This is a genomic window from Pedobacter zeae (assembly GCF_014196715.1).
Lineage (GTDB): Bacteria > Bacteroidota > Bacteroidia > Sphingobacteriales > Sphingobacteriaceae > Pedobacter > Pedobacter zeae.
In genome coordinates this window covers 402,969-518,311 of the sequence record NZ_JACIEF010000002.1, presented here as the reverse complement: position 1 = coordinate 518,311, position 115,343 = coordinate 402,969, and the positions used below count along the sequence as shown (strand labels likewise).

Here is a 115,343-nt window from a genome sequence, read left to right as displayed (position 1 = left end):
CCAGCGGAAGCGGAACCCCGGTAACCGGACCTAAACCAACTGCTACCGCCATATTGGCAAAAGCCTGAATGGTAAGGCTGAAACTTAGCCCTGCTGCAAGCAGTGCCCCAAAGGCCTTGGGTGCCCGCGTGACAATCTTAATACACCGGTATAAAAGCACCAGGTATAGTATCATGATTACAATTCCTCCCACAGTTCCCCATTCTTCAATAATAATGGCGAAAATAAAATCCGAATACGGGTGTGGCAGGAAATTGCGTTGTGTACTATTACCTGGTCCTTTACCAAAAACACCACCAGTAGCCAAAGCAATTTTTGCCTGGTCTGCCTGGAAAGTTTTATCTGAATGCTGCATTTCGGGGTGCATAAACGAGTTTATACGCGACATGTAAGTTTTCCTCCTTGGACCTAAAAAGAAAACAAACATTAACAGGATAAAGCCACCTGCACAAACTATGGCAATCTGCTTGATACTGATCCGTCCGATAATTAACAGCAAAATACTTACACCAAACAACATTAATGCGGTAGAGAGGTTGGCCAGTGCAATTAACACAAACACTACACAAACCGATCCCATAATTGGTATAAATGATTCTTTTACATCTTTAATATTCTCTTGTTTTTTGGTGAGCATACGCGCCAAAAATGTAATCAATGCAAGCTTGGCCAAATCGGACGTTTGGAAGGTCAGCCCGATTACCGGAATTTTCACCCAGCGCGATGCATCGTTTAAGTTGGTTCCGAATATCAGCGTATAAAACAGCAAAGGAATGGTTACAATCATGAGCACCTTCGAAATACCGGCATAATAACGGTAATCGAGCAGGTGGGCGATATAAATCATGCCAATACCCAACAACACAAAAATCAGGTGTTTGGTTAACAAAAGCTTTTCAACTGCTTCGCCCTTTTTATATGCCAAAGTTCCCGTTGCGCTATACACTGCCATTACTGATATAAGCGAAAGCAGGATGATGATCAACCAGATCCACCTGTCGCCTTTGGTTTTATTAAGTAGTGCCTGCAACATCATTGAGCCTCCTATTATAATTCTCTAACTGCCGCTTTAAACTGGTTACCGCGGTCTTCATAATTTTTAAACAAATCAAAACTTGCACAAGCTGGCGAGAGCAAAACCGTATCGCCACGTTTAGCCAGGTGAAACGCAATTTGAGCAGCCTCATCAGCCGAAAAAGTATTTACAATTACCTCTACATCTTCCTCAAAAGCATCGTGGATGCGTTTATTGTCTTTACCTAAACAAACTATCGCCTTAACCTTACTTCTTACCAGATCTTTAAGCATGCTGTAGTCGTTGCCTTTATCAACACCGCCCATAATGAGTACAACATCGCTGGTCATACTTTCCAGGGCATACCAGGTAGAATTTACATTGGTAGCCTTACTATCGTTGATAAAATCGATTCCAGAAATTTTAGCTACATGCTCCAGGCGATGTTCAATGTTCTTGAAATTACCCATGCTTTCGCGGATAGATTCATTTCTTAGTTCTAAAACTTTAGCTACAATGCCAGAAGCCATAGAATTATAAACGTTGTGCTTGCCCTGTAAGGCTAAATCTGAAATAGACATGGTTAGTTGATTAGTTGGTTCAGTAAGGATATGTATAGTTGTTTCTTCTAAGTAAGCACCTGTTTCAACCGGTTTTACAATCGAAAAAGGATAAGTTTTGGCAAGAGGTTTGGCAATGGCCATGGCTTTTAAGCTTTCCTCATCATCGGCACAGTAAATGAAAACATCATTTGCCGTCTGGTTTTGGATAATGCGCATTTTTGATGCTGCATAATTCTCCAGTTTATAATCGTACCGGTCTAAATGATCGGGCGTGATATTCAATAAAACTGCAATGTCTGCCTTAAACTCAAACATATCATCGAGCATGAAACTCGAAATTTCAAGCACATAATAATCATATTGATCGGTAGCCACCTGAGCTGCAAAACTCTGCCCGATATTACCAGCCAAGCCTACATTTAAACCAGCATTTTTTAAAATGTGATAAGTTAACAGGCTTGTGGTCGATTTTCCGTTTGAGCCGGTAATGCAAATGGTTTTAGCGGCGGTATAGCGTTTGGCAAACTCGATTTCCGAAATCACCGGGATACCCTTTGCTACCAATTTTTTAACAATTGGAGCCGTAGGCGGAATACCAGGGCTCTTAATCACTTCAGTGGCACTCAGAATTAATTCTTCGCTATGCTTTTCAGATTCGAAAGGCACACCCAGTTTTTCAAGAGCAGCTTTATACTTGTCGGCAATTACACCATAATCGGAAACAAATACCTCGAAACCTTTGGCCTGTGCCAGCTTTGCAGCACCAACACCGCTTTCGCCGGCGCCAAGAATAACCACACGGCCCTGCCCGGTCATTGCTGACGTAGTATTGCTAGATGTGATGTTACTTGTGCTCATTTTATTTTTTTAGCATCGAGTAGTAAGTATTAGTATCAAGTACTACTCAATAATTTTTTCATTATTCAGGATACCCGGGGCACCTTGTTATTCTTTTTAAATCGGAGTAATAAATCCTACCCCTAAACCTTATACTTTCTACCTTAGCTTAAGTGTTACAATGGTCATAATGGCCAGCATGATTCCAATGATCCAAAAGCGTGTTACAATTTTGGCTTCGTGGTAGCCCTTTTTCTGGTAATGGTGGTGTAATGGCGACATCAGGAAAATCCGGCGCCCCTCTCCAAACTTCTTCTTGGTATACTTAAAGTAAGAAACCTGCATAATTACCGAAACCAGTTCTACCAGGAATATTCCACATAAAATCGGGATCAAAAGTTCTTTACGGATCATCAGCGCAAAAGCGGCAATAATACCTCCTATAGCCAAACTTCCGGTATCGCCCATAAAAATCTGAGCGGGGTAAGAATTGTACCAGAGGAAACCAACACATGCTCCAACAAACGCTCCGGCAAAAATCATCAGCTCTGCGGAATTAGGGATATACATGATATTCAGGTAATCAGCCATGATCGTGTTACCGGAAACATAAGCCAAAATACCCAGGGTAATGCCAATTACGGCAGAAGTACCTGTTGCAAGCCCATCAATACCGTCAGTAATATTTGCTCCGTTCGAAACCGCAGTGATGATAAATACTGTAAAAGCCAAAAAGATAATAAAAGCATACTTCTGGTAATCGCCGCCTAAAAACTTCAGCACCTTGGCATAATCGAACTCATTGTTCTTATAAAAAGGCATATTGGTTTTAGTCGATTTTACATCCTGGGTATAATAAAAAGTTTCACCTTTCTGGCGCAATACCATTGGCACAGAAGACGTATTTTTCACATTATCCTGAACCGTTTCTCTTACTACGATATTGGGATGAAAATACATTGTAGTACCAACAATGAGTCCCAATCCTACCTGACCAACCACCTTGAAACGACCGGCCAGGCCTTCTTTATTTTTCTTGAAAACTTTGATATAATCATCCAAAAAGCCAATTGCTCCCATCCAGATCGTGGTAATCACCATCAGAATAACATAGATATTGGTAATATTGGCAAAAAGCAATGTAGGGATTAAAATACCCAGCAAAATAATGATACCACCCATGGTTGGGGTACCCTGTTTCTGCATCTGGCCTTCCAATCCTAAATTTCTTACCGTTTCCCCTACCTGTTTTTTATGCAAAAAATCGATCAGCCTCCGGCCATATACCGTAGTGATGATCAGCGATAAAATGATAGAAACTGAAGCACGGAAGGTGATGTATTGAAACAACCTCAATCCGGGAATGTCGTAATGCTTATGCAGGTATTCGAATAATAAATATAACATTAGCTGATCGGGTTTAATTGTTCAAGTAAAATTTCTTTATCATCAAAATGATTCTTAACACCGTTTATTTCCTGGTATTTTTCGTGCCCTTTTCCGGCTATTAAAATAATGTCTCCTGGCTGAGCCAAGTGGCAGGCTGTTTTAATGGCTTCTTTCCTGTCTAAAATAGATAAGGTTTTGCGCTTGTTGCTTGGCGATACACCGGCTTCCATTTCGTTGATAATCGTTTGCGGATCTTCAGTACGCGGATTATCGGAAGTCAGAATTACTTTATCGCTCCAATCGCAGGCTACCTGCGCCATTACCGGACGTTTGGTTTTATCACGGTCGCCACCACAGCCAATTACCGTAATGACCTGTTCGGTACCTTTACGGATATTGGCAATGGTACTCAGTACATTCTGCACCGCATCGGGTGTATGTGCGTAATCTACAATACCAATAATTTTATCGGGCGAAGTGATATAATCAAAACGGCCTTCAGCACCAGACAAACTGCTTAAGAGGGTTAACACCTTTAATTTATCCTGTTCGAGCAGAACAGCTGTACCGTATACAGCAAGCAAGTTGTAGGCATTAAAAGATCCCACCAGCTTAAAATAAACGTCTTCGTTATCAATATCCAGGTGCAAGCCGCTGAACTGGTTTTCAATAATTTTAGCTTTAAAATCGGCCAGTTGTTTAAGCGCATAAGTTTTTTTATGTGCCCTGGTATTCTGCAGCATCACCATACCGTTTTTATCATCGGTATTGGTCAGTGCAAAGGAAGATTTAGGTAAACCATCAAAAAACGCCTTTTTAGCCTTCAGGTAACTATCGAAAGTTTTATGAAAGTCTAAATGGTCGTGTGTAATATTCGAGAACACGCCGCCCGCAAACGTTAAGCCTTCAATACGGTGCTGAGCTACCGCATGCGAGCTCACTTCCATAAAACAGTAATCGCAACCGGCATTTACCATATCCCTTAAAAGCTGGTTGAGCGCAATGGGATTTGGTGTAGTATGCGTAGCTGGTACTACCGTATCGTTAATATAATTTTCGACCGTTGATAATAATCCGGTTTTATAACCTAAAGCTTTAAACAACTTAAATAAAATGGTGGCGATGGTGGTTTTTCCGTTTGTACCGGTAATACCTACCAATTTTAAACTGGCAGAAGGATTGCCAAAATAATTACCGGCCATAATACCCAAAGCCACCGAAGTATTTTCTACCTTAATATAGCTTACCTCTGCGTTTAGCTGTTCGGGCAGGTTTTCGCAAACAATCACGGTAGCTCCATCTGCAATGGTCTGATCGATAAACTGATGCCCATCAGCCAACGTTCCAACGATTGCAAAGAAAACATCACCTTTACCTACCTTACGTGAATCGAAATTCAGCGCATTGATTTCCCTATCGGTTCTACCAACCAATTCTTTAATCGTTACACCGTAAAGTAAATCTTGTAATTGCATTTTTTTATTCTTTTTAGTATCAGGTATTCAGAATCAGATATTAAGACCTTAAGCCTTTAACCCTATACCTTTAACCTTTTACCTTAATTCAATTCAATCTGTACACCTAATCCTTTGCCCACTTTTGTACCAGCAGCTATCGACTGACTGATTACTTTTCCAGATCCCAAAACCTTCGTTTTTAATCCGGCATTTCCTAACAGATAAAGTGCATCTTTTAGTCCCATCCCTGTTACGTTCGGCATGACACCTTTACGCTCGCTATTTTCCTGGAAAATTGTTCCTGCACTGGTATCTATAATATTGTAATACTCCGATTTTGAAGCAAAAAGCGGCTTAAATCCAAAAGCTTTATACACTTTCTGAGTCGCTTTACTCTGTCCGGCTTTTGTAGGCGGTGTTCCGGTATTCCCTACCAAGCGGTTAGGAACATCATTGTACATCTGCATATCGCTGGCATAAATGCGATCGGCAACCTCCCTAAACACCGGTCCTGAAACCAGCGCACCGTAATAAGCCCCTTTTGGATCGTTAATTACCACAATCATCGAATATTTAGGCTTATCGGCCGGAAAATACCCTACAAAAGAAGCCTGGTACTGGCGTTTGGCTTTATAGCCTTTATTGGCATCAGCCACCTGTGCGGTACCTGTTTTACCTGCAATTTTATACAAAGGATTATATACAATCTGTTTACCGCTACCTTCCAGCACTACTCCCTCCAGCATACTTTTAATTTTACTTAAGGTTACATCAGAACAAATTTTTTCGCTAATTACCCTGGCTTTAAACTGCTCAATCGGGTTACCAAGCCTCCTGATCTCTTTCACGAAAATTGGCGCTATCATTTTACCATTGTTGGCCACTGCATTATAAAGCGACAACATTTTCAATGGTGTTAACTGCATTTCATAACCATAAGCCATTTGCGGCAAAGTCATGTTCTTGTTCCAGCTTTTATTTGTTTTTGGATTCTTTACTGCCGGTGTGGCTTCGCCAGGGATTTGCAGTCCCATTTTTTCATTCAAATGCCAATCGTACAAATGATCTGTAAACTTTTTAGGATCTGTCCCATATTTACTATTGATCAGGTACGCAATTGCCGCATTTGATGATTGTTCGAAGGCTTTTTTAACCGTAACCACACCGATGCTTCCGTGAGAATCCTTAATGGTATGCCCAGGAATTTTATAAGTACCCGTTCCAACCATGGTATTGGTATCAACCAGTTTATCTTCCAATAAAGCCATATATGAAGCCAATTTGAACGTCGAACCCGGATCCTGGTTACCTGCAATAGCATAGTTAAATTTCTCTTTGTAAACACCTTCTTCTACCTTCGAAAAATTGGCTACCGCACGGATCTCACCGGTTGCAACTTCCATTAAAATCACTGTACCATGATCGGCCTGCGATTTGATCAACTGTTTTTCCAGTGCGCTTTGCGCCAAATCCTGCATATTCACATCAATGGTCGAAATAATATCAGCCCCGTCTTTTGGAGCCACTTCAGCCTCCTCATTTACCGGAATATACACACCACCGGCAATGCGCTGCATGAGCCTTTTTCCGGTTTCACCATTGATATACTCTTTATAGGCACCCTCTAAACCCACCCCATTGGCCACATTTTCGTTTTTATAACCAATGGTACGGGCAGCCAAAGCCTGGAAAGGAAGAATGCGTTTATTTTGCTGCACAGCGATTAAACCACCACTGTATTTACCAATATTATAAAGCGGAAAAGTTCTGATCGTTTTTAAATCGGCATACCCAACTTTGCGGTGAATCAATAAATAACGCGCACTATCCTGACGGCCTTTACGCAGGTAGCGGGCATATTCTTTTGCTGTTTTATCCTGAAAAATCTGCGCCAGCTTATAGCCCAATGAATCCACTTTTTCATTAAACACTTTATCATCGGCAATACCGCCGGCAAACATATCCATACGCAATTCGTATTCCGGAATCGATGTAGCCAGCAAACTGCCATCGTTAGAGTAAATATTCCCACGGGTTGCCTCTACACTCACATATCTCGTAGAAAGACTATCTGCCATAGCTTTCCATTTTTTTCCCTGTACAAACTGCACCTGACCGAGGCGTAAAAACACCGCAAAAGCAAAAAGCACAATTAAGCCAAATGCCAGATATACACGAAGCAAGATGTTTGCTCTAATATTCATCGCTTTTAACAATTATTTTTTTTGGTGGTTCAATCAGTTCTTTTATCCCCAGGGTATCAACCTTTTTGGCTACTTCCGTCAGCTTACTTTTAAACATCAGGTCGGCCTTTAACGATTTATACTCCCATCGCAATTCTTTTACTTCTTTATTTAACTTATCAATACGGCGCACATTATTTACCGCAAAGTGGCTATTGGCAATGTAAACCATTCCTAAAAAAGCCAAAAAACACAAATAAGGCAACGCATCAGTTGCTGCCTCCTTACTTACCAATCCATCATTAAAAAGCTTGCTGATGAAGGAATTACTATCCATTTTCTCTTCAGCAGTTTTCGGCTTTTTGGGCACAGCTTTTAATTCCGGCTCAGGTCCAGTTTCCTCTTCTTCTATCTCTTCTCTAAACCTGTTCATATTTTTTCTGCAATTCTTAGTTTCGCACTGCGGGCCCTGTTGTTTTGCACAATCTCCTCATCAGTGGCAACAATCGCTTTACGTGTAATCACATTAAATGGCTTCTGCTGGTTCCCGAAAAAATCCTTCTCCACTTCTCCCTGGAATTTCCCTTTTGCCATGAAGTTTTTAACCGGCCTGTCTTCTAGCGAATGATAAGACATTACCACTAAATGACCACCCGGTTTTAACACCTCAGCCGCCTGCTGCAAAAAATCTTCAAGCACCTGAATTTCCGCATTCACCTCTATCCTAAGCGCCTGGAAAACCTGCGCCAGGTATTTATTTTCTTTTCCTTTAGGGATGTAAGCCGATATAGCCGATTTCAGGCTGTTGATATCCGTGAAAGGTTTTTCCAAGCGGGCAGTAACAATGGCCCTGGCCAAAGACTTCGCATTTTTTACCTCACCATAGATCCCAAAAATTTTATGCAGCTTGTCTTCAGCATAAGTATTCAGGATTTCAGCAGCCGTTAAATTGCGGTGCTGATCCATACGCATATCCAGATCGGCGTTATGACGGATCGAAAAACCACGTTCCGGCACATCAAACTGATGCGAAGAAACCCCCAGATCAGCCAAAATACCATCAACCTGCCTAAACCCTTTTAAACGGAGATTATTTTTTAAGAAGCCAAAATTCTGATCGATAAAAACAAAACGCTCATCTGAAGGAATATTAGCCTGCGCATCCGGATCCTGGTCAAAAGCAATTAAGGTTCCTTTCGGACCAAGATGTTTTAAAATTTCTTTCGAATGACCACCGCCACCGAAAGTAACATCTACATAAACCCCGTCAGGCTTAATGTTTAAACCATCGATACAGGGCTGCAGCATTACAGGTACATGATAGTTATTCTCCATCTGCACCTCCTTTCTTACCGCCCATTACCTTCTGAGCCAGACTGGCAAAATTGGCCGGCACATCATCAAAGATATCTTCGTACGATTTTTTATCCCAAACCTCAATGCGATCTAACTGGCAGGCCAAAACCAGGTCACTACCGATACCCGCATATTCGACCAACGATTTCGGCAACAATACACGGCCAGCAGCATCAAGCGAAAGCTCAGTTGCCCCACGCGTAAACGCCCTTACAAAGGCACGGTTTTCCTGATCGTAAATATTGAGCTTGGCAAGGTCGGCCACAACAGCGTCCCAAACATTTTTAGGATAGATAACCAGGTTTTTCTCAAAACCACGGTTAATTATGAGCCCATCATTCTCGGCATTAGGCAATTGTTTCTTAAGCGCAGCAGGCACCATAAGGCGGCCCTTTGCGTCAAGTTTACAATCAAATTCTCCTAAAAGTTGGGTCATAGTGGTATCTACACTTTTTATCTAGTGTAAAAGTAAAGAGTTCTACCACTTTTTACCACTTTTTACCACAAAAAAGTTTTCCACATCTTTTTTGTTACGATAATGGCTTCACAATATTAACAGAATAAGCTAATGAAAACAACCAAAAACCGCTTATATACTGATAATAAGCAGGTTAAAAGTAATTTTCAATAAAGTGTCACGCTGGCCCATTTTTACACTCAAATTTTAGGGTTTTAGCAGAAAATCGCTTATTCATGAGATTTAAAATTGAAATACACCTGTTACTTTTTTGGTGAATTTTCTAATACATACTCCAATAACGCGTGCGCATTTATAAACAATAGGTAATCGTAATTTAGACTCATTAAAAATAATTTGGATAAGCGGGATGAAAGCTATTTCTTTGTAACAAACAAATCTGAATACGTTCCCGGTTAAACTAAATGAAGTCAGCAGGCAATTCTAAAAAAATCAGTTGGGCAAAACACCAAAAAAGATGGTTCGGTAAATGGCACCTTTATCTTGGGATTATTGCAGGTGCGATAGTGGCCTTTGTAGGTTTAACAGGTAGCATTCTTGTTTTCCAGGATGAGATAGACCGTGCTTTAAACCCAAAGCTGTTCGGGGTAATTGCCCAAAAGCAAAAAATGCCGGTAGAAGAGCTTGTACCGCTCATTAAAAAGAACTATCCCAAACTCAAAATCGACTACCTGATGCTGAACAACTTCAAAAATCCCAATGAAGCTTACAGCGTTTTGGATTTAAAAAGCAATGAAGAAACTTTTATTAATCCCTATACAGGAAAAATAGGTGGCAAAAGAATACACACCAGTTCTTTTATCCATGTGGTTACCGAACTGCACCGGACCTTACTGATCCCCATTGTGGGGCGGTATATCTGTGGCTTGGCCTCCCTTTGCCTTTTGATCTTAACCATTTCAGGCCTGCGTTTATGGATCCCAAAGAAATGGAAACAGTTAAAATCAGCACTTACGGTAAGGTTTAGCGGTTCTTTTAAAAGACAAAATTACGACTGGCATAATTCACTCGGCTTTTATTCCTCTCCCATTATAGCGATACTCAGCCTTACCGGTTTTTCCATTACTTTTTCTACGCTTGTTATCCCCCTGTTGTTTGTACTTAGCGGAAAATCGCCGCAAGGAGTTGCCCAGCTCTTAGGCGCAAAATCGGCATGGCATGCACAGGCCGTACCCCTGCCGCTTAAACAGGTTGTTGCCGCGGTTAAAGAAAAAATGCCGGATGCCCATATTGGAGGAATAGCATTTCCGGCAGACAAAATGGGCACATACCGGTTAGATGTGTTGAGCGGAAGCCTACCTAAACAAGGGAAACGGGAAATGTTAGTGGTTGACCAATATACAGGCAAAGTATTGCTGAACAGCCGCAAGGATTTCCCTAACGTTGGTAATGCCTACCTTAGCTGGTTAACCCCCATCCATTACGGTAGTTTCGGGGGCAGGCCTACGCAGCTTATTGCCATTATTGCAGGTTTAATGCCATTGGCGCTTTTTATTACCGGATTTGTGATCTGGTGGCCTCGCTATAAAAAACAGAAAAGGGGTAATAAGCAAAAAACAAATGACGCGGATTTTGATGCATCATTAGCAACTGTTCTGGATGAAAAAAAATCAGAGCCGGCGAAAATTAAAACACCACTTCCCAAACCGGGCAAATATTTTGTAATTAATTTTATATCGGGATTAAAATATGCTTTGATCATCCTTCCGATCAGTTTTATTATGGGTGCACTATATGGCCTGCCTTCCGGAATCATTATCCAGCCGGCCGTTTTTGTAGTGGCTTTCAGCTGTGTAATGGTCTGCTTAAATTTCACCTGTGCCTTGCTGTCGGAAGTGTTCAACATCCTGTTTTTAATTCCGTTTAAAAAAGGAAGTGATCAGGTAACGCGATATTTTGCACTCTCAACTGCATTTTTGGTATGTTACCTGGCTGTTTATATGGTATTGCTAAATACCGGATGGGAGGTTTTTTAGGTCCGCTTCTAGATGTTCTGTTCTGACAGTTTTGATTGATTTAATACCTGGATAAACATTAGCCCGGAATCCACTGAAACACAGATTGCTTATCAGGAAATGGTAATATCTTTACTACAAAAAAGGCCTCGCAAATATCATCTGCAAGGCCTTTAATATTTTATGCTTTTTTTTACCCGTTAATGGCTTTAACGCCTGGTAATTCTTTACCTTCCATATATTCGAGTAAAGCGCCACCACCGGTAGATACATAACTTACCTCATCTTCCAATCCGAATTTGGCAATCGCCGCAGCCGAATCTCCCCCGCCGATCAACGAGAATGCTCCGTTATCTTTGGTTGCAGCCACAACCGCATCAGCTACTGCTTTTGTACCCACCTGGAAGCTTTCCATCTCGAAAACCCCCATCGGACCATTCCACAATAAAGTTTTAGAGTTTTTAATCACATCCTGAAATAACTCAGCAGTTTTCGGACCGATATCCAATCCCATCCAATCTGCCGGAATATGGCCTGCCGCCACATCTTGTTTAGCAGCATCGTTTGCAAATTTATCTGCAATAACGGTATCAATTGGTAAAATCAGGTTTACACCTTTTGCTTTGGCTTTTTCAAGCAACGCTAAAGAAAGCTCTTGCTTATCAGCCTCCAGTAATGAAGTACCTATTTCGCCACCCTGCGCTTTTGCGAAAGTATAAGCCATACCTCCACCAATAATCAGGTTATCCACTTTCTCTAATAATTTTTCGATCAAAAGAATTTTATCGGATACTTTGGCTCCACCCATAATGGCAGTAAAAGGCCGTTCTGCATGGTTCAGAATTTTCTCTGCATTTTCTACTTCTGAAGCCATTAAATAACCGAAGTATTTTGCATGAGGAAAAAATTGCGCAATAATTGAGGTCGAAGCATGTGCACGGTGTGCCGTCCCAAAAGCATCGTTTACATAAACATCGCCCAGTTTTGATAATTTTTCAGCAAAAGAAACATCACCTTTTTCCTCTTCTTTGTAGAAACGGAGGTTTTCCAGCAATAAAATCTCACCAGGTTTTAAATCTGCAGCCTGTTTTACCGCACTTTCACCGATACAATCATCAGCAAATTTTACATCAACACCGGTCAAAGCAGATAAATCGCCTAAAATGTGTTTTAAAGAATATTTATTGGTTGGTCCATCTTTCGGACGGCCCAGGTGCGACATTAAAATAACAGCACCACCATCTTTTAAGATTTTAGAAATGGTAGGTAAGGCAGCCCTGATCCTTTTATCATCAGTAATTTTAAATTCGTCGTTTAAAGGAACGTTAAAATCTACCCTAATCAGGGCTTTTTTATCTTTAAAGTCGAACTGGTCAATTGTGTTCATGTTTAATTATTTTGATTTTAAGTTTAATTTCATTTCGTAATGGAAGCCGATTCCGGGGATATCAAATTCGGGCGACTCGGTGGTAAAACCGATTTTTTTATAAAATGCTGCTGCTGTTGAGCGGGCATTGCACCATAAATAATCGGTATGATATTCTTTTAAATATTCGATGGCAAAGGTAACCAGTGCAGCACCATAGCCATTTCCAACAGCATCGGGATGCGTGGCCATACCACGGAGCTGATACCCCTCGCCCTCCTCCGGAAAAAAATCATTGCGCATAAAAGTAGCAATAGATTTTATTTCTCCATCTGTTAAAAAACCAAGGTGAAAAGTATCGTAGGCAAGGTCGCCCTCAAAAACACAGGCTTCCAATGGCTTGTTATTGCGTAAAACCAGGCTTCTTAAAGGCAGCACTTCTTCCGGAAGAATAAATTTGACCATATTTTTATCGTTAGCTTATACCTGAAGACATTGCTATTAGGATGCGCAGCAAACGTTTGCAAAGTTAACAAAGCAATTGAAACCCGATAATAATATCACTTACAATTTTCAACATGTTGAAAATTGCTAGCGCGTTCGAATTCAAAAGAATAATCTGCCATTTTCAGTAAAGAAGTGCAGCGCCTATCAATCGCGGCCATCATTGGTAGCATACTCCATATTTGATTGCTTACCTGGAGCATTTTTCTCGTCAATGCGCTTTATAATAAAAGAAAGCACTTTTGCATAAACCACATAAGCTACAAATATGAAAAACCCGAGTTGCAGCGCCGAATTATTGGCTGTAACCGTGGTTAGTGTATCGTTTTTAATGTTCAGGCCGGAGAGCTGGCTTTTAAGTATTCCGTTTAAACCGATATAAGTCATGGTGGTGCCTACTACCATTACATCAGCCATATCCCATTTACCGAGATCGAATGCCATAAACCGCAGCACTTTCTGGCTTCCGAAAAAATTTCTGCAGGATACGTATATCCCTCTTGCCACAATACGGAAAAGCGGCAATACCACTACAAATATGAGCAACAGGACACCAACAAGCACGGCATCGGGTTTGGGCTGTTCAATTAATGTTCCTATAATTCCCAATATACTTTTGCTCTGAAAAAAAAGAACCTGATTATTGAAGACAATTTTATCACCTAATAATGCGAATTCAAGTGTTTTAATGCGTGCATCAACCTCGATTATCGGAGCGCTAACACCCACTGCAAGTAGAACAACCGCAAAAAGCAACGACATGACGAACAATGGCACATGCAATTGTACCTGTTTTCTTAAAAAGAGCCATAGCGTTAATGCAATGGCCACAGAGGCCAGTATACCCCAAGTACAGCGAAACGTATCTTGTCTGATTTGTGCGAGTTTAGTTTCAACGAGGCGATCGTAAGCGGCGGCCCCGGCAACATGGTATTTTTTGTAAATGTTATGTTCTACCGTAGTAATGGTGGTATCGGTACTATCGTAGGTCTGCTCTTCCAGCTCATCTACTTTACTTGCGGCAACATTTTTAAGCCTTTTTAAACTGGTTGGACTAGTGATCTTCGTTACAATGGTTTTTGCAAAAGAGGGCACCTGTGCATGGAGTTCGTCTACATCTACAATGCTGTTAAAAGCGAACTTTTTGAGTTTCCCCCCCAACGTTTTCTGGGGTTTTGTTACTTCTGAAACCGCTTTATTAACCAATCCGTGCAGTTCTTTCTCGATCCCTTTCCGCATCTCTGTTTTCTGTTTTGCCGTTAATTTAAAGCCTTTTACACGTTGATCAACAACAGCCGAAATCTTTTCTCCCCATCGGTCTACGGAAAAAATACCAAACGTAATGTTGTTTGATAAGCTATAATCTTCCTTCATCCTTTTCTGCTCGTAAGAAAGCTGATGGAAACGGTAACCAAAATAGGCTTCACCGATCAGAAGCAGGCCAAGCGCCGTAATTAGTGCAAAAGTTACCAGCCGGCTCTTCTTTGCCAGTGTATTGGTTGGATTATGAGTTGTTGTTGCCATAAAATTTAATCTAACAGCTGCAATAAATCGGATCAATGAACATCGTGCGGAGTGATAAACTTTAATATTGTAGAAAGAATGAGGCCATATAATACAAAGCTGATGAATATGATATATCCGGGCTGCAAGGCAGTATTATTGGTGGTTAGAATGGTTAAAGAATCGTTTTTGATATGGAGTGCCCGAAGCTGCCCCTCAAGTAAACCATTTAAACCGATATAAGCCATTAAGATGGCAATTACAATGACATCGGCCATGCTCCACTTGCCCGACTGGAAAGCAAAATATTTAATCACTTTATTTTCGGCCAGCTTTTTATTCCCCAGGAGGTGGATTCCTGTTGAACTCAGTTTTACTACCGGAAAAAGGATGCTAAACACCAATATCAGCACTCCAACCAGAATCGAATCGATACCAGGCTGGCTAATAAGAACGTGCACCACATCCATGATACTTTTGCTTTGAAAAAACAGCACCTGATCTTTAAAAACCACATGCTCGCCAAGCAAGACAAAATCGAGCGAACGGATGCGGGCATCGACCTCTATCATTGAAGCGGTAAGGCCAACAGCGAGGAGTATGAATGCAAACAACAAAGACATTACAAAAAGGGCAGTATGCAAGTCACGGCGTTTACGAAGCCCCCACCAGAATCCCAAAACAATAACTACGCAAGCGAGCATACCAAATGAATAAGCATACGTTTTGCTACGGATATTTGATAGCGACTGAACAAGCTTTTTATTCAGTGCATCGGTAGAAGTTACATGGTACTGTTTGTACAATGCCCTTACTGAAGCTCCGTTAGAAACAAATGCACTATCGAGTTTTTCTTCATTGGCAAGTTCGTTAAACTCGCCCATGGCCATTTTACTCAGTTGTTGCTTGTTTGTTGGATTATCTACCTCGGCAATAATCTTTTTCGCAAAAGCCGGCACCTGCGCCCTGATACTATCAGCGTTTACAAAGTTTCGGATTACAAATTTCTGAATCTTACCACTAATTGTTTTTTTGGGCTTGTTTACCAGGGCTTCGGCTTTATCTATAAGTGCGAGCAGTACATTTTGTACTTCCGTTTGTAATATTTTCTTTTGTTTCCTGGTCATCTTCAGGTTGCGTACCTGGTGGTGCACGATCTTTGACACATTATCTTTCCATTGCTGCACCGAGAAGAGTCCGTAGGTAATGTTATTGATATCGGAATAATCTTCCTTTATGCGTTCCTGCTGATCGGAAAGTTGGTGCAACCGCCACCCAAAATATCCTTCAGCCGCCAGAAGCGCTGTAAGGGAGAGGATAAGCCAGAATTTGGGAAGAAAAGACTTCCTTTTTGTCGTGTTTGTATTTTGTGTTTCCAAGCCTGTTCAGTTTACCCGTTATTTTCTGTTCCTGTTTAGATTATAGAAAGCCATTCGACGTATTGATGCCAATTGTTGGTGCCACATTCCGGCAGATTAAACCAATAAAACGCAAAAAGGTTTAGCAAAAGCCAAACCTTTTTATTTTTTTAAATATTTTAACCACTAACACTAACTAACAGTACCTCATCCAGCCCTTATGGCCTAATAGTAGTATACGGATATGCTTTAAGTCAGGGTGTAACCGGAACAGGGAGGTAAATCAACCAACCTAAAAATATCAGCCTTTTTGCAATGAATCAATTTTCTTCACCACATCGATTAAACGGCTGCTGTAACCGAATTCGTTATCGTACCAACCTACTACTTTAACCAGATCGCCCACGATTGATGTTAATAATGAATCGAATATGCACGAATGTGGATTATCGATAATATCGATAGAAACAATCGGATCTTCGGTATACTCAATAAGGCCTTTCAGTTTATTTTCAGCCGCTTCTTTAAATGCAGCATTAATTTCTTCAATAGTGGTCTTCTGCTTTAACAGGCAGGTAAAATCGGTTAACGATCCGTTTAAAACCGGAACCCTGATTCCTGCTCCTCCCAAACGGCCATCCAGTTCCGGAAAAATATGGGTTATGGCTTTGGCAGCCCCGGTAGTGGTTGGAATAATGGAAGACGAAGCCGCCCTTGCCCTGCGTAAATCTTTATGGTTTGCATCATGTAAGTTCTGATCGCCAGTCATGGAGTGGATGGTGGTAATATAGCCTTCTTCAACCCCCCAGTTATCATTCAAAATTTTGATCATCGGGGCGATATTATTAGTTGTACAGCTCGCATTAGACAATACAGTACTTCTTAAATCAATCTCATGGTCATTCACACCTAATACTACCATTGGAATATCATCGGCTGCCGGAGCTGAGATGAGCACCTGTTTTGCACCCGAGGTAATGTGTTTTTCGGCAGCCTGCCTGCTTAGGTTTTTACCTGTACAATCAACCACGATATCAACTCTCAGGGCCGACCATGGCAATTCATCGGCCTCCTTAATGGCAAATACAGGAATAGAAACCTGATCGATAACCAACGCATCAGGCTCTGCCGAAACCTGACCGGAATAGACGCCATGCACGGTGTCGTATTTAAATAAATGAGCCATCGTTTTCGCATCTGTCAGGTCGTTAATTGCTACCACTTCAAATCTTTCAGCCAATGCCAAACGTAAAAATGTTCTTCCTATTCTACCAAAACCATTTATTGCCAGCCTCATCGTGTATAAAAATTAGAGCGCAAAATTAGTGTTTATTTATGAATTGAATGCGTGATAAATGATTTGAGTTGGAGCTTGGCTAAATTTTAAAGATTCCAGGCTTCAGAGCCGGAAAAAGGAATGATTAAAAGCTGTTTTTTAATCCGGGCAACGCCATAATTAAGCTTTCCGTTTTCTAAGCAAGCTTAGGGATAGCGCTGCGTTAAAGACAACGCAGATTCCTATAATAAGGAAAATGAGTACAAAATTTCCCAGTCGCTGCAGCGCAATGGTAGCTACCAAAATAACCGTGTTAAGGGCCAGTGAAGCAAGTACAATCCAATTTGGCTTTAAACCTAACCTTTCTAAACGGTGGTGGATGTGATTACGGTCTCCCTTAAAAGGGGATCGCCCCTTTAAAATACGGATGGTAAACACCCTTAACGAGTCGAAAATGGGTACGATCAGTATCGCCACTGCTATTGCCGGTGCAGAATAAAAGTCTGGCCTGTTTACTTGGGTAAACTTGTTGAGCTCTATAAATTTAATAGCCAATGCAGCAGAAATAAGCCCGATAATCAGTGCCCCGGTATCGCCCATAAATATTTTAGCGGGAAACCAGTTGTATTTTAAAAAACCGGCTATAGCGCCCGCCAGACCAAAGGCAATACATGCATAAGGTACCTGTCCCATCAAAGAGAACAAAATACCAAAAACCAGGCTCGTTAAAATGCCTATCCCACCAGCCAATCCATCAATACCATCTATTAAATTGAATGCATTATTGAGAAAAATAATCAGGACAATCGAAAAAAAGCTTCCCCATATAGGTGCCATATCTCCTATCCCCAATACACCGTATAAACTTGTTAAACGGAAGGCACCAAAAAAAACCAGTATAAAAGCAACAACGATCTGCAGAATAAATTTGGTACTGGTATTGGTTCCATAAACATCGTCTTTTAAACCAAGCGCTGCAAGGATGATGCAGGAAGCGATTAAAAAATTAGCTTCTTTAAAATTAATGATAGCAGAAAAAAGCAGGATACATACGGTAAAACTACCTATAATGGCCAAACCACCTAAACGTGAAATATTACGTTTATGGTTTTTACGGTACAAGTCGTTCTTATCAAAAAGGCCATATTTTAAAGAAGTATAGATTACACTTGGAATACTGACGATCACGGCTGAAAAGGCCAAAACAAATATGGCTATATAGAAATAGTTTGGACTGGTATTCAGAATATCTTTTAGCAAAACATATAGCGACTGGTTAGCAAATATAAGTATCCTGAAATAAACAATGCGAAGGGTTACAAATGTTTTACATGATATAAATCAATAGAAGTGGATTGATCATGTGATTCAGCAGACCAGGTAGCTGATTGCACTGGCAAAATTAAAATTGACTGAGTTTACTTAACTTTTTCTTCATGACCACAAAAAGCGGATAAGGTATACGATTTCTTTTCAGGGCTTTATAATCATTAACAAAGGCAGCAATCCTGCTCATCAAAGATTGGTTGCTTAGGCCGCCTGTACGCATATTCACCATTAAGCCAGGCAGATAAACCGCTTTTATTTTATGGGTATAAAAGTAACGTAATATCAGCTCGTAATCGGCAGCGGTACCGAAATCTAACGCATAATCTCCATTTTTTTCAAACAGCGATCGTTTCAAATACAGCGTAGGGTGCGCAGGCATCCAGCCATTTTTAAGGTTTGCGGGTGTATGCTGATGTGATTTCCAGGTTCTGACAATTTGCTGTGCCGCAGGATGAATGTAATTGAGATCGCCATAAAGACCCTCTATTTCCGGTTGACCGATAAAAGCCTGGGCTACTGTTGCCAGCACATTTGCATCTGCAAACAGGTCGTCGGCATTTAAAATCCCGATCACCTCTCCTGTTGCTCTTTTAATCCCTTTATTTAAGGCATCATATAAACCTTTATCTTTTTCGGAAACAAAATAATCGATAGCCGACCGATTTTCCTGAATAATATCCAGCGTTCTGTCGGTCGAGCCACCATCAATTACGAGATATTCGACGTTGGCATAAGTTTGGGCCTTTACAGAATCAAAACATTCCTGTAAAAATGTTTCGCCATTGTAAACGACCGTAATAAGGGATATTTTCATGATTAACCAGGAAGTTTGCAGCTCTTTAGCTATCGAACCGAAATCTGGGTAAATATAAAATTAAGACGCGATACACAGAAGATAATCTATCACAAACGTTAAATAACTTAAAGCTTAGTTCTTTTCCTGATGATTAAAATACCGAATAAACCAATGGCCGCACCAAAAAACCAGGTATGATCGTCGAGATTGCATTGGACCATATTAAATTCCCCCTCAAAACCATAGCTGACAGTACCTACACAAGCACAAACACCAAGTGCACATAAACCAAGCAATGAACATACTCCACATGTATTGCCAGTAACGCTTACTGTTTGCCAACTACAATAGTCGGTAGATAAAGAAGTACTTGTAGTATTATTATATAATGCATGCCCACCCGTTAATAAGTTAAGATTTTTTGAAGTATATACTTTGTTATAATTTGCACCTGCATCTGTTATTAAACAGCCTGTGGCACTTCCCTGGGGATAAGAAAAGGTAGGAATTAGAAATATTAAAACGAAAAGGCAAAAATTCTTCATATCATTTGATTATGATATACTAATTTACCGCCTTTATAAACTATAAACTACGTTCGTTTTGTTCATTTGAGACCATTCATCTAAAATGAAAAGTATTTTATCCACTGCTAACTGAAATTACTTGGCATGAAATTCTTAAACCCAGCAATGACTGAAAAGCCATTAAAACTTAAGCAAATGAATGTTATTCTACAAATTAAACCGATAAAGTACCTGAGCTATTGCAATGATCATTAGTTTTCACTCTCCTCAAAGATTAATGCCTAATAGGTGTTTTGAATCATACAAGAAAATAACCAGGAGCCTGGTTTTGTACACAGATCAAAAATCTGTTTGAGTCTTTAACGTTCTTAATGATTTATTTCGGACAATGTATACGGCAAAAAAAGAAAAACAAAATAGTATATAAACAGAATCATCAATCGGGGCACTGCAAACGGTTAAATCATGTAATTGCCCCAAAGCCCCTTGGCTATAGCTACCACCGGCTTTCTGCACAAAACAGGTTTGGCCGACTTCGCTAAATTGTGTATTGGGATTAATGTATCCACATGAAGGATAATTACCCTGGTTATAATCAACAATATAATTTATTCCTGTTGTATCATAATATTCCCAGGGGCCCCAAAACGGATTGCCAGGAGCATAATCGGTTTTAAGCCATTTTGTATATACCGCCTCATTAGGCACTAAACAACCATAAGAAGAACCAGGATCAGAAGCAAGGCTTTGGAACGACTTAAAAAACAGTATTAAGAAAAATATAAAGAAAACTACTTTTTTCAACAGACAACTAACTAAAAATATGAAATGAAGATGCCTAATTGAAAAATGAAATTAATTGCAAAAACTCAAAAAAGCAGTCTAATTACGACTACAAAATTAAATTATTTTGACAACGAATAAAATGAACAAATCGTTAAATCAGATTCATATGACAAGTGGTATTTTATAAATAAGCAAGGAAAAAACTGAGAAAAGCGGGTTTAAACTCTTTAAACGCACAAAATTCATCCAAAACGGCCAAAGAGAATTAATGCCTGCATTTGATTAAAATCAATAACAAAATTATTTAAGCTATCCTACGGGATCCTAAATAGTTGGTACAAATTAAAAATCAATGAAAATTACATGCTCGATCAATCAATAATGCCTGCATTTCAATCCAAGGAGCATAATAAATAACAGTTGTAGAATATCGTAATTATCAGACTATTTGCAAGCGAAAAACAACCAAAATCTCATGGGCTTTTCATCCCTTGAAAATAAACATACTATATCTTTCTTTAAATTGTACCTACTCTCTTCCTGATGAACATTGTTCCGGTGAACCCGGCCAATAAAATCAGGATGGGTAAATAATCATCGATTGGACATTGTATATGGTTTTGTAGGAGTAATCCTCCATAAACTGTACCTATAGTACATTCTCTGGTGGACGTGCTTGCCGGTTCAGTGGGCCAACAGCCAGCGGGAATACTGACAGGAGTTCCTCCATAATTAGGGCCGAACAGCCCAGTGGTGCCCAAATTGTTCGGATAATATACATTATCAAAGCCAGGGCCATAATATTTTATGCAACCAGTTTGTGCTTGAACATTACTTAAAAAACACGTAAAAATGGCCAGCAGAAAAAATCTCAAATACCTCATACACCAATATCTTAAAATGTTATTCGCTTTAAATCAATCATCGCCACTATGATGCCTGAAAATATAATGACCAAAATAAACGACACCTCGGGATGTAGGTGATATCCAAATGGTATTGCAACAGGAATAGCGACCTTCTATTTAATAACTATAAAACCACCATCAACTTTATAGCTTAAATAAAACGCTGCAAATATATCGCCAAACTCTGACGCCAGAAACATATAAATCAAACTTTATTTGATATATATCAACAAAAAAGGCCTTTTGATTCGAATGCGTTTTATGATAATCGCCAGATTAGACCATACTGGAGTCGAAAGATGTTATTTATCGGGGAGATCCCAATTCCAGCTTAAAAAAGATAATCAAGCGCCTTAATTCTAATTTAACTTTTTTTAAGCATCTTTAAGCTATATCTTTGCACCTTAACCCCAGGCTTCTATTCTACATTCTGATTAAGATGATGATCCCAACAAAAGCAATTTTAAAACTTCTTTGTATTTTAGCTATCTGTACTGCCTTATCAAGCTGTGCTGCCAGAAAAGAACATAGTCTGTTTAATGCTCCAAGCGATGTAGTTACCGACACCATTAAACAAGTATATGTGGTGAATGATCAGGGTATAAGTGATGCCTATTATAAAATAAAGGTAAATGATCAACTGGCCATCCGAAACCTGCAAAACAAAGAATTTGGCGCCACGCCATCGGCCAACAGCAGCACAAACGGTAACCAAACCGTAAGCGGATCTATCAATAATGCCCTTTCTTATTTAGTAGATGTTGATGGGAAAGTAAACCTCCCCGCCATCGGAAAAGTGGATGTAGTAGGCTTGAGCAGACGGGAGGCTGCCATTAAAATCCAGGAGTTATATGCTAAACAATTGCTGCGCGATCCGATTATAGAGCTTAGTGTGGTCAATTTAAAGGTTACTTTATTGGGCGAATTTGGTAAACAGGGGAATTTTTTACTGGAACGCGAAAACACTACCCTGATTGACATTATTGGTGAAGCAGGAGGGATCAACAAAACTGCCGACCCTAAAACGTTGAAAATTATCCGTGGCGATAGAAGCCACCCTGAAATTATTTATGTTAACCTGAATGATATCAACAGTTTGGCCAGTAAAAAACTGGTTCTCCAGAACAACGATATTATTGTACTACAGCAAACCAAAAGCTCGGCATTAAGCGAAAAGCTAACCAGTGTCAATAATATCGTACAACCCTTTCTGGTAGTGGTTAACCTGGCTGTATTAATCTTTACTTTAACCCGCTAATGGATAACAGTACAACGATAGAAAATAGAAAGTTAGCCAGCCAGACCATTAACTATTGGAAAATCGTATTGATTTTTCTAAGCAGGTGGTATTGGGTAGCCGGAACGGTATTGATCAGTTTTGTAATGGCCTGGTTGTATGTGCGCAGCATCACGCCCATTTACATTACCTCTGCTTCGCTAAAGTTAGATGGCGACCAGCAGCAGCAAATGGCCTCACTTCCCGGATCACCTGTAAATTATCGCCCTTTTAGCCAAAATCAGATCCAGACTGAGGGAATCATTATGCGTTCGGAAGATGTAATTTTAAATGCATTAAAGAACCTCGATTATAAAATCAGCTACTACCTGGAGGGCAGGGTGCGTGTAACCGAACTTTATCCGAAACAGCCTTTTCAGGTTGATATCTTAACCCAAGATTCTGTAAACTTTAGCAGGGCTACCTATTCTGTTAAACCCATCGATGGTAAAACCTTTGAATTATCGAGCAGCGACGACAATAACAAGAGTTTAAAAAAATATCGTTACGGACAGGCGATCAATGCCGGCAACATGGTTTTTACCATCAAAACCGAAATCCCTTCCACCGGAAATTACAGTTTCAAATTTAACGGGATCAGGGATTTGTATGGAAGGGCTGCAGGTGGGTTAAATGTTTTTGAACAGGAAAAAAATACCAATATCATGGGCGTTACCCATACGGATAGCAACCCTGTTTTCTCTGCTAATGTGCTCAATGAGATCATTAAGCAATATGTAAAGAATGATGCCACACTTAAGAAAAGATCAGCCAAGCAAACCATAGATTACCTGGATAGCCAGATCGCATTTTTAGATGCCCAGGTAAATAAATCGGGCAACAAGCTCTCCAGTTTCCAGAGCAGTAACAAACTCATCGATCCAAGTAGCGATAAACAACTGGGCAATTCGAAACTGAGTAATCTGCAAAACCAGATTGCAGAATTGCAACTGCAGGAACTTGGCATCCAACAATTGGAAACCCAGGTTAAAAACAATAAAGACCAAATCCAGCTGAACCTGAACCTGGAAGGCACAAACAGTACACTCTTAACGGGCCTCATTACACAGCTTAACGGGTTGATTATAAGCCGCGAGAATAAATTACAGAATTTCAATGCCGATGCTCAGCCCGTTCGGGATATTAACCGGCAAATAAATGAGGTAAAGCAGGCCATAGTAACCAATATCCGCTTATTACATGAGCGTAATCAAAAAACAATCCGTTACATTAACGGGCAAATTGGCCAGGCCAACCAGGCACTGAGCAGTATACCGGCCAAACAGAATGATTTTGCCAAACTGCAAAGTAATTTTGATATTAACCAGCGTATGTTTTCCATGTTGTTTGAACGGAAACTCTCTGCGCAGATCAGTTCGGCAGCTGTAATTTCAGGTGCAACCATTATCAGTTTAGCGCAGCCTTCTTTCTCCCCTATTTCTCCTGTGCCTAAGAAAATTTATTCTTCTTATTTGTTTATGGGCTTATTTTCAGGACTTGGTTTAATTTTATTGGTCAGAATATTAAACCCTTACCTGTATGATATCGAAACGATTGAGGGCTTAACTGCAACACCGATTATAGGTGTAATCTTAAAATATCCAAAAAAAGTTCAGCCCGGCGAAAGTGTTTTATCTATAGAACGACCAAAGTCTATATTTGCCGAATCGGTGAGGTCTGTGAGAACAAACCTGAGTTTTATGGCCAGCGACCAGGAAACCAAGGTAATCTGCATCACCTCTGAAGTTTCCGGAGAAGGAAAATCTTTCGTTAGTTTAAATCTTGCAGGTACCCTATCCATTATAGACAAGAAAGTGATTTTGATCGCTGCAGACTTGCGAAAATCTAAACTCCACTATGCCTTTGGCTCCGACAACCGTATTGGTTTAAGTAATTATTTATCCAAACAGGCCGATTTAGCGGATATTATCTTTACGGATGAACGGCATAATATCGACTATATTACTTCCGGCCCGGTACCGCCAAATCCTTCAGAATTGCTGCACCACAAATCGATGGAAACGCTGATCGAAAAACTCAGGGAAAAGTACGAATATATCATTATCGATACCGCTCCCATCGGCTTGGTTTCAGACTCTGTGCCACTGATCAGAAAGGCCGATATCAATCTCTTTATCATCAGATCGGGTGTATCCAAATTCAGGGCCGCTACCATTCCAGACCGTTTATCGAAAGAATATGGGCTGAATAACATTGCCATTATCCTGAATTCATTTGGTGACGAGAAGTTACATGCAAACATTTATACCACCAATTATGCTCATAGCAATGCCGGAACGTACTATTATTCTAATTATACAGGTTATGGAAAAAGCGGCTATTACGATGACGAGAAAAGCTGGTGGGAATTTTGGAAAAAAAGAGGTTAGTTTTTAAAGCATTAAAGGCTTGGACAAGCTGGGAAAAGCGCAAACATTTGAAAAAGATTCAGCGTAAGGTTAAGCTAAATGATAGATCAAAATTACAAGTGGTATCCGGTTTATACACATTCGAGAGCAGAAAAAAAAGCGAACGAAGAACTGAACAGAAAAGGAATCCAAACTTATTTACCTCTTAAAAAGGTGGTTAAGCAGTGGAGCGACCGCAAAAAAATCGTCGAAGAGCCCTTGATTAAATCTTATCTATTTGCGTATATTTCGGCAAGAGAATATGCAGAAGTTTTGATGACCAATGGCGTTGCCAGATTTATTTATTTCTCCAACAAAGTCGCTTCTATTCCTGACCAACAAATCCATGATCTTAAGCTTTTGCTCGCTACAGATTCCGACCTGGAAATCATGGATTATGAGATTAAACCAGGAGAAAGCGTATTGATTAAGGCGGGTCCATTTAAAGGCATAATAGCAGAATTGGTAGCTGTACAAAATAAACAACGTATTATTTTACGTTTGCAGAATATGGGTTATTCGATAAATATTAATACATCGGTAGCCTTTGTAGAGCCGTTTTAGCGATGGAAGAGGTGAGATGGAAAATGTATGATGGAAATGTGAAATGGAAGCTGAAAAACAGTACCATTAACAGATAATAAAACGCTGATGCATGATGCTCAGCTTTATTTATAAATAACATATTAATCGGTCATTTTTTTTAAATAAAATGTGACTGAGGGGGCGAAGCTGTATCCGGTGCAGAATAAATAGCCGGGATTCTATTCCAAAAAATGTGTCGAATAGCGGGCATTATTAACAGCAAAGATTCTTTAGTAAAAGTTAGTGAGCAGGTAAAGACCATGTGCGATAGTATGCAACACGGCGGACCTGATGATCACGGCATTTATACCGCACAAAAAGAATCCATTTGCCTGGGTAACCGCCGCCTGGCGATTCTAGATCTGACCAGCAGTGGTCATCAGCCTATGGTTAGCCATAAAGAGGACTTTGTCATCACCTATAATGGAGAGATTTACAATTACCAGCAAATCCGGAGCGAACTTATTAACCAGGGCTATATATTTAAAACACAAACCGATACCGAGGTAATATTGTATGCCTACCAGCATTGGGGTGAAGCTGCTTTTGGCAAACTGGATGGGATTTTTGCTTTCTGTATTTTTGATAAGCGAAAACAACTTGTTTACCTGGTCCGGGATCAAAACGGGATCAAACCTTTATATTATCATCTGGCCGGCGAAACTTTAACTTTTGCATCGGAGGTAAAGGCATTTAAATATGCGGGTATCTCTCAGGAAAATGATAACTGGCGAATTTATTACCTTGCATTTGGCCATATCCCTGAACCTTATACAACCCTTAAAAATGTATGTAGCCTGGCAAAAGGCTGTTTTCTGAAATACAACCTCAGAAGCGCAGAACATTTTATTCAATCGTACCATGAGTTTGAAAGTACATCTTACATCAATAATGAAAGCTATGCTATAGAAAGAATCCGCGAGCAGCTCGACCATTCTATTAAGCAGCAAATGATTTCTGATGTTGATATAGGTGTACTATTCAGTGGCGGCCTCGATTCGAGCATCATTACCATACTCGCTAACCAATATAACCACAAACAGTTATCCAGTATTTCTGCCAATTTTAATGAAATCGATTTTTCAGAAAAGAAACAGCGGAATAGCCTGCTTCAGAAAATGGATATCCGAAAAATTGAACAGCTGATCACCTACCGTGATTTTGTACAGAATTTCGAAACCGTTTTAGCCAATATGGACCAACCCACAAATGATGGGATTAATACCTGGTTTGTATGTAAAACAGCAAAAGAGCAAGGTATAAAAGTCGTACTATCCGGTTTAGGTGCCGATGAGCTTTTCGGGGGCTACCCTTCCTTCGACCGGATCCACAAAATACAGAACCTAAACTGGCTGAGTAAAAGTGTTTTACGCAGCATGCGTTTCTCCAGCAATACCAAGTTTAAACGACTATATTACCTCAGTTTAAACTCCCCTATTGGCGAATACCTGTGTTTGAGAGGGGTTTATTCACCTGATGTAATTGCCGAATTATTAGACATCGATATGAAAACCGTTATCGATTGCCTTGAAGAGATTCCGCTGCAACCTGGAATTAAAAAAACCAGTAACGAAACCCGGGCAAGCTGGTTTGAGTTTAACATGTACATGCAAAATCAACTACTAAAAGATACCGATTTTATGAGCATGAGTCATGGCGTTGAAGTACGTGTGCCTTTTCTCGATATTAACTTTGTAAAACTGGTGCTTTCCATCTCTAACGAAATTAAATTCAGTTATGAGCAGAAAAAGAAATTGCTGGTAGAAGCTTATAAGGAAGATTTGCCCATAGAAACCTGGAAAAGATCGAAAATGGGTTTTACCTTCCCGTTTCAGGAATGGATGAGAAAAAGCAGTGATATTGCCAATCCATCTAGGTACACCAACAAAAGAGCAAAATCGCTTATCGAAAACTTTGGCAAAAACAAATTGCACTGGAGTTCGGCACTGGCTTTATACAGAACCTACCATGCCAGTTAAGGTTTTATTTTTAACGCTAAAAACATTTAGTTTAACAGGGGGAATTGAGAAGGTATGCCGCAGTGTAAGCCGTGTTTTATACGACTTAAGTGAAGAAGATCTGGTACAGTCGACAGTATTTTCGATGTATGATAAAAATACAGACCGCGATTCCAGGTACTTAAGCAAAGAGCAGTTTAAGGGTTTTGGAGGGAAAAGGGAACGTTTTGTGGTGCAATCTTTTTTAGCCGGATTAAAGGCTGATGTGATTTTGCTGAGCCACATCCACCTCATCAATATCGTTTACTTTATTAAAAAGATACATCCCAACAAAAAAATATACCTGCTGGCACACGGTATCGAAATCTGGAAGAAGTTCTCGGATGCCAAGCTTAAAATGCTGAACCAGCTCGATAAAATTATTTGTGTAAGTGCGTTTACTGCAAAAAAAGTGATGGATATGCACCATATTCCTTCAGAACGGATTGAAATAGTAAACAATTGCCTTGATCCCTTTTATCATCAGGCAACCAACTTTGAGAAACCCCGGTTACTATTAGATCGATACCATTTAAATCGCGACGATATTATTTTGTTTTCGCTCTCCCGCCTGTCATCGTCAGAAAAATATAAAGGTTACGACCATACCATCGAGTTATTACCAAAATTACTGGAAAGCTATCCAAACCTGGTTTATTTACTGGCTGGCAAATGGGACGCGATTGAAAAGAAACGATTAGACGACCTGATTGCTAAAAACAAGCTCCAGAATCATATCCACATGATTGGCTTTATTGATGAAGCTGAGCTTACGGAGCACTTTTTATTATCTGATATTTTTATACTACCCAGCAAAAAAGAAGGTTTCGGCATTGTATTTATAGAAGCACTTGCAAGTGGTTTGCGGGTAATTGCAGGCAATAAAGATGGCAGTGTAGATGCGCTTCGCGGTGGTGCATTGGGTGTACTAGTCGATCCGGATGATCAACACGAAATATTAACCAGTATCTGTTCATTGCTTGGGCATATACAAACCCAGCAAGAGAAGAAAAATCTTCAGGAAAAATGTATTGAGGCATTTGGCTATAACCAATACCTCCAATCAATACGAAACCTGCTACTCAATGGAAAAATTAATACCGATGAGTTTGCTGCTTCTTAAGCTTGGTTAAGGATTAGGGCTTAATAAAGAGGTTAGAGATGGATATCAGGAAAGAAAGAACAGACTACAACAGTAAAACATGAACAATAACCAAGCTATTTATGGTTAAAGAAGAGCAAAAATGGACCATTGAATCAAGCGCATCTTTATTTAACCTGAAACTGAATGAGGTTTGGGCTTACCGCGATTTACTGGTATTATTGGTGAGAAGGGATTTTGTTTCCTTTTACAAACAAACCATATTGGGGCCTTTATGGTTCTTTATCCAGCCATTATTTACGACAATCATCTTTACCTTTATTTTCGGTAACCTGGCGGGTATCTCAACTGATGGCTTGCCCAAGCCTTTATTTTATATGGCCGGAATTACCGCATGGAATTATTTTGCCGATTGTTTAACCAAAACTTCTTCAGTCTTTAAAGACAATGCGGCTATTTTTGGTAAAGTATATTTTCCAAGGTTAATTATGCCGCTTAGCATTGTAGTGAGTAATTTGGTACGCTTTGGGGTACAAATGTTATTGTTTCTCATCTTAATGGCCTATTACTATTTCGCTGGAGCCAACTTTAGCATTAGCTGGGCCATTTGCCTGTTTCCTCTTATTGTAACATTGATGGCTTTGCTAGGCCTTGGAGCAGGGATGATTATCTCTGCAATGACAACGAAATACAGGGATCTGGCTTTCCTCATTAGCTTTGGTGTGCAATTATTAATGTACGCTACAACAGTAATCTATCCTTTATCTGAGGCCATAAAAAAATATCCTGCCTACGCGTGGATTATTGAGTATAACCCCATGACGCCAATTATTGAAACTTTTAGATATGGTTTTTTGGGTCAGGGAAGTTTTAGCTGGCTTAGCTTAGGTTACGCCACACTCGTTACTATTATACTGATGCTACTGGGTACGATAGTTTTTAATAAAGTAGAGCGGAACTTTGTAGATACGGTTTAAATGGATGATGTAATATGGATAATGGAAGACAAACACTAATCACCCTTTAAATGTCGAACATAGCAATAAAAGTAGAAAATCTGAGCAAAGCCTATCAACTTGGCCAAATTGGCACAGGTACCATCAGTCGTGATTTAGAACGATGGTATGCGCGGATTCGGGGTAAAGAAGATCCATTTTTACGGATCGGCGAGAACAACAATCAAAATACCAAAAGCGAAAGCAATGTAGTTTGGAGCTTAAAGGATATTGATTTTGAAATAGATCAGGGCGATGCTGTTGGTATTATCGGAAGAAACGGTGCCGGGAAAAGTACCTTGCTTAAAATATTAAGTAAAGTTACTGCTCCTACAACCGGGAAAATATCTGGTAAAGGCCGTATTGCAAGCTTACTGGAAGTAGGCACAGGTTTTCACCCGGAGTTGAGCGGCCGGGAAAATATCTTTTTAAATGGCGCCATTTTAGGCATGCGTAAAAAAGAAATTCAACGCAAACTCGATGAAATTGTAGATTTTGCAGGTATTGAGCGTTATTTGGATACGCCAGTTAAGCGTTACAGCAGCGGCATGTATGTACGGCTGGCTTTTGCCGTTGCCGCACATTTGGAAAGTGAAATATTAATAGTAGATGAGGTACTGGCCGTTGGCGACGCCGAATTTCAGAAGAAATGTTTGGGTAAGATGGGTGAAGTGAGTAAGGGTGAAGGAAGAACGGTGCTTTTTGTGAGCCATAATATGCTAGCTATCAGATCATTTTGTAAAAAGGCTATCTTTCTGAAAAATGGAAAAGTGGAAGAAGTTGGAAATGTTACACAAATTATTTCATCTTACTTAAATCGAACTGATAAACATATAATCTCTTTTGAAAATGAAGATTTTATTGCCGAAAGCATTGAAATTTTAAATAAAAACAACTTTATTGTTGAAACAATTACTAATGGAGAAAGGCTTCGTATCAAAGTTCGTATAAGAACAAAAGTAAATAACCCTAACATGGGATTTTGTATTGCATTATACAATGAGACACAAGAATTAGTAACCTGTATCAATACTTTTCATATTAATAGTTTTATTTCCGATTTAGAAATTGGCACCCACGAATTTATTGTTCCATTTCAAGAATATATTTTAAACGAAGGAAGATATCATATCAGCCTTCACCTTAATAGCCGGCAAGGTACACTTTACGAAATTATTGAAAACTGTTATTCTTTTACGGTTTTGGATGATGATGTTAGACGTGGAGGAATCTATAGAGGTGAGTGGCCAGGTGCCATAAGCCTAGTTCCGGAAATAAAAATTGAATCAATATGATAAACCTTAAAAACCCTACCATTACTGAACTTATCAATAAAGTTGGCAATCAAATTTACTATGGACCGTTCAGTGGTCTAAAAATCCCAGAAATTTTATTTGATCAATTGACAGTCCCGGAAGTATTGGGTCTTTATGAATCATGTTTGTTCGAAACTTGGGGAAAAATAGCCGGAAAGGCAATGGAAAATATAATGATTATTGGTGGTCATACTGGATATTATAGTGCATCGATGAGTTACCTATTGCAACCCAAAAACAACTATACTTTCGAAACTAATCTTTCGCTACATCATTTCATATCAGCATGGTTCTCTACCAATGATCTGGTTTCTCCAAAACTATATGGTGCAGCAACAGAAGTGATTTTTAAAAACTGGGAAGATAGAATTGACTTAATCATATGTGACTGTGAAGGTGAAGAAATGAATTTACTTAATCCAAACCAGTTTCAATGGCAAAAAGCAACTGATATTGTTGTAGAAATTCATCCATTTTACAAAGAAAAGGCTCTGGGTGAACTAATCTCCAGATTTAAACAAACCCATCAAGTAAATATTATCTACGACGATTTCGATGAAGATACTAAAATAACCAAAATACTTTCGGGCCTTGGGCTACAAAAACTTAAATATGATAAACATCCAACGCACAGGTGGATACATCAAAAAGGAAAAAAAATGTTTACGAGTGGTATTTTTTTATATCTAGATAAGCTATAATGATACCTAAAACAATACATTATTGTTGGTTTGGGAACAATAATTTGGATTCCTTATCAACTACTTGTATAAATAGCTGGAAAAAATATCTTCCAGACTATAAAATTATCAAATGGGATGAATCTAATTTTGACATTAGTTGTAATAATTATGTCCTTGAGGCATACCGTCAGAAAAAATGGGCATTTGTAAGCGACTATGTTAGGGCCTATGTTTTATACCATTATGGAGGTATTTATTTAGATACGGATGTTGAAATCAGAAGCAACTTAGATATATTTCTATCAAATCGTGCATTTTCAGGCTTTGAGTTAAAAGGATTTCCTTTTACGGCAGTGTGGGGCGCAGAAAAACAACATAACTGGCCAGGTCTTGTATTGTCTTACTATGACAAACAAAAAGCTTTTACATTAACGACAAACACGGCGATTGTATCCGGAATTTTAGAAAAACATTATAAAGTTAATCGAAATGAAGATAGGCTACAGAGGCTTGAAGACGGTGTTTGTATTTATCCCTCAAGCACCTTTTGTATTGACTTACCAAAGAATTATGCGTGTCACCATTTCAATGGTTCGTGGGAAGAAAAAAATGAAGTACTCTATAAAGATTTGATGAGGTTTTATTATTACGAAAATCAGTATTTCAGTGATAAAACTGGTGGGACCGATCATAATTTTCAGATTAGAATAGCTAAAAAACTTAAATTCAAGTATCTTATTAAGGAAGTGAAAGATAGATTGCTCCAAAAATTGATGTTAAAATGAAAGTTATGTTTGTTCTTGGCACAAGGCCCGAAGCCATTAAACTTGTTCCTGTTATCAAGGAATTTGCCAAGCATAAAAAATACAAATTAAAAGTTTGTTTTACTGGTCAGCACCAGGAAATGGTTTTGCCCATTTTTGAGTTTTTTGATATCAAGATAGATAAAAACTTAAAATTAATGAGAAATGACCAAACACTTAGCGCAATAACTGGAAGATTATTTACGAACCTTGGCATTTATTTAGCTGCCCAAAAACCTGATCTTATATTCGTACAAGGTGACACAAATACGGCAAGGGTTGCAGCTACAGTGGCATTTTATCTCAAAATTAAAATAGCTCACATCGAAGCCGGTCTAAGAACCTTCGACATCATGTCGCCCTTTCCGGAGGAGTATAACAGGGTTGTTATTAGTAAAATTGCCAATTATCATTTTGCTCCAACTAAAAGGGCTAAAAATAATCTTTTGGCAGAAGGTATAAAAAAAGATGCAATCCTAGTTACAGGGAATACTGGCATTGATACCTTACTGCTCACATTAAAAAAATATAAAACAATTGCCAGCGATAATGATTGGGGTAAAAATGGTAGAAATATAATACTCATAACCTGTCATAGAAGAGAGAATTTTGGTAAAAGATTGAATGAGATTTGTAAAGCTATAAAAGAGCTTTCTTTTATATATAAGAATTTTGATTTCGTCTTCCCAGTACATCTGAATCCGAATGTCCAAAAAACTGTCAATCAAGAATTACAGGGATTAAATAATGTCTTTCTTATAAAACCCTTGAACTATCTTGAATTCGTCTCATTAATGGATAAATCATATATCATTCTCACTGACTCGGGTGGGATACAAGAAGAAGCTCCAAGTTTAAAAAAACCCGTACTTATTTTAAGGGAAACTACAGAAAGGCAAGAGGCGGTTGAAAGTGAGTTAGCCATTCTTATTGGAGATAATGCAGAAAACATTATAACTTATACAAAAAAACTAGTTGAAGACAGTAATTTTTATTCTAAAATGACTCAAAATAAAAATCCTTACGGAGATGGAAATGCTGCAATAACGATTTTCAATAAATTAGAAAATATACTGTCTTAAAAATGTATTTTACCTGTATTGTAACATGCTATAATCGAGAGAATACAATTGAACGTGCTATTAGGAGTATATTAAATCAATCTTTTCGGAATTTTGAAATCATTGTAGTAGACGATGCTTCCCTAGACCAAAGTGTCCAGGTAATAAATAGCATCAATGATAAACGAATAAAAATTATCAAGCATAAAAAAAATCAAGGCCAAAATGCAGCGCTAAATACGGGAATAGGACATTCAAAACACGAAATAATTGCATTCCTAGATAGTGACGATGTATGGGAAAGAGATTATCTAGAAGAAATGGCCCTTGTTTATATGAAGTATCCCGAAATAAGTTTTTGCTATTGTAATTTAGTAAATGGTCCTGTATGGAATTTAGAAGGAGAAAATAAATACGCAGAAGTATTGAATCAAGGTTACCTCTCATCAATGATTACGATAACTGCAAAAAAAAAAGCTATTCTTGCAATAGGGCAATTCGACCTTAAATATACCATTTGCCAGGACGATGATTTTTGTTTCAGATTATCTCAAAAATTTTCTTTTAAAATAATCAATAAACCGTTAGCAAAAATTGTCGGAGCTAATAATTCAATGACTTTTCATTTAAGTAATGTAGCAAAAGGTTGGGCTTTTCTTTTTAAAAATTACAAAAACGATATCTTGCAATTTTGCGGTCCAAAAACTTATGCCAAACACATGCTTAAAGTTGCAACATTATATTTTCAAATTTCCAAAATAAACAAAGGTATAAAGTATTATCTCGTAAGCATTATTTATTTTCTGTCACCGAGGAAAAATTTTTTCAGGTTTTCTTCTGCTGAATTATGGGATAATACGATAAACATTGTTAAAATGTTTTATAGAAAATTTAAAAATAAGGTAGTTAAAAATGCTTGAGAAAATAGAAAACCAAGGTGTTATTTTAGCCATTATCATCCGATCTAACTACAATAAAAAAGGCATCTCATTCTTTACACCTGACGATTTTTCTCAGCAGCTAGGCTATATGAACCGACCTAAAGGCTATAAAATCGATCCACATGTACATAACCTAGTGGAAAGGAAAGTTACCCTAACTCAGGAAGTTCTTTATGTAAAATCGGGCAAAGTCCGTGTAGATTTCTATAAAGATGAGCATAATTATCTCCAAAGCAGGATTGTAGAAACAGGCGATGTGATTTTGCTTGCTACAGGTGGGCATGGTTTCGAAATGCTGGAAGATTCTGAAATGATTGAGATAAAACAAGGCCCTTATTGCGGTGATGAAGATAAGGTAAGATTTGATCACACTCCAAAAAATATCATCCTCATAAATAAAAATAATGAGCCAGAACTTTAAACATTATAGTCAATATTATGACTTGTTATATAAGGATAAAGATTATCAGTCTGAAACGGATTATTTAACTTTCCTCATCAGCAGTTACCTACCAACTGCTAAAAATATTATCGAATTAGGTTCAGGTACTGGTAAACATGCTAAACTTTTAGCAGAAAAAGGATACGAGGTTCTTGGCTTAGAACGCAGTTCGGAAATGGTTGAAATCGCTAACCGCACCGTAAATGAAGGAGTCAGCTTTAAAATTGCTGACGTAAGCAACTTTGAGCAGGAACAATCGTTTGATGTAGCTTTGTCAATTTTCCATGTAATTAGCTATCTAACTGAAAACGAAGATTTGATTAACACATTTAATCAGGTAAAAAAGCATCTGAATACCGACGGTCTGTTTATTTTCGATGTTTGGCATAGCCCGGCCGTTCATGCACAAATACCCGAAAAACGGGTCAAAAGACTTAAAAACAGCGATGTCGAAATCATAAGATATGCCACCCCTGTTATTGACGCAGAACGGAATATTGTAGAAGTGAATTATCTCATCGAGGCTAGAAACCTGCATAATGGGCAAATCTCTACTGTAGAGGAAAAGCACCCAATGCGCCACTTCGGTAAGCCTGAAATAGAGCTATTGGCTTATGCTACCGGATTTAAGCTACTTCATTGCGAAGAGTTTCTAAGCAAAGTTCCTCCATCAGATGAAACATGGGGTGTTTGTTATGTCCTTAGAAAAAAATAATATGAATCCAATTCCCGTAAATACACCTTCGTTCAACGGAAACGAATTAAAATATTTAACCGAATGTATTACCAGCGGTTGGATCAGTAGTGAAGGTCCATTCATTGCAGCCTTTGAAGAAAAATTTAGCAACTATATTGGCTGCAACTACGGTGTTGCCGTAAGTAGTGGTTCTGCGGCCTTAGATATCGCGATCAAAGCTTTGAATATCGGTATAGGTGATGAGGTTATTATGCCAACATTTACCATCATCTCGCCAGCCCAATCAATAGTTACCGCTGGCGCTCTCCCGGTATTGGTCGATAGCGATTCACAAACCTGGAATATGGATGTAACTCAGATTGAGTCCAAAATTACATCGCGCACAAAGGCAATCCTGGTTGTACATCTTTATGGCTTACCCACAGACATGGATCCCGTATTGGAACTAGCAAAAAAGTACAAGCTGAAAGTAATCGAAGATGCCGCAGAAATGCATGGGCAAACCTACAAAGATAAAATGTGTGGCAGTTTTGGCGATATCAGTATTTTTAGCTTTTATCCAAATAAACACATCACCACGGGCGAAGGTGGCATGTTGCTATGCAACGATAAAGAATTAGCCGAAAGGTGCAAAAAGCTTCGCAACCTTTGCTTTGAACCAAATGGCCCCCGTTTTGTACACTACGAAATCGGCTGGAACTACCGGATGACTAACCTGCAAGCAGCATTAGGTCTGGCACAATTAGAGCAGATAGACAGTTTTATTGAAAAGAAAAGAGCCATGGGTCTGGCTTACCAGAAAGGCCTTTCATTTTTAAAGGATAAAGGTTATAAATTACCCACTGAAAAAACTAATTTCAGCGAAAACATCTATTGGGTTTTTGGTCTGGTGGCACCAAATCTGAATGAAAAAGAAAAAATTGTTGCACATTTAAATTCGAATCAAATTGGCACCCGCCCCTTCTTCTGGTGCATGCACGAACAACCTGTATTTAAAAAAATGGGGTTGTTTAAGAACGAGAATTATCCTGTTGCCGAACAGCTTGCTAGATATGGGTTCTACATTCCAAGTGGCATAGGATTGAGTCAAACAAATTTAGAAGATGTTATATCCACGATTTTAGCCTATGGAGCCTTATAGAATTGCCGTGTGGATAGACAATTATTATATACCTGAGGCCGGCGGAGGGTATTCTTTCTTAATGCAACTCGCAAAAAAAATAGATGAAATGGATTTCGGGCCGGAAATCGAAATATTTTTTGTAGGCTTTGATTTCAAATTAAACTTTAAGAAAAAGATAGTTAACCTCCCTTTTACAGAAAGTTATTTTTATAGGAAGAAAGTTAATTTATATCATAAACTTTTTGGAGGTGTCCTGCAAAGAAAAGATATTGAAAGAAATTTTTTAAATGCCCAATTAATATTAAAAAATCTAAAAATTGACGTTATTTTTTATCCTACTCCTGGAGTAGCTCTCAAAAATTACCCGTATATTTTAGTCAACTGGGACTTAGGTCACAGAACTACCTATCCATTTCCTGAGCTTAGTATGGATGGGATTTGGGAAAGAAGAGAAGCAGACTATGCAAAGGATTTGGGAAAGGCAATTATAATATGTGCCGAATCTGAAGCAGGCAAAAATGAAATAATTCGTAATTACAACATTCTACCGGATAAAATATCGATTTTACCACTTTTCCCAGGTCAAATAATAACCCCAAAGATAAAGGAGGAAAAACCCCAATGGTTTAATCAGATTAAAAAATTCTTTTTATATCCAGCTCAATTCTGGCCTCATAAAAATCATTATAACTTATTATTGGGCTTTAAAACGTTCCTAACTACAAATCAGGATTATTTCCTAATCCTTCCCGGTAGCGACAAGGGAAACATTAACTATATCAAGAATGTAATTGACGAGTTACAATTACAGAAACGTGTTATTTTGCCTGGCTTCATTTCTGATGAAAATCTAAAATGGTTATATAAAAATTCAAAAGGTTTGATTTTCCCTTCACTTTTAGGGCCAACAAATATGCCTTTACTAGAAGCTTTAGCCCTAGGTTGTAACGTGGCCTGCTCTAACCTGGAGGGACATAAAAATATGCTAGGAGACTCTGCTATTTACTTTGATCCACTTTTACCAACCGAAATTAGCGAGGCAATGGAAATTCTGGATAAGAAGAACGTGACTATGCCACTTGAACTAGCATTACACTCTCCGCTAAGTGTCTATAACATAGAAAATGCTTTAGCTTCTTTCAGGTCTGTAATAGAAAAAAGTAAAAAGATCAGAAAAACATGGGGTATCCAATAACCCTGAATAGGAGTTTTCTAGGTAAGCATTTATCAACAGATGACTAAAAAAAAGCATATTTATTTTGTGTCAGAAAGTATTCCTCATAATGGCTATGGCAGCTTTGTAGTTTTTTATCGCCACTTAATCAGACTAAAAGAAAATGACTATCAGATAACAATTATTATACCTGATTACAAAGACCTGGAGAGAGCTTTTTTTTTCAACGAAATTACCGAGAATTTTAATGTCATCCGCGTACCTTTTAATGCATGGTGGTATCCTCCTTATCGGCAAAACAATGCATTACTGCGTAAAATCAGGTTTTTTCTAATTTATAAACTGGTTAGAAAAACAATCAGACAGGCCCCTCCAGATTTTATCATTACTTATTTTTATGGGAATTTCTTAAACGGTTTTGCCGTTTTTCTAAAAGATATTTATAAGTGTAAAATGGGCGTGTTTTTACATGACGACAAAAATTTATTAAATAAATACAACAAAACAAACATCATTTTTGATCAATATATTGCTCAAAAATCTTCGGTGATATGGACAGTTAGTGAGAATTTAAGAATATTTGGCTGCAGTACCAACAATTACGTTATACTACCGCCTATACCATCTGGATATACTCCAAAATCAATCACTCGGCAGCCGAAAAAATTCACTGTAGGTTTTTCAGGTTCAACTTACGAGAGTTATTTTACGGTATTTGAATTCATAGCCAAAGCATTAGAAGCCATTGGCGGAGAATTGCATATCATTACTAAAGACTTTGATCGTTTCTCGACATTAAAAGCCTTTAATAATATAAAGTTGATACCTTATTTTACAAATAGTGGAAAAGCAATGGATTATCTAAAGCAACACTGTTCAGTTTTATTTTGTGGTTACCCCGATGACATTGAAAGAATGCCTTGGATAGAGAGCTGTTTCCCATCCAAATTTGTAGAATCTGTCCATTTAAATATCCCAATCATACTGAGCAGTCCGGAGGGTACTTCACTTTATAATTGGGCAGAAAAAAACAATTGGATATTGTTTACAACATCACCATCAGTAAAAACATTTGAGAATATGTTTTTGCAATTAGAAAATACTGCATATTGGGATGAAACAGCTAAACAAAGTTGGTATGTAGCGCAAAATGATTTTAATCCCACTAAAATTCAATATGTTTTTGAAGAAAACATCAAGGCGCTATTAGTATAATAAATTTAAATTATTAAGGATATGGATAAAAGCAGAGGTGTTCTGTATGTAGCTACGGGTAAAACATATATAGAAGAGGCCATATTTTCTGCAACTTCTAGTAAAAAAAACAACCCTTATCCTATTGCACTGATTACCGACTCCAAAGACCATCAACTTCCAGAAAATCTTTTTGATTTCGTCATTGTAAAAGAGGCCCAATATAGCTATATCGATAAGTTATTGCTAGAATATACCCCTTTTGAACAAACTATCTTTTTAGATACAGATACTTTCATTGCTGATCGATTGGATGATTTATTTAGAATCCTGGATTACAGGGAATTTGCTATCCATCAGGCAGACGAGGGTTATGAATATCAAATGCCAGATGTAAGTAATGCTATGCCGGAATTTAATACAGGCGTAATTGCATATCGCTTAACTGAAAATGTTAAAACATTAATCCGAAATTGGAAACTAGCTTTTCAGGATAATACAGAGATCAAAACAGATCAATATCATCTGAGAAAAACACTTTACGAATCGGATGTAAAATTTGCTGTTTTTTCATCTGCATATAATTTTATTATATATTATCCCAACTTTGTAATTCAAAAAGTAAAAGTTGTTCATGGAAGGCCATTAAGTTTACTCCCTAAAATAGGAGAGAATTTAAACCGGATCAGGCATAATAACGCATGGAGAAGAACATATTTTCCATACAACCACGATTTTGGTCTAATATATCAGAACATGAAAAATGAGGACATTTTAAAGCTTATTAAATTTAACCTTCGAACATTGATAGGTAATTTCAAAAAATCAATAATGACTAGCTTAAAAATGCAATAAATCCAAGTAGATACATTTCCCTCAAAATGCTGTTGAAATAAAAAGTAACCCTATTCACTTCTTTAACTATTTACAAAGGAAATAAGTAATGCAAATAATACTGTCGCTTTATGATTATGTAATTATTCTTTGGTGGCGGCTAAGGAAAATCAACCTCGGAAAGAATGTGATTGTTTCCGGCAGGGCCAATTTCGCTAATGGGATACACAATGGGTATAATGGAAAGGTGACAATAGGAGATTATTGTGAAATTACAAAAGGCTGTATTTTAAAAGCTTATGGAGGCAGTATAAAACTCGCAACAAATGTATTTGTAGGTGAGTACACTGTTATCTATGGTCATGGAGGTGTATCAATAGGTGAAAATACATTAATAGCAATGCATACCTGTATTGTTAGCTCGAACCACACTATTCCAAATAAAATGACCATAATACGGTCGCAACCAGATATCTTATTACCAGTTAAAATTGGTAATGATGTTTGGATAGGTGCCGGAGCTAAAATATTAGGAGGTACTACTGTAGGTAACGGGGCAATTATTGGCGCTGGTTCAGTTGTGAGTAAAGATATTCCACCATATGCTATCGCAGTAGGGATACCGGCAAAAGTTATTGGATACAGAAATGACTAATTTGATCTCAGTAATTATCTGTACATATAACCCAAATCTTCATCTCTTTAATAGAGCCCTAAGCAGCCTTAAGTTACAAAGCCTTTCGGTTGATTACTGGGAATTGGTTATTGTAGATAACAATTCTAAAATACCAGTTACTCCTGATATCCTTTGGCACCCTAATGCTAGAGTTGTTAAAGAACCAAAGCAAGGTTTAACAAGCGCACGTATCAGAGGTTTTGTCGAAGCCAAAGGTCAAATTATTATAATGGCCGATGATGACAATGTACTGGAGCCTGATTACCTGCAAAATTGCTTAGCGATATTCGATAAATATCCTAAAATTGGTGCTATAGGTGGAAATATATCTCCCGATTTTGAAATAGCTCCTCCAGAATGGATGAAAATGTTTTGGCCCTGTTTAGCCTTAAGAGCACTCGGAAAGCATACACGGATTACTAATTTTGCTGGTCACCAAATCAATTATTATCCGGATTTTGCGCCTGTCGGTGCAGGGATGGCGGTTAGAAGCCTAGCACTTAAAAAATATATGGCTAGTATATCCAATGATGAAAATGTGATACAAGACCGGTCTGGAACTAAGTTAACATCAAGTGGTGATAACGAAATTGTAATGCAAATTATGTTAAATAACTTTGAGATTGGATTTTTCCCGGAACTCCATTTGATCCATCTTATTCCATCGAACAGGTTAACCAAAAACTATCTTGGCAAACTAAACCATGGAATTATGAATTCATGGACTACTTTCCTAATAAAATACCAAATTTCTCCATGGAAGAGATTTCCAAAATACCTCTTGTGGCCAAGGTTAATAAAAGCCTATTTGAAATATAAACCCTGGAAAACGGATCAGAATTTCGTAATCTTTAAAGGAATAAAAGGTCAGTTACAGGCTTTAGCCAAAAGCTGATAGTCTTAAAAAGCATATTGTATAAAACTTGTATTAAACCTATTTTGATACAACAAATTCTAAATACTTTATATCGGCACCCTCTCAGTAATTTAAAAACCTGGCAAAGTTTCGGGGGTTACCTGGCTTATAGAAAAATGTTACGTGCCGAGAAACAAATGAAGTTGGCCTCAAAAGGGATTTTTATTAAATCTCCGAAAAACAATAAACGAATCTTGGAGGTTTATTTTTTAACCGGTAAAAGATTTTGGCATCAAACAGTTTTTTGCGCTTATTCACTCCAAAAAAAAACAGATCATCCTATAAAATTTATATTTTTTGATGATGGTTCACTTAGTAAAAAACTGATATTAAGCTACCAGAAACAAGTACCTAATAGTGTATTTGTAATGAATGATGAAATTGAAGAAAGGTTAAAGGCAAATTTATTCGCTGAAAAATATCCTTTTCTTCATCATAAAAGAGAGATATATCCACATATTAAAAAACTAATAGATGTTCACTTTGCAGCTACAGGGTGGAAATTGGTACTGGATTCTGATATGCTGTTCTGGAGACAACCAGAAGAAATGCTTGCTTGGTTAAAGAAACCGAAAACTCCTTTCTACATACTCGATATTGAAAGTGCTTATGGTTTTCCGCTCAAGGAAATGGAAAAATTAACTGGCTCTACAATTCCAAAGCAAATAAATGTAGGCATTATTGGTCTTAAAAGTGATGAGATCGATTTTCATAACTTAGAAAAATGGGGCAAGGCATTGGAAAATCAATACGGAGGTAATTACTACCTCGAACAGGCCTTAAGTGCAATGTTAATCGGAGACCAGACATCCGTAGTTGGAGATAAAGATGAATATATAGTGTATCCAAGCGAGACACAGGTTAAGCATGAAGAAGGTATTTTACATCATTATGTTGCTGTAAGTAAAAAATGGTACTTTAATCACGCATGGCAGAAAATATAACAACTCCACTTGTTTCTATAATTATGCCCGTTTACAATAGCGAAAATTACGTTGTTGACGCTATTGAAAGTATATTAAAGCAACAATACAATAATTGGGAACTAATTATTGTTGATGATGGCAGTACAGATAAAAGTTTCGAGGTTATAAGTGGATATAATTCGCCTAAAATCAAAATTTTCCAGATCAAAAACGGAGGAGCCGCAGCGGCAAGGAACTTTGGATATTGGCAATCGAAAGGATGTTTTGTTAAATTTTTCGATTCTGACGATCTGATCAGTCCAGAAATGATAGAAGAGCAGGTAAAATTGGCTTCGCAGCATCCAAACAGCATTATTTCTGCAAAGTGGGGACGTTTTTATGCAAATGACTTATCCGATTTCAAGATAAGCCAAGAAGATTGTTGGCAAGATCTATCAGCTTTGGAATGGATATGCAGTTCGTGGAAATATGCCAGATCCATGACTCAGCCAGGAATATTTTTGCTACCGCGTCATATTATCGAAAAAGCAGGTTTATGGGAGGCAAATATCTCTCAGTTAGACGACACAGAATACTTTACCAGAACAATATTACAGGCAAAAAAAGTAATCTTCTCTCCAAAGTCTATACTTTACTACCGTTCCGGAAATCCAAGCAGCCTTTCGGCAAAGCATAGTTATGCCGAAGCAGAATCATCTTATCAATCATTATTGTTATCAATATCGCATCTGCTGTGTTATAAAAATAATAAACAGACCAGACTACTTGCAGCAAACACTTTGCAAGAATTCCTATACAAAATCTATCCGGATTTTAAGGAACTTGCAAAGACCATAGCTCTTAAAATAAATGCGCTGGGAGGAAGTAATCTTAGCTATAAAACTTCGCCATTAGCAGATTTTCTCACTAATTTTTTGGGGTGGAAACTCGTTAAACGACTTCAAAAATTTAGGAATGCCTAAAGTAAAGGTTTTTTTACCTACTTATAAAAGAAATGCGTTGTTCCAGAGAAGTGTAAATAGCCTGCTGCAACAAACTCATCAGGATTGGGAGTGCGAAGTACATAACGACGATCCTTCTGATGATTTTCCCAAAAACTATATCAGTTCATTAAATGATAGTCGTTTTACCTTTTATCAGCATGAAACAAATCTTGGTCCAGTTGCTACTTTCAATGTCATGTTTAATCTCACGTCGGCAACATATTTATGCCTATTGGAAGATGATAATTGGTGGGAAAAAGATTTTTTGGCAATAATGATAGAGCAGATGGAAAAAAATCCGGATAGTGTTGTTGCATTTTCTAACTTCAATATCTGGCAGGAGCTTGAAGATGATAAATGGCAAAAACTCCCTGAGCCCAGATGGCCTAAAAATTTTGAAATTAATAAAGTACATTTCCCTTCATTTCGACATATATATGATTACCATCATTCGAACTGCAGTATGATGATTCGAAATAATGAAAATTTAATAAATCTTAAAGCTCCAGATAATATTAGAATTGATTTTATTGAAGCAATAAGAGAACGCGCACTAAAACACCCTATTTTATTTATCGATGTTATACTCGCTAATTTTTCTTTAACAGTAAACACAGTTAGAAAACCTAATTTAAGTGGCGTTTTTGAACATTATCTTTTGCTAATTGATAGCTTTTTCACAGCAGTAAAAATCGATGGAAATTATATTAAACTACTTTGGGCAGCAGCCAGAGAAGGCAACATAAAATCGTTTAACAAGTTACTGTATACTGGTTTGATCTGTAAAAATAGCCGAAAACTACTAAAAGAAGCTACTATTGGTGAATGGATATTTTTTTTTATGTACAATATTAAACATCCACTAATTTTCATAAAATGTTTAACAGCAAAAAAAAGGTATCGTATTTTATGGCAATATTTACTATTGAATACGCAAAATCGGCTAGAAGAATCCAAATAAAATAAGTTGCCTAAACAATTTCTCCCTCAGATTTCTTTACTCCGAGCGCTGGCCTCGTTGGCAGTTTGCATTTTTCATATTTATTGTGGCAATTCGAACCTCTTTCCTCAAGAGAACCTCTTAAAGTCTATTTTTCGCTATGGTTATTTAGGGGTACATCTTTTTTTCATGATTTCAGGTTTCATTATTTGCTACTCCCTGCCTAATAATTACAGTTATCAAGATACCTTTACGTTTTTTAAAAAACGAATCATTAGAATCGAGCCACCTTACATTGCTTCTATTTTTCTGCTCTTGGTATTGAACGTAGCAGCAAGCCTATTTACAGCAAATATTGTTGAATTCAGTTGGATAAACTTAATTTTCCATTTGGGGTACCTCAATAATTTTGGATTAGGTAATTATTATAATGTTGTTTACTGGACATTAGGCATAGAGTTTCAATTCTATTTATTACTTGGGCTATTATTACCGCTTTTTAATTGCTCAAAAGTTGGAATTTTTCTTTTTATAATAGGATTTGCTATTGGCACGTTTATTCCTACAGGCAGTAAAGAATTGATTTTTCCGTATCTTTCTATTTTTGGATTAGGGATTGGAACCTATTATTTTAAGTATTTGAAGTTATTTCATAAAAGTTGCTATTGGGTACTTATTTTATTGCTATCCGGATTGATTTATTATAATTTGGGCCTTGCTGTCTTAATGATTTGTATTATTGGCTTACTCTTTATTCATTTTTATCGTTATCAGCATACTGTAATCAATTTTTTTTCGAGAATTTCTTATTCTCTATATCTTATCCATGTACCCATCGGAGGTAAAATAATTAATTTGGGTATCCGCTATACCCATACAACCATTCAAAAATATACGTTAGTGGTTATTGCCCTGACCGTTAGTATTTTTGCTTCCTATATTTTTTATTTAATGATAGAAAAACCATTTATAACTATTAGCAAAAAGATAATATATAGCAACACTTCAGCTGCAAATTCTGCAAGTTAAAATATGAAAATCGCAATCACCGCCGATCCGGAAATTGCCGTTCCCCCATTGTATTATGGAGGGATCGAAAGAATTGTACACATGATAATTTGTGAACTGGTTAACCTAGGACATGATGTTACTCTGTTTGCCAATCGTGATTCTTCTGTTCCATGTAAATTAGAGCCTTATTCTTCATCAGAAAGTTCCAAAGCAACGATTGTCCAAAATAGCTGGTTAATAACAAAAAAAACAGCATTTAAAAATTTCGACATTGTCCATAGTTTTGGCCGCTTGGCTTATCTCTTACCATTAATGCCATTAAAAATAGCGAAACTGATGAGCTATCAAAGAGAGCCAACCTTACTACAGATCAAAAGAGCTATGGCATTAGCTAAAAAAGGGTCAATGCGATTTTCTGGCTGCAGCAACTACATCACCAATCAAATTTTATCCCTTGCACCTGCTAACACCGTATATAATGGCGTTGATTTTTCAAAATATAGTTATACCACATCAGTTGAAGACGACGCTCCACTGGTTTTTTTAGGCAGAATTGAGCCCATAAAAGGGACACATACAGCCATTGAAATTGCATTGAAAACTAAACGCAGACTGATAATTGCCGGCAATATTCCCAATGGGCAACAAACCTATTTTGATAAAGAGATTAAACCCTTTTTAGGAGAGCAGATAAATTATGTAGGCGCAGTAAATGATATACAAAAAAATGAGATTTTAAGTAAAGCTGCCGCACTTTTGATGCCTATCCACTGGCAAGAGCCATTCGGCATTGTTATGGTTGAAGCGATGGCCTGCGGTACTCCTGTTATTGGCCTGTCAAAAGGTGCGGTCATAGAAGTCGTTGAAAATAATATCACAGGCTATTACGCCAGCGAAACCGCAGAGCTAGTTGAGAGAATGGCTGAAATAAAAAAAATAAGCCGCGCACAAGTTTATCAGGTTGCCAAAGCAAGGTTTTCTGCTGAGGAAATTACGCAACAGTACCTAAAATTATATCAGAAATTTTAATGAAAGTGATTATTGCACATCCTTCTATAGCACCTCATGTTAAACAAAATGTGATTGGTTATGAAGAGAGAAACTTTCTACTTTATTTCTTTACAACCTTTTTCGATCATCCAGATGCATCGCTTTCTAATAAATTATCAGCAATTAGAAGTATTAAAGAATTGATTAAAAGAAGACGATTTAGTGAAATTGCAATTGAAAAATTTAAAAGCCGGCCCTTGCCGGAACTGATCAGAAGTTTTGCTGCCAGACAAACAAATGCCATAATAACAGATTTGATTTGGGAATGGGCGGAGCTAAGTTTCGATAAATGGGTAGCAAAAGCCATTAAACAGTATAAACCAGATGTTGTACATACTTACGAGCACGCGGCACTGGCCAGTTTACAACAAGCCAAATCATTAAATATTTTTTCAGTTTACGAACAACCAAGCCAACATCACAGTTACTTTACAGCAATTGTTGAAAATCAATTTGAATTATACCCGATGCTCAAAACAGGTTCAACTTCTTTATTGGTCAATAAAAAAGCAGAAAGAAGAAACCGCAGAAGAGACCAAGAACTTGCATTAGCTTCAGTGGTTATATGTAATTCGACCTTTACAAAAAAGACTTTGGTAGCTGGCGGTGTGGCCGAAGATAAAATATGCGTTATACCATTGGGATTTCCTCCAGTAAAAGAGATTAGCAAATGCGATCAGGAGAATAAACCTGTCATTTTTTTATACGCGGGTAATCAATCTATCAGAAAAGGTTCTCATCTCCTGTATGAAGCCTGGCGAAACTGCAATTTTACCTCAGCCGAGGCAAAGTTAATCCTTGTCGGAAAAATGACACTTCCAGAAGCGATGAGAACAAACTTACCCGGAAACATTTTGATTAAAGGCAATATCCCCCACCATGAGTTAATGACTTTATATAGCAATGCTGATGTTTTTGTATTGCCAACGTTGGCTGATGGATTTGGAATGGTGGTTACCGAATCGATGGCAAGTGGTATACCTGTAATTGCTACAGATGCCTGCTGTGGTCCAGATGTGATAACTCACAATGAAAATGGATGGATAATAGCCGCAGGTGATTTGCAGGCGCTTATTAACCAAATGAAATGGTGTGTGGGTCATCGACAAGAACTAAAATCTTTTGGCATAAAGGCTCAGCAAAGCGCTACCCAGTGGCAGTGGTCGGACTATAGAAAAAAATTAAGCACAGTTGTTTACGATAAATGGATTCAGTACAATCAAAAACAATCTGTTTAATCACCCCTGGCCATATCTGTTCGGATCCTCGGATAGTTAAGGAGGCGATAGCCATTTCTGATGCTGGCTTTCACGTACATGTTATTTTTACGCAATATGTAGCAGAATTGATCGCCTTCGATCAGCAAATCTTAATAGAAAATCCAAAATGGACGTATAATGTACTCAATTGGACGGGCGTTAGCCCAATATCGAAAGCCATAAAACTATTTTATGGTTTTAAGCAAAAAATATCCAGGTTTTTGCTGCCCAACCGCATATTATCCCTAAATAGAAATTATAGCTGGCAACTAAAAAAGGCTATAGCAATAAAAGCAAATCTTTATATTGGACACAATATCGGTGCTTTGCCTGTGACAGTAAATGCCGCAAAAAAAAATGGTGTGCGTTGTGGATTCGATGCGGAAGATTTTCATCGCAATGAAATAACCAATGATACTTATAGCCCTGAGGTAAAGCTAAAGTGTGCTATTGAAGATGAATTTATTCCTAAGCTTAACTATTTAAGTGCAGCTAGTCCATTAATAGCCGCCCAATATCAAAAACTTTATAGTTTATCCGTTACGCCCATCTTGAATGTTTTTCCTAAAATTGATCGCAAAATAAGCTTCAATCAACAGGCCCCCCTTAAACTATTTTGGTTTTCGCAAACCATTGGCCCCGGTCGCGGACTCGAAAACATTTTTGATGCGTTAAAATTAATCCTATTTGATTTTGAATTCCATCTCGTTGGCAAAGTCAGCCCAATTTATAAAAACGACCTGCTGCAAAAGGCAGGGTTAACACAGCAAAATAAAGTTATTTTTCATGGTACTGTCAGCATCCAAACTATTTTTGAAATTGCGTCTAGATGCGATATAGGCTTAGCTTCAGAAATACCTTATCCATTAAACAGGAATATCTGTTTAACCAATAAAATATTCACCTATATTCAATGTGGATTACTTGTATTGGCCAGTGATACACGTGCACAATTATTATTTATGAAGGACCATGCTCAGGTTGGTAAAATTTACAGGGGCGTACAAGATCTTTCTAGGCTAATAACCTATTACCATGAGAATCGGGCTGAACTACAGACAACAAAAAAAGCCAGTTATGAATTAGGGCAAAATAGTTTAAACTGGGAAATTGAGAGCAAAAAAATTCTTACCATAATTCAAGATAATGTTGGAAAGTAAAGCACAGGCGTGGTTTAAAGGTCTGGATACTATTCGCTTTATTTGCGCACTAATTGTTCTGCTGTCTCATGTGTTTACTCACCCTAATTATGAAAAGAGTTTAAATTCGGATTTTACAAGATCCCTTGCCGAATTATTAAGAGTATCATTTAATGGAACTGCCGCAGTAATCATATTTTTCATTATATCCGGTTTTTTAATTCATTCTACCTCAAAAAACCAAGTACTCGACATTAAAAAATTCTATGCCCGCAGGTTTGTTAGAATTCTCGCTCCATTATTTATTGTTTATCTGCTTGGCTATAAATACAACCATCCAGAAAAAGCGGTTTTGTGGAGTTTAATTTGTGAGCTATTTTATTACTTTCTTTACCCTTTTATGTTGGTTATTAAACAATCATGGGATATAAAATTTATATTCAGCTTCGTTGTTTCTCTAATAACAATTAGCTTCTTTGCTTTTAGCGATATCCATGCATTGATATCACAATCACCCATTGGTTACCATGGCTATTATTGGCAATTGGGGCCTTTGTTTACTTGGATAATTGGTTTGCCCTGCTGGCTATTAGGTGTACTAATTGCCGAAAATATCAACAAGAAAGTACGCGTACAATCAAAAAGAATCTTTTTTTTAAGAATATTGGTTTTCCTAACAGCAGTTTTATTCAACTTCCTTAAAATAGAGTACTTATTAAGCTTTATTATCTCTATGAATTTCTTTGCCCTATTGTCTTATTACTGGCTTCGGTTGGAGATTATCTATTTCAGAAATAAAACACCTTTTCGCCCCTTAGAACTTTTAGGCAAATCATCATATTCACTTTATATTATCCATCCTTTAGTGATCGTGATAATGAGCCAACTCTTATCATTCGATAATAGAAATGTAATCCCGATTGTTGTAATTACAGTAACTTTATCACATATTTTCTATTTATTGATTGAAAAACCAGCTCATAACCTGGCAAAAAGATTTGCTATTTGGTTGTAAATTAATTAGAAATTATAAAATCTATTACAACTGCTTAGTTTTAAACAAAGGATACTGTCTGGAAATGGTAGAGCTTGACGGGATTATATATACTGTCTATCAGAAGCTATAATACCCATCTTAATTCGTTGGATACTGTCATTTATTCTTCTTTTGAGAAGAACCAATTCCTATGGCCATTTTATATCAACGAATAGCTGAGTTACACCAACTGGCAACTATTTACCTAACAGCCGGCATATTATTGATTCTGGACCACTCCTCCCCAATCATTAAAATAGCCTATGTTTTAGCTTTATTCTTCAATTTGCTACCAACCTCAAAATATTACTGTATTAATTGAAAAGGGTTCTTATTATTTCACCATACTTTCCTCCTTGTAACGCCGCAGACATGCAACGCATTAGGATGAGCGTGCCTTTTTTCGAAAATTACGGTTGGATACCAGAAGTTGTATCGGTAAATCCAGATTTTGCAGATTGTGTCAAAGATCCATTACTCTTAAAATCAATACCAAAAGACATCCCAGTCCATATTGTCAAAGCCCTGCCCAAAAACTTGACAAGTAAATTTGGTTTAGGAAGTATAGCGTTAAGATCCTTGTATTATTATCGAAAAAAAGTCAATCAGCTATTAAAAGATAAACATTTTGATCTCATTTATTTTTCTACCACTCAATTTCCAATTTTGATTTTGGGCGCCTATTGGAGAAAAAAATATGGTGTCCCTTATGTTATCGACATGCAAGATCCATGGCATTCTGAATACTATCAGGCTAAACCTAAAAATGAACGGCCGCCTAAATATTGGTTTTCATATCGATTAAATAAATTTTTAGAGCCTATTGCTATGAATAGTGTGAGCGGGCTAATTAGTGTTTCTCAAAGTTACCTTGATACTTTAGTGCTTCGCTATCCCCATTTGATTTCAATACCGAAGAAAGTCATCACCTTTGGCTTTTTTAAAGCAGATTTTGATCTAATAAAAGAAAACTCTGATTTATTTAACATTACACACCACCAAGAGCAGGGAACTTATAACTTTACCTACATCGGAAGAGGAGGAATAGATATGGTTGATTCTTTAAAACTGCTGTTTACAGCATTTAAAAAAGGACTTACTGAAAATGCAGACATCTTTAATAAAATAAGATTCAATTTTATTGGAACAAGCTATGCATCTAAGGGGAAAGGCATACAGAGCATTATGCCAATTGCTGATGAAATTGGTATTTCAAGATACGTACACGAACAAACAGATCGTATTGCTTTTTACAAAAGTATTGACCGACTATTAAAGAGTGACCATCTGCTAATTATTGGTTCAAATGATGCTCAATATACAGCGTCAAAAATATTTCCATATATTTTGGCTAATAAACCATTATTGGCATTGTTTAATCCCAAAAGTAGTGCAGGCCAAATCATTAAGAACTGCAATGCTGGAACAGTTTTTTCATTAGAATCAGAACAAAACACTTTAATCAAACAGATTTATGAATACTTGTTTAGCGCCGTTACTGGGCAATTAAAAAAGCTCGAAACTGATTGGCTGATCTTTGAAGCTTATTCGGCTGAAAACCTGACCAAAAGCCAAGTTAAATTATTTAATCAGATTATTGCTAAATGAAAATCATAAAGCGAACTTTCGGTTTTATACATACGCATCCTCTTGCTAAAAAACATCTTATCAAAGCCTATCTCAGATTTATAACCTGGCAAATAAAAACCAGGTTCAACCCGAGTTTACAACCCGTTAAGTTTTTACATCATATCTGTTTTTTTGCCAAACAGAAACTTACAGGAATTACTGGCAATATATACACAGGTCTGCACGAGTTTAATGAAATGGGATTTTTACTTCATTTTCTAAATGAGGGTGATGTATTTTTTGATATAGGAGCAAATGTAGGTTCCTATACGTTATTAGCTTCAGGAATCTGTAGGGCAAAAACAATTTCATTTGAACCTATCCCAGAAACGTTCTCTATATTAAGGCAAAACATCGCACTAAACGGTTTGGAGTTATTGGTGCAAACAGAGAACAAAGGCGTCGGTAGTAAAAGCGAATCCATCCGTTTTAGCCACACAGAAGATACAACCAATCATGCCATTGCTAGTGATGAAAAAATAGAAAGTTCTGTGCTAGTCCCTATTGTTAGCCTGGATGAATGCTTTGCAGATAAGGGTCCCATTTTAATTAAAATAGATGTAGAAGGATTTGAAAGTGAAGTATTAAATGGAGCTGATTTATTATTATCTGATCAATCTTTAAAAGCAGTTATAATTGAATTAAATGGAAGCGGTGGAAGATATGGCTATGATGAACATGAAATCCATTTGAAACTTTTAGCCTATGGTTTCAAAAATTATACTTATAATCCTTTTAAAAGAGAGCTTAATACTATTGGCTTAAAATCGGATAATTCAATCTATATCAGGGACATAGAATTCACAAAAGAAAGAGTTGAGCGTGCAGAATCTTTTATCGTTTTTAATGAAGTTATTTAATTGAAAAAATTAGCAATAGTTATTTCTCATCCCATCCAGTATTACGCACCGGTTTTCAAATTATTGGCAAAAAAAGTTCAACTAAAGGTATTTTATTCCTGGGGAAAAGAGTCTCTTGATAAGTACGACAAGGGCTTTAATCAACGCGTAGAATGGGATATTCCCCTGCTTGATGGCTATGATTACACTTTTTTAAAAAACAAGGCTAAAAACCAGGGCACTCATCATTTCGGCGGAATTATAAACCCTGATCTAATCAACGCCGTACAAAGCTATCAACCTGATGCCATTTTGGTTTACGGCTGGGGCTGGAAAAGCCATTTAAAGGCCTTAAGTTTTTTTAAAGGTAAAATCCCGGTTTACTTCAGGGGCGATTCTACTTTAATTGATCAGCAAAAAAGCCTTAAAAGCTTATTAAGAAAATACTTTCTAAAATGGGTTTACGGCCATATCGATAAAGCATTTTATGTTGGTTCAGCCAACAAAGCCTATTTTAAGCATTTTGGCTTAAAAGAAGAACAATTGGTTTTTGCTCCGCATGCTATCGATAATGATAGATTTGGAGAAGAAAAGATCTTAGAATCCCGATTGTTTAGGACCCAGCTCGGCATCAAGGGGGATGAAATTTTAATACTTTTTGCGGGAAAGTTAGAGCCAAAAAAAAATCCTGAACTTTTATTAAATGCTATCATAGATCTCAGGTTAAAAAACACACATTTGCTTTTTGTTGGAAATGGGTTGTTGCAGGAGAGGTTAAAAAAGAAAGTTGGAGAGGTAGCGGAGAAAGGGTACTTGGGCTACGCTCAGGATTACAGCGTTGGGAGTTCAGAGTTGGAAGTTGGGAGTTGGGACGAAAATGTAAAAAGCACAATTCATTTTATGGAATTTCAGAATCAAAGTCAAATGCCTGTTGTTTATCAAGCTTGTGACTTATTCTGCTTACCTTCGCAAGGGCCCGGAGAAACCTGGGGATTGGCCGTAAATGAAGCCATGGCCGCCGGAAAAGCAATAATGGTATCGGATAAGGTTGGTTGTGCTGATGATTTGGTCAAACCGGGAGTTAACGGATCGGTATTTAAATCGGGTGATTTAGCTGATCTTAAACAAAAATTAAAAGCGCTCACTGAAAATAAGGCTAAACTAACCAAAATGGGAATGGCTTCTAAACAAATCATACAGGAATGGTCGTTTGAAAAACAAGTGACTGTGATTGTTGATGCCCTCGAAAATAAACATGCAAAATAACAATCCGACCAAACTGATCTTAACTTTGTACCTGCCGGTTCTGATTTCCTATATATTAATCAATAGCCCGATCATATCTTATTTTGTCGCCTGGTTCGGGTCGCTTTTTATCTTTTACACTACCATACTATCACCCGCAGCAATTATCAATCAAGATTTGCCTATCCATAAGCAAATTATGCGGCCTATTTTCCTTACACAGCTCATTTTTGCTGGCTTTATGTGTACCACCTCTGTATTTTATTTTATGGATCATTTAGGGTACCGGTATTTCACTGAAGTGAATTACGGTGCACAATTTAAGGAAAGTGAACAAACGGCTCTGATAGCGAGTTGCCAGCGCATGAATTTATTGGCACACGCGGCATTGGTTACGGGTATACTTTTGGTTCAAAAAAATCACATCAAAATCAGAAGTGTTAAAACTTTTGATGACGATGATTTTTTAATTTGGCTCAGTATTATTGTATTTGGAATTGGTTCCATCTGCCAGCGTTTCTCAGGCTTAAATCAAATGGCTCTCCCACTCACCTTAATCGGTATATCATGTGCAGCCGTATTATTCGTTAAAGGATTTAACACTAAAAACATTAAATACCTGGGCATAGGCGCTACAATTTTTACAATCAATTTTATACACGCCTCATTATCAGGATACAAAGAACCGATCATTACCAATGTAATTATTCTGGCTTGTGTATTTTTTCCTTATTTCAAAAAGATAATACTCTATTTAGCCATTCCGGTCGCTTATGTACTGCTTTATTTTTTGCCCACCTATAACAATACCGTTCGGCAAAGCTGGAGTGGGGAAGTAAGTGCAGAGGAAGCACAAAATCAAGCTTTTGAGAATTTAAATTCGAAAAACGAAGAACAGATTGAAGAAACAAACTGGGAATTTATGACGAAACGGCTGAGTGAAATAGAAATGTTTACCCAATTTGTAGATTATGTACCAAGTCGGCACCCTTTTTACGATTGGGAAATTATAGAAAATTCTTTAGAAGGATTGATTCCAAGGGTTTTCTGGTCAGGAAAGCCCAATATGGAAACGGTTTCGATGCAACGGGTTTATGATGCTGGAGTTGCTAATAAAATGTCGGCCGTTTCAGCTAAAACACGTCCAATAGTTGATGCCTATTTGAGTTTCGGTATCCCCGGCGTTTTCTTTTTTATGTTATTCTATGGCATGCTGGTACAACACCTTTCAGATAAAGCCGAAGAAATATTCGGGGGTTATGAGCTGGGCTGTGTCATTATGTTCAACAGCATTTTTCAGGGGCTTTGGCGGGGTAACAACTTTGAATTTATGTTCAATAACATTTTTTGGGGTTACGTGATCATGTGGTTTCTGTATGCCTTACTCAGAACAATAAAAGTTTTAAAGCCTGTGTTTGATTAAAGCGTTTAGCAGTTTAAAGGGTTAGTATTTAAATCAAAAAAATTGAAAATCATTCATATTACAGCTTCTTACAAGCCAGCCTACATTTACGGTGGACCAATACAGAGTGTGGGGAAGTTGTGTGAAGTCCTGGTAGACGATAAACGTTGGGCCTTGGGCATAGGGAAACCTGATCTTCAGGTATTAACAACTACGGCCAACGGCAGAAATGAACTGGATGTGAAAACTAATTTTCCGGTTTTGATTGAAGGGGTTCCTGTTACTTATTTTAAACGTTGGAGCAAAGATCATAGCCACTTTTCGCCGGGATTATTGTGGAGATTAAGGAAAGAAATCCTTAGTTGCACTCCGGATGATCAACCGGGAGCCCAGGGCGAGAATAAAATCGAAATGTCCAAACTCCAAACCCCAAACTCTAAACTCATTATTCATATACACGCCTGGTGGAATCTGGTTTCGTTGCTCAGCTGCTTTATTTCAAAATGGTATCGTATCCCTGTGGTACTTTCTCCCCGCGGCATGCTTACCTCCTACACACTTGGCAACAGGAATTCCTTTTCAAAAAGAATCATCCATAAACTGGTGGGAAACCAGCTATTAAAATATTGCCACATACACGCCACCAGCGAGCAGGAGAAAACAGATATTTTGAAGATGGTAAAGCCAAAAAGTATCAGGGTAATTCCCAATCTGGTGAGTTTACGATCAGAAGCACAGGAATTCAAATCTGCGGCACCGGATTTAAAGCATCAAACTGAGGATTCTTTTAAGCTTATTTTTCTTTCGCGTATTGAGGAAAAAAAAGGGCTTGAGCTTTTATTTAGAGCATTGTCTACAGTCGATATCTCCTGGAAGTTAACGATTGCTGGCTCTGGTGAAAAACAATACATACAAAGCCTGAAGGTTTTAACAAAAGAATTAAAGCTAAGCGATAAAATTTATTGGATTGGGCAGGTCGGTAATGAAGATAAATACCCTCTAATGGCCGCACATGATTTGCTTGTACTTACCTCTTATAACGAAAATTTCGCTAATGTGGTGGTAGAAAGCCTGAGTGTTGGCACCCCGGTATTGATTAGCGAGCAAGTTGGTTTATCGGATTATGTGAATGGTAAGGCGCTTGGCTGGATTACGGGTGTGGATACAGCAGCCATAAAAAAGAACATTACAGCGGCATACCAAGATCCTGAAAAAAGGCAGAATATCCGTAACATTGCTCCTTTAACTATCCGAAGAGATTTTAGTGATGATGCATTAGTTAGAGAATATCTCGAATTTTATAAAACGACATAAGCTATAATTCAATCACTGGTTGAACTATCAAATGGCATGAACAAAAATTTCAGTTTCGTTATACTTACCTTTAATGAAGAAATTCATTTGCCCAGATTACTGGAATCGATTAAAAACCTGAATGCTAAAACTTATATTTTAGATAGTGGCAGCACCGATAAAACCCTTGAAATCGGTACCGCTTATGGTGCAGAAGTGCTGCAAAACCCTTTCGAAAACCACCCCAAGCAGTGGGATCATGCTTTAAAAAACTTTCAGATCGCCACACCATGGACCATTGGCTTGGATGCCGATCAAATTGTTACCCCCGAGCTTTTTCGGATGCTCGCGAATTTTAATAACGATGAATATCGTGATATCAACGGCATTTATTTTAACCGGAAAAACTTTTTCCAAGGGAAATGGATCCGGTTTGGTACCTTTTACCCATTTTATCTTTTAAAAATGTTCAGAACCGGTGTTGGTTTTTCGGATCTGAACGAGAATATGGATCACCGTTTTATCGTTCCCGGTAAAACCGAAATATGGAAAAAGGGCTGGCTATTGGAAGAAAACCTGAAAGAAAACGATATTGCTTTTTGGAAAAGCAAACACGAGCGCTATAGCGACCTGGTTGCCAGGGAAGAATTAGAAAGGATGCAAAAATTAAGGGTTCAGCGCGTTACCCCCAATTTATTGGGCAGTCCTGATGAAAAACGGGCCTGGTTAAAGCGTTTGTGGTGGAAACTTCCGCTTGGTTTTCGTCCCTATCTCTATTTTAGTTACCGAATGTTTTTTAAACTGGGTATATTTGAGGGCGCTACCGGTATTAAATTTCATTATCTGCAGGGCTTCTGGTTCAGGCAGCTGGTAGATAAAAAGATTAAGATTTTGCAGAAACAAGCAGATAAAATATAAACTGCCGATAAATATGACGCCAGAAGAAGCTAAAAAACAGGCCAATAAAAAGGCCATTAAATTTTTAATCTTATTATTTTTACTCTACATCCTGTTCAGCCAGGGCAACCTGTTTATGAATAGTGTAATGACTCCGGGTTCGAAGTATTACAATGCTTATCTCTCCACACATTTTAACTATATACAAGGTTTAAAATCGTCTCTTATTGTATCTGCAGTGTGGATCATCAAACTCTTCGGCTTTTATGCCATTTATAACGAAATGGATATAATGGTAGTTGCAGGCCCGTATTTAAGGGTTAACTATTCCTGCCTCGGGCTGGGGGTTATGAGTTTTTTAGCTGCATTTGTACTGGCTTTTCCTGCTTCCTGGAAATCGACCTTTAAAATGCTGGTGATTGGCATTGTTGCCATTTATATCTTAAACGTTCTCCGGATAGCGGGACTGGGTGTACTTCTTGGTTTCTTTAAATCACAGCGGCATAATTTTACTTACCACCACGAAGTTTTTAATGTGATTGTATACATCTGCGTGTTTACCATGTTATACTTTTGGATTAAAAACAACAGTAAACCACGCTCAAATAATAAAGGTTAGATTTTGTTAAAAACCAGGCTCCATAAAAATTTTGATACCGGCGATTTTAAGGTTGGGGCAACTACCTTAAAGCAATTGCTGTGGTATTTTACGGATCTTTTGTTTTTTAAAAGCCGGGTAATGCCCTTCAGTTCGGTATTAGTGGCTTTATTAAGGTTATTTGGGGCCAAAATAGGAAAGGATGTACGCATTAAACCGGGCATTCATGTTAAATATCCCTGGAAACTGGAGATTGGTAATTATAGCTGGCTTGCAGATTGTTACATCGAAAATTTAGAGCGTGTAATTATCGGTGAAAATTGCTGTATATCACAGCAAGCAGTGTTAATAACCGGCAATCATAACTTTAGCAGTACAAATTTTAATTTAATGGTGGCACCGATCATTTTGGAAGAAGGGGCATGGATTGGAGCTACCGCAAAGGTATGTCCGGGGGTAACCCTATGCAGCCATGCTGTTTTAACAATGGGCAGTGTGGCTACCCAAACTTTAATGGCCTATTCCATTTACCAAGGTAACCCTGCCGTAAAGATCAAAGACCGTGTTATAAAATCTTAAGATAACATTCTATCCAATATAACATCAAGCGGATTGCCAAATTGCAATCCGCTTTTTTTTGGGCAACTATTTCCCCTATTGATAAATATCAACACTTTAAGATTTCTTTGACAATCAAAATTACCTTATTAAAAAAATTATCAAGACATTTGTACCATCTGTCGCCCTAAACCTAATTAAGTGATAAATTTTAAATTAATGAAGAATAAGTATTCCTTATCTTCAAATCTTATTTTAATTACTTTTTTAATCGGGATAGTAAACTTGTTTTTCTACGATTATAAGAGCACGCAAGAACTGGTTATTTTTATAGCTATACTAATCGCGCGCTATTTTCTTTTTATCCTTATCAAGCGCAGGTTCGAATGGAGCAGGTACTTGTTGATCCTGATCATTATAAGAAGTATATACCGCCTGTACGTGGTAATGGGCGAAGTAGATATTCACCCGGTAACAAAGATTAACCTCTCTTTGCAGGCCCTTATTTCCATGCTGGCATTTGCGATCCTGTATATTTTTCCAAAAATGAAGGAATGGCTAAGCGATAGAAGAAAATATCTTTCTGCAACCACCGTATCTGATCCGCAGCATTAGGTTTCATCGTATTTTTCACCTCATTTTCTATTACTTCCAGGCACCTCATTAAATTCAATTTGATATCGTGTGCAGCAAGTAACCATCAATCGGTACGAAGTCTGGTTACTGATTTAAAGGACAATTGTTCGGCAAAAAAGCTTATAATTGCCAATTAAGCAAAACAAAAATGAATGTCATCCTTGCCTCTACCTCCACGCTGTTTGGTGGCAACTACCTCGAATACCTGAAAGATGAGCTGATTACGCTCTTTTCGGGGATAGACGAAATTATATTTATTCCTTTTGCCAGGCCCGGAGGTATTTCGCATGAAGCCTATACTTCAAAAGCCAAAGATTTTTTCGCTAGCCTTAATATCAACGTAAAAGGCCTGCATGAGTTTGCAGATCCTATTGAAGCGGTAAACATGGCCAAAGGCTTTTTCGCAGGTGGTGGCAATACTTTTTTATTAGTAAAGACATTACATGAGCTCGGATTGATGAATGTTTTACGCGAAAACATCAGAAAAGGTAAGCCTTATTTGGGCTGTAGCGCCGGAAGCAACATTGGTGGCCTGAATATGAAAACCACCAACGACATGCCGATCGTATATCCTGCCTCTTTTGAGTGTATGGGTCTGGTACCCTTTAACATTAATCCTCATTATCTTGATCCAAATCCTGAGTTAAAACACAATGGCGAAACACGGGAAACAAGGATTATGGAATTTTTAACGCAAAATAACATTAAGGTAATAGGCTTACGTGAAGGCAATTGGATCAGGATATTAAATAACAAAATCACAACAGAAGGAAGTGAATACACCAGGATTTTTGAAGCAGGTAAAGCTCCATATGAGTACCCGCCTGGCAGCCCGTTGCTGTAATTAAATCTGTGGAAGAATAATATCGTGTTCCTCCCCCTTTCCAAAAAACTGGATATCTACAAGTTTATGACCAATTTGGCGGCATAAACCTGTAGATCTTATTCTTGCATGGGCACCAAAACCTATAAAGTTGTTATCTTTTAATTAGCGGCTATGGCACTGCTCTTTTTCCTGGAGCGCATATAGATCACCAATCCGCCGAAAGCCACAATGAGTATCACCGGGATAATCAGCGTAGCCCGCAGAATTTCCGGGCCGGCCAGGTTTTTGGCATTGGAGAGTGCCTGCGCAAACGCAGAATTTTCAGGAGCTTTTAAATAAGCATCTAAAGATGCCCCGGCAGGTAAATGTTTAACAATAAGGTTATCGTAAAAACTACCCATAAATATGGTATAAATAGAAACAGCAAACATCCCTGCACCTCCCATCAGGTTTAAGCCAAGTGCCCCGGATTTAGGAACATTTTCGGCCACAAAACCGATCATGGTAGGCCAGAAATAACAAACGCCTATACCAAAAATAATGGCGGCAAAGAAAACCGAATTACCGGTAAAGGTGCTTAACATGTAAAGTCCGGCTGCAGCAAATATTGCTGATAAAAGCAGTACGCCCTGAGGAGCAAGCCGGTGAACCACAGGCTCTGCAAAACCCCGGCCAATAACCATAATTCCAGTGGTAAGGGTAAGCAATAAAATGGCATTATCGGTTACGTTTTTGAGCAGTAAACCTATCCATTGGCCAGTAAATAACTCGGTAATGGCCGTACCGAACATGCAGATGAACATAAAGATAAACAAAGGAGAAAATACTGCTTTGTACATATCTGAACTGGAATAACCGGATGATACCCTTTCGGTAACGGGAAAATCCAGCTTCGAAAACAGGTACCCGTAAATTAGCGTAGGAATAATCATCATGGCCACTTGCACCTTCCAGCCAAGTCCAAGCTGAACAAACAGGGTAACCAGTAATGTACCGATTACAATGCCTCCTGGAAACCATAAATGAAAATGGTTTAGTTTGGTGGTTTTATTTTCAGGATATAAAGCGGCTACCAATGGATTACAGGCGGCCTCTACAGTACCGTTGGCAATGCCGATCAGCAGGGTAGATAAAAACAGGCTCCAATAGCCCTGGGCAAAAACGGTAAGGATAATTCCGGCCAGGTGAAAAACAAAGGCCATGATCAGCAAACGTTTCATGCCTATTATATCCACTACAAATCCTCCAACCACAATGGCTAGCGGAAATCCCCAGAAGGCAGCAGCTGTAATGGTGCCCAATTGGGTAGTACTGAGTTGAAAATCGATCCCGAGCTGGTTCATTATCCCAGCACGGATGCCAAAGGAAAGCGAGGTGACCAGTAAGGCCAGGCAGCTCGCCCAAAATAGTTTTGTGGTTTGAATGTTAAGCATATGCTCAGATTTAGGTTAAATTGGTTTTGATTTCTGGATAAAAAAAGGAGGCTCAATGGAGAAAATTTCCATCTGCAAACCACATGGTTGGTGGTAATTTAACATGGGCCCATGCAGGTAATTTAATAAGTTTGCGCTCCTCCATTTTTCTGGAATATTTGGTTTATTACACGCCACAAATGCAGCGTTATGGTTAGATGATGATCATTAATCGCCATAATAATAAACAATTGAATTGATTAATGCAACGAATTAGGTTAAACAGTTATTCTTTTTTGACTTGCGGTATCAGATCAATTCAATCGATTGTTCTGGTGATCAGCAATTGACAGGGATTATCTTGCTGAACGATAAATTTGATTTTCTCCGTTTCATTCTATAAATTGAGCCGGGTCTTGTCCAAACTCCATTAACCGTTATGAAAAGGTATCTTTTTATTGTCCTTTTAGCCATCTCTTTTTCAGTTCAGGCACAGTCTAATACCGGAAACTACAAATACATCATCGTGCCCGAGAAATTCAGTTTTCTTAAGCAGGTTAACCGATACGGCTTGAATACCCTCATCAAGACATTTTTTGAGGAAAAAGGCTTTACGGTGTATTTTGATAATGCAGAAATACCCCAGGAAATTGCAACCGACAGGTGTAAGGCCCTGGCAGCAGATCTGCAGGAAAACAATACCATGTTTGTGACGAACGTTACCCTTTTGCTTAAAGATTGCAGGGGGGCAGTAGTAATGAAGAGCAAGCCTGGCAAAAGCAGGGAGAAAGAATATGAAACCTCCTATAATTTGGCATTGAAAGATGCTTTGACCTCCTTTAACGATTTTAAATATGTTGCAGGCAACCCTTCAGTGGTAAGCAACCAGGCACCAACCAACGCAAACGCAGAGGTTAAAACAACACCTTTACCTGTTAATCAGCCGGTTGCGGCCAAAACAGAAGCACAAGAAGCACTGTTGTATGCACAGCCCATCAGCAATGGCTACCAACTGATAGATGCAACGCCTAAAATCATCATGACCCTGCTAAAAACCTCAGTTGAGGATTGTTATATTTCGAACAGCGGGAGTATGAATGGTATCGTTATAAAAAAGAATGGTAATTGGTTTTTCGAGTATTACAAAAACAATGTGCTTGTATCGGAAAAACTATCAATTAAATTTTAGTCATCCTGAACCGTTAGGGTGACCTTTCGACCATAATTGAAATATCTTTACGTTTCAATCGCTATACTTTGTCCAAAGGTAGCAGTCTTATCCACTATCTTTCTCCTAATTGGAGGTCTCGATCTTGCTGCTCAAAGCCTTAAACTACTAACATATTGTTATCATTCCGGAATTTTAAGTGAGCCCTCATCCGGAAAATCAACCTGTCTGCATAGATTTATCCGGAAAAATGAATGCTTTTTCGCCCGGTTTTTATACCCGTTCGTCGAGAATTAAGCTGCGTTGGTATAATTGAGGATTTTCTGCTGCAACGTTTTGTATTTAGGGGCGTCTTATCTACAAAACAATCACAAAATATTAATTAAAAATATAAATAAAAGCATTATGAAAACTTCAATCAAAACCCTAACAAAATCAGTATTGGCAGCTATCGTTTTAAGTTCTGCTATTTTCTCAACAAGTGTAATGGCAAGCGAGAAACAGCCAGTTAAAATGTCGGCACCTAAAAACATCGGTCAGGTTATTGTAAGTGGAAATGTAGAAATTACATTGGTGCAAGGGAAAAAAGAAGGTGTAAGTTACAATGAAGACAATACCGGTAAAGTAAAAGTGATCCAGGATGGACATGCTCTAAAAATCAGTTCGGCTGATGGCAATACCGCTAAGATTACCGTTTATGTAAACAACATTTATAGAATACAGGCTTCTGAAAATGCAGTGGTAAAAACTGCAGGTAAATTGGATTCGAAATACCTTCAATTATTCTTAAAAGGAGATGCCGTTGCCGAGATCAATTCAGATACAGAAAACTTATACACTGTAATTGAAGGTCGTGCAGATTTAAAATTAAGCGGTGCTACCGGAGAACATATCTTAGTAATGGGAACTACGCCAAAATTAAATTTAGACGGGTTTGCTGCAATGAAAACAAAAATGAGTTCGCCGGTAACCGGTACTGAACAAACGGCCTCATTAGCAAAATAAGTTCCTTAACCAAACAGAAAGGGCGGCAAAATAATTTTGCCGCCCTTTCTGTTTTCAACGGTTATTCAACATCCAAAAGCCCATCGCTTGCCGCTTTGGCTTAATGGTAAAAACAGGTTGATAATTTCAGTTTACTTCTTTAATCCACCTTAATCATTTTCACCCACATTATTAGATAAATCCAGACGTGTTTTTTTACCTTTAAAGCATGAACAAGTTTGTCCTTTCCGAAATCAATATTTACCCCATCAAATCGCTTGGCGGCATAAGTTTACAAAAGGCAAAACTCGAAGAAAGAGGCCTGCAATATGATAGAAGATGGATGCTCGTTGATGAGGAAGGTATATTTATCACCCAACGGAAACATGGTAAGCTGGCCCTGTTGCAGGTAAATATAGCTGGTGGTAAATTAAGCATTGCTCATAAAACATTACCTGAGCAAAACATTTCTTTCTCACTGGATGAAGATACGGGAGAGCAGGTTTCGGTTATCATCTGGAACGATACCACTACGGCACTTGAAGTAAATAAAGCGGTAAGCAATTGGTTTTCAGCCTTCCTGGAGTTTAAAGTTAGGTTGGTAAAAATGCCAGAAACTGAAAAGAGAATGGTTGACCGGGATTATGCTTTCAATAATGAAATTGTAAGCTTTGCCGATGGTTACCCTTGCCTGATTATAGGTCAGTCTTCGCTTAACGGACTAAATGAAAAGCTCTTAGAACCAATCCTTATGGACCGCTTTCGTCCGAATTTTGTTTTTACTGGCGGGGAGCCGCATATCGAAGACCGTTTTAAAACATTTTACATCGGCGGGGTGCTGTTTTCAGCAGTAAAACCATGCGCAAGGTGTGTGCTCACTACGATCGATCAACAAACCGGGGAAAAAGGGCAAGAACCGCTAAGAACACTGGCCGGCTACCGGACAATAGGCAAAAAAATCATGTTCGGACAGAACCTGCTTCATCATCATTTAGGTAGCCTACAGGTTGGTGATGAGCTGAAGGTTAAAAATTGGAAGGACTGAGTGAAGAATTAGTGCAATTAAGGTGATTATCCAACGGAAGATAGCGTTTTTTTTTATGAATTAATGGTTCTTGGGCAATGTAAGGCCAATACAACGAATACCGCTTAAAGGTACTTGCTGGCAGGCAACATCGGCCGAAGTTAACCTAAACTAAACTCAAAATGAACCCTGGCTTTACCTTTCAGGTAATGAATGAGGTAAGGCCAGGGTAAAGAATTGGTAAGCATGGGGTTAACCTGGGGTTAACTTGGTGTACAGAAAAGGTAAGCAAAAGGTAAACGAAAGGTAGAGAAAAGGTAAAGAATAGGTAGAGAAGGGTAAACAAGGGGGTAGAGAAAGGTAAACAAAACTCCGCTGCCATTTGCTTAAAAATCATTAGCCCGGATTGCTATACAGGCTAATGATTTAGTAATGTACAGGTTGATATAGTTTATTGCTTCACCGGCACACTGATCTGATCAAGTTTATCATGCAACGCTTTCATCTGCGCTTCCGAAAACTTAATATCTTTTCTGTCATAGGTCATCAAACCATTGGTTTCTACTTCTACATCGGTAGTTTGGGTATACACTCCGGCAGAAAGCCCCAGGGGGATTAATTCTGCCAAACGTTTCATAAACTGGGCATATTTATTAAACAGATCCGTTTTGTTCTTAAAACTCTGATAACCCCAGTTATTCTTCTGTTGCCACACATGGCCATCAATAGGAAGACCAAGTCCCCCAAACTCACCAAGTACAAGGGCATAGTCTTTTCCAAAATAATCAGGACTCGGCATGGCCGGATGTGGGTAATTGTGCAGGTCGATCATATCGCCTACCGGATAAAAATTACCTCCACTGGCCGTATTGACTAACCTTGAAGGATCTTTCTCTTTTGTCCATTTGGCAATTTCTACGGTTTTAAACTGGCCCCAAGCCTCGTTAAAAGGTGTCCATACTACGATTGAGGGTACATTATAAAGTGCATCGATAATGGCATTCCACTCTTTTTTGTAATATCCTTCAGATTCGGCACTTCTGTTTTTATCCGATCCATGATCTAAAATACCCGGGCGGTTTTCCCAGCCGTTACCCAGGTCGCCACTTGGCATGTCCTGCCAAACCAACATACCTGCTTTATCGCAATAGTAATACCAGCGTGCAGGCTCCACTTTAATGTGTTTTCTAATCATGTTAAAACCCATTTCCCTGGTTTTATCTATATCGAACTTCAAGGCTGCATCTGTTGGCGCGGTATAAAGCCCATCCGGCCACCAGCCCTGATCTAACGGGCCATACTGAAAAACAAACGCATTGTTTAACAGCATGCGCTGAATACCATTCTGATCTTTACCTATGGAGGTTTTGCGCATGGCAAAATAACTCTTCACTTCATCTACCGTTTTATTGTTAGCAATCAGCTCAACTTTAAGGTCGTATAGAAATGGATTTTTAGGATCCCAGAGTTTTGGGTTCGCAATTTTTAAACGGATGGCGCCATTGCCACCGGCGATCTGTTCAGCCACTTTTGTCGTACCATCCCATGCCGAAACCTTAACCTGGTTGCCTGCACCGGCCCCTGCTAAAATTGGCGTAACCGCCACCGTTTGCTGATCGATATCCGGTGTTATTTTAATATGATCGATATGTACTTTATTTACGGCTTCAATCCATACCGTCTGCCAGATGCCGGTTACAGGGGTATACCAGATACCTTCCGGTTTTTTCACCTGTTTTCCCCTTGGCTGAGGCCCCTCATCAGTTGGGTCCCAGACTTCTACCGTTAAAGTTTGATTTCCGTTCTTGTTTAAAAATGGAGTAATGTTAAAACTGAAAGGATCGAAACCGCCTTCATGTTTACCCACCTCTTTACCGTTGATGCTCACGGTGCTCCTCCAGTCAACGGCACCGAAATGAAGCAAAATTTCTTTGCCTTTCATATTTGCAGGCACAGTAAAGCTGGTTTTATACCAAAGCAGGCTATCTTTACCAACCGTTTTACCCACACCTGAAAGTGCAGATTCTACAGCAAATGGCACTAAAATTTTTCCTTGGTTAATGGCCGGGCGCCCTGATTTTTCGGAAATGGCGTAATCCCAAAGGCCATTTAAGTTTTTCCAGTTACCCGTTCGCTCAAACTGAGGGCGGGGATATTCTGGCAATACATTTTTAGGATTAACTTCCTGTGCCCATGGTGAAGAGATTTTCCCTTTTACCATTGACCATGATTTGTTTTGCTGCTGTGCAGAAAGGGATAGCGATAGGCCCAGCAGCGATAAAATAATAGATACTTTTTTATTCATTTGTTTACAATTGGTGTGTTTAGGTTTGGTTAGGCAAAGTCGTCATTAATATTAACCTTATACAATAAATTCACCCTCCGTATGGCAATATTCTTAGTTTCTGATGACTCAAATGTCTTCGACTCCGCTACCCTTGACAGCCCCCGCAGATGAATCGTCTTTTCGACTGGAGCGTGCCGATTTTTCATCGGTAGCGAAATGGAGAAATCTATAGTGACAGATTTAGCTTCGCGGAGCACTCCGTGGTTCTCGACTGCGTTGCACTTCGCTCGAAATGACGACTCCTGAGAGGACTGTCAATCATATTGATTTTTATACAATAAATTCCTCCTCAGACTGACCATTATGTTTATTTGTTATTAAGTTTTTTAATCAGGTTAACCTCATCCAGGCGGTATGGGGTACCATCAGGCTGAAAGATTTCGTGAAACCACTCAACCGGTTCAGATCCATCGGCAAGTGGGGTATCCCAGGCATACTTGGTATTGGTTTTACCGGCAGCAAAACCCCAGTTTATAGCGCCAACATTTTCATTTTTTAGCATTGGCAAAATGTTAGCAAAACGGCTATTGCGCGATCGGGCCATATATTCGGTGCAGATTAATGGCCTGCCGCTGGCTTTTAACAGATCGATGGTTCTTTGATGCCAGTCTGGAGCCTCATAGTTATGGTAGGTTACAATATCTGAGTTGGCCAGTTGTATTTCGTTAAGCTTTTCGAAGCCCCAGCTCCACAATCCGATAGAAATAGGCTGATCCGGATTAACCGACCTTGCCCAGCTGATGGTTTTGGTTAACAAAGGTATGGTGGCTTCTAACTTTCCGCTGTTTCCAGGTTCATTGTATAAATCCCAAAGTAAAATTCTTTTATCGTGGGCAAAATGGCCAAGTACATCTTTCACATATTTTTCGAGTTCAGCAAAATTTGCTTCTTCTTTAAAAGCAGGATCGCCAGGATCCTGCAGCCATCCCGAGTTGTGAACACCCGTTTTAGGTTCGGGCTGTTTACCAATGGCCGAAGTTTTATTCCAGCAATCGTCAAAAAAGACAAACATAGGTTTAATACCGTGTTTTTGGGTAATGGTTAAAAATTGATCCATTCTCTTTTTAAAACCTTCAGGGTCCTGGCTCCAGGCTTTACTGAATAGGAATACGCGCAGCGTATTAAAACCAATTCCTTCGGCCCAGCCCAGTTCCTTATCGATCAGATCGGGCGAAAAAGTATCGGCCTGCCACATTTCCAACTGGTTAATGGCATTAGAAGGAATATAGTTTGCACCGGTTAACCATTGATGTTCTTTGTACCAGGCATTGGCTTTTTCTATTGACCAAACCTTTGCAGGTTCGGTGTTTTTTTTTGTTTTTTGTGCAAAGCCCATACTGATGTTAAAGCTCAATACAGCAATTAGTGCATAGTTTTTTAAATTCATATCGGTATTTATCTGGTTATTTTTTATTTCAGTTTGATGGTGATGTTAAGCTTAACCCTGCTTTTACCGGCGTTCCAAAATTTGGTGTTCCATCGGCATTCCAGCTAAACTTTTGGGCCCGGGGCGAGCGGAAACCTCCGCAGCCCTGGCCCGGTTTATCATTGGCGTGATATAGGATCCAATCTTCTTTTCCATCCGGCGACTTGAAAAACGAGTTATGGCCCGGTGCATAAACACCGTCTTTTGGTGATTGCTGAAAAACAGGTTGATCTGATTTTGTCCAGGAAGCAGGGTCGAGCAGATTACTTTTAGCCGAAGCGGATAGCATACCTAAAGCATAAAAATCTGTCCAACAGCCACTGGCAGAATAAATGATAAATATTTTATCGCCGTGCAGCAAAAACTGAGGCCCTTCATTTACATCAACATGTGCTCCCCCACCAAGGTCTCCAATTTTTTCCCAGCTAAATTTGGGTGTAGAAATCTTTACCCGCTTGCCTGCTACTGTCCAGGGGTTTTTAAGCCTGGCAATGAAAATTTCCTGCTTTCCGTTCTCATCTCCCTCCCATCCCGACCATATCATATACAACTGACCTTTAAAATCGATCACATCGCCATCAATAGCCCATTTATCAGTCGGATCGGCAATTTTGCCTTTAAATATCCACGCTCCTTTCATCGGGTCGGCCGAAGCATTTTCTAAGACATACATACGATGGTTTTCGTTTTTTCCATCATCTGCGGCAAAATAGGCGTACCATTTCCCCCTTAAAAACATCACTTCCGGCGCCCAGATTTCTTTACTGTACAAGGTGCCTGCAGGTGCACGCCAAATGGTTTTTCGCTCCGCATCTTTTAAACCATCCAAGGTTTTGGTTTTCCAAAGGTCTACCCGGTTGCCGGTGGTGTGGGTATAATAATAATAACCATCTTTATAATAACTGTAAGGATCGGCACCCGATGATAATAAGGGATTGGTAAATGTTTGCGCATATGAACCTGCTATCTGTAACAGGCACAAAATGGTAAACAGGTATTTTATTTTCAACATATTCATTTAAAATCTCGTATTCTATATTTTTCAATAAGCGGTATTTGTTAATTTTAAAAAAAGGGATTTTTTCTCTTAAATCTGCTCAATTTTATCTCAATATTTCTACAAATGCAATCAATTTAATTCTGGAATGCTTTTGCCTTACCTTGCATTAAATACCGAAAACTTTCAGTGTCGATCTGCATACGGTAACTGCCGTGTTTGTCTTTTACAAAACCAGCCTTTACAATAGCAGTAGCCCTTGGCGATACTTGGTAATTGGAATGATGGGTATGAAAAACATATTGTAATGCTCCCTTTTTATCGGTAAAAAAATCGCCATGCCCCGTGCCGTTTATTTGCAATAACGTTTTACTGATAATGGGATTACCTGCATATTTTAACCATGGCCCTCCGGGCGAGCCTGAGGTAGCATAACCCATAGCATAATCGGGATTTCTGAAATCGTTTGCAGAATAAAACAGATAATAAAGATTGTTCTTTTTAATTACCGTTGGTCCTTCGGTTACCGGCCAATCTGTTTTTGCCGTATTTTCCCAGGCTTCAGTTCCTGCTAAACAAAACTTTGTTGTTCCGGGGATTACATCCGAAAAATCATCCTTCAGTTCTGCTACAAAAATCCGATTACCGTGGTCGAGCTTCACATGATAGAGGTAATTTTTCCCATCGGCATCGGTAAATACAAATGGATCGATCTGTTTCCCGGTACCAGCTATTGCTTTTAATTCTTGCTGTATGAAAGGGCCTGTTGGGCGATCACTATGGGCAATTGCAATCTGCTCATCAGCGGTATAGGCCATAAAATAGGTTTTACCTCTTTTAAATACCTGTGGGGCCCAAAAACCTTTACTGCCAAAGGCATCGCCTTTTTTTAGTGCAAACCCATTATTTTCCGACTTCTTGTTCCAGGTTTTAAGGTCGTTTGACGAATAAACCAAAAAACCCTGATCGCTGCTGGTACCATACAAATAGTAAACGCCATTATCTAAGAAAATCGAGGGATCGGCTAAATAAATGGTATCGTTTAATTGCCTGGCAAACACATTTTTACCGATAGAAAATAGGAAGAAGCTTAAAAAAAAGGTAAAAAGATATTTCATTTAACAGTGATGAGCTAAGGGTAAGATATTGATTATTAACAATACTTCGATTGATCGTCATTCCCAACTTGATTGGGAATCTTGTGCGTAATGTTTAGATTGGTTACACTAGCATTAAGATTCCCGCCTGCGCGGGAATGACGATACTATTAAAAGAATTAAAAACTTAATTTGCTTACAGGTGTAAAAATCAAATCGTCTACGCCTGCAATTTTAACCCCTATCCTGGCAAAAACATAGTTTTGCGCAGGTACAATTGCCGGGATATTTACGCTCATGCTTAAGTTATTGAGGTCGGCAATAGCTGCACCGGTAAGCTGTTGTATCGCGATATTATTGCCCCCATCTACAAACTGAGTTTTATTGATATATAGTGATACGCTTTCTATATCCTTTGCATTGGCATCTGTAATGATTTTTTCCAGTTTGCAGGATCCATTCACTTTCCCGGAAGCAGCTGTTAAACTGGCATTGCGGATCATATAATAAGGCATTACTTCTATATCCATTGCCTTGCTACCGCTAATATTTACGACTATGGTATCCTGTTTACCGGCTGCATTCTTTTTCCATAAAAATGGTCCCTGGTTTGGTGAGAACACCAATTTATAGTCCCCGTCAAATAACTTGGCCGAATAATGGCCATCCTGGCTTACATTTACCTTTAACGCTGAATAATTACCAAAGCCCGACTGCCAGAGTTCGAAATTGACCTGGCCGTACTCCACGTTGATAGCTTCGCCCTTATATACGATCCTCCCTGTAAAATCGGCCGAAGGTGCCTCATAATTATCCTTTTTACAAGAGGAGAAAAACATGGCTGCAATTGCCCCTATAATGAAATAAAATCTATTTTTCATATCTGTATAATTGATTATTGATTAGGGTTTCTGATAATTTTTGGGTTGCCGTTAAGTACATCCTGCCCGATTGAAGAGTAATAATTGCCAATGCGGAAACGGTGTGCCGCAGTAACACGACTAGGTTTAACCACCTTAAAAATATACTTTAAATGGTTTGCATTGCCTGGGTTATAATATTTATATGGCCACAAACCAAACACTTGCGTACTGGTGCGTGTTGCACTTCCGATATTGCTGGCATTGGTAAAATCAGCGGCAGACATGTTGTTGCCATTCCATACCTTATCAGCCAGTCTCCAACGTTTCATATCCCAAAGCTGATGACCTTCGAAAGCAAATTCTACTTTTCGTTCGTGCACAATACGGTCGAAAGTGATATTAGCCGGGCTTAATGCAGTGGTTAATCCTGCACGGTCTCTTACCGGTTTGATATAATTGGCTGCTGTAGCGGCATCACCTAATTCAAAAGCGGCTTCGGCAGCATTTAACAACACTTCGGCATAGCGGTAGCGGATCCACCATACATCGCTCCGTGTACCAATCTGGCCTGATCCTGTAGCCGGATCTAAATATTTACGCACATAAAAACCAGATTGTGCACTAAATTCTAAACCATCAACAGGCCCATCGCCACCTACTACCTGTACCGAACCCGGATTACCGGGAAGTACGTTACTTTTACTCTGCGCAAAATTATCGCCTGTTACAATTGTACCGTTGGCTAACTGATAACCCGCCCAGATATCAACTGTTTTACCTTTAAACTGTGTTCCAGGCAGAATTACCGTACCGGCTAAACGCGCATCGCGATCGGCAAAAATATCGGTAATATTGGTATAATAAACCGGATTTCCACTACCATCAACAGTAGCTAAAGAGGCATAGGTATTATCTAGTTTCTCGAAAGACTGAACCAGGTTTAATGATGGATTTAACCTTCCGCCCTGTGCTTCCTCGGCAGAAGAGCGGGGTTGGTTATCGATGGTAAAACCATGTACCTTATTGGTTTTTAATTTAAAATCTTTGGCAAATATTACTTCCGGATTGCTGCCTTTATCGGTAAAGAGGGCTGCAAAATTATCAGACAGGTTTGGGTTCTTTTTGTAAAGTGAATATTTACCACCATCTATAATTTCTTTGGCCGCATTTAAAGCTTTGGTAAAATAACCATTAGCCATTGCTGCAGGTATGCCCACCTCCCCACCAGGAAGGGTTAACTGGGCATTGCTATATTTTGCAATAGAACCGGCATATAGCGCAGCCCTCGATTCCATAGCCAGGGCCGCAGCTTTTGTAGCCCTGCTCTGAATGGTTGCATTATCCGGAAGCACTGTTTTAATGGCTTCCAATTCGGCAATCACAAAATCATAAATTTCAGATTCCTTTGATCTTGGGTATTGCAGATAACCTGGATCTCCGCTATAATCATAGGCCAGTGGAACAGTGATCAAAGGAACGCCGCCCATTCTTTTTACCATTTCGAAGTATACCCCAGCCCTGATAAAACGTGCCTCAGCTAAAAAACGGTTGCGGTCTTCGGCTTTTAAAGCTGTAGCTTCCTGCCCACGTTTAATAAACAGGTTCAGGTCGTTTACCAGTCGATAAACATTGATGTCCCAATACCCCCATGAGTCGTACCCATACTCTAAATTCTGGTGGCGAAAATAATCTCCACTTGCCGAAGCAAAGCCCTCATCAAAATCGGCAAATAACCACCACGATTCGATACGTTGAAAATCAGGGAAACGATCATACAGATCGCCAACCACAGTAAGCACCAGGTTGGGGTCTTTCCACACCGCATCAATCGGCAGGGTACTGGTAGGTTGCTTATCCAAAAATTCGGAATCTTTTTTACATGACTGCGCAAAACTTAAACAGGCAATGGCAGCGAACGCGTATATATATTTTTTCATTTGATTAGTCTTTTTCATGTTAAAGCGATAATTTAAGACCGATGTTAAAAAACTTGTTCTGCGGATACTGTAAGCCATTATCGTCGGCAATTTCAGGATCTACGCCATAGTCTTTGAGGTTATCTATCGAGAACAGGTTGTACCCGTTTACATATACCCTTGCGTTCTGGATCTTAATTTTTTCTGCCCATCTTTTTGGCAAGGTATAGCCAATCTCCAGTGTACGCGCCCTCAGGTACCTCACGTTGTGTAGCCAGAAAGTCGAATTTCGGGTATTGTTACTGTGGTCGCGGTCGTTAAAACGGATGGCCGGATATTTACCAGCCACCCACGCACTGTTCAGGTTAAAAGGATCGGTACGGTGCCAGCTGTCATCAGCAAAATTCTGCAGTAAAGCGCCTCCGTTCTGGAATGCCCAGCGCTGCTCCCAGTTCTGGTTCCATGAATACATCGCTCCGCCAGAAAAATCGGCGGTAAAATCGAAGTTCTTATAAGAACCACCAATGGTAAATCCAAAGCCTACATTGGGTTGCCCTGTTGTGGTATAACCTATTGGCCTTTCATCTAAACCGTCAATAATACCATCACCATTCTGATCTTTGTAAATTAAATCGCCAGGCAATAAAGAGCGGTTACCTTTTCCATCAATATTCACTTTGTAGTTATTAATCTCCTCGATACTCTGAAACTGACCGGTTACTTCATAACCCCAAAAAATATCGGCATATCTATCGGTGCCATTACTTCTGTAATTCTCCCACGAGTTGCCAAAACGCGGCTTATATCTTTCCAAAAGTTTCTTTCTGCTAATGGAAATGTTTCCACCCACATTGTAATTAAACTCGCCGATTTTATCCCGGTAGTTTAAAGAAAACTCCCCGCCAAACTGTGCATCGCTTTCCAGGTTCTCAACATTTAATGGGTATCCCAGTTCAATCGGAACAACTACATCGTTTTTAATGGCCGGTAAGCCAGAACGTTTTCTATAAAAATAATCTGCTGTTCCGGAAAGTTTACTGCCGAACATCGAAAAATCGAGGCCAATATCTGTGATTTTGCTTTTAAACCAGCTTAGGTTATTAATAATAGGGCCTTTATCCCTGGATGTGGTAATATTTTTTCCATCTAATATCACACTGCCCTGATTGTAATTATAACCCGGGATATAAGCAAAGGGATCGATACCCACATCATCATCCCCAAGCTGCCCGTAAGAAGCACGAAGCTTCAGGTCATTCAAGATATTGCTTTCGCCCAAAAGCGATTTCATAAATTTTTCTTGCGTAATTCTCCATCCAATGGATGCTGATGGGAAATAACCCACACGTCTGTCTGGCGCAAACTTCCATGAAGCATCTCTGCGGCCAGAAAGCTCCAGGTAATATTTATTGTCGTAATTGTAGTTTATCCTGCCCACATAGCCAATACGGGCCTGCTCTTCCTGTATGTCGGCAAAATCCTGTCCATCCATATCTGCAAACTGCAGCACGGGCAAAATATTGGTTTGTGGTACCGCGTGCTGAAAGGTATAGGTTCTAAAGCGGTCTAAACGCTCGGCCACCAATACGGCACCTACAGTATGTTTGCCAAAGGTACGGTTATAATTGGCCTGGAGCTGATAGGTATTGGTGTATACTTTCTCGTTTCTACGCTCTCTGTAAGGATTTGAACTTCCCACTTTTTCTTCATAAATACCTGTTTCCGGATGATAGGTATATACATTATAGGTATACTCATGCCCGTTGATCACGTTATCGGCGATGTAATAAGAATATAAACCTTTTATTTCCAGGCCTTTTACAGGTGTTTCGTAAGATGCCGATAAATTGGTTTGCAAAACCCTCCAGTCTGATTTCCAGTATCCGGTTAAAGCCTTACTCTGCACGGCAAACTGCTCGGTATTGTGCCCAATATCGTTCGGGTAATTTGGATTGCCATTGGCATAAGCCTGTTCGGTTGGCCTGTTTCTTAATAATGCAAAACGGGCAGCCCAGTAATCATCTCCACCTGGTACGCCTGGCTGATCGCGACTTTCGATACGACCATTAATCAGCATGCCCACCTTAAAACGGTCGGTTATTTTAGCTTCGATATTACTTTGGATATTGGTCCGGTTGAAATCGAATTCACGCGCAGTGCCGTATACCCCTTTCTGATCTAACCGGGTAGCAGAAAAGTAATAATTTACCCGTTCGCTTCCGCCTGAGGCACTTAAATTTACTGAAGATTGCGGTGCGTTCGGCGCAATAATAATATCTTTCCAGTTCTGGCTCTGGTAACCATATTCAGTACCCGCTTTCCATTTATCCAGCTCGGCCTGTGTAATATCTGTTCTTCCGTTCTGGTTCATTTCTGCCGTGGCTTTACCTAACATCCATTGATAAGCGTCAGTTGTTTCGGGAAAACGAACCCAGTTTTGCCAGCCGGTGTAAGCATCCACACTAAAGGTATTACGCGTACTGTTTTTACCCCTTTTAGTGGTCACCAAAATTACACCGTTTGATGCCCTGCTGCCGTAAATAGCTGCCGATGCATCTTTAAGCACACTGATACTTTCGATATCGTTAGGGGAGATATTATTAAACTGTCCGGCATCTTGTTGAATGCCATCGATAACATAAAGCGGGTTACCCATGTTACGGATCTGGATATTGGCACTGGAGCCTGGTCTTCCGTCGGGCATCCTGAAAGATACACCTGGTAGCTTTCCGGCCAGGCCTGTACTTACGGTAGAGCCGCCATGCACTTTTTCGAGGTCTTTGCTGCTAATTGATGAAATCGCCCCTGTTATAGCCTCCTTTTTCTGCGTATTGTACCCCACTACAACAACTTCTGATAAATCGTTATCAGATGGCTTGAGTTTAACATTGATTTGCGTACGGCCGGCCAGTGCAACTTCCTGGTTAGTGTAGCCCACATAAATAAAGATCAGCGTAGCATTTTTATCGCTTACCTGAATGCTGAATTTCCCGTCGCCACCTGTTGTTACACCGGTGTTGGTACCTTTAACTTTAACACTGGCACCAACAACTGTTTCTCCTTTTTCGTCGGTTACCGTTCCGGTAACAGCCGTTTGCGCCTGGGCACGGAGTTGAAAGGAAAGTAAGATTAGCGTGATGGAAGTAAAAATAACGGAGAAGACTTTACGTTTCAAAAACATTTTTTGAAGCAAGTACCAATCCACGGATGCAAAGCCGCCATAAGAGAATAAACTTCTTTTCATATTGGGTTAGATTTGGTTAGTTAAAGAGGTAAATGGATTTAGTTCCATTTAATTCTTATCCAAAGATTCGGTTTTTCGCTTTTCAGAGGGATACGCATTTGTATCAATATTTCTTCATTTTGTCTCGATTTGTATTTAAGGAGTCTGGTTTAGCCACGGAGACTCAGCAACACGGAACATACCGCTCCATGCGTCATCCCGAGTTTAGCTCAGGGATCTTAACCACAACAGACTGGCATGATAAATAAGTCTGGGTGCAGGTATTGAATACTTATTGTACACAATAGCAGGTAATTATTATTATTTTGAAAAGGTTAAGGCAGGCCCATTTCGGTTACAGCAGTCCTGCTATCCCTTCAAGTCCTCACTCCTACTTCGTTTCGGGCTTTTCGTACTATCAGGTTTAGTTAACATAGGCTTGTAGTGCTACTGGATCAAACCACGCAGGTTTTTTACGCCGGGTTTTGCGTTAGGGATGCTAAGGATAGGTGATAGTCCTTACATAGTATTTATTTTTTTGGAAACGAGGGGCTTGGCCCATTTCGGCTACAGCAGTCCTGCTATCCCTTCAAGTCCTCACTCCTACTTCGTTTCGGGCTTTTCGTACTATCAGGTTTAGTTAACATAGGCTTGTAGTGCTGTTACATCAAACCACGCAGGTTTTTTGAGCCGGGTTTTGCGTTAGGAATAGTAAGGGTTCAGTACCGATCCTTCATCGGTACCTACCGTGTGAACACATTTTTTTGGAATAGTTTTGAGCACCATGCTAAGCTTGCTTTGAAAAACTACCGTCTTGAGCGGAGAACGCCGTCAATCCCAAGAGCCAGGGAAATCAAAAAAACAGTTGCAGTTCAGGTAAACTGGCACTAACAAACCTTAAACGCAGTGGTTTTGTGTTCATAACGATGAATCAATTTTAAAAATATATTGAACACAAAACGAAGTGCCACTGTTTTTTTGATGTGCATGGGATTGTGGAAAAGGCTCATTGCGGATTGATGAAGCGCTTTGGGTACTTTGGCGCTCCAAAGTACCATGCCACCGCGGCATAGAGCGGCAGAAATATTATAATTAATTGTGCCTACACGGAGGTTCATCGGTACCGGAGCATAGCGCAGCCCTGAAAAGCCCGACCTTTGCGCAGCTTTGGGAACGCCCTGATCAGTTGGCAGTTGGCGATTTATAGTTTTCAGGCCTATAAAAACTGGGGTTCTTAAACAAAATCTGTCTCAATCTTTCTACTTATCTGCTCAAATTTAAATTAGCCTGAAAGCAAAGCATTTCTTTAATATATTTGATGCAACTGACCAAAATATCTTGAAAAAACTCTTCATCCTTTTATGTCTGTTATTTTCGGTCCACCGGCTTTGGGCACAGCCTTACTATTTTAGGCATTACCAGGTAGAAAACGGGCTTTCTAACAATACAGCATTTTGCAGTGTACAGGATGGAAATGGTTTTATGTGGTTTGGCACTAAAGATGGCCTAAACCGCTTTGATGGTTATTCTTTTAAAACCTATCGCCATGATCCGGATCAGGCGGGCAGTTTAGGCAACGATTTAATTTATGCGCTCCACCACGACCAGGAACAAACACTTTGGGTAGGCACCAACAGTGGTGTATACCAATATAACCCTGCAAAAGAAAGCTTTGCCATTATTAAAGAAACTAAAGGAATGCGGATTATCGACCTGGCCAGCGATCAGCGTGGAAATTTATGGATCTTATCTTCGTTCAAAATATATTTATACCAAAAGCGAACTAAGAAAATGCAGGCCTTTACCCATCATGCACCTTTCGATGCATCGTTGGTAACTGTTTTAAAAGATGGCAGTGTATGGATCAGCACCGGAAAGGGAACACTGGAAAAATACAATCCTGAAGCAAATCAATTTGAGCAATTTAATATTAATGGCAAAAACGCCAAAACCGAATATGGCTGGGTATCGAGAATTGCAGAAACCGAAAGCGGCAATTTATTGGTTGGCACTACCAATCAGGGCGTTAAACTCTTTAATCCGGTTACTTTAGCATCAAAAAATATAATCAGGTTAAACGACGACCAAACACCAATTTTTGTTCGCGATATCAAAAAAACAGGGCCACACGAATTTTGGATTGCCACAGAATCGGGCATTTACATTTATAATGATGAAAATGGGACGATTATCCACCTTAAAAAACAATATAACAATGATTATTCTTTAAGCGACAACGCCGTGTATACCATCTGCCTTGATCGTGAAGGTGGGGTTTGGGCGGGTACCTATTTTGGAGGTGTAAATTACTATTCGAGCCATACTTCACTGTTTACCAAATACTTTCCGCAAAAAGGTGCAAATTCGATTAGTGGAAGCGATGTAAGGGAAATTACCAGGGATGGTAACGGAAATTTCTGGATCGGGACGGAAGATGCGGGGCTGAACAAACTCGACGTAAAAACTGGCGCATTTAAACACTTTCTACCCGACGGAAAACCCGGAAGCATTGCCTATTCCAATATACACGGTTTACTGGTTGACGGCGACAAGCTCTGGGTTGGCACTTTCGAACATGGACTGGACGTTTTAGACCTGAAAACAGAAAAGGTAATTAAACATTACCAGGCAGGTGTTGGAAATACTTTACGCACCAACTTCATTGTTACTTTTTGTAAAACCCGATCAGGTGAAATATTAGTTGGAACCATTAATGGGATTTACCGTTATAACCGCAAAAAAGATGATTTCGACCCGGTTGCAGGCCTGCCATTTATTTTTTACGATTCGGTTATGGAAGATAGTAAGGGCAATATCTGGGCGGGGAGCTTTAACGATGGTTTATTTCAGTTTAACTTATCTAAACCAGGGTATGTAAATTACCGAAATATCCCGGCAGAGGCGAAAAGTTTGAGCCATAACACCGTAAACAGTATTTTTGAAGATAGCAAACAGCGTATTTGGGTAACCACTGATGGTGGCGGACTTTGCAGCTTTGATCAGAAAACGCACCAATTTAAACGTTACGGCATAAAAAACGGTTTTCCCAGCAATTACCTTTTCCGCATAGAAGAAGACGCGGCCAACAAGTTCTGGATTAGCAGCACCAGGGGCCTCATCCACTTTGATCCCACCACAGGTTTAAGTAAAACCTATACTAAAGCCAACGGATTGCTTACCGATCAGTTTAATTACAGTTCTGCCTATCAGGACGAGAAAGGCCGGATCTATTTTGGAAGCGTAAAAGGCCTGGTAAGCTTTAATCCGGCCAACTTAAAGGCAACCAAGTACAAGGCTCCGGTATTTTTAACCGGATTTCAAATCAACAGTTTAGAAACGGGCTTAAACGGCGCCGATTCTGTTGCCAATAAATCGATTCTTTATGCCGATACCATCGAACTTAACTACAACCAATCCTCTTTTAGTATCGATTTTGCTGCCTTAAGCTATCTGTCGCCCGAAATGACAGAGTATGCTTATAAAATGACCGGGCTTTATAAAAACTGGGAATATTTAAAAACCAACAGGAAGGTCTATTTTACCAAACTTGCTCCGGGCAATTACACTTTTGAGGTAAAAGCCTTGGTAGAAGGAAGCAGCAACTGGAGCACCAAAAATGTTAAGCTGCTGATCAAAATACATCCCCCTTTTTACCTCAGTCCTTTGGCTTACCTGCTTTATTTAATTGCTGCAGGAGGAATGGTTTTCTTTTTGGTGCGGAGGTACCACCGAAAAATTGCATTAAAAAACAGCAGAAGGATGGAAGTTTTTGAGCACGAAAAACAAAAAGAAATTTACCAGGCGAAGATCGAATTTTTCACCAATGTTGCCCACGAAATCAGAACACCACTCACCTTGATTATCGGTCCGATGGAGAAACTGATTAAACAGGCCGGTGCCGTACCTGCAATAGAAAAGAATTTACGGATTATGGGCCGAAACACCGATAGGCTGCTCAAATTAACCAACCAGTTATTGGATTTTAGAAAAACAGAAACCAGCGAATTTTCGTTAAACTTTGTAAAGGCCGATATTTCTGAAATATTAAAAGACATATTTCTTCAGTTCCAGCCTGCCGCAGAACAGCAAGATATTACCTATAACCTCCATTTACCTGAGAAAAAACTCCATGCCTATATCGATGTAGAGGCTTTTTACAAAATGATCAGCAATTTGGTAGATAATGCCATAAAATATGGCAAAGCCAATGTGCAAATTCGCTTATTATTGCCGGAAGGTGATAAATTTGCCGTAATCGTAAAAAATGATGGGAACAGAATCCCCGTAGAAATTAAGGACAAGATATTTGAACCTTTTTTTAGGGGCAAAGAAACAGAAATAAAGGCAGGAACCGGGATAGGTTTATCGATTTCGAAATCGCTTGCACAACTGCATAGCGGGGAGCTTTATTTAGATTTTAATGATGGTGATTTTAATATATTTGTATTAGAACTGCCTATCCATCAACTTATAGAATTTAACCTGAACGGAAAATGGAAGAAATTGTAGGCACGTTTACCATAAAAGGTACTGAAGATATGGAAAGGTCTGTAGTGTTATTGGTTGATGACAACGAAGATATCCTTGATTTCATTTCAGATGATCTGGAAGAAAAATACCATGTTCTACAGGCCAGAAATGGGTTAGAAGCCTTAGAAATATTACAACGCGAAATTGTTCAACTCATTATCAGCGACGTAATGATGCCCGAAATGGACGGTTTCGAATTTTGTGCAAAAGTTAAATCGACCCTGGAATTCAGCCACATCCCCGTTATCCTGCTGACCGCAAAAAATTCGTTGCAATCTAAAATTGAAGGTTTAGAACTGGGTGCCGATGCCTATGTAGAAAAACCCTTTTCGCCAGAATTTCTCCAGGTACAGATTTCCAGCCTGATAAAAAACAAGAACAAGATTAAGGAATATTTCTCCAGTTCCCCCCTCCTTCATCTTAAAAGCATTGCCTATTCTAAGGCAGATGAGTTGTTTTTGGAGAAATTACAGGATACCATTAATAAAAACATCAGCGATCAGGATCTGGATGTAGAACACCTTGCAGAAAAGATGAACATGAGCCGGCCAACCTTATACCGCAAAATCAAATCTATCTCTAACCTGAGTCCGAATGAACTGATCAATTTAACCAGGCTCAAAAAAGCTGCAGAGCTTTTAAATGAAGGGATATTAAAAATCTATGAAATTTCAGAAATGGTTGGTTATAGTTCTCAATCGCACTTTGGAAGAAACTTTGCCAAACAGTTCGGCATGTCGCCAACCGACTATGTAAACAGTAAAATAGCGGAGAAGAAGAAAGGATAACATCACTTAAAATTGTCATCCTGAGGCACGAAGGATCTTTTTAGTGGATGAAGAGTTATTCCAGTACATCATGCTTCTAATTATCGTGTGTTAATCGAGCGGTTTATCAATCAGAATAATTATGTAACCATAAAATACGGCATTTAAGAGATATAAGCTAAAAGTGCAAGATATAATTATCAGTCTGTTTTTTATCATCCCGAGCAGAGTTGAAGGATAATTTCCAAAATTACCTTCATTTCCATAGTGGAGAAATCTGTTAAGTTAGTTTTTTAGTGTACAGCTTTTTTTTGCATCTGCGCAGGCGCTTGCCTCGGTTAGCCACCGAAGGGCTCTTACTTTTGGCTTGATCCAAAAGTAACAAAAGATCAAGGCTTGCATCCTTCCTTGTAAAAAGCTACGGAAATCTTGACAGCGGCAGCATCGAGGCTCTTACCCTTACTTTTATCCCTCCGCTCTCGCTTGATCCAGCCTTGGACACTGGGGCATTAAGGGGAATTGCAAAGATTTTCGTGCTTTTTTCGGCGGAAATCTGCTAGGCCGGTAGTAAGGTGCAGATAGCGTAATGTATAGGAATAGTTTCTTATACGATAGTCGTCATTCTCGCGCAGGGCGTGAATCTTAATGCTTTCGCTCGGTCTTACCTCATTATTTTCTGTGACAGCGATCAATCCGTCATTTCCTGAAGCAACGAGAAACAGAGAAAATCTAAACGAAATAGGTCTCTCCGCTACATTACATTCTGGAGATGACGAGTACCTTGTTAAGTTAACATCCTGAAAAGAACCAAAATCTACTCAATTTCAAACAATTAGTTACACATTGTTATTATAATTTATTATGCGTAAATTGTTCTAACCAAAATATAGAAGTTATGAACATGCTTAAAAAAATCCAGCACTGGGGCGATCATCATCACCCAAAATGGTTAGACTATTTCAGAATTTTATTAGGTCTTATTTTAATTTGGAAGGGCATCGATTTTTATATCAACATGCAGGCGTTTAACCACCTCATGCGGGGTGCATTTTTAGGTACTGCCATCAGCATCAGTTTACTGGCCCACCTGATCATTTTAATGCATATTATCGGGGGCATGGCCATTGCCCTGGGTACGTATACCCGCTTGTTCTGCCTGCTTAATTTACCGATATTGATTGGAGCAGTTTTCTTTATCAATATTTCCGGTGGTATCTTTAAACCCTATTCAGAATTTTGGTTTTCGGTTTCCGTATTGATCGGACTAGTTTGTTTTGCCATTGAAGGCAATGGTATTCTATCGGTAGACCGGGAAAAAATTTACCCTAAGCAGGCGCTTTAATTTAAATATAAAGCCCAAAAATCTTTGTTAAAGTAACCTTTATTGACGCTTTAACTGCTTTTTTAACATTTTTATACTTGCTAACCAGATGATTAGCAAGACTTAAAATATTTATGCAAATATTTGAATCGAAATCATTTGCAGATTGGCGCCAAGTTCGTACTTTTGCAGCGGAGAGCTGGCAGAGTGGTCGAATGCGGCAGTCTTGAAAACTGTTGACTGTAACAGGTCCGGGGGTTCGAATCCCTCGCTCTCCGCATTACAGCGAAAGGAGTCCGTAGGGGCTCCTTTTTCCGTTTATACACATATCGGGGGCAAAACGGGGGCACGGAAAAAAATAAGGTTTATGGCGATTAAGAAATATAAAAAAGCTAAGATCTACAGAGGAAAAACAGGAGATCCAAAAGAAAAGTGGTATGTCTCCTATTCCTTTTTAAATCCATTCACCGCTAAGTTTGATCGCTTCAGGGCTTATGAAGGAATCAATTATATTGATGACCTTCAGGAAAAAGAAGCTTTTGCGAATGAACTTGCGAATGAAATTAATGCCAGACTTATTGCCGGCTATGATCCATTTATGGCCGAACAAAAAACAAATGAAATCATACATGATTTAAAGGCAGAAGCTATACTGCAGGAAAATCAAAAGTCGCCGACATTACTTGATGCCTTTAAGATTTTCATCAATAAAAAAGAAGAAAAGAACCTGGCTAAAGATTCCATGACTTCGTACAACAGCTACATAGCAAAGTTTGAAAATTACCTTTTTGAAAATAGACTTGCCGATGTAAGGCTAAATTCTATTGATACCAAGTTTATTTCGGATATGCTAAGCTGGATGAAAGGTCATCACAACTGGAATGAAACCACATATAACAATCATTTAAGGTTTTGGGTAACCCTACTCAACTGGTTTGCAAAAGCACCCCGTAAGTGGATTCGCCGCGATGATTTCCATATCGGTGCTGATAGTGAGCTTGAGCAGAAAGTTGCCCGTCCAATGAAACACCAATACTTCGGTGAAACTGTTGGCAATGCAGTTAAAGAAGAATTTAAGAAGTTCCCTAAAATGGAATTTTATTCTAAATTTATTTACTTCAGCTGCATGCGCCCGGATGAGATCCGTAATCTTAAGATTGAAAATGTAGATTTGAACGGCCGGTACATGAAGATTGTTGGAAAGACCAAAAGCCGTACCGTGCCCATTTGCGATGAACTTTCTGATATGTTGGAGTCATTAAATTTAGAAAAATACCCGGCTAACTACTACGTAATCGGTAAATCGGGTGGAGTTGATTCCGCAATGCATAGTGAAAATTATTTTTCTAGGCCTTTCAGAGAAGATATTAAGGAAAAATTAGGCTTATCAAAAGACTTTACACTTTACGGATGGAAACATACCAGGGTTGTTGATTTATTGAATGCCGGCTATTCTGATGCCGAAATTATGAATCTAACCGGTCACACTGACACAAGCAGCTACGATAAATATAAAAGAGACCTGGTTAATCATATTAAAACCAGATTGCGCGGTAAAACTATCGGTTGGTAGTAGCCTATAACAAAGTTGTTTCTGGCACCTCTTTTAAGGCCTCAGGGTTATTGCCAATTTTAATCAAATCCCGGTCAACCCTGTAGGCTGCCATATTGGTATCATCGCACGGCTCCATTAGATGAATAATTTCTTCCTTACTGGTTGATGGATCTAACCAGGCATTTATTTGATCATTCGAAATAATTATCGGTTGCCGCTTTTCAGTGTTGTGAATGCTGGCCATCAATTCATTTGCAGGCCCCGTTACTATGGAATATGATTTATGCCATTTGTTTGTAGCAGGGTCTTTATAAACGGCATAGATACAGGCAAAATTGAAAAATCGGTGGTCCTTCGGATGAATATAATAAGGTAACTTATCATTACCTACCTTTTTATATTCGAAGAAACCATTTACTGGCATTATGCACCTTTTGGCCATAATAGAGTTCTTAAACGAGGATAATTCAAATATTGTTTCTGACCTGGCATTTAATGTTTTCTTTGCCCTTTTAAGCATTTCATCCATTGAATAACCCCAATTAGCCATTAATCCCCACTGCATTCTTTCAACTACTCTCATTCCTTCATTAGCGGTGACTGTAATCAATTGAGGATGGTCAAATCCATTTGCATGATAATATATTTTATCGTTTAAATCAGCTTCATTGATGAGTTGTGCAGAATAATACTCTGCGTATTCATAAGGTTTGTTAGTTTGGGTTGCTCGGTAACACATAACACTAAGTTAGCGATTAATCACCAAAAATGTAATCACCTGAAGCTTCATATTCAAAAGTAGCTGTTTTGCTTCCGTCTTCGGTTTTAAGGACACCTGTAAAGCTCATCGGATATTCGCCTTGATCGTACCAAGATACTTCAGCGCCTTTTGCCGCCTTTTCAATATCTACGTCGTTTTTGACTTTGATGTTTAAGGTTTGTTTGTCTTCGCTGAACTCTGAGCTAATCTCGTAATCTCTGTAATAAGCCATCAGCTCTTCAGCGTCTTGCAAGGTTAAATTTTCCATGATTTTAGTTTATGTAAATTTCTTCTGTTTTATCGTTCTGAGATAAATTGATTACCATAGTTTTATCGAAAAGCACGATTTCATTAATCTGGTCCCGAATCGCATTTGCGAATTCAGACAAATCGAGATCCGGATGAGCGATTACCCTTAAATTCTGATCATCTTCCCATTCCCAATATGCTATGCTTTCACCGAACAAATCTTTTAACGCATACGGTAAATTCTCCATGGCTTTTTCTTCTTTTAAGGCCATGGATAAATCAGGTAATTCTTCTAAAAGTAGTGGGTCGGTGGTTTCCCATCCGTATGGAGATTGTTCGTTTTCTACCATGCTTCCCAGGTAAGTGTCGCCGATTGTAACATTTAAAACCTCATCATCCTGGTCAATGGTAACCAGCATAGGCGACCCAACCTTTGTTGGTATGTATGTAAAAGTTCTGGTGTGCATAATTTGGGTGTTTAGCATAAATTTAACACAAAAATGTTAAGATTAGTTTTGCTTTCTAAGTTTTGGTTTAGCCATTTCCTGGTAATAGGTAATTACTTTTTTATTGAAATCCTCTATTTTATTGATTAACACTTTCTTTTCTTCGCTGTGTTTAATTTCCATATCAGAAAGTTGTTTGAAAGCTGCAGTTATGCCATTTCTGGGATCACGAATAGATATTTGAGTTAAAAAATTGAGCATCTTAACGCTGTTTTGATCTTTTTCGTGAAATTCATCATAAAACTCATCTGGTGTCCACCACCGCAAGGATTCTTTATTAAAGATCCAGCAATAGTTTTCCCTGGCTTCGGAAATAACATGCCCGATGCTTGAAAACCTTGGCTTAGGTACACGAAACTCATAACCACCATTCATAATGCAAAGTTTACTAATATTTTTAGTAATCGCAAATAATCTTCACAACCTGTCGTAAAAGAAAAAGCCTCTCATTTCTGAAAGGCTCTATTGTGTTGGCATTTTGCGGTAGGCTAATTTACTAATTTTACCACATTCCAGTATGCAGTTTTGATAGTTGTTGATGCCTGATCAAATGGCAATCCCGTAACTTCCTCTGTAAACCTGGTGGCCAAAGACTGCTTATCTACTTTGGTGAGTTCGGATGTTGGTTTATCAGTAAGATCCAATTCAGCAAGTAAATTGTGCAATATTGATCTTAACCAAGCCACGGCCTTATCATCTACCTCACCAGGTATAGCGGCCGTAATTAAATCAATACCGGGACCATCCACAAAAGATTTTACGCGCTCTATAATCTGAACGATATTAATCAAGTCAGGTTTTAATTCTTCTGCAATGTTTTTCCAAAGCTTTTTAAGCCAGGATTCATAATTGTTCATGAATAATGCTGCAATGCTGGCAAACACCCTACCCAGCCAAGTTTTCTTTTCTGTTGACATATTGAATTTATTTAAATGTTTCCCGTGCTTTGTTTTGTATTTTCTCAAATAATCCCGCCACCTCATTGTTTAGTGCCCCGATTAGTACTGCAAGCCACATAGTGAGCTCCTTACCTAACAGCTCGTTGCAAAACCTGAATGCCAGAAAAGTGAGGCAGATACCGGTAATTAATTGCAGGAAGTTATCTTGTATTAAAAACTTCCACGAGAAAGCATAAGGAGTAGAATCGCTTAGCTTATCTCTGTTAGTCGCCTTAAGCCTTAAGCTTATTAAGGCCCCAATTAGCGCAAATACAAATGCTGCGCAATACGTAGGCACATCAACAGTTCCCAGTAATAGTTGTTGTAATTTTTCCATATTATTTTAATTGAAAATGAGGTGGATCGTATGGTTTTTTCCAATCTCCGCCCCAGGTTATACCAATATTTAATTCTTTCGCTACTTTTTTAATGTGATCAGCTATTGATTTTAACTTAACAGAATCATTAAAATCAACTTTCCCTTTAATAAATGGGTATAGGTCAACAGCATGGCCGAAACCATCAGATTTCACCTGGTGATTTGATTTGTTTTTTACACCATCTGCAAATGTTACAATACTTCCTTTTGCTGTTCTCCCTTGTGCGTACAGCATCATTTGCCTTGCCTGGGTTCTTACTCCCTCAACTACTGTAAAATCAAATGGAGTATTTACTATAGCTGCTTTTATAAGACTTACCAGATCAGGATGAACGCCAATTAAATTCTGTACACTTCTTTTTCCTAAAATTGCCATTATTGATTCTCCTGTTCTATTTTGGTAATTCGTAATGATAATTTATCCTCCAGCGCTGCTATTTGTTTTCTCAGCTCTCTTTCGGTTTCCTGATGGCCATTAATAATTTTCAGGCATTGTATTTCCCGTTCCTGAGAAGCCTTAATCTGCTCACCCTGGTATTTAACCTGCGCGCGTAGATCATCAATTAAATCGCCATAAGTTTTACCAATAACATTTTCAGTTTCCGCTTTTATCTTACCCCTGTTTGATAACCATAAAATCAAGGCACTGAATGTACCTCCTGTTATTAGTGATAAAATAATATTCAATGTATATGATTCGATTTTCATACTATTTAGAATTAAAACTTACCTATAATGTAATATTGTCCAGCGCCGGCGCTTTGTAAAACATATCCTGACTGATCAACAGTTAAATCTTTTGTTGATACACCATCAATTGCTGAGGCCGAAATCGTTATAGTATTTGTGCCGCCATTTACCCGCTTAACGACATATATCTTTCCTATGTCTGAATTTGGAAGGGTAATAGTAGCATTAACGGTTCCGCCTTGAACTAAAACAGTATAGTCGGTTTCTAAGACAGTGTAATTAGTGTTTGCAGCAATTCCTTTTTGTGCTAAACTTAATGCATTAGCGGTTACTGTTGTGCTGCTTAACCCAAAGGGGAAATTAACCGTATTGGTAACCTGCATCATTTCAACACCGTTTCTTATAACCTTAACATCTTGCGCGTTCGTAGTTCCAATGAGCATGGTTCCGGTTGTCGAATTACCGTTTGTATAAGCAACCCCGTTTATGCTTAGAGTTGATGTAGTGTTGTTCCAATTTAATGGAGCCGTTGTTGTAATTGCTTTATTAATCCAATTAGTCCCGTTATAGGTCACTAAATCGCCGGGTGAAGGGCTTACCACGCTAATGCTTTGACTATTCCATTTAGTAGAATTTGGAACTGATGCAGAAGTTTTAAGAATACCTGTAGGATCTGCAACAATAGATCTATCTCCCGTACCAGATAAATTATTAATATTAAGCGACCCATTTATCTGTACAGTTGCGTTACTGCCGTTTTCACCTGATGCACCTATAAATAGTTTACCACCCAAATCTTGCAATGATAGGTTTTCTATTCCGCTAGATGCATTATATGCTCCTATCCTTGCGTAAGGCATGTCGCCTCCGATATAAACGTAAGGAAGTCCTGTATTAGCGAAAGTAGCTATAGTTTTGTAGTGTAAGGAATTTCCATCAAACCTTGATTCACCGCCAAAGTAATTTTTATCTAATGTGCTTTCTTGATAGATAGCGTAAGGATTCGTTATACCCGGATATGCCTGCCTGTCAATTTTTATTCCTCCACCATTATTAATTGTACCGCCTGAAATTATCGGGCTATATAGCCTCAATGAAAACGCATTACCTATTGACCCGTCACTATTTACCACAATTGATGATAACCCATTCATATCAGTTATGGAACCTGATCCTGAATTGACTATACCCGAGTTTACCCCGGACAGTATATTTGCTGAATTGCTTCCCTTTTTATATACAGAGCTGCTAATACCATACAATGGGAAGGTAGTGTTTGCGGTCGGCTCAAACTCTGTCAAGCTTGATAGAGTAGAATAAGGTGAATTAATTATGCCAACACTTTTTCTAGCTTGTAAATTGTACGAATACCTTGTGTCCCCTGGTGTTAGATCTGAGTTGTCTCCAACGGTCGTTTGGCCAAACACATTCTGCGTGTTTATGTACCCTATTAACTGTGCAATCCTTAAGTTACCGGTCGCATTAATATGCGTTCCATCCCCGCTGTCATAGGATGCATTTAAATTGGTTCCTGTACCCAATAATGGAGTGTAAGCATCAATATAATTTGAAGGAAAATTTGCTTTTAATGCATTGAGAAACGGCAACATACTCCTTGTATTGTTAGGGGGTGGAGCTATGAAGGTTACTGGTATTGAATACTTCGACAAACTATCAGATATAATATATAAGTTTTGCAGCCAAACTGAAACATCCGAATCATTCGTGCCTATCAAGATATATACATGGCTTGGCCTGAAATCTATGATAGAAGGGATTTTTTTTACAACTTCCTCACTTCTGTCGCCTCCACCGGCACTTATTTGGGCATTGATTAAGTAACCAAATCTGTTAAACGAAGTGCCAGCTGAATTACCGTTGACAATGCTATCTCCAATGAGCAAAGGATAATTGTAAACCTCTGTTGTGCTGTAGGCTATTTCAAATATTTCGTATGCTCCAGCACTGTTATTTCCTTTTATAGACATAACAGATGTGTTATGTCCGAACGGTTGTTGCACAGCCATATGTGCGTAGCTTAATTTAATCGTGTAGCTTATTGATGTGTTTTGCGTACTGTCTTTAACAGTTATCAGGTAGTTTAATGCTCCCAAAGATGACATAGTAATTTTCATTATGTCGCCGGCATTATAAGACAATGCTTCGCTACTGTATGTTGTCGAACCGTCGAAACTAGCATAAGCACCTATTTTACCAGCGTTAACGCCGCTCTCCTGAAAAAATACATAATTACTTCCGTCAGCCGCCGGGTTTAAACTTTTAAAACCTATTGATGGAGATATTCCTTTGACGCCATTTGTAGCCTTATACACAAAAGACACAGTGCTTATTTCCGTTAGATCGGGCTTCTTTAAAGATAAATAACCAGTTTCAGATGCTGGAACTACAATTTTACCGGAAGCAACCGTATATGACCCCGTTTTATCAAAATCAGTTAGGCTTCCCCAATAGTTTTTTTTGTAAATATCATATATTGGGTTTCTACCACTTTTGGCGTTAATATATTTCTTGCTATTTTGCGTAAACTGCTTAACAAACTTAGTATTGGCAGCTTTGCTAGTGCTGTCTGTAGTAGCCAGATCAGGAGTTAAAAGCTCAATACCTACATTAACATTTCCTCCGTTAATTGTAGTAACACCTGCTTCATTTGAGAAACTTCCAAGGCCAGGAGCAAGTAACGTGGTAGCGGTAGGGCTATCAAATCTGCCGATTCCGTTAATATTGAAGCTGGCGCTTTGAGGTGTTCCGGTGTTGTTGTTTTGGATATAATTAGTACTTCCTGATATTGGAGCCTTTAAAGCCAAAAGGGAATCAACGTATTTTTTAGTCCCGATCACACGGAATTTGGCTGAACCGGTTCCGGCAATGATATTTCCATCAGGAGTAATGTACAGCTGATTGCCGTAAGGCTTTGAACCCGTAGGCAATGTGTCGTAAGTTTGGGCAATCGCTCCAAAGCTTATAAAGAGTAGTAAAATTGATAGTAACTTTTTCATTTTAAATGAAGGTTAATTCTCCTGAATACAGGATGTTTTCGATGAGTACTTGATTTATGTTTCCGTTTCCGGGATCAGTAGTATATTTTACATTCGCCTCGAATGGAACATGAAATCCCGTATCATCTTCGCCAACTACTAAAGCTTTAAATATTGTGTTGCCAAATACCTCGGCATAGGTTTTACTAGAGGCTGGCAATGTATCAGTCTGCCAATTATTGATAAGCATTTGGGCAGTTGCTGAAACAGGAATGGACGGCCTCGGATCATTACCCCCAATCCTACGCCACTTGGAAGAGTCTGAATCAGGCGTAACATTATTATCGGATAAGGCCAGGTAAATCCCGGCACCGTAAATTACAACAGAATCCTTCCTATAAATGGCATCATCAACGGGGGCAATCCATTCGCCTTTAAATGGGAATAGTGTACTATCAGCAGCTTTTAAAGGCGTAATTGCCTTTTGGTCATCTTCACCAGCATCCACTTCATCCATTGTAGCAATTTGAATAATGCCTCTTTGTGATTCGGATGCATTGGGGATTGAATTACCTACGTTATCGAATAATTCATCTATCTGTGTTTTGGTGTAAAAAGGACCAGTAAGATCAATTTCGAAATAACCGTTACCATTGAACCTGATAAGACGCAGTTTTCCGGCCGATGTCAGAACACCGGAAACGACAATTTCCTCAATGGTTTCGTTGTACTTGCCTCTAAAGCCTAGCTCGAGGGTGTCGCTACTTTCTATTTTTCTGACTGCCATCTTTAATTGAAATCATTGAACTTACATTGTTCGATTTCAGGCGACAGTCCCGTAGCGGCCTCAAATTGTGAAAAGTTCCAGTCGCTGTATGCTGTACAGTCGAACTGGTCACCCAAAATTGCATATTTTTTTCGTAAAACCAAAGTAGTCATTTCAGATACTGGATTATACTGAATGCTAATTGGATAACCTGCATGGTAACTACCTTCGTTGTCTCTAACCCGGATATATCCATAATTCCTTCCGGTTGTGTCCAGGTTTTGCAGGCACCGTTTTATATCGGTTATTTCTTCAATGCTTAGAGCGGCTTTAAACGTTATTTTTTCCGGTGCAAATATGCGGTCAAAACGATCCAGCTCGCCAAGCATTACATCTGCCTTTTCAGTTGTCAAAAGCTTATCAGGATCTCCAATATTGGAAGTTTCACCAGCATTAAATTGAGTGGTCAAATCACCGTTTTTACTGAAAAATGTATTCTTAACGAGTTCAAAACTCTTTTTAAAAACAAGTCCAGTGTTTAAAAGCTTTGCCCATGCCTGCAGCATCCTTTTAGGGCTTAGGCGTATATTATAAGAAGTTTCCGGACTTATAACCCCGGTAATAGGCGAAACAAACGACTCATCCTTTTCAGGAACCCAATCAGATCCGCTTTGGTTAAGGGTAATTACAAAGTTGTCCTCGTCATATTTCCATGAATCCATTTCAGTATCAGCGAACTTTTTACGCCTGGTAAGTTCAATAGCATATCCTGAAGCGATAAACTTAGAAAGCTGGCTTAACTTCTTTTTGTAGGAGGCTATTGGCGTGATATAAGAATGTTTGGTATTGAACTCATCCAAAGTCGTTACCTCATCTTCAGGATATTTATTATATCCTATCTCAACCTCATTGAATACAAAATCAAGATCCATTTCCTCGTAATAATCCCTTACCGAATTGGTTATTGTCATGATCTCCACATCCCGGTAGAAATAATCAAATCTTTCAATCCTGTAATAATAATTACCTTCAGAATCCATTTCATAGGCGGCACCGATGCACCTCATTGCGTTAAGGCTTTCAATGAAATCTTTTAGACTTACTATAACAGGCCTTTTTTCCTTTGAGAAATTACGAATCTGGTAACCGCCAGTAACAGCCATCTTAGCACTTTGGCCCATAGCAGAATAACCAATGTCAGGACGGCCAAGTAAATTGCTTTTGATATAGCCTTTATTATCCGATATGCTTTTAACAATCCTATCTCCTACCTCATGAATAAGGTAAGCTTCGGTGGTAGACGGCTTTGATTCGGTCCTGCCTTCCATCTTTACTATCTGCTTGAGCATGTGGGTGCCTATTTTGTCAGATGACCAGTTTCTATCTCCATCATAAGAGAATCTACCATACAAATAAAGCTTATCGCCCACAACGAGGTCTAAGTATGGCAACCCATCTTTGAAGGTATTTCGTGATCCGCTCCACTCTATCCATAAGTCGTGATCTTCTGTGTAACCAGATATCCTGTCACCAACACTATATCTGGTGATTATGCCGCCATTATCATGAACCAAAAACCATTGGTAATCCCATGATAAAATACGTCCAGGCCTTCCAACACCTTTTTTTGGCCTTAAGTAAACACTTAACCTTGTTTTTAGCTGGATATCAATTGTAAACCTGCCGTTTGATTTAAGATTCCAGTCCCACTTATCATTTTCAACTGGATTTGCCTTGAATACCCCGAAGGCATTAGTACCAGCAGTATCGATTTCGTTTGTTGTGGCACTGGTAAAATCGGCCTGAAAAAAGTATTCGCGTTGCTCATCCCTTGGAAACTCCATTTCGTAGGGTTGATTAGGAGTTTCTTCGTTTAATATAAACTTTTCAATAATCGCCTTACTATGCAACGGTAAAACAATACTGGCCATTTCCGTCATCAGGGTGCCGTCTATTGTTTTTTGACTTGTAAGTGTTACAGGCGTTTCGAACCTAGTTTGAATTTTATCATCCAAAGTTTTACGTTTAACATTGCAGTCAAGCGAATTATATGTTTTGCGGTATGGAGAATTTAAATCAAGATAACCTTCATAATCAGCCCGGAAAACATTTTCGATGAGCGGACCGAACTGCAAAATAATGTTTGCATCATTACCGAATTTGTTAAGATCCGAAAGGATATAGCTAATTCCAGAAACTTCAGAAAATGACAATTGAACAGATCCGTCTGAAAATTCAAAATCAACACCATGATAAATTGAATCCCGTTTCAATACAAAATTAACTTTATCCCATCCTATAGGCTCTCTAATAATATAGGTCCCTGTTGATGTTGTTAATCGAAACTGATCGACTACTTCATATAAGTTTTGCATATTTTACCCCCAACTATTTCTTGCGTTTAAGTCTTTAATTCGTGTATTTTGTTCGACCTTAAATTTTCCAAAACCATTTTCATCCCAGAAATATTGATCAAAAGGCATTTTTTCAATTTCCTTTCCTAATCCTTCAATTAATCTATCATAGTCGAATGGCTGCTGATTGCCCTGCATGGTTACATAGTGGTAATTATCCATTTTAGCCATGTTATTACTTAGTTCTGAAGTGTTGCTTAATGAGGTTAGATTTCCTTCACGATCTACAAAAAGCCTGTTGGCGCTTAGCCATTTTTCAGTATCATAGTTATTTTTGATTTTAGTACCACGTTTTAGATGCCTAACCTGCCTTTGTGTAATAAGCTCTTTTGACCCATCAGGGTTAATCTGAAGCTCACGTCCACGTTCAGCAACCTCGGCAAGACCTTCAGGGGCATTCTCTGTACCTGTATAGAATTGAGGAATTGGTTTAGCCAACACTAAGGCCGCCTGAACCAGTCCAACCGCACCCGCAGCGATAGAAAAAGGAATACCTAATATTGGCCCTAATCCAATAGGAGGAGGAGCAAGAGCACCAACAATAGCAGCCGCTGTGTTTATGGCAATGCTAAGTAACGCCATCTCTTTATCAATCTTGGCTTGTTTTCTTCTCTCAGTTCTTATTTTTGAATTATATTTTTCCTCTATTGCTGCTTTAGCGTTTGCATTATCACCTACAGCCTGTACTTCTCGATCTTTTTCAGACTCTAAAACTGATATCCTCGCCTCGGAAGCTGCCTTGAATGTCCCTGATATTCCTGACGCAATTCCATTAGCAATGTTCGCGAAATCTTTAAAACTGATTGTTCCATTATCTACAAAACTATGTAAGCTGTCCGTCATCGATCGGAACATTTCAGCCCATTGGTCACCTATTACGGATGTTACCGATTCAAAACTGTCTTGAATAAGATTTACAATCTCGTGTTGAGTTTCTTTTATAAGCCGCTTCATCTTTTCAGCTTCCTCTTCGGTAAATACCCCGGCAACTTTACTGTTAACTTTTGTAGTTACCTGAGCTGTTTGCGTTACAGGAGTAAGCAAAGACTCGGATGCTTTTTGAGCAGAATCTGGCAGAACCAAACCTCTACTCCAATCTTTTAGATATTCCTGAAGATCATTAGCAATTTTTAATTGTCTATTAACCTCATAAAGCCTTTTCAAAGATTCATCAGATGGCTTAAATAGCTCACCGAACTTTTTACCCTTTATGGCATCTAACTGCAAAGATCTTTCAATTGATTTTTTTTGATCTTCAAGTAATTCAATAGCATCTTTAATATGCTTTTGAGCATCTTTTGCTGCATCACCAAGCTCTTTCAATCTAAGCTTTAAGGCCTTAATGCGGTTGAAAATAGGACTTCCTTCAATAGCGCTACCATCCATTTTGCTTAACTCAGATATTCTTTTACGGATAGCATCTATCGAGTTAAGTTCAGAATCCGCAACCTCTTTAGTGTCTGATATTTGTTGTTGCTTTGCTTGCGCTAATGCCAATCCAATCCTCTTTCTCTGTTCAATTATTCCATTTGCGATAGCAGTGTATTTTGCAACGGTAGCATCATTTGTTTCTCTTAAAGTCCCGTTGGCTACCCCTAATTTAAAATCATTCTGAGCTTTAACTGCAAGCCGCATTGTTTCGGTAAGCTGTTGATACTTAGTTCTTAAGTCTCCTACGGATTTGCCTTCGGTAGAATATTTTTCAGCTTCAGACTGAGCATTTTCATTATTCTTTCTTAAATCCCTTAAGTCATAAACTTTTCTTTGATTTTCTAAACTTCTATTATCAATAGTAAACATGTATCTAATATTCTCCCAAAAGCTACCACGAGTCATTTGGTTAAGCTCATTGATTACAAGCCTGGCTCCTCTTATAATAGGCTGAAAAAGATTTTGATCTAAAAAGCTTCCTTCACCAGCAAAAGATTGCGTTGCTGTTTTAAGTTGCTCTAATTCTGAGTTTAGTCCTTTAATTCCGCCGGCGGCCTTGTAGCCATATTCTTTTTCAAGTTGCCTGGCTAACTTCGGTAACATGTCTGAGGCTACAACCTGGCCTGTTTTGAGCATGTTATTAAGCTCCTTTTCAGTTACCCCCATAGCTTTGGCGGCCAACGCAAATGCGCCAGGTAGGCGTTCAGATAATTGTCCTCTCAGCTCTTCAGCTTGAACATTCCCCTTGGATATCATTTGCTGAATAGCTAGCAAAGACCCTTCAAGTTGATCGCTCGTAAGATGGAATACTGCTGCTGAACGGGTTATGGCCTTAAAAATTCTTTCCGATTCGGCTAGATCAAAGTTTGATGCCCTGGCTGCTGCTGTAAAACTTTTATATGATCTGGCTATAACAAAATATTGAACCCCCAAATCATTCGCTAATTGTTTAAGTTCAGCAAGTTTATTGTTTGCCTCTCCTTCAGATCCAATTATATAGGTTAGAGGAGTTTTAATATTTTGAAACGCCAAAGTTTGAGTAAATACGTATTGCAAAGCAGCTCCTGCTGACAAGTACGAAGATGTAAAGCTTAATAAATCTTGGGTAACACTTTTAAGAGCTCCTTTATAATTTCCAACATTACGCTGATGATTGCCCATTTGAGCATCGAATTTCTTGAGGGCTTCATTTAATGCATTATACTCTTTAATTTGGGCCTTTATTTCAGGAGTAGTATTTTTAAACCCATTCTCGGCGTTTTTAATAGAATTCCCAAGGGCTGTTAATCGCTGCTGTGCCTCACGATATGAGCCAGCAGCGGCAACAACTGCACTCCTAGCCTGACGATTTGCAAGTGTAAGTTGGTTAATTTCAAGCCTTACTTGCTGTGTAGCTCCACGTAATCGCTCTGTTTCAGCTCTGTTTTGCTGATATGCTGTTCTAGCCTGTTGCTCAGCTGAATTACTTTGTTGACGAGCGGCTTTCAAGGCATTGATCTCATTCTTGAGCCTTTGAATTTCAGCCCTATTTGCTTCCAACATCCTGTTATTGGCAGCAATCGCATTGTTTTGGTCAACATAGGCTTTGGCGGCTGTCTCTGCATCCGCAGCTAATTGAGTCAACCTATTTCGGCCACCATCATTTGTAACATTAATGCCCTTTAAAGCATCTGCAAGCTTTTGTAATTCTGACTTTGTTACCGCCGACTGCTTTTGAATTCGCTTTAAATCATCGATAACAGCCTTAGAAAAATGATCTTCAGATTGCTCGAGTTCTTTAAATGCGGCGTCTAAGCCGTCAAAATCGAAGAGTTCTTTATATGAAATTGCCATGGACTGTGATTTTGAGTGATTAATCAGCAGTCCCGTAGCTGGAACTCAAAAGTAAGCATTTAATCTTTACTTATCGTAATTTGATTATATAGGATTTTATTTTCACTTTTATAAAATGAAAAACAAAATATTAATGCTCGCATTATTAACAATTGGATTGTTAGGATGCAAAAAGGAATCAGTGAACCATATTAATTTATATGCAAATGTAGCTGCTAACGGCGCTATAATAACAATTCAAATTTCTGACAGATCTACCGAAAGAATTACTCATACAACATCGCGATTTGACAAGGAATATGAACTGAAATCTGGTGAAACGGTAACATTAACAGCTAGTCAAAATGGAGGGACAAAAACCGGCACCTATGAAGTTGGAATAGTTAAAAATTATAACGAAAATATAGGTAAAGCATCCGGAAATCCTGCCACAGTTTCAGTTACAATACCGTAATAATGGGACTTATAGAAGATCTTTTACGTGAAGATAATGAAATAAGAGTACTTAATGACTCTACATTTCGTTCAGAAGGAGAAGCTTTTTTGTTTATATTATATACTTGTTTGAATTTTAATCCAACATGGAGGCAATCTGAACTTAGTGATATAGTTATGCTTTCTAAGAAAAAGAATATACTAAAAGGAATTGATACTTCTGTTGCTATAAAACGTTTTTTTTCTATTCAGTCTTCTTTCGGAATACATGAGCCAACAAAACTAGCTATAGGATATTTATCATCGGATTCTAAAGCAGCCATATTTATATGCTGCTTGGACTTTACGCTGAGATTTACAAAACAGTTAGAAGGTAGATCACGATATATTGACTATTTAATACAAGAACTAAAGCTTGACAATAAAACATCTATGTTAATTGCCGAAATATTTAGAACAAAGTATCTATAATCCGTCAATACCATTTTCATCTAAAATATTACGAAGCTGATCTTGATGGTCGGCTTTTTCCATTAATAACTCGCTCCAATCTCTTAAATAAAGAGCTGTATCTAGTGTTCCGTTGGTTTGGTGCTTTATTTCGCTTACAATCCTACCCTCTTCATCGGTATATTGACCAATAACAATAAATTTATCAGATTTAGAGAGTAGCTCGAAAGCATCAGCCATCAAATCATTGGTAGGAATATATGCTTTTTTCTTTTTAGACATTAAATCAAAAATAAGCAATTTAACTTATAGTACCATACTTATTAATCTGGCTAAATGCTACATCGTAAAGCTCAATCTCTCCTTTGCTCACGTTTGAAACTTCCCGGATCCCAGGGTTATAAATGCCTTTAGCTCGATAAAGCACACCATTTATAATAATACTATCACATACCCCTAACTCAGTCATTGCCTCGTGGGCGCCATCATCGAAGAAGTAAGTGTTGATTTTAATCTTTCTATCAAGCTCGAGTTTTTCATTTCGAAGCGTGCCAGTACTTACTTCCCGGTACTGATCTAAGTTGCCTTCTCCTGTCCAATCAACCAAACCAATATGCAAACGGATTTTATTCTGAAAGGTAGGATTTTCAGAATACCTGAATTTACTCCGACTTCTTGAATTCCTGTACAAAACAGATACGGTGATATCATGTGCCGCAGCTGAAGTCATTACATTAACAATATTGCTGACGCACTTGATCGTGTTGGCAACTGTATTGCTTATAACGAATTGATATTGGCCGGGAACTACCCCGGTTAAAGTGCCATTGCAAAAAATATTGTAACCTCCGCTATTTGGCAAAGTATCTTTTATAAGTGTAGAAACGTTGGTGTAACTTCGTGATTGACCAACCAGATCAAGCCTTAAATTGGTAAAGTCTGCATCCGAAAAAGCGATATCGCAGTTAATGTAAAAAGAAAACTGTTCGTCAATAGCAATAACAGGCATGTAGCACTTATTTTGACGTTGTGGCAAACGGGGTATGTTGATAGTAGCATCCATTACCTGGTTAGAATACCATCTTATAAAGTTGAATCTGTTAATCTGCATTTTTTTTCTGTTTTAAGTTTTCGGCCTTATCTTCAAAATATTCCATTCTTATTCGAAAATCGTACATGCTAAGGTTTCTGGCGTCTTGCATTCCGGCTTCGCTCAATGATGCACATAGCTTTTCGAATTTCTTTTCATTTTCGATAATTACATTGGTTCCGTTCTCAATTCTGAACCTAACCGGTTTCATTTCATTTATAAAATACCGCTCAACATTCTTAATTCGCCCTTTCCTTTCCTCCGTCGGCTCAATTGCTTGTTCGATTTCAAGTATCTTAAGGTTTCGCAGGTTTTCATAAAAATTGATATCGTCCTGAACTGTATTAGGAAAGTAGAATTTCAGTTCCCCAATAATTTTTTTTTTAATTCCTCTAAAAGAAGATCTACTGATTCCGTACTGATATCGGTGTGTAAAAGTTGCTGGTATACCTCTTCTATATTATCATCGGAAGAAATATCTACCTTTTCACCATTGATTAAATGTACCAGGCAAACAAGCGCTTTACTTTTTATGCTGATGTTATTAATCATGGCATTAAAACAGAATGTAAGATTTATTCTTTCTTCCAAAAGTTCATCATACATTTTTGAATTAAGAAACAAGTCAAACTTTTGGTGATGTTTAGAAACATCGGCCATGGTTGAGCCAATATATTCCTTTTGCATTAGAATCGACTGCAGTAGTTGCCATTTCCACTCAGGCATTTCTTTGATAGAATTGTAAAAAACAATATCTGTTTCGTTTATAGTTACTGTTTTCATGAGAGTCGACTGTATATAAGGTACGTTAAAGCAGTTGAACATGGGAGCATTACCAATGCTTTCCACAATTTCACCTCTAAAGGAAAAAATGCGATAGCAGATAATAGGAACCCGATCCAAAAAATATGGCAGAATAAGCAGGGCTCAAGCTTAAACCAAATCCTAAATTTTTCAAAATAATTCCATTTTTCAGCAAGCAACAAAATAAACATTGTAAAAAGGCTAAGTAAAATAACGTAGTTTAACATGGTTGTGTGTAGGTTAAGGTTAAGTTCATTCTAAACCCCGAATAAGGGTACATTAAGTATTGTGTGTCAATCTCAGTATTCGACGTATCGCGGCTTTGGCTGCTGATGTAGCTTGTAAACTCCTTGAATACCTCACTATATTTTTCATCGATGTAGCTGTCATATGATTTAAAACCCTTGCAGTACCGGATTGCATTCAAGACATCATTCTTTATTTCTTCAAGGAATATGTAATCTTTAGCTGGATCGATTTGCCTTAGATTTCCCCAAAAAACGAGCGCAACCTTTCGGGTAAAAAAATTGTCCTCAAATTGACTGAAATCTTCGCACTCTTCAGGTCCAGTGGCTAAAATAAAAGTTGAAGCAATAAAGTTCCCGTTTGGAAGCGGATTATAATATTCCTTTTCGCCCTGGTAAACCTTTGGCAAGGTTACCACATTGCCATTGATATTTTCTTTAAAGATCATTGCCCGGCCGAACGATCTTTCTATGTATGGAATCTCTGCGATAGCCTTTTGAAGTTCAACAACAGCAACATCCAATCCTGTAGGATTTGGGATCTCAAGAATATTTGGGTTTGAATAAGTCATAGTTTTTGTCTTACTTTTTCAATCATAGTAGATTTAACAATCTCGGCCGTATTTCTCACGTTTTCATCCGTCAGATCCAAAATGCCTTCGCCATATTTTTTGATTAACTTTTCGGTTTTGCTGTCCTTGCTGTTCATCTCCATTGCGTTATCATAAAGCTCAACATAAACCTTTTCATGAAAACTACCGGTATCATAAAGATCGACAGGCTTTAATCGGCCTTTGTATGCAATATTTGCATATTCGCCTATCTCTGTACCATCACCTTTAATACCCTTATTCATCTGCTCGGTATTGAGATCAGCTATTTCGGCCTCATGTTGCTTAATTGATTCTTTTAAAATCTCATTGTAACCGATGGCACGCAACCTTTCCGAAAAAATCCTTCGCAAGTCTTTAGAAATATCAAAGTTTGATGTTCCGGTACTTGTCCTGGTTGCTGTTGTTGCCATTACATTACCCTCCTTCCTAATTGTGGCCTTTCATTGCATGGGAGACAAATACTGTTTAAATTTGAAAGATCAAAGTCGAGTGCATCAATTGCCTTGCTAAGCTCTTTGTATAGCCCAATATTGTAATTCTCCTTACTGCCATTCAACGCATAGTTGATATTGCTTTTAAGCTTAAGCAACTGTTGATTATCAAGGCTTGAAAATTGCATATGTTTAAGGATATCGGCCGCAGCTTGCAAAGAAAGCGCTTCGGCGAATACTATTTTATTCCTGCAGATAAAGTCTGAAAGGTCGCAGTTAACGCTAAATTGAATATTCATTCCAAAGTTGTTCTTTTCGACGTACACCTCATGCGCTTCATTCCAAAGATCAGTTCCTGCAAGGTTTGCATTATCTACATAGAAAGGCTGTAGATCCAGGTAATTCGATCTGGTGGCAAAAAGCTTGTAATCTGCACCATTGCACGAACCGCAAAGCTTAGGATCTACAAGGTTGGTTTCTTTTTTTATACTTTGGGCACCAGGTGCAAGATCTTCTTCATAATAACCAATGATATAATCACCATCGGCAAAAGCTCCTAATGATATGGCGTTTTCATCGTTTAAATCAAACCATTTGACCACACCACGCTGATTATAGTTGATAGGAATAACCTTCACAAACTCGGATTGTGAAGTATTATAGAGGTAAAGCTTCAGATCCGGGCATTCAGTATCAAATTGAAAGGAAATACGCGGCAAATTAACCACCAAATCCTGCCCCTGGTGAAGCATCATTTTGAATCCAACAAATCGGCCTACATTTGCGTTTTTATTCGTCATATCGCCCCGTCCATCATAAAGCCGGAAGTCATCGACAATAGTTTTTACCAGCGAATTAATCTTCTTTTGAATAAAAACTGACTGCACCAGTTTATCAATACTGGAATCTATGCTTAAAAGTAACTGTTCACTAAGTACATCAATAACTTTCCAGTTATCAGTATCAATGGCCGGATCGTTACCTGTATTGTTATCCGTTAAGCTTTCGTAAGCAGTAGAAACTTTTAATACACGCGTTTTTGCAGAATAAGTTTTTGTAATATCCCACTGCAAATAACCAAGCTGCTTGGCGCTACGATAAGAACTCACTAAGTTTTCCATTTCAATCAACGGATGCACTTCATGAAGATCAAACATAAACCCAGTTGTGAGCTTTGGATCTAAGGTAGGATATTGAGTACCGTAAACCTGGCTTATGCCGACAATACCGGCAAGACATTCTTTTATTTTGGCAGAATTATACATTAGCTTAGTTTTTTAGCCTGGATGCCAAGCTGTAGGTTAACATCAATTTCGGTAGTCATCTCAATTTCATAATGAGTTGAAACATCTGTACCGCAGCTTAATTCATAAAGCACAATACCTGGATTGAAGAATAATCGGGTTACGATTCTTTGAAGCTGTTCAGGATCCGTTTTAAGGTAAACGATATCGCCGTGGGTAAATTTACTTTGATGAATATGCATTTTATTCTATGGTTAGTGGTTAACAAAAAAGCCCCGAATCCTTTCGGGCGGGGCCTTCCTCTCTTATGTATGGCAAACTAAGATCGTTTTCTAAATAACAGCTTACTATTGATCTTGGCTGACATTGTTCCGGCTCCTGTATAGCTAACCCGGTAATATGCAAATGTTGATGGATTAACGGACCAGCTCTTCGATTGCGAAGCCACATCTGTAGCGGTAAATGAATCAGTACCGATAGTAGTATAATTCACGCCGTCTAAACTGCCCTGGATAATCACCGTTCCGGCAACCGTTCCAGATATCTTAGTGATCACCGTTTGAATTGTTACAACATCCTGAAAGCCTTGCACTGCAGCAATTTGATATTTAACACCAGCATTGGTAACAGTATCGGTAGCCGCGTGAGTTGGCGAAGAAAGCATGTCTTTTAAGGAGTTAGGCGTTTGAGCATAACACAATGATATGCTAAGTAAAAGCCCGAGTGTTAATGATAATAATGTTTTCATTTTATTGATTTTAAGGATTAAACTTTTTAAAAACGCTGACCATATAAATACGGCCAGCGCCACAACTAAACCATGAAAAAAAATATCTTATGCCTCAACTACTGGCTTAAGGATTTCTGATTTTATGATTGCTCTATCGGTATTACTTGAATAAGCAGTTAAGAACGATACATCGGTGATGATGTTCCATTTCTTAACGAATTTACCGTCCTGACAATCGTTTTCGTAGAAAACACCCCAGGTTAAACCATAGCGCGGATCGCTGATCAAATCCCATCCCTTACCAAGATGAACGGTCACTTTATTTTGCGACTCCCAATCATTCCAGTTGTAAATACCAATTGCTCCTTCAGGCATATTATAATGAGTTTCTAAAACATCCGCCCCGGTTAACACCCGGTTTGAACGATAGAAATCAATGTTACCTACCTGATATTGCAGGTTTTGGCCGTTTTGACCACCCTGAGCCGCTAAATAAACCGGATCGATCATTGCCTCAGTGTTTGCGATATCAACAATACGGCCGTCAAAGTCGTGCCTTAGCATGACGGCAGGTAGATTTTTATAAAAATCCTGCTTTTGTGTGAAAGGCACTTGATACGCACCATTTGCATTTGCATACAATGGCGATGGGAAAACACCTGTTTTGTTGGTTTCTAAGGTTTGGTAACCTAAGCTATCCAGCTGTGAATAAACAGATCTCCAACCTTGCTCAAATTGCCATGCTAAATTAGTTTCTGCATCAATGTAGTTATTTGCACTATCCGATGGCGTGATACCAACAGAAAAACCAATAGTAGCCCACGACATTGTTTTGAATGCTGAGGTTGGTTCGTCCGGCGTAATTGTACAAGAACGCTGACTGATTAGCGTTGCCTCATAAGCGTTTAACACTGGGATTTTGGTTGTTCGAACTGCTGCAGTTCTAAGTTTTTGGATAGTTGATTCAGGTAACATCATACCTGCATTATCCAAAAATGCCTGTAACACGCTATAGCGTGACATTCTGCCCTCAAATTTGTTGTAAGTAAATTTTTTGGACACTTGCATAATTGCGTCTTGAAAGACTGTTGCTGCTGTACTCATTGTTTTTTTTAAATAAAAGGGTTAAGAAATCGGCAACAGTCCCTTAGTTGCATTAATTTTTAATTTTGAGTTTTTAAATTTTGTTATTGGATGTTCAATTTTTTTGAAACCTCCTCGTATTCTTTTTTCCAGGCCTCACTTCCCGTAATGAGTCCTTTTTTGGCTAAATATTCGTAAAGGCTTTGTTTGTCCTTTACTTCGGCAAGTAAAACTGCATCATCAACTTTGCCTCCTTTACCACCAGATCCGGCGCCGCCTCCTGAACCTCCTTCCTGCTCAAAATCGAACTCATAACGCTCAGCAATCAGTTCAGCTTCGGTTTTAGGGGCTGCTTTCGCAGCATTCATTTGGATAGTTCCAGATGCATCTTTAAAAACAATGCCTTTATCGGTTTCCTCTGGTTTAAATGTGTTAAGGAAATCCGTTTTAATGGCATTGATGCGCGCCTCTATGTAAGCCTTTTTCTTATCTTCTGGCACATGAGCAGGCACATAAATTTTTTGGCCAGCCAAGAAACGATCGATGCCAAAACCAACTTTTAAGGTGAAGGTTTCTTTCTTTGAGTTTTCCTGCAGGTCCTTTAAAGCCTGTTCCTTTTCGGCCAAAGAAGTTTTTAATGTGTTGAGTTCTGCTTTTGTAAGCTCATCACCTTTGCCAGCCATAGCATCAGAAAGCTTTTTCTCGAGGTCTTTTTTCTCACCGAGTAAAGAAGCCGCAACGCGTTTCACATACGCGTAAGTCTTTTCTTGTGGCTGTCTTTCAATGCCTGAGGCTTCCAAAACATCTTTGTCGATGCCTGTATAGATTTCGCTAATGCGCGGATCTAATTTCTCTTTTTCGTAATTCTTCAAATGAGCGGCTTCCTCATCTGCAGTACGAACAATAATCCCCTTTGCTTTCGCATGGGTAATTAAATCACTCTCTAAAGCACCAAGCAACTCGGTTTTAAGAGCTGTGTTTGTGGCCATTTCGGCCTGAATTTCTTGTAAGTTCATATAAGTTTCCCGTTCTTATCTGATTGGTTAATTACTTAGTTGGATCGTGTAAAACGATGGTTTTTTCACCTCCTTGAACAAAAGCATTGCGCTTTCCAACTTTTTCATTTTCATGAATAAGATCAGCGTAAACTTCCGGGCGGTAGATTTGAATTCGGATAGACCCTGGATCTTCCATTTCTTCTCCAGATGGCGCTTTAAACATTCTCGAATGACGAACAATGAAATTTTTCTTTTCACTTGCCGGATATTCATACACTTCGCCGTTGTGTTTTAGTTTCCATGGCTTTGCAGCTTCGGCCGCAGCCTTTGCATCCAATTCTTTTTTTTCGGCAATGATTCGATCTTCCTCCGCTTTTGCGGCTTCCGCTTCTTTCTCAGCTTTTTCCTTTTCAGCGGCCTCTTTTTCTTCGAGATCTTTCAGCTTATTTTCATAGGCTTCTTTTGCTGCCAATGCCTCCGCTTTTGCGGCTTCCGCTTCTTTCTCAGCTTTCGACTGTTGCGGTTGGTTGTTTGAATTCTGATTTTGCGTACTCATACAATTGATTTTTGATTACTTCTATCCGCTTAGACATTGGCAATAATGATCCAAAATCGGTTATACTGCCGTTCTCATCTTCGAATTTGCATACAAAGTATGCAAAATTAAACTTAATAAACAAATCAATTTCACTAACAGATGTTTTATCTTTTAAAGACAGGACCTGATCAAAGCTTAAATCGCAATAAGGCTCTAACCGCTTGAGTATTTCGATCCGCTGCATTTGCTCCGGATTATTCCGGTATTCGTTTTGGTAAATCTCTTCCTTGATTAAAGAAATCTCATATTGTGAAGCTCCGTTATCAATTGCATTGGTTAATTTTTCCTGCAGCTGCTGGGATGTTGCCAGGTAAAACTTTGAACCCTCATCGACAGTACATCCGAGGTAAGCCGGGCCATACCTCAAATTACCCATGGTATCAATTACGAACTTCTTAGCCTTTTCAATGTTGCGTTTAAGCTTCATCAAAATAGCCTGTTTGGTGTCGTAGGTAGATAGAATTTGTTTTTCGTTTTGAGCCTGGCCGGTTAGTGCTTCTCGATCAGCACCCACACATGAATTTAGGATAGAAGCTTTACGGCGATCAACAGCCCCATTGATGTAATTTAGGCTTTCAACATCAGCTGAAGTAATTTTAACCTGATCAAGTAGGTCGGCAGAATCTTTGGTACGTGGCGATTTAGACGTGAGAATAGTACCAGGGCCCAAGTAAAAGTTGTCTTTGCATCGTGGGCAATCTTTCGTATATTCTACATTCTCCCTTAAATTGAAACCGGTAATTTTCCCACCCTGGCAACTGTTACCGTGAGCATCCTTATAGTCACAACCGTCATCATAAATCGAATAAATTGGATATGCTGCATAATCTTCGAGGTTTTCACCTGAGATAATTCGGAACAATAAACGATCAAAAGCCCATAAGGCCTTTGTGATTGGACTTTGTTTAACGACTTCGGTATTACCAATGCTGTCTTTAATTAAGAAACGAGCTGGTGCATAACCTAAAAAATGCCTGTTCTCATTTACCAAAGTTAAAGTGTTTAAATCCTGACCTTGAATTGAATAAATCCGGTAATAATTTTCATCAATAGCAATTACGCCGGCATCGTCCCGATAGGCTACAAAACTGATATTACCATCTTCGTTAACCATTAACGACAAAACCCGTTCGATAAACAAGTTGAAAACGTATGGAGCCGGACGGCTGCCATTCTGGATAACAGGCATATCGATAACCTGAATACAATTCGGGTGATTACGTATTGCTTCGAAACAATCATTTTCCCAGAACTGGTTAAACTCTAACCAGTCAAGATAATCGGTAAAGTTATCGCGAATCTCAGGCCTGGTAAACTGGTAACTTAAATGCTTATTTTGAGCATCGAATACTTTGGAAAGTTCAGAGAAGATCACATCAACCAGCTCGGTAGTTGGCAAAGGGAAATCCATAACCTGGGTAAACCGAGTATATTTATCTACAGGGAGTATGCTTTTAATCTTTGCTAAAAACTTTGTGTAATAGGTAGATGCATCCGCAACACACTCAGAAAGCTGGCTATGAAACCTCACCCTCTCCTCGTGGGCTATCGCTTTCGTTACCGCTTCCTTGTTGGGATTGTTTTTTATTAACTCTATTACTTGCTCTGATGATAACACCATTTTCGTCGATATCGAATTTTTGACCTTCTTTTAATTTCCAACCGTTAGGACTTTTCCCCTGCACCTTGAGTAATCGATTGGCATGCTCAAGGGAGAATGCCCGGCCTTCTGGAAGATCAGGGCATTCTAAAATGACCTGCGTAATCATTACGCAGCAATTGGATAAGTGGCCAAAATGTTAAAAGAAGGAGTGTACTTCTTCAGGTTGTTTGACCAACCGAAAGCAAGCATGAACTTGCCAATAGAAGAGTTAGACTTACCTTTTTCAGCAACAACATCTGAATCACCTAAAAAGAAGTTATAAACCGGAATCCAAACATTAGTTGCATCGCAAACGATATCGCCATCAGAGTTGATGATAAAGAAGCCTAAATCAGTAACGCCCGGCTGGATAGCACTGTAAGGTGTTAATTTCTGCATAGCTGCTCTGATTGCCGGCTCAATACCACGAGGGTTAAAAGTTGCCGCAGCATTGCCGCCATCGATAAGTTCAGGCATACGGTTAAGGTTGGTTTCGCCACCCTCCTCCACCGCATCGGTACCAGGAATAACAAGATTGTTGATGTAGTTCGTAACTACGATCTTTGTTTCATCAGTTGCGGTTACAAGGGCATCCCAAGCAGTTTTTGTTAGGATTGTGGTTGGGGTAAATGGCGCAGTTGATCCGATAATACCAAATACAAGCTTAGCGCCTTGGCCAATCTTAAAATTGCAGCTTTGGCGTACAATCTCTGTTAGAGCTTCATCTAACGGGCAGTTGAATAAGTTCATTTTTAAAAGTTTTAAAGTGAATAATTATTCGCAGTCCCGTAGCGAGAATATTTTAAAGAACAGGCGTTAATGCCTTGAATGTTCAAATATAGAAAAAATAATTGATTGCAAACTTTTGTTTATTTAGTAATCAAATTGAAAATTAATTTCTTCTACCCGTTTGCCTTTCTCCTCCCCCGTAAATCTCATGCGTAACAACTGCATAGCGCGCCTGGTCTTTTAAATGGTTATGCTTATCTATTGGCTTACCTGTGGCCAGGCCGTCAGATCCAATCTGGTATTTATATTCTTGGTTTTCAAACCAAAAATCTTTTGAATCCTCTACGATAAACCATGTCAAACCCTGAAGCTTTTTAATGCCAAAATCAATCGAATCTGGACCTTTAACAGCTCCATAAACGTTCAACCGTTCGTCAATAAGCTCTTGAATTGACTTACTTTCCGCTGAGTCAGCGTAAATTGGGGAATTTGGATGTTTTATAACTTGCTTTATCCTATCCGCAAGTTGTTGATTGGTTAGATCCTGTTCATAAATCAACTGCTTACTCCAAAGCGTATTATTATGCCTCTTATGTTCGCCGAATGCGGCCGGATCTGGGTAAAAACCAAAGTCAAGGCCATAAAAAGGCTCATAAGGCAGGGCATCATATTCAGCTGCAGTACATGGTTTAACCTTCTTATAAATCCTACCTTTTGCACCTTCAGAAACTAAACCTAAAACATCACGGTAATAGAAATCTTCATTGTACATTGGTGATTCTGGATCGCCATACTGATGATATTTCGATATCGTTTTAGCATTTAAGTTTTTTAGGTTGTTTAAAAATGTAGTATGAATTGATAGTAAATCAGGATTAGTTTTTGGTGTGGCCCTGTACCAGCCTTCGATCTCTTCACCAACGGAATTAACTGCAGGCGTAAGGTTGTACCAGCGTTTCATTATCCAGTGGTTTTTACCAGGTGGATTGAAAAGCATTATTATCTCGATGTTATCGATCTTATTAGTACGAATGGAGTCATCCAGCTTATTGAAGTCACTTTCGTCTACTTCTTCGGCCTCTTCGATAAGAACATGGGTAATACCGGCGATAGATTTTAGCTTTGCTGATGATTTATTTGAAGCGGTTTTAAAGCCTTTTGAAATAATCGTATTACCGGTAGGCTTGTAAAGGATCGTTTTCTTACTGTCATTGATAGCAAAGTCATCCTCATTCAGATTGCCAGCTTCGACCTGAGCGGAAAGCCTATCCTTAAAATCCTGAAAAAGTGATCCGGCGATATCGCCAAATATCGATCGCACAAATAACCCACGAAAATATTCCTTCTGTGTTATCTTATGCAAATAGTAATCAGTTGCACAGTGAGATCCACCACGTGCACGGCCACCCCAAAGATGCTTATACCTGGCATTCGAGAAGAATACAGGCTTAAACTCTTTATTAAATGAAAATACTGGCGTTGCTACTTTTTGCATACTTAGTACGCAAATATAATTATTATCGGGTAATTAGCCGATAATTGAATTTATCGGATATTTTGCCGATACTGAAGTTTTAGTAAGATTTTGAACAATGAAGTTTTTAAGATAGCTCTTAAAAGGTTTCTTTCTGCAATACTTGCCTTTAGACCAGAATAACCAATGGTAGTTGAAATAGTTTCGTAAAATAGCTTATCTTTTGCTAATCCTAAATCCTTAAACCGCATACCATAAAGCCTCAATGATGAAGGAATTGTATCAAATTCCATTGTCTCAATTAATTGACTTTTATAATTACCTCTTTGACTCATAATTTCAAATATAATATTTAAGAGGGGAATTTCACCCCTCATTACTTTAATTAAACTCCAGCTAATTTGTTTTCTAAAACTTCGAGTCTATCAGCGAATATCATGTCAGATCCTTTTCCGGTAGTTGTTTCATCGATAGTTTTCATTGCAATAACCAGGGCTTTCTTAAGGTCATCAACCTCTTGATCTGTTAATTTGATTATTTTCATGGCTTACTTGCGATTAAAGTTATACCATCTTGCCCTCAAACCATTACGGTAACCCGTATAGCTTGGTTTTGTTGGAATTAATATGAAAGCCAGTAAAAGCGCAATAAATCCTAAGATATATAGCTCAGTTGATGTTTGCGGACTACCGGATGTAAAGAATATGTAAAGTGCATACACTGCAAATGCTACCAATGCGGTGATGATTGAATAAGTGATTTTCGACATAGTTTTTATATTTACGCCAGTGCTCCATTGCCCTGGTACCTGAAAAGCGCGAACCCCTAAGAGTGTCGCGCTAACATTACCGCAATTGCAGTAAGGGTCATTAAATAGATATGCCCATTAAATCGTCAGATTCTTCTACCTTAGTAAACCAAGTCGGTTGAGCTACTATTCCGGCTATTCCTTGTCCTTTCAAGTCGCTTCTATCCGTAAGCGTATCTATATTAATTTTTATTTGCGGATAAGTCCCTGTGTAAATAGTTTTTGGCATCATAAAAGCCTGCATTTCACATATACTTGGTAATTCAACACCTAGCATGTTGTTTGGAATGACAGCTATTAAAATACTGTGTTCATTTGTTGTTTTTTGAATTATTGTTTTAAAATAAGTAGTTTTCATTTTCCTGCAATTTAACGACAGCTCCATTGCCGTCTACTGCCCCAACCCCAAGCCTATTGCTAAGCGTTGGGGTTAGGATACGAGGCAGACGTTTTTACCTATTGCGTCTCTTTATAATTCATTTACTGTTCGTAATTATTTCAATACCTGGTTTCAATTCAACAACAGCCCAATTGCTGTTTACCACCAAATCCCCGCCTTTATTTCAGGGCGGGGCGATAATTTGTTTATCCGTACACATCTAATCTTTCGAGATTTTCTCTGATAAACTTTACACGTTGCCAGATTACTTCTCTCCAAACCTCTTGCGATGCCTTTGATTCTTCGCTAGTCCAGTTTTGAGTATCAATATCTTTTTGAACCTCTTGCAAGCATTCATTGGCTTCTATAAGCTCTTGGACTAATGCTTTTTTGTGTTTTTCTGTTAATAACATTTCGACATGGTTTTTATATTCAAAGCTTCATTGCTTTGGACATAACAAATGTACAATAATAATTTCACATTTCAAAATATTTTGTGAATTTTTTATTTCACTTTTATTTTTATACTTTTACAGCATGAACGTGAAAGAATTTTTATTGAGTTGCGATAAATTGAATATGGCAACGATAGCAAAGGCTATTTACCCAACTAATGCGGCGGCGGCATCTTACTTGAACAGGAAACTTAAGGAAACAGATGGTCGATCATTTAATGAGAAAGATGCGATAAAAGCAATTCAGGTCCTTACAGATTTAGCTAAGGATATAAAAGGACTTACAATAAAATAAAAAGGCCCTGAACAATTACTTGCCCAGGGCTAACCGGTGCGCTACCTTTCATTCACGCATTTGCCGCCTCTGTGGGCGACCTTCTTTCATTGAACTAACCGGATTAATTATATTTCTTCTTTCTAAACTTCCCATCCCCTTTACCGGCGATAGCACTAATACCTACGGATGATTTTTTGCCGCTTTTTGTGAACTCGTAATACTTTTCATTAAACTTACCTGATCGTTCGGCATCTAGCCATTCAGCGACATTGAACTTCTTTATGATCTGTTTGCTGTATATGGTGCAAAAGAAAAGTATATCTTCATCGTCTATGCCGGCGTCTTTATACTCACATTCTTTGTAAAACTGCTGCAGCCTTGCCCGGATCTTATTGCGAAGCTTTTTATACTCCTCAATTGGAACGATTAAATCATCACCATTACCGCTTTTAACTCTGAATGTTTCTTCTGCCATGAGTAGCAATTTACAAAAATTGAGCCGATTAACCTATTTAATCGGCTAATACCTAAATTTCATCTATCCACAGAAACGGTGTACCTTTTGGGGTAATGATTTCATAGTTATTTATGTCAAACTCATCATCCATAAACTTTAAATCCTCCAATTTACCGCAATCATCAGGAAAGCAGTCTTTATGACACCAGGTATCTTCTTCCAGGAAGAACGGTTCATTTAACTTTTTACCTTCGCTTTCATCACTTACAAGAATATGTACCTTTTTGTCTAAAAATTCTTCGGGGATTGAATTAACAAAGTCTTTTAATTCTTTCCATGTAATTTGTTTTTCCATATAATTTAATTTCGTTTAAAAGTTCTTCTTAATGCAGAATACAAAATATCCCTCTCAGCTTGAATATTTCTTTCAAATCCATTTTCACGTAAGCCTGTAGCTTCATTATTCATGCAAAATGGATTAAAAATTATTTTTGGCTTTTTTAGTGCATTAACCCATATAAGTCCCCAGCCTTTAGGTAAATCATTTGTTTTTATCAATCCTTCTGGACACATATAGAATCTGTACATGCCAATTCCACGTTCCGGATTAATCCTAAACGGTTTTTTCCTATCGGCTAAGAAGTCCGAACGTGAAACCTTAACTTCAATTAACACACTATGTGTATAGCTTCCAAAACCGATTACATCAGCACATTCAGCTGATATAGTTTTTATTTCCTTGTAAGCTATACCGCACGAAAAATTATTCAATACAAACCTGTAGCCAATATTCACTAACTCAGCATGAGTAAGTTTTATTTTATGTTCTACTTGCATGGGCTTAAATTCTGGCTTTAGACATTATCTTTTTAAATGATGCACGTTGTTTGCTAAAGTCTATATTAGGGTAAGCTATTTTAGCAGCTTCATCAAAATCTTTACCTGACTTACCCGTAATTATGCCGCACCTGTATCTGGAAACAATAGCTTCATTATTAATTCTATTCAATGCTTGCTCATCGTTCAATAGTAATTCTTTCATAATTTAATCGTTAATGGTTTTTAGTACTGGTTTAATTACACCTTATCTTTAAGTGAAAGGATTGATTGTTTGTCGACTACGGGTTTGTTTCCAAAAAATATACTGGTAGTAGTTATATTTGCTTTTTCAGCCGCTTCATCAAGCTTTTGGTTAGCGTAAAGCTTTGCATAATCCTCCAGTATAGCAGCCAAATTAATGCGGTGGAATCCGCCCTTATAAATGAAAACCCCATTGCTATTACTAATGCAATTTTCGTCCTTTAAATATTCCTCTGCTGTTTTCATTAGTATATAGGTTTAAGTTCTGGTTGAAATGGTTTGTAGTGGGTGCAACAGTGCTGTCTAAACATATTTCTTACACCAAGTGCATCAAATGATTCATGATATTGATTATCGATTAAATCATAATATATTTTAAATCTTGATGTACTCATATTGCCCGGCAAATTACTGCCGTCCGGCTCTATTCTGATCCAGCCGTTGTTAGTTTCAATTCCTCTTAAAACTTTAGGCCGATAAGTATTAACAAAACCACTTGAAATAGTTTCATACTTATTTTCGTCAATTCCTCCGATAGCACTGCCTATTCCATTTTCATTTGGTTTGAAAATACCATAGTGATCTCCATAAGCCTTTTTAATGGCTTCCTGTTTTGCCTGTTCGTTTGTCATGACTTAAAATTTTGAAGTGTAAATACCTATTTTGTTTGTATCATAATCGAAGCTAATCCCTCTGGTAAGGCAACTACCTCGTCCAAGAAAATCACATTTTTTACGGGCAATCAATCCAAGTATTAGCCCCCTAAACTTTTTCATTCTAAACCGATTAGGCCTTTTTGGCAAGCTTTTAATTGACTTTGGAAGGTTTTTGTAAAAATCATAACTATACATTAACCAATGCTTAGTTTCGAATCTTTTTTGTTTTTTTGACTTTCTCACGGCTGGCCCTCCAATTTAACCCAACCATATTCTATTTGCTTTTCAACACTTAGTCCCATCCAGGGAAGTGCGTAGCCTTTTGAGCGGAGGTAGTCGGTCACATATACGTCGCTATGAAAAAACGCTCCAATTTTATCCTCTTGAACCAACTCCATACTATTACATGTTTTATCCCTCAAAATATAGTCCTGATCTTCATCTGTTATTGATGAAAGGGGTTTAAGAACAAGGCAATGGTTTTTAAACTCATCTGGGTAAGTAAATGTAGTTTGATGCATTAACGATGTCCTTTTATCACTAATGCTTGCGCATACTACTTTCTGTCCGAAATATTGACAAAAAAGTTTCTTTTTATTTTCTAATGTGTTATCCATTATTTACCTCCTTTAAAAATTAAAAATCCCATCAGCAGCAAGAAAATAATACTTAATGCCAATATGTATTTTGTTTTTATGATGGGTTTACCGTTGTTGTTGTAGTTCATCGTTAATAATCCATTAATTCGTGAACATGAGAAAACACTTCGAAAAGCCTGTCAATGATGAAATCAGTATTCATTTTAACTGAGAAGCCGCCATAAAACAAAAACTGGCCGTCTTTATCTGTGATAAGCATTTTTATGGTGTAAGAGTGTTGATTTATTGAAACTCCGTTTACTCGTTCATCGCCGTTAATACCATAGAGTAAAATCGACCTGGTGCGATAGCCCAATGGTCCGCGTGATTCAATAGAATCTGTTAGGGCTGTTTTTAC

The 115,343-nt window shown here is 38.6% G+C and carries 114 protein-coding genes and 1 tRNA gene (2 of these 115 cut by a window edge); 49 read left to right on the top strand and 66 right to left on the bottom strand.

Translation table 11 applies throughout. The features are described from left to right. The 8 genes from GGQ60_RS08730 to mraZ form a co-directional block, all read right to left on the bottom strand. Positions 1 to 1,033 carry the 5' portion of an FtsW/RodA/SpoVE family cell cycle protein gene (locus GGQ60_RS08730; protein ID WP_183764717.1) on the bottom strand. It extends 155 nt beyond the left edge of the window, so 1,033 of the gene's 1,188 nt are visible here — the first part of the coding sequence; its start codon is at positions 1,031 to 1,033; the stop codon falls past the left edge of the window. 14 nt (positions 1,034 to 1,047) lie between these two features. Next, the gene (gene murD / locus GGQ60_RS08725) at positions 1,048 to 2,436 is read right to left on the bottom strand and encodes a UDP-N-acetylmuramoyl-L-alanine--D-glutamate ligase (protein ID WP_229685037.1); all 1,389 of its coding nucleotides are present in this window, start codon (positions 2,434 to 2,436) and stop codon (positions 1,048 to 1,050) included. 138 nt (positions 2,437 to 2,574) lie between these two features. Continuing rightward, positions 2,575 to 3,822: a phospho-N-acetylmuramoyl-pentapeptide-transferase gene (gene mraY, locus GGQ60_RS08720; protein ID WP_183762482.1), complete on the bottom strand. Its 1,248-nt coding sequence runs from the start codon at positions 3,820 to 3,822 to the stop codon at positions 2,575 to 2,577. Beyond that, on the bottom strand, positions 3,822 to 5,279 hold the full coding sequence (locus tag GGQ60_RS08715; RefSeq protein ID WP_183762480.1) for a UDP-N-acetylmuramoyl-L-alanyl-D-glutamate--2,6-diaminopimelate ligase: 1,458 nt from the start codon (positions 5,277 to 5,279) through the stop codon (positions 3,822 to 3,824). The genes mraY and GGQ60_RS08715 overlap by 1 nt, the downstream gene beginning before the upstream one ends. Before the next feature lie 83 nt (positions 5,280 to 5,362). After that, complete coding sequence (locus GGQ60_RS08710; RefSeq protein ID WP_183762477.1) at positions 5,363 to 7,465, bottom strand: PASTA domain-containing penicillin-binding protein; 2,103 nt, start codon at positions 7,463 to 7,465, stop codon at positions 5,363 to 5,365. Beyond that, on the bottom strand, positions 7,455 to 7,877 hold the full coding sequence (locus GGQ60_RS08705; RefSeq protein ID WP_183762476.1) for an FtsL-like putative cell division protein: 423 nt from the start codon (positions 7,875 to 7,877) through the stop codon (positions 7,455 to 7,457). Before GGQ60_RS08705 ends, GGQ60_RS08710 begins: the two co-directional genes overlap by 11 nt. Continuing rightward, positions 7,874 to 8,779, bottom strand: coding sequence for a 16S rRNA (cytosine(1402)-N(4))-methyltransferase RsmH (gene rsmH / locus GGQ60_RS08700; protein WP_183762475.1), 906 nt, complete (start codon positions 8,777 to 8,779; stop codon positions 7,874 to 7,876). The genes GGQ60_RS08705 and rsmH overlap by 4 nt, the downstream gene beginning before the upstream one ends. After that, positions 8,769 to 9,236, bottom strand: a complete 468-nt coding sequence (gene mraZ, locus GGQ60_RS08695) for a division/cell wall cluster transcriptional repressor MraZ (protein ID WP_183762472.1) — start codon at positions 9,234 to 9,236, stop codon at positions 8,769 to 8,771. Before mraZ ends, rsmH begins: the two co-directional genes overlap by 11 nt. Before the next feature lie 446 nt (positions 9,237 to 9,682). On the opposite strand from mraZ, the gene GGQ60_RS08690 reads away from it, so the two are divergent. After that, the gene (locus GGQ60_RS08690; protein ID WP_183762469.1) at positions 9,683 to 11,254 is read left to right on the top strand and encodes a PepSY-associated TM helix domain-containing protein; all 1,572 of its coding nucleotides are present in this window, start codon (positions 9,683 to 9,685) and stop codon (positions 11,252 to 11,254) included. Positions 11,255 to 11,426: 172 nt separating this feature from the next. Here the strand turns inward: GGQ60_RS08690 and GGQ60_RS08685 are convergent, their stop codons facing one another. The 9 genes from GGQ60_RS08685 to GGQ60_RS08645 form a co-directional block, all read right to left on the bottom strand. Beyond that, positions 11,427 to 12,620 (bottom strand): phosphoglycerate kinase, encoded by a 1,194-nt coding sequence (locus tag GGQ60_RS08685; protein ID WP_183762467.1) that lies wholly within the window; start codon positions 12,618 to 12,620, stop codon positions 11,427 to 11,429. 6 nt (positions 12,621 to 12,626) lie between these two features. After that, a complete protein-coding gene (locus GGQ60_RS08680) occupies positions 12,627 to 13,064 on the bottom strand; it encodes a GNAT family N-acetyltransferase (protein ID WP_183762464.1) in 438 nt (145 codons plus the stop codon). A 186-nt stretch (positions 13,065 to 13,250) separates the two neighbouring features. After that, on the bottom strand, positions 13,251 to 14,627 hold the full coding sequence (locus GGQ60_RS08675; RefSeq protein WP_183762461.1) for a paraquat-inducible protein A: 1,377 nt from the start codon (positions 14,625 to 14,627) through the stop codon (positions 13,251 to 13,253). A gap of 32 nt (positions 14,628 to 14,659) precedes the next feature. After that, complete coding sequence (locus GGQ60_RS08670) at positions 14,660 to 15,985, bottom strand: paraquat-inducible protein A (RefSeq protein ID WP_183762458.1); 1,326 nt, start codon at positions 15,983 to 15,985, stop codon at positions 14,660 to 14,662. 280 nt (positions 15,986 to 16,265) lie between these two features. Next, on the bottom strand, positions 16,266 to 17,261 hold the full coding sequence (gap, locus tag GGQ60_RS08665) for a type I glyceraldehyde-3-phosphate dehydrogenase (protein ID WP_183762455.1): 996 nt from the start codon (positions 17,259 to 17,261) through the stop codon (positions 16,266 to 16,268). A 159-nt stretch (positions 17,262 to 17,420) separates the two neighbouring features. Beyond that, entirely contained in the window at positions 17,421 to 18,500 is a 1,080-nt protein-coding gene (locus GGQ60_RS08660) for an MraY family glycosyltransferase (protein ID WP_183762452.1), read from the bottom strand. A gap of 142 nt (positions 18,501 to 18,642) precedes the next feature. Further along, positions 18,643 to 19,383 carry a glycosyltransferase family 2 protein gene (locus tag GGQ60_RS08655; protein ID WP_183762449.1) on the bottom strand — a complete coding sequence of 247 codons (741 nt, stop codon included), beginning with the start codon at positions 19,381 to 19,383 and terminating at the stop codon, positions 18,643 to 18,645. A gap of 107 nt (positions 19,384 to 19,490) precedes the next feature. Beyond that, on the bottom strand, positions 19,491 to 19,910 hold the full coding sequence (locus GGQ60_RS08650) for a hypothetical protein (RefSeq protein ID WP_183762446.1): 420 nt from the start codon (positions 19,908 to 19,910) through the stop codon (positions 19,491 to 19,493). 321 nt (positions 19,911 to 20,231) lie between these two features. After that, entirely contained in the window at positions 20,232 to 20,696 is a 465-nt protein-coding gene (locus tag GGQ60_RS08645; RefSeq protein WP_183762443.1) for a hypothetical protein, read from the bottom strand. Positions 20,697 to 22,025: 1,329 nt separating this feature from the next. Between GGQ60_RS08645 and GGQ60_RS08640 the strand changes: the two genes are divergently transcribed. From GGQ60_RS08640 to pepE, 37 genes are all read left to right on the top strand, one after another. Further along, complete coding sequence (locus GGQ60_RS08640; RefSeq protein WP_183762440.1) at positions 22,026 to 22,844, top strand: polysaccharide biosynthesis/export family protein; 819 nt, start codon at positions 22,026 to 22,028, stop codon at positions 22,842 to 22,844. Further along, positions 22,844 to 25,252, top strand: coding sequence for a GumC family protein (locus tag GGQ60_RS08635; RefSeq protein WP_183762437.1), 2,409 nt, complete (start codon positions 22,844 to 22,846; stop codon positions 25,250 to 25,252). Before GGQ60_RS08640 ends, GGQ60_RS08635 begins: the two co-directional genes overlap by 1 nt. 78 nt (positions 25,253 to 25,330) lie before the next feature. Further along, on the top strand, positions 25,331 to 25,834 hold the full coding sequence (locus GGQ60_RS08630) for a UpxY family transcription antiterminator (RefSeq protein WP_183762434.1): 504 nt from the start codon (positions 25,331 to 25,333) through the stop codon (positions 25,832 to 25,834). A gap of 212 nt (positions 25,835 to 26,046) precedes the next feature. Further along, on the top strand, positions 26,047 to 27,834 hold the full coding sequence (gene asnB / locus GGQ60_RS08625; RefSeq protein ID WP_183762431.1) for an asparagine synthase (glutamine-hydrolyzing): 1,788 nt from the start codon (positions 26,047 to 26,049) through the stop codon (positions 27,832 to 27,834). Continuing rightward, positions 27,824 to 28,975 carry a glycosyltransferase family 4 protein gene (locus tag GGQ60_RS08620; protein WP_183762428.1) on the top strand — a complete coding sequence of 384 codons (1,152 nt, stop codon included), beginning with the start codon at positions 27,824 to 27,826 and terminating at the stop codon, positions 28,973 to 28,975. Before asnB ends, GGQ60_RS08620 begins: the two co-directional genes overlap by 11 nt. A 101-nt stretch (positions 28,976 to 29,076) precedes the next feature. Further along, positions 29,077 to 29,931 (top strand): ABC transporter permease, encoded by an 855-nt coding sequence (locus tag GGQ60_RS08615; RefSeq protein WP_183762425.1) that lies wholly within the window; start codon positions 29,077 to 29,079, stop codon positions 29,929 to 29,931. A gap of 50 nt (positions 29,932 to 29,981) precedes the next feature. After that, on the top strand, positions 29,982 to 31,244 hold the full coding sequence (locus tag GGQ60_RS08610; RefSeq protein ID WP_183762423.1) for an ABC transporter ATP-binding protein: 1,263 nt from the start codon (positions 29,982 to 29,984) through the stop codon (positions 31,242 to 31,244). Next, positions 31,241 to 31,966, top strand: coding sequence for a hypothetical protein (locus GGQ60_RS08605; protein ID WP_183762420.1), 726 nt, complete (start codon positions 31,241 to 31,243; stop codon positions 31,964 to 31,966). The genes GGQ60_RS08610 and GGQ60_RS08605 overlap by 4 nt, the downstream gene beginning before the upstream one ends. Beyond that, positions 31,966 to 32,733 carry a glycosyltransferase family 32 protein gene (locus GGQ60_RS08600; RefSeq protein ID WP_183762418.1) on the top strand — a complete coding sequence of 256 codons (768 nt, stop codon included), beginning with the start codon at positions 31,966 to 31,968 and terminating at the stop codon, positions 32,731 to 32,733. Before GGQ60_RS08605 ends, GGQ60_RS08600 begins: the two co-directional genes overlap by 1 nt. Further along, positions 32,730 to 33,833, top strand: coding sequence for a non-hydrolyzing UDP-N-acetylglucosamine 2-epimerase (gene wecB, locus GGQ60_RS08595; protein ID WP_183762416.1), 1,104 nt, complete (start codon positions 32,730 to 32,732; stop codon positions 33,831 to 33,833). The genes GGQ60_RS08600 and wecB overlap by 4 nt, the downstream gene beginning before the upstream one ends. 2 nt (positions 33,834 to 33,835) lie before the next feature. Beyond that, positions 33,836 to 34,732 (top strand): glycosyltransferase family A protein, encoded by an 897-nt coding sequence (locus GGQ60_RS08590; RefSeq protein WP_183762414.1) that lies wholly within the window; start codon positions 33,836 to 33,838, stop codon positions 34,730 to 34,732. Then, positions 34,725 to 35,174 (top strand): cupin domain-containing protein, encoded by a 450-nt coding sequence (locus GGQ60_RS08585; protein WP_183762412.1) that lies wholly within the window; start codon positions 34,725 to 34,727, stop codon positions 35,172 to 35,174. The genes GGQ60_RS08590 and GGQ60_RS08585 overlap by 8 nt, the downstream gene beginning before the upstream one ends. Next, complete coding sequence (locus tag GGQ60_RS08580) at positions 35,158 to 35,910, top strand: class I SAM-dependent DNA methyltransferase (protein ID WP_183762410.1); 753 nt, start codon at positions 35,158 to 35,160, stop codon at positions 35,908 to 35,910. The genes GGQ60_RS08585 and GGQ60_RS08580 overlap by 17 nt, the downstream gene beginning before the upstream one ends. Before the next feature lies 1 nt (position 35,911). Next, complete coding sequence (locus GGQ60_RS08575; protein ID WP_183762407.1) at positions 35,912 to 37,033, top strand: DegT/DnrJ/EryC1/StrS family aminotransferase; 1,122 nt, start codon at positions 35,912 to 35,914, stop codon at positions 37,031 to 37,033. After that, entirely contained in the window at positions 37,020 to 38,210 is a 1,191-nt protein-coding gene (locus tag GGQ60_RS08570; protein WP_183762405.1) for a glycosyltransferase family 4 protein, read from the top strand. The genes GGQ60_RS08575 and GGQ60_RS08570 overlap by 14 nt, the downstream gene beginning before the upstream one ends. Before the next feature lie 39 nt (positions 38,211 to 38,249). Then, positions 38,250 to 39,404 (top strand): glycosyltransferase family protein, encoded by a 1,155-nt coding sequence (locus tag GGQ60_RS08565; RefSeq protein WP_183762402.1) that lies wholly within the window; start codon positions 38,250 to 38,252, stop codon positions 39,402 to 39,404. A 21-nt stretch (positions 39,405 to 39,425) separates the two neighbouring features. Continuing rightward, positions 39,426 to 40,238 (top strand): hypothetical protein, encoded by an 813-nt coding sequence (locus GGQ60_RS08560; protein WP_183762399.1) that lies wholly within the window; start codon positions 39,426 to 39,428, stop codon positions 40,236 to 40,238. An 88-nt stretch (positions 40,239 to 40,326) separates the two neighbouring features. Continuing rightward, the gene (locus GGQ60_RS23105) at positions 40,327 to 40,872 is read left to right on the top strand and encodes an acyltransferase (protein ID WP_183762396.1); all 546 of its coding nucleotides are present in this window, start codon (positions 40,327 to 40,329) and stop codon (positions 40,870 to 40,872) included. Next, the gene (locus tag GGQ60_RS08550) at positions 40,853 to 41,788 is read left to right on the top strand and encodes a glycosyltransferase (RefSeq protein ID WP_183762393.1); all 936 of its coding nucleotides are present in this window, start codon (positions 40,853 to 40,855) and stop codon (positions 41,786 to 41,788) included. Before GGQ60_RS23105 ends, GGQ60_RS08550 begins: the two co-directional genes overlap by 20 nt. A gap of 44 nt (positions 41,789 to 41,832) precedes the next feature. Next, on the top strand, positions 41,833 to 42,753 hold the full coding sequence (locus tag GGQ60_RS08545) for a glycosyl transferase (RefSeq protein ID WP_183762390.1): 921 nt from the start codon (positions 41,833 to 41,835) through the stop codon (positions 42,751 to 42,753). Beyond that, positions 42,738 to 43,697 carry a glycosyltransferase family 2 protein gene (locus tag GGQ60_RS08540; RefSeq protein ID WP_183762387.1) on the top strand — a complete coding sequence of 320 codons (960 nt, stop codon included), beginning with the start codon at positions 42,738 to 42,740 and terminating at the stop codon, positions 43,695 to 43,697. The genes GGQ60_RS08545 and GGQ60_RS08540 overlap by 16 nt, the downstream gene beginning before the upstream one ends. Further along, positions 43,690 to 44,679, top strand: coding sequence for a glycosyltransferase family 2 protein (locus GGQ60_RS08535; protein ID WP_183762385.1), 990 nt, complete (start codon positions 43,690 to 43,692; stop codon positions 44,677 to 44,679). The genes GGQ60_RS08540 and GGQ60_RS08535 overlap by 8 nt, the downstream gene beginning before the upstream one ends. Before the next feature lie 6 nt (positions 44,680 to 44,685). Then, a complete protein-coding gene (locus GGQ60_RS08530) occupies positions 44,686 to 45,687 on the top strand; it encodes an acyltransferase family protein (RefSeq protein WP_183762382.1) in 1,002 nt (333 codons plus the stop codon). A gap of 3 nt (positions 45,688 to 45,690) precedes the next feature. Continuing rightward, positions 45,691 to 46,698 carry a glycosyltransferase family 4 protein gene (locus GGQ60_RS08525; protein ID WP_183762379.1) on the top strand — a complete coding sequence of 336 codons (1,008 nt, stop codon included), beginning with the start codon at positions 45,691 to 45,693 and terminating at the stop codon, positions 46,696 to 46,698. Further along, the gene (locus GGQ60_RS08520) at positions 46,698 to 47,957 is read left to right on the top strand and encodes a glycosyltransferase family 4 protein (protein ID WP_183762376.1); all 1,260 of its coding nucleotides are present in this window, start codon (positions 46,698 to 46,700) and stop codon (positions 47,955 to 47,957) included. The genes GGQ60_RS08525 and GGQ60_RS08520 overlap by 1 nt, the downstream gene beginning before the upstream one ends. Continuing rightward, entirely contained in the window at positions 47,924 to 49,138 is a 1,215-nt protein-coding gene (locus GGQ60_RS08515) for a glycosyltransferase family protein (protein WP_183762372.1), read from the top strand. The genes GGQ60_RS08520 and GGQ60_RS08515 overlap by 34 nt, the downstream gene beginning before the upstream one ends. After that, entirely contained in the window at positions 49,125 to 50,132 is a 1,008-nt protein-coding gene (locus tag GGQ60_RS08510; protein WP_183762370.1) for an acyltransferase family protein, read from the top strand. The genes GGQ60_RS08515 and GGQ60_RS08510 overlap by 14 nt, the downstream gene beginning before the upstream one ends. A gap of 393 nt (positions 50,133 to 50,525) precedes the next feature. Beyond that, on the top strand, positions 50,526 to 51,761 hold the full coding sequence (locus GGQ60_RS08505; protein ID WP_229685038.1) for a glycosyltransferase family protein: 1,236 nt from the start codon (positions 50,526 to 50,528) through the stop codon (positions 51,759 to 51,761). Beyond that, positions 51,758 to 52,642, top strand: a complete 885-nt coding sequence (locus GGQ60_RS08500; RefSeq protein WP_183762366.1) for an FkbM family methyltransferase — start codon at positions 51,758 to 51,760, stop codon at positions 52,640 to 52,642. Before GGQ60_RS08505 ends, GGQ60_RS08500 begins: the two co-directional genes overlap by 4 nt. After that, positions 52,643 to 53,887, top strand: coding sequence for a glycosyltransferase family 4 protein (locus GGQ60_RS08495; RefSeq protein WP_183762364.1), 1,245 nt, complete (start codon positions 52,643 to 52,645; stop codon positions 53,885 to 53,887). Further along, the gene (locus GGQ60_RS08490; protein WP_183762361.1) at positions 53,877 to 55,289 is read left to right on the top strand and encodes an exosortase Y-associated Wzy-like protein; all 1,413 of its coding nucleotides are present in this window, start codon (positions 53,877 to 53,879) and stop codon (positions 55,287 to 55,289) included. The genes GGQ60_RS08495 and GGQ60_RS08490 overlap by 11 nt, the downstream gene beginning before the upstream one ends. A 42-nt stretch (positions 55,290 to 55,331) precedes the next feature. Beyond that, on the top strand, positions 55,332 to 56,582 hold the full coding sequence (locus GGQ60_RS08485) for an XrtY-associated glycosyltransferase XYAG1 (RefSeq protein ID WP_183762358.1): 1,251 nt from the start codon (positions 55,332 to 55,334) through the stop codon (positions 56,580 to 56,582). Between the two features lie 36 nt (positions 56,583 to 56,618). Then, positions 56,619 to 57,479, top strand: a complete 861-nt coding sequence (locus GGQ60_RS08480; protein ID WP_183762355.1) for a glycosyltransferase family 2 protein — start codon at positions 56,619 to 56,621, stop codon at positions 57,477 to 57,479. A 13-nt stretch (positions 57,480 to 57,492) separates the two neighbouring features. After that, the gene (gene xrtY, locus GGQ60_RS08475; protein ID WP_183762352.1) at positions 57,493 to 58,077 is read left to right on the top strand and encodes an exosortase Y; all 585 of its coding nucleotides are present in this window, start codon (positions 57,493 to 57,495) and stop codon (positions 58,075 to 58,077) included. Positions 58,078 to 58,080: 3 nt separating this feature from the next. Next, the gene (locus GGQ60_RS08470) at positions 58,081 to 58,635 is read left to right on the top strand and encodes a WcaF family extracellular polysaccharide biosynthesis acetyltransferase (RefSeq protein ID WP_183762349.1); all 555 of its coding nucleotides are present in this window, start codon (positions 58,081 to 58,083) and stop codon (positions 58,633 to 58,635) included. Positions 58,636 to 58,833: 198 nt separating this feature from the next. Further along, positions 58,834 to 59,229, top strand: coding sequence for a hypothetical protein (locus GGQ60_RS08465; RefSeq protein WP_183762346.1), 396 nt, complete (start codon positions 58,834 to 58,836; stop codon positions 59,227 to 59,229). Positions 59,230 to 59,398: 169 nt separating this feature from the next. Continuing rightward, positions 59,399 to 60,094: a dipeptidase PepE gene (gene pepE / locus GGQ60_RS08460; protein ID WP_183762343.1), complete on the top strand. Its 696-nt coding sequence runs from the start codon at positions 59,399 to 59,401 to the stop codon at positions 60,092 to 60,094. Between the two features lie 140 nt (positions 60,095 to 60,234). Here the strand turns inward: pepE and GGQ60_RS08455 are convergent, their stop codons facing one another. Continuing rightward, on the bottom strand, positions 60,235 to 61,509 hold the full coding sequence (locus tag GGQ60_RS08455; protein ID WP_183762340.1) for an MFS transporter: 1,275 nt from the start codon (positions 61,507 to 61,509) through the stop codon (positions 60,235 to 60,237). A 418-nt stretch (positions 61,510 to 61,927) separates the two neighbouring features. Between GGQ60_RS08455 and GGQ60_RS08450 the strand changes: the two genes are divergently transcribed. From GGQ60_RS08450 to GGQ60_RS08440, 3 genes are all read left to right on the top strand, one after another. Then, a complete protein-coding gene (locus tag GGQ60_RS08450; protein ID WP_183762337.1) occupies positions 61,928 to 62,677 on the top strand; it encodes a hypothetical protein in 750 nt (249 codons plus the stop codon). Positions 62,678 to 63,061: 384 nt separating this feature from the next. Further along, positions 63,062 to 63,661, top strand: coding sequence for a GIN domain-containing protein (locus GGQ60_RS08445; RefSeq protein WP_183762334.1), 600 nt, complete (start codon positions 63,062 to 63,064; stop codon positions 63,659 to 63,661). Positions 63,662 to 63,869: 208 nt separating this feature from the next. Then, positions 63,870 to 64,685, top strand: coding sequence for an MOSC domain-containing protein (locus tag GGQ60_RS08440; RefSeq protein WP_183762330.1), 816 nt, complete (start codon positions 63,870 to 63,872; stop codon positions 64,683 to 64,685). Positions 64,686 to 65,115: 430 nt separating this feature from the next. Here the strand turns inward: GGQ60_RS08440 and GGQ60_RS08435 are convergent, their stop codons facing one another. The 7 genes from GGQ60_RS08435 to GGQ60_RS08405 form a co-directional block, all read right to left on the bottom strand. Next, positions 65,116 to 66,969 (bottom strand): glycoside hydrolase family 2 protein, encoded by a 1,854-nt coding sequence (locus tag GGQ60_RS08435; RefSeq protein WP_183762327.1) that lies wholly within the window; start codon positions 66,967 to 66,969, stop codon positions 65,116 to 65,118. A 349-nt stretch (positions 66,970 to 67,318) separates the two neighbouring features. Next, a complete protein-coding gene (locus GGQ60_RS08430) occupies positions 67,319 to 68,398 on the bottom strand; it encodes a glycoside hydrolase 5 family protein (RefSeq protein WP_221235916.1) in 1,080 nt (359 codons plus the stop codon). Between the two features lie 28 nt (positions 68,399 to 68,426). Further along, positions 68,427 to 69,449: a glycoside hydrolase family 43 protein gene (locus tag GGQ60_RS08425; RefSeq protein ID WP_183762324.1), complete on the bottom strand. Its 1,023-nt coding sequence runs from the start codon at positions 69,447 to 69,449 to the stop codon at positions 68,427 to 68,429. Positions 69,450 to 69,571: 122 nt separating this feature from the next. After that, positions 69,572 to 70,552, bottom strand: coding sequence for a glycoside hydrolase family 43 protein (locus GGQ60_RS08420; protein ID WP_183762320.1), 981 nt, complete (start codon positions 70,550 to 70,552; stop codon positions 69,572 to 69,574). A 158-nt stretch (positions 70,553 to 70,710) separates the two neighbouring features. Beyond that, positions 70,711 to 71,412, bottom strand: a complete 702-nt coding sequence (locus GGQ60_RS08415) for a DUF3823 domain-containing protein (protein ID WP_183762317.1) — start codon at positions 71,410 to 71,412, stop codon at positions 70,711 to 70,713. Between the two features lie 14 nt (positions 71,413 to 71,426). Beyond that, complete coding sequence (locus GGQ60_RS08410; RefSeq protein WP_183762314.1) at positions 71,427 to 73,331, bottom strand: RagB/SusD family nutrient uptake outer membrane protein; 1,905 nt, start codon at positions 73,329 to 73,331, stop codon at positions 71,427 to 71,429. Positions 73,332 to 73,350: 19 nt separating this feature from the next. Next, positions 73,351 to 76,554: a SusC/RagA family TonB-linked outer membrane protein gene (locus GGQ60_RS08405; protein WP_183762312.1), complete on the bottom strand. Its 3,204-nt coding sequence runs from the start codon at positions 76,552 to 76,554 to the stop codon at positions 73,351 to 73,353. A gap of 1,317 nt (positions 76,555 to 77,871) precedes the next feature. Between GGQ60_RS08405 and GGQ60_RS08400 the strand changes: the two genes are divergently transcribed. The 5 genes from GGQ60_RS08400 (at position 77,872) to GGQ60_RS08380 (ending at position 84,724) form a co-directional block, all read left to right on the top strand. Beyond that, complete coding sequence (locus tag GGQ60_RS08400) at positions 77,872 to 81,042, top strand: ligand-binding sensor domain-containing protein (RefSeq protein WP_183762309.1); 3,171 nt, start codon at positions 77,872 to 77,874, stop codon at positions 81,040 to 81,042. Then, positions 81,027 to 81,851, top strand: a complete 825-nt coding sequence (locus GGQ60_RS08395; protein ID WP_183762306.1) for a response regulator transcription factor — start codon at positions 81,027 to 81,029, stop codon at positions 81,849 to 81,851. The genes GGQ60_RS08400 and GGQ60_RS08395 overlap by 16 nt, the downstream gene beginning before the upstream one ends. An 874-nt stretch (positions 81,852 to 82,725) precedes the next feature. Continuing rightward, positions 82,726 to 83,172, top strand: a complete 447-nt coding sequence (locus GGQ60_RS08390; protein ID WP_183762303.1) for a DoxX family protein — start codon at positions 82,726 to 82,728, stop codon at positions 83,170 to 83,172. Positions 83,173 to 83,344: 172 nt separating this feature from the next. Then, positions 83,345 to 83,429: transfer RNA gene (locus GGQ60_RS08385), tRNA-Ser, on the top strand. An 89-nt stretch (positions 83,430 to 83,518) separates the two neighbouring features. Next, entirely contained in the window at positions 83,519 to 84,724 is a 1,206-nt protein-coding gene (locus tag GGQ60_RS08380) for a tyrosine-type recombinase/integrase (RefSeq protein ID WP_183762300.1), read from the top strand. Positions 84,725 to 84,728: 4 nt separating this feature from the next. Here GGQ60_RS08380 and GGQ60_RS08375 read toward each other — a convergent pair whose 3' ends face one another. The 12 genes from GGQ60_RS08375 to GGQ60_RS08320 all read right to left on the bottom strand — a co-directional run bounded on the left by GGQ60_RS08375 (position 84,729) and on the right by GGQ60_RS08320 (position 97,668). Next, positions 84,729 to 85,445 (bottom strand): SOS response-associated peptidase, encoded by a 717-nt coding sequence (locus GGQ60_RS08375; RefSeq protein ID WP_183762297.1) that lies wholly within the window; start codon positions 85,443 to 85,445, stop codon positions 84,729 to 84,731. Positions 85,446 to 85,461: 16 nt separating this feature from the next. Beyond that, positions 85,462 to 85,734: a hypothetical protein gene (locus GGQ60_RS08370; protein WP_183762294.1), complete on the bottom strand. Its 273-nt coding sequence runs from the start codon at positions 85,732 to 85,734 to the stop codon at positions 85,462 to 85,464. A 4-nt stretch (positions 85,735 to 85,738) separates the two neighbouring features. Continuing rightward, positions 85,739 to 86,182, bottom strand: coding sequence for a hypothetical protein (locus tag GGQ60_RS08365; RefSeq protein ID WP_183762291.1), 444 nt, complete (start codon positions 86,180 to 86,182; stop codon positions 85,739 to 85,741). A gap of 42 nt (positions 86,183 to 86,224) precedes the next feature. After that, positions 86,225 to 86,596: a hypothetical protein gene (locus GGQ60_RS08360; RefSeq protein WP_183762288.1), complete on the bottom strand. Its 372-nt coding sequence runs from the start codon at positions 86,594 to 86,596 to the stop codon at positions 86,225 to 86,227. A 113-nt stretch (positions 86,597 to 86,709) separates the two neighbouring features. After that, positions 86,710 to 87,138: a hypothetical protein gene (locus GGQ60_RS08355; RefSeq protein WP_183762285.1), complete on the bottom strand. Its 429-nt coding sequence runs from the start codon at positions 87,136 to 87,138 to the stop codon at positions 86,710 to 86,712. A 7-nt stretch (positions 87,139 to 87,145) separates the two neighbouring features. Beyond that, a complete protein-coding gene (locus GGQ60_RS08350; RefSeq protein WP_183762282.1) occupies positions 87,146 to 87,496 on the bottom strand; it encodes a hypothetical protein in 351 nt (116 codons plus the stop codon). Between the two features lies 1 nt (position 87,497). Further along, the gene (locus GGQ60_RS08345; RefSeq protein WP_183762279.1) at positions 87,498 to 87,914 is read right to left on the bottom strand and encodes a M15 family metallopeptidase; all 417 of its coding nucleotides are present in this window, start codon (positions 87,912 to 87,914) and stop codon (positions 87,498 to 87,500) included. Next, on the bottom strand, positions 87,914 to 88,246 hold the full coding sequence (locus GGQ60_RS08340; protein ID WP_183762276.1) for a hypothetical protein: 333 nt from the start codon (positions 88,244 to 88,246) through the stop codon (positions 87,914 to 87,916). Before GGQ60_RS08340 ends, GGQ60_RS08345 begins: the two co-directional genes overlap by 1 nt. 11 nt (positions 88,247 to 88,257) lie before the next feature. Further along, on the bottom strand, positions 88,258 to 91,245 hold the full coding sequence (locus GGQ60_RS08335; protein ID WP_183762273.1) for a hypothetical protein: 2,988 nt from the start codon (positions 91,243 to 91,245) through the stop codon (positions 88,258 to 88,260). A gap of 1 nt (position 91,246) precedes the next feature. Then, the gene (locus GGQ60_RS08330) at positions 91,247 to 92,011 is read right to left on the bottom strand and encodes a hypothetical protein (protein WP_183762270.1); all 765 of its coding nucleotides are present in this window, start codon (positions 92,009 to 92,011) and stop codon (positions 91,247 to 91,249) included. Positions 92,012 to 92,013: 2 nt separating this feature from the next. Beyond that, positions 92,014 to 94,005 carry a hypothetical protein gene (locus GGQ60_RS08325; RefSeq protein WP_183762266.1) on the bottom strand — a complete coding sequence of 664 codons (1,992 nt, stop codon included), beginning with the start codon at positions 94,003 to 94,005 and terminating at the stop codon, positions 92,014 to 92,016. A 363-nt stretch (positions 94,006 to 94,368) separates the two neighbouring features. Continuing rightward, the gene (locus GGQ60_RS08320; RefSeq protein ID WP_183762263.1) at positions 94,369 to 97,668 is read right to left on the bottom strand and encodes a tape measure protein; all 3,300 of its coding nucleotides are present in this window, start codon (positions 97,666 to 97,668) and stop codon (positions 94,369 to 94,371) included. A 115-nt stretch (positions 97,669 to 97,783) separates the two neighbouring features. Between GGQ60_RS08320 and GGQ60_RS08315 the strand changes: the two genes are divergently transcribed. Beyond that, entirely contained in the window at positions 97,784 to 98,122 is a 339-nt protein-coding gene (locus tag GGQ60_RS08315) for a hypothetical protein (protein ID WP_183762258.1), read from the top strand. 2 nt (positions 98,123 to 98,124) lie between these two features. After that, a complete protein-coding gene (locus GGQ60_RS08310) occupies positions 98,125 to 98,574 on the top strand; it encodes a hypothetical protein (protein ID WP_183762255.1) in 450 nt (149 codons plus the stop codon). Here GGQ60_RS08310 and GGQ60_RS08305 read toward each other — a convergent pair. The 21 genes from GGQ60_RS08305 to GGQ60_RS08205 all read right to left on the bottom strand — a co-directional run bounded on the left by GGQ60_RS08305 (position 98,569) and on the right by GGQ60_RS08205 (position 111,835). Beyond that, entirely contained in the window at positions 98,569 to 98,835 is a 267-nt protein-coding gene (locus GGQ60_RS08305; RefSeq protein ID WP_183762252.1) for a hypothetical protein, read from the bottom strand. The genes GGQ60_RS08310 and GGQ60_RS08305 overlap by 6 nt on opposite strands. A 19-nt stretch (positions 98,836 to 98,854) precedes the next feature. After that, positions 98,855 to 99,664, bottom strand: a complete 810-nt coding sequence (locus tag GGQ60_RS08300) for a hypothetical protein (protein ID WP_183762249.1) — start codon at positions 99,662 to 99,664, stop codon at positions 98,855 to 98,857. Beyond that, complete coding sequence (locus GGQ60_RS08295; RefSeq protein ID WP_183762246.1) at positions 99,654 to 99,854, bottom strand: hypothetical protein; 201 nt, start codon at positions 99,852 to 99,854, stop codon at positions 99,654 to 99,656. The genes GGQ60_RS08300 and GGQ60_RS08295 overlap by 11 nt, the downstream gene beginning before the upstream one ends. Positions 99,855 to 100,003: 149 nt before the next feature. After that, positions 100,004 to 100,426, bottom strand: a complete 423-nt coding sequence (locus tag GGQ60_RS08290; protein ID WP_183762242.1) for a hypothetical protein — start codon at positions 100,424 to 100,426, stop codon at positions 100,004 to 100,006. Between the two features lie 241 nt (positions 100,427 to 100,667). Beyond that, positions 100,668 to 101,264 (bottom strand): hypothetical protein, encoded by a 597-nt coding sequence (locus GGQ60_RS08285; RefSeq protein WP_183762239.1) that lies wholly within the window; start codon positions 101,262 to 101,264, stop codon positions 100,668 to 100,670. Then, positions 101,261 to 101,716: a hypothetical protein gene (locus GGQ60_RS08280; protein WP_183762237.1), complete on the bottom strand. Its 456-nt coding sequence runs from the start codon at positions 101,714 to 101,716 to the stop codon at positions 101,261 to 101,263. The genes GGQ60_RS08285 and GGQ60_RS08280 overlap by 4 nt, the downstream gene beginning before the upstream one ends. Further along, positions 101,716 to 103,002 (bottom strand): hypothetical protein, encoded by a 1,287-nt coding sequence (locus tag GGQ60_RS08275; RefSeq protein WP_183762235.1) that lies wholly within the window; start codon positions 103,000 to 103,002, stop codon positions 101,716 to 101,718. The genes GGQ60_RS08280 and GGQ60_RS08275 overlap by 1 nt, the downstream gene beginning before the upstream one ends. Further along, the gene (locus tag GGQ60_RS08270; protein ID WP_183762233.1) at positions 103,002 to 103,223 is read right to left on the bottom strand and encodes a hypothetical protein; all 222 of its coding nucleotides are present in this window, start codon (positions 103,221 to 103,223) and stop codon (positions 103,002 to 103,004) included. The genes GGQ60_RS08275 and GGQ60_RS08270 overlap by 1 nt, the downstream gene beginning before the upstream one ends. 77 nt (positions 103,224 to 103,300) lie before the next feature. Beyond that, positions 103,301 to 103,729, bottom strand: a complete 429-nt coding sequence (locus tag GGQ60_RS08265) for a hypothetical protein (protein WP_183762231.1) — start codon at positions 103,727 to 103,729, stop codon at positions 103,301 to 103,303. An 87-nt stretch (positions 103,730 to 103,816) separates the two neighbouring features. Next, positions 103,817 to 104,815 carry a hypothetical protein gene (locus GGQ60_RS08260; RefSeq protein WP_183762229.1) on the bottom strand — a complete coding sequence of 333 codons (999 nt, stop codon included), beginning with the start codon at positions 104,813 to 104,815 and terminating at the stop codon, positions 103,817 to 103,819. 83 nt (positions 104,816 to 104,898) lie between these two features. Continuing rightward, positions 104,899 to 105,810 (bottom strand): hypothetical protein, encoded by a 912-nt coding sequence (locus tag GGQ60_RS08255; RefSeq protein WP_183762227.1) that lies wholly within the window; start codon positions 105,808 to 105,810, stop codon positions 104,899 to 104,901. Between the two features lie 31 nt (positions 105,811 to 105,841). After that, positions 105,842 to 106,348, bottom strand: a complete 507-nt coding sequence (locus GGQ60_RS08250) for a hypothetical protein (RefSeq protein ID WP_183762224.1) — start codon at positions 106,346 to 106,348, stop codon at positions 105,842 to 105,844. Continuing rightward, complete coding sequence (locus GGQ60_RS08245; protein ID WP_183762222.1) at positions 106,296 to 107,801, bottom strand: hypothetical protein; 1,506 nt, start codon at positions 107,799 to 107,801, stop codon at positions 106,296 to 106,298. Before GGQ60_RS08245 ends, GGQ60_RS08250 begins: the two co-directional genes overlap by 53 nt. Before the next feature lie 106 nt (positions 107,802 to 107,907). Beyond that, complete coding sequence (locus GGQ60_RS08240; protein ID WP_183762220.1) at positions 107,908 to 108,159, bottom strand: hypothetical protein; 252 nt, start codon at positions 108,157 to 108,159, stop codon at positions 107,908 to 107,910. Next, complete coding sequence (locus GGQ60_RS08235; protein WP_183762217.1) at positions 108,159 to 108,782, bottom strand: hypothetical protein; 624 nt, start codon at positions 108,780 to 108,782, stop codon at positions 108,159 to 108,161. Before GGQ60_RS08235 ends, GGQ60_RS08240 begins: the two co-directional genes overlap by 1 nt. A gap of 142 nt (positions 108,783 to 108,924) precedes the next feature. Further along, on the bottom strand, positions 108,925 to 110,256 hold the full coding sequence (locus GGQ60_RS08230) for a PBSX family phage terminase large subunit (protein ID WP_183762215.1): 1,332 nt from the start codon (positions 110,254 to 110,256) through the stop codon (positions 108,925 to 108,927). Between the two features lie 50 nt (positions 110,257 to 110,306). Further along, positions 110,307 to 110,612, bottom strand: a complete 306-nt coding sequence (locus tag GGQ60_RS08225; RefSeq protein ID WP_183762212.1) for a hypothetical protein — start codon at positions 110,610 to 110,612, stop codon at positions 110,307 to 110,309. 8 nt (positions 110,613 to 110,620) lie between these two features. After that, on the bottom strand, positions 110,621 to 110,779 hold the full coding sequence (locus tag GGQ60_RS08220) for a hypothetical protein (RefSeq protein ID WP_183762209.1): 159 nt from the start codon (positions 110,777 to 110,779) through the stop codon (positions 110,621 to 110,623). Positions 110,780 to 110,782: 3 nt separating this feature from the next. Continuing rightward, complete coding sequence (locus GGQ60_RS08215) at positions 110,783 to 111,004, bottom strand: hypothetical protein (RefSeq protein ID WP_183762205.1); 222 nt, start codon at positions 111,002 to 111,004, stop codon at positions 110,783 to 110,785. A gap of 100 nt (positions 111,005 to 111,104) precedes the next feature. Then, positions 111,105 to 111,401, bottom strand: coding sequence for a hypothetical protein (locus GGQ60_RS08210; protein ID WP_183762202.1), 297 nt, complete (start codon positions 111,399 to 111,401; stop codon positions 111,105 to 111,107). Between the two features lie 227 nt (positions 111,402 to 111,628). Further along, positions 111,629 to 111,835: a hypothetical protein gene (locus tag GGQ60_RS08205; RefSeq protein WP_183762200.1), complete on the bottom strand. Its 207-nt coding sequence runs from the start codon at positions 111,833 to 111,835 to the stop codon at positions 111,629 to 111,631. A 124-nt stretch (positions 111,836 to 111,959) separates the two neighbouring features. Here GGQ60_RS08205 and GGQ60_RS08200 point away from each other — a divergent pair, with 124 nt between their 5' ends. Next, positions 111,960 to 112,172 (top strand): hypothetical protein, encoded by a 213-nt coding sequence (locus GGQ60_RS08200; protein WP_183762198.1) that lies wholly within the window; start codon positions 111,960 to 111,962, stop codon positions 112,170 to 112,172. A gap of 103 nt (positions 112,173 to 112,275) precedes the next feature. On the opposite strand, the gene GGQ60_RS08195 is transcribed toward GGQ60_RS08200, so the two are convergent. The 8 genes from GGQ60_RS08195 to GGQ60_RS08160 form a co-directional block, all read right to left on the bottom strand. After that, a complete protein-coding gene (locus GGQ60_RS08195; protein ID WP_183762195.1) occupies positions 112,276 to 112,629 on the bottom strand; it encodes a hypothetical protein in 354 nt (117 codons plus the stop codon). A gap of 52 nt (positions 112,630 to 112,681) precedes the next feature. Further along, a complete protein-coding gene (locus GGQ60_RS08190; protein ID WP_183762193.1) occupies positions 112,682 to 112,966 on the bottom strand; it encodes a hypothetical protein in 285 nt (94 codons plus the stop codon). 5 nt (positions 112,967 to 112,971) lie between these two features. Then, positions 112,972 to 113,448 (bottom strand): hypothetical protein, encoded by a 477-nt coding sequence (locus GGQ60_RS08185; protein ID WP_183762192.1) that lies wholly within the window; start codon positions 113,446 to 113,448, stop codon positions 112,972 to 112,974. Between the two features lie 4 nt (positions 113,449 to 113,452). After that, a complete protein-coding gene (locus GGQ60_RS08180; protein WP_183762190.1) occupies positions 113,453 to 113,653 on the bottom strand; it encodes a hypothetical protein in 201 nt (66 codons plus the stop codon). 35 nt (positions 113,654 to 113,688) lie between these two features. After that, positions 113,689 to 113,937: a Rossmann-fold NAD(P)-binding domain-containing protein gene (locus GGQ60_RS08175; RefSeq protein ID WP_183762188.1), complete on the bottom strand. Its 249-nt coding sequence runs from the start codon at positions 113,935 to 113,937 to the stop codon at positions 113,689 to 113,691. Next, on the bottom strand, positions 113,937 to 114,323 hold the full coding sequence (locus tag GGQ60_RS08170; RefSeq protein WP_183762186.1) for a hypothetical protein: 387 nt from the start codon (positions 114,321 to 114,323) through the stop codon (positions 113,937 to 113,939). Before GGQ60_RS08170 ends, GGQ60_RS08175 begins: the two co-directional genes overlap by 1 nt. Before the next feature lie 263 nt (positions 114,324 to 114,586). Continuing rightward, positions 114,587 to 114,964, bottom strand: a complete 378-nt coding sequence (locus GGQ60_RS08165) for a hypothetical protein (RefSeq protein WP_183762184.1) — start codon at positions 114,962 to 114,964, stop codon at positions 114,587 to 114,589. 112 nt (positions 114,965 to 115,076) lie between these two features. After that, on the bottom strand, positions 115,077 to 115,343 hold the 3' portion of the coding sequence (locus GGQ60_RS08160) for a hypothetical protein (protein ID WP_183762181.1). 66 nt of this gene lie beyond the right edge of the window; only the last 267 of its 333 coding nucleotides appear in the window; its start codon lies beyond the right edge, outside the window; its stop codon occupies positions 115,077 to 115,079.

What these genes read in the sequence shown, in the direction of transcription:
- GGQ60_RS08675 (WP_183762461.1), bottom strand. Translation starts at nt 14,627, where the DNA reads ATGGCAACAACAACTCATAATCCAACCAATACACTGGCAAAGAAGAGC.
- xrtY (WP_183762352.1), top strand. Translation starts at nt 57,493, where the DNA reads ATGACGCCAGAAGAAGCTAAAAAACAGGCCAATAAAAAGGCCATTAAA.
- GGQ60_RS08605 (WP_183762420.1), top strand. Translation starts at nt 31,241, where the DNA reads ATGATAAACCTTAAAAACCCTACCATTACTGAACTTATCAATAAAGTT.
- GGQ60_RS08450 (WP_183762337.1), top strand. Translation starts at nt 61,928, where the DNA reads ATGAAAAGGTATCTTTTTATTGTCCTTTTAGCCATCTCTTTTTCAGTT.
- GGQ60_RS08540 (WP_183762387.1), top strand. Translation starts at nt 42,738, where the DNA reads ATGGCAGAAAATATAACAACTCCACTTGTTTCTATAATTATGCCCGTT.
- GGQ60_RS08520 (WP_183762376.1), top strand. Translation starts at nt 46,698, where the DNA reads ATGAAAGTGATTATTGCACATCCTTCTATAGCACCTCATGTTAAACAA.
- GGQ60_RS08420 (WP_183762320.1), bottom strand. Translation starts at nt 70,552, where the DNA reads ATGAAATATCTTTTTACCTTTTTTTTAAGCTTCTTCCTATTTTCTATC.
- GGQ60_RS08250 (WP_183762224.1), bottom strand. Translation starts at nt 106,348, where the DNA reads ATGAGTACGCAAAATCAGAATTCAAACAACCAACCGCAACAGTCGAAA.
- GGQ60_RS08680 (WP_183762464.1), bottom strand. Translation starts at nt 13,064, where the DNA reads ATGGTCAAATTTATTCTTCCGGAAGAAGTGCTGCCTTTAAGAAGCCTG.
- GGQ60_RS08340 (WP_183762276.1), bottom strand. Translation starts at nt 88,246, where the DNA reads ATGAAAATCGAATCATATACATTGAATATTATTTTATCACTAATAACA.
- mraY (WP_183762482.1), bottom strand. Translation starts at nt 3,822, where the DNA reads ATGTTATATTTATTATTCGAATACCTGCATAAGCATTACGACATTCCC.
- GGQ60_RS08220 (WP_183762209.1), bottom strand. Translation starts at nt 110,779, where the DNA reads ATGAAAATAATCAAATTAACAGATCAAGAGGTTGATGACCTTAAGAAA.
- GGQ60_RS08335 (WP_183762273.1), bottom strand. Translation starts at nt 91,245, where the DNA reads ATGAAAAAGTTACTATCAATTTTACTACTCTTTATAAGCTTTGGAGCG.
- GGQ60_RS08275 (WP_183762235.1), bottom strand. Translation starts at nt 103,002, where the DNA reads ATGTATAATTCTGCCAAAATAAAAGAATGTCTTGCCGGTATTGTCGGC.
- GGQ60_RS08200 (WP_183762198.1), top strand. Translation starts at nt 111,960, where the DNA reads ATGAACGTGAAAGAATTTTTATTGAGTTGCGATAAATTGAATATGGCA.
- GGQ60_RS08445 (WP_183762334.1), top strand. Translation starts at nt 63,062, where the DNA reads ATGAAAACTTCAATCAAAACCCTAACAAAATCAGTATTGGCAGCTATC.
- GGQ60_RS08365 (WP_183762291.1), bottom strand. Translation starts at nt 86,182, where the DNA reads ATGCACACCAGAACTTTTACATACATACCAACAAAGGTTGGGTCGCCT.
- GGQ60_RS08195 (WP_183762195.1), bottom strand. Translation starts at nt 112,629, where the DNA reads ATGGCAGAAGAAACATTCAGAGTTAAAAGCGGTAATGGTGATGATTTA.
- GGQ60_RS08600 (WP_183762418.1), top strand. Translation starts at nt 31,966, where the DNA reads ATGATACCTAAAACAATACATTATTGTTGGTTTGGGAACAATAATTTG.
- GGQ60_RS08525 (WP_183762379.1), top strand. Translation starts at nt 45,691, where the DNA reads ATGAAAATCGCAATCACCGCCGATCCGGAAATTGCCGTTCCCCCATTG.
- GGQ60_RS08170 (WP_183762186.1), bottom strand. Translation starts at nt 114,323, where the DNA reads ATGACAAACGAACAGGCAAAACAGGAAGCCATTAAAAAGGCTTATGGA.
- GGQ60_RS08440 (WP_183762330.1), top strand. Translation starts at nt 63,870, where the DNA reads ATGAACAAGTTTGTCCTTTCCGAAATCAATATTTACCCCATCAAATCG.
- GGQ60_RS08585 (WP_183762412.1), top strand. Translation starts at nt 34,725, where the DNA reads ATGCTTGAGAAAATAGAAAACCAAGGTGTTATTTTAGCCATTATCATC.
- GGQ60_RS08270 (WP_183762233.1), bottom strand. Translation starts at nt 103,223, where the DNA reads ATGCATATTCATCAAAGTAAATTTACCCACGGCGATATCGTTTACCTT.
- GGQ60_RS08715 (WP_183762480.1), bottom strand. Translation starts at nt 5,279, where the DNA reads ATGCAATTACAAGATTTACTTTACGGTGTAACGATTAAAGAATTGGTT.
- GGQ60_RS08590 (WP_183762414.1), top strand. Translation starts at nt 33,836, where the DNA reads ATGTATTTTACCTGTATTGTAACATGCTATAATCGAGAGAATACAATT.
- GGQ60_RS08565 (WP_183762402.1), top strand. Translation starts at nt 38,250, where the DNA reads ATGACTAAAAAAAAGCATATTTATTTTGTGTCAGAAAGTATTCCTCAT.
- GGQ60_RS08255 (WP_183762227.1), bottom strand. Translation starts at nt 105,810, where the DNA reads ATGAACTTACAAGAAATTCAGGCCGAAATGGCCACAAACACAGCTCTT.
- GGQ60_RS08690 (WP_183762469.1), top strand. Translation starts at nt 9,683, where the DNA reads ATGAAGTCAGCAGGCAATTCTAAAAAAATCAGTTGGGCAAAACACCAA.
- GGQ60_RS08185 (WP_183762192.1), bottom strand. Translation starts at nt 113,448, where the DNA reads ATGCAAGTAGAACATAAAATAAAACTTACTCATGCTGAGTTAGTGAAT.
- pepE (WP_183762343.1), top strand. Translation starts at nt 59,399, where the DNA reads ATGAATGTCATCCTTGCCTCTACCTCCACGCTGTTTGGTGGCAACTAC.
- GGQ60_RS08190 (WP_183762193.1), bottom strand. Translation starts at nt 112,966, where the DNA reads ATGGAAAAACAAATTACATGGAAAGAATTAAAAGACTTTGTTAATTCA.
- gap (WP_183762455.1), bottom strand. Translation starts at nt 17,261, where the DNA reads ATGAGGCTGGCAATAAATGGTTTTGGTAGAATAGGAAGAACATTTTTA.
- GGQ60_RS08320 (WP_183762263.1), bottom strand. Translation starts at nt 97,668, where the DNA reads ATGGCAATTTCATATAAAGAACTCTTCGATTTTGACGGCTTAGACGCC.
- GGQ60_RS08355 (WP_183762285.1), bottom strand. Translation starts at nt 87,138, where the DNA reads ATGTCAACAGAAAAGAAAACTTGGCTGGGTAGGGTGTTTGCCAGCATT.
- GGQ60_RS08480 (WP_183762355.1), top strand. Translation starts at nt 56,619, where the DNA reads ATGAACAAAAATTTCAGTTTCGTTATACTTACCTTTAATGAAGAAATT.
- GGQ60_RS08640 (WP_183762440.1), top strand. Translation starts at nt 22,026, where the DNA reads ATGATGATCCCAACAAAAGCAATTTTAAAACTTCTTTGTATTTTAGCT.
- GGQ60_RS08535 (WP_183762385.1), top strand. Translation starts at nt 43,690, where the DNA reads ATGCCTAAAGTAAAGGTTTTTTTACCTACTTATAAAAGAAATGCGTTG.
- GGQ60_RS08360 (WP_183762288.1), bottom strand. Translation starts at nt 86,596, where the DNA reads ATGAATGGTGGTTATGAGTTTCGTGTACCTAAGCCAAGGTTTTCAAGC.
- GGQ60_RS08710 (WP_183762477.1), bottom strand. Translation starts at nt 7,465, where the DNA reads ATGAATATTAGAGCAAACATCTTGCTTCGTGTATATCTGGCATTTGGC.
- GGQ60_RS08465 (WP_183762346.1), top strand. Translation starts at nt 58,834, where the DNA reads ATGAAGAATAAGTATTCCTTATCTTCAAATCTTATTTTAATTACTTTT.
- GGQ60_RS08285 (WP_183762239.1), bottom strand. Translation starts at nt 101,264, where the DNA reads ATGACTTATTCAAACCCAAATATTCTTGAGATCCCAAATCCTACAGGA.
- GGQ60_RS08330 (WP_183762270.1), bottom strand. Translation starts at nt 92,011, where the DNA reads ATGGCAGTCAGAAAAATAGAAAGTAGCGACACCCTCGAGCTAGGCTTT.
- GGQ60_RS08685 (WP_183762467.1), bottom strand. Translation starts at nt 12,620, where the DNA reads ATGAACACAATTGACCAGTTCGACTTTAAAGATAAAAAAGCCCTGATT.
- GGQ60_RS08370 (WP_183762294.1), bottom strand. Translation starts at nt 85,734, where the DNA reads ATGGAAAATTTAACCTTGCAAGACGCTGAAGAGCTGATGGCTTATTAC.
- GGQ60_RS08615 (WP_183762425.1), top strand. Translation starts at nt 29,077, where the DNA reads ATGGTTAAAGAAGAGCAAAAATGGACCATTGAATCAAGCGCATCTTTA.
- wecB (WP_183762416.1), top strand. Translation starts at nt 32,730, where the DNA reads ATGAAAGTTATGTTTGTTCTTGGCACAAGGCCCGAAGCCATTAAACTT.
- GGQ60_RS08295 (WP_183762246.1), bottom strand. Translation starts at nt 99,854, where the DNA reads ATGAAACCGGTTAGGTTCAGAATTGAGAACGGAACCAATGTAATTATC.
- murD (WP_229685037.1), bottom strand. Translation starts at nt 2,436, where the DNA reads ATGAGCACAAGTAACATCACATCTAGCAATACTACGTCAGCAATGACC.
- GGQ60_RS08410 (WP_183762314.1), bottom strand. Translation starts at nt 73,331, where the DNA reads ATGAAAAAATATATATACGCGTTCGCTGCCATTGCCTGTTTAAGTTTT.
- GGQ60_RS08180 (WP_183762190.1), bottom strand. Translation starts at nt 113,653, where the DNA reads ATGAAAGAATTACTATTGAACGATGAGCAAGCATTGAATAGAATTAAT.
- GGQ60_RS08630 (WP_183762434.1), top strand. Translation starts at nt 25,331, where the DNA reads ATGATAGATCAAAATTACAAGTGGTATCCGGTTTATACACATTCGAGA.
- GGQ60_RS08305 (WP_183762252.1), bottom strand. Translation starts at nt 98,835, where the DNA reads ATGTCTAAAAAGAAAAAAGCATATATTCCTACCAATGATTTGATGGCT.
- GGQ60_RS08265 (WP_183762231.1), bottom strand. Translation starts at nt 103,729, where the DNA reads ATGAAAACATTATTATCATTAACACTCGGGCTTTTACTTAGCATATCA.
- GGQ60_RS08655 (WP_183762449.1), bottom strand. Translation starts at nt 19,383, where the DNA reads ATGAAAATATCCCTTATTACGGTCGTTTACAATGGCGAAACATTTTTA.
- asnB (WP_183762431.1), top strand. Translation starts at nt 26,047, where the DNA reads ATGTGTCGAATAGCGGGCATTATTAACAGCAAAGATTCTTTAGTAAAA.
- GGQ60_RS08405 (WP_183762312.1), bottom strand. Translation starts at nt 76,554, where the DNA reads ATGAAAAGAAGTTTATTCTCTTATGGCGGCTTTGCATCCGTGGATTGG.
- GGQ60_RS08240 (WP_183762220.1), bottom strand. Translation starts at nt 108,159, where the DNA reads ATGATTACGCAGGTCATTTTAGAATGCCCTGATCTTCCAGAAGGCCGG.
- GGQ60_RS08580 (WP_183762410.1), top strand. Translation starts at nt 35,158, where the DNA reads ATGAGCCAGAACTTTAAACATTATAGTCAATATTATGACTTGTTATAT.
- GGQ60_RS08280 (WP_183762237.1), bottom strand. Translation starts at nt 101,716, where the DNA reads ATGGCAACAACAGCAACCAGGACAAGTACCGGAACATCAAACTTTGAT.
- GGQ60_RS08705 (WP_183762476.1), bottom strand. Translation starts at nt 7,877, where the DNA reads ATGAACAGGTTTAGAGAAGAGATAGAAGAAGAGGAAACTGGACCTGAG.
- GGQ60_RS08345 (WP_183762279.1), bottom strand. Translation starts at nt 87,914, where the DNA reads ATGGCAATTTTAGGAAAAAGAAGTGTACAGAATTTAATTGGCGTTCAT.
- GGQ60_RS08210 (WP_183762202.1), bottom strand. Translation starts at nt 111,401, where the DNA reads ATGAAAACTACTTATTTTAAAACAATAATTCAAAAAACAACAAATGAA.
- GGQ60_RS08205 (WP_183762200.1), bottom strand. Translation starts at nt 111,835, where the DNA reads ATGTTATTAACAGAAAAACACAAAAAAGCATTAGTCCAAGAGCTTATA.
- GGQ60_RS08620 (WP_183762428.1), top strand. Translation starts at nt 27,824, where the DNA reads ATGCCAGTTAAGGTTTTATTTTTAACGCTAAAAACATTTAGTTTAACA.
- GGQ60_RS08430 (WP_221235916.1), bottom strand. Translation starts at nt 68,398, where the DNA reads ATGAATTTAAAAAACTATGCACTAATTGCTGTATTGAGCTTTAACATC.
- GGQ60_RS08315 (WP_183762258.1), top strand. Translation starts at nt 97,784, where the DNA reads ATGAAAAACAAAATATTAATGCTCGCATTATTAACAATTGGATTGTTA.
- GGQ60_RS08225 (WP_183762212.1), bottom strand. Translation starts at nt 110,612, where the DNA reads ATGAGGGGTGAAATTCCCCTCTTAAATATTATATTTGAAATTATGAGT.
- GGQ60_RS08435 (WP_183762327.1), bottom strand. Translation starts at nt 66,969, where the DNA reads ATGAATAAAAAAGTATCTATTATTTTATCGCTGCTGGGCCTATCGCTA.
- rsmH (WP_183762475.1), bottom strand. Translation starts at nt 8,779, where the DNA reads ATGGAGAATAACTATCATGTACCTGTAATGCTGCAGCCCTGTATCGAT.
- GGQ60_RS08455 (WP_183762340.1), bottom strand. Translation starts at nt 61,509, where the DNA reads ATGCTTAACATTCAAACCACAAAACTATTTTGGGCGAGCTGCCTGGCC.
- GGQ60_RS08230 (WP_183762215.1), bottom strand. Translation starts at nt 110,256, where the DNA reads ATGCAAAAAGTAGCAACGCCAGTATTTTCATTTAATAAAGAGTTTAAG.
- GGQ60_RS08515 (WP_183762372.1), top strand. Translation starts at nt 47,924, where the DNA reads ATGGATTCAGTACAATCAAAAACAATCTGTTTAATCACCCCTGGCCAT.
- GGQ60_RS08395 (WP_183762306.1), top strand. Translation starts at nt 81,027, where the DNA reads ATGGAAGAAATTGTAGGCACGTTTACCATAAAAGGTACTGAAGATATG.
- GGQ60_RS08235 (WP_183762217.1), bottom strand. Translation starts at nt 108,782, where the DNA reads ATGAACTTATTCAACTGCCCGTTAGATGAAGCTCTAACAGAGATTGTA.
- GGQ60_RS08415 (WP_183762317.1), bottom strand. Translation starts at nt 71,412, where the DNA reads ATGAAAAATAGATTTTATTTCATTATAGGGGCAATTGCAGCCATGTTT.
- GGQ60_RS08610 (WP_183762423.1), top strand. Translation starts at nt 29,982, where the DNA reads ATGTCGAACATAGCAATAAAAGTAGAAAATCTGAGCAAAGCCTATCAA.
- GGQ60_RS08575 (WP_183762407.1), top strand. Translation starts at nt 35,912, where the DNA reads ATGAATCCAATTCCCGTAAATACACCTTCGTTCAACGGAAACGAATTA.
- GGQ60_RS08505 (WP_229685038.1), top strand. Translation starts at nt 50,526, where the DNA reads ATGCAACGCATTAGGATGAGCGTGCCTTTTTTCGAAAATTACGGTTGG.
- GGQ60_RS08375 (WP_183762297.1), bottom strand. Translation starts at nt 85,445, where the DNA reads ATGTGTTACCGAGCAACCCAAACTAACAAACCTTATGAATACGCAGAG.
- GGQ60_RS08310 (WP_183762255.1), top strand. Translation starts at nt 98,125, where the DNA reads ATGGGACTTATAGAAGATCTTTTACGTGAAGATAATGAAATAAGAGTA.
- GGQ60_RS08425 (WP_183762324.1), bottom strand. Translation starts at nt 69,449, where the DNA reads ATGTTGAAAATAAAATACCTGTTTACCATTTTGTGCCTGTTACAGATA.
- GGQ60_RS08560 (WP_183762399.1), top strand. Translation starts at nt 39,426, where the DNA reads ATGGATAAAAGCAGAGGTGTTCTGTATGTAGCTACGGGTAAAACATAT.
- GGQ60_RS08245 (WP_183762222.1), bottom strand. Translation starts at nt 107,801, where the DNA reads ATGGATTTCCCTTTGCCAACTACCGAGCTGGTTGATGTGATCTTCTCT.
- GGQ60_RS08635 (WP_183762437.1), top strand. Translation starts at nt 22,844, where the DNA reads ATGGATAACAGTACAACGATAGAAAATAGAAAGTTAGCCAGCCAGACC.
- GGQ60_RS08570 (WP_183762405.1), top strand. Translation starts at nt 37,020, where the DNA reads ATGGAGCCTTATAGAATTGCCGTGTGGATAGACAATTATTATATACCT.
- GGQ60_RS08165 (WP_183762184.1), bottom strand. Translation starts at nt 114,964, where the DNA reads ATGGATAACACATTAGAAAATAAAAAGAAACTTTTTTGTCAATATTTC.
- GGQ60_RS08490 (WP_183762361.1), top strand. Translation starts at nt 53,877, where the DNA reads ATGCAAAATAACAATCCGACCAAACTGATCTTAACTTTGTACCTGCCG.
- GGQ60_RS23105 (WP_183762396.1), top strand. Translation starts at nt 40,327, where the DNA reads ATGCAAATAATACTGTCGCTTTATGATTATGTAATTATTCTTTGGTGG.
- GGQ60_RS08215 (WP_183762205.1), bottom strand. Translation starts at nt 111,004, where the DNA reads ATGTCGAAAATCACTTATTCAATCATCACCGCATTGGTAGCATTTGCA.
- GGQ60_RS08650 (WP_183762446.1), bottom strand. Translation starts at nt 19,910, where the DNA reads ATGAAGAATTTTTGCCTTTTCGTTTTAATATTTCTAATTCCTACCTTT.
- GGQ60_RS08390 (WP_183762303.1), top strand. Translation starts at nt 82,726, where the DNA reads ATGAACATGCTTAAAAAAATCCAGCACTGGGGCGATCATCATCACCCA.
- GGQ60_RS08380 (WP_183762300.1), top strand. Translation starts at nt 83,519, where the DNA reads ATGGCGATTAAGAAATATAAAAAAGCTAAGATCTACAGAGGAAAAACA.
- GGQ60_RS08175 (WP_183762188.1), bottom strand. Translation starts at nt 113,937, where the DNA reads ATGAAAACAGCAGAGGAATATTTAAAGGACGAAAATTGCATTAGTAAT.
- GGQ60_RS08510 (WP_183762370.1), top strand. Translation starts at nt 49,125, where the DNA reads ATGTTGGAAAGTAAAGCACAGGCGTGGTTTAAAGGTCTGGATACTATT.
- GGQ60_RS08290 (WP_183762242.1), bottom strand. Translation starts at nt 100,426, where the DNA reads ATGAAAACAGTAACTATAAACGAAACAGATATTGTTTTTTACAATTCT.
- GGQ60_RS08350 (WP_183762282.1), bottom strand. Translation starts at nt 87,496, where the DNA reads ATGGAAAAATTACAACAACTATTACTGGGAACTGTTGATGTGCCTACG.
- mraZ (WP_183762472.1), bottom strand. Translation starts at nt 9,236, where the DNA reads ATGACCCAACTTTTAGGAGAATTTGATTGTAAACTTGACGCAAAGGGC.
- GGQ60_RS08260 (WP_183762229.1), bottom strand. Translation starts at nt 104,815, where the DNA reads ATGAGTACAGCAGCAACAGTCTTTCAAGACGCAATTATGCAAGTGTCC.
- GGQ60_RS08500 (WP_183762366.1), top strand. Translation starts at nt 51,758, where the DNA reads ATGAAAATCATAAAGCGAACTTTCGGTTTTATACATACGCATCCTCTT.
- GGQ60_RS08300 (WP_183762249.1), bottom strand. Translation starts at nt 99,664, where the DNA reads ATGCAGATTAACAGATTCAACTTTATAAGATGGTATTCTAACCAGGTA.